Genomic DNA, 90,967 nt, shown 5'->3' on the forward strand with positions numbered 1-90,967 from the left:
ACAGGGGACGCTGGACGTGGGCTCCGTCGAGCTCGGTGAAGCGCGGCTGCGAGAAGGTCTCCTCGAACGCCGCGTAGCACACGCGGGCGATCGCGAGTCCCACTTCGCCGCGCAGCTCGGCGGCGCGCTCGTTGCCGGCTTCGGCGAGCTTATCGAGCAGCGGATCGACCTTGGCGTCGGTGCGCGAGATGAACAACGAGGCAACCGAGCGGATGGCCGACAGGTCCACGTGATTGCGCGCCGCAGCGTGCAACCCGTCGAGGTAGGCCCCCATGACGGCGCGGTAGCGGTCGGGGGAGAAGATCAGCGTGACGTTAACCGATATGCCCTCGGAGATCGCCTCGGCGATCGCGGGCAATCCTTCGACCGTCGCGGGAATCTTCACCAGGAGGTTCGGCCGATCGACGAGATGCCACAGCATGCGGGCCTGCTCGACCGTTGCCGCCGTATCGTGGGCGAGCCGCGGATCGACTTCGATGGAGACGCGGCCGTTGAGGCCGTTGGTTTCTTCGAAGACGGGCGCGAGCAGGTCGCAGGCCTGTTGCACGTCTTGGACCATGAGCGCGAGCGCAATGTCCTCCGTCGAGTGCTCCTCGCCGGAGTCCAGGAGTTCACGGATGCAGGGCGCGTAGACCGCGCCGTCTTTCAGCGCGGCCGCAAAGATCGACGGGTTCGTCGTCACGCCGACGACGTTGCGCTGCTCGATATCCGTCTTCAGGGCGTTCTTATCGCTCGGATCAAGCGCCGACTTGGACAGGTCATCGAGCCAGATCGCGACGCCGCGCGCGGAGAGTTCTTCGTAGGGATTCATACCTAGTCCTCCTGCTGGAGCGCGGCCAGGGATTCGCGGGCCGCGGTCACGACCGCGTCGGCGGTGATGCCGAACTCGCAGTAGAGGGTCTCGTAATCGGCAGAAGCGCCGAAGTGTTCGAGGGAGACCGAACGACCCAGGTCACCCACGTAGGGGCGCCATGGGGCGGCAAGGCCAGCCTCGACGGAGACGCGGGCGCGCACGCTTGGCGGCAGCACCTCTTCGCGGTAGGCGGCATCCTGCGCATCGAACCACTCCATCGAGGGCATCGAGACGACGCGCGTGGGTGTGCCATCGGCCTGCAGGGTCTCGCGGGCCTCGAGGGCCAGCTGAACCTCGGAGCCGGAGGCGAGCAGGATGACCTCGACGTCGCCATCGGCTTCGGCCAGGATGTATCCGCCACGATCCACGCCCTCGGCCGGTGCGTAGGTTTCGCGATCGAGGACGGGCACGTTCTGACGGGTCAGGATGAGGCCGGTCGGACGGGCATCGCGCTTGAGCAGCGAGAGCCAGGCCTGGGCGGTTTCGGTCGCATCGGCCGGTCGGACGATATCGAGGTTCGGGATCGCACGCAGCGCGGTCAGGTGCTCGACGGGCTGATGCGTCGGGCCGTCCTCACCCAGGCCGATCGAATCGTGCGTCCACACGTAGGTCACGGGCACACCCATGAGGGCGGCCAGACGCACGGCCGCGCGCATGTAGTCGGAGAACACGAGGAAGGTGCCGCCGTAGGGGCGGGTGAGGCCCTCGAGCGCGATACCGGACAGGATCGAGCCCATCGCATGCTCGCGGATACCGAAGTGCAGGGTACGACCAAAGACGTTGCCCGGGAACATCTCCGAGGAGCGATCCGCCGGCAGGAAGGACGGCTCGCCCTTCATCGTCGTGTTGTTGGAGCCGGCGAGGTCGGCCGAACCGCCCCACAGCTCCGGCAGCGGCTCCGCTAGAGCGTTGAGCACCTCGCCGGATGCGGCGCGGGTGGCCAGCGAATCCTTGCCCTCGAAGGTCGGAAGCTTGGAGGCGAGATCCTCGGGCAGGGTGCGGGCGACGAGCCGGTCCAGGAGCTTCTTGCCCTCGGGGTTCTTCTCGGCCCAGGAATCAAAGGTGGGCTGCCATTCTTCGCGTACCTTCTTGCCGCGCTCCGCGGCCCGCTCGCGCAGCGTCGAAATGAGCTCGGGATCGACGTCGAAGGTCTTGTTCGGATCGAAGCCGAGGATTTCCTTGGTCGCCTTGACCTCGTCCTCGCCGAGCGCGCTGCCGTGGATCGCGCCCGTGTCCTTCTTGTTCGGCGCGGGCCAGCCGATGATGGTGCGCAGGCGGATCAGGACGGGGGCATCCGTCGTCTCGCGGGCTTCGATCAGAGCGCGGTAGAGCTCTTCGATGTCCTCGTGGTATTCGTCGCCGGAACGCCAGTCGACCTCGAGAACCTTCCAGCCGTAGGCGCGGTAGCGCGCCGAGACGTCTTCGCCGAACGCGATGGACGTGTCATCCTCGATCGAGATCTGGTTGTCGTCCCAAATGACGACGAGGTTGCCAAGTTCCTGGGTGCCGGCGAGCGAGGAGGCTTCCGAGGTCACGCCCTCTTGCAGGTCGCCATCGGAGGCAATGACCCAAATGTCGTGATCGAACGGGCTCTCACCGAGCGGCGTATCGGCATCGAGCAGGCCGTGCTCGCGGCGGGTTCCCATCGCCATGCCGACGGCGGAGGCAAGACCTTGGCCCAGGGGACCGGTCGTGATCTCGACGCCGTCGGTGTGCTTGTACTCGGGGTGGCCGGGCGTCTTGGAACCCCAGGTACGCAGCGATTGAAGGTCCTCAAGTTCGAGGCCAGTACCCGTCAAATACAGCTGAATGTACTGCGTGAGCGAGGAGTGGCCCGCGGACAGAACGAAGCGGTCACGGCCGAGCCACAGGGGATCGGCAGGGTCCAGTCGCATGACCTTGTGGTAGAGCAAATATGCCAGGGGAGAAAGCGACATCGCGGTTCCCGGGTGACCATTGCCCACCTTCTGCACCGCATCGGCCGCGAGAACGCGTCCGGTATCGACGGCGAGCTGATCGAAGTCATCCCAAGTGAACTCTGGCGTGGTGGGCATGTGTTCCTCGTTTCCGTTGTCTCGAGTGATGTGAGCGGACTAACCGCACGCTTCTCCCATCGTATGCGCCTTGGCCGGGATGCGCGTCCATTGGCCAGGTACAGTAGGGGGACCACCGTCCAAGGAGTCATTATTTTCGTGCCCGATCGCTCCACAATGCCCGAGCGCACGTCCTCGCGAACCTATTCGCGAGGTGACGTGATCCGCGGGTATATTGCGTTGACGAAGCCGCGCATCATCGAGTTGCTGCTCGTCACGACGATCCCGACGATGATCTTGGCGGCGCGAGGCTGGCCGGGCACCTGGCTCATGCTGGCGACCCTCATCGGTGGCACGGCGGCCGCGGGAGCGGCCAATACCTTCAACATGGTCTATGACCGCGATATCGACGTGCTTATGGGCCGCACCCGGGCGCGTCCGATTCCAGCGGGCATCGTCAGTGCGCGCGGCGCCACGATCTTTGGTTTCGTTCTAGCTGCCGCCTCGATCGCGTGGTTCGCGGTCTTCGTGAATTGGGCCTCGGCGGCGCTGGCACTTGCCGCGATCGTGCTCTATGCCGTCGGCTACACCATGATCTTGAAGCGCCGCACCTCACAAAACATCGTGTGGGGCGGCGTCGCGGGCTGCATGCCGGTGCTCATCGGCTGGTCAGCGGTTACGGGATCCCTCGCGCTCGCGCCCTTCGTCCTCTTCCTCGTCGTCTTCTTCTGGACGCCGCCGCACTACTGGCCGCTATCCATGCAGTTCAAGAAGGACTACGCCAAGGCGGGTGTGCCGATGCTGCCGGTCGTCGCCTCCAACGTCACGGTGGGCCGCAACATCCTCATCCACACCGCCGCGATGATCGCCTGCACGCTGGCGCTGATCCCGCTCGGGGACATGAGCTGGTTCTACACCGTCGTCGCGGTTGCCGCCGGTGCTTGGTTCACGAACTCAGCAATCCAGCTCTACCGGCGAGCGCTGCACCCGGAGCGGGGCCGGCTCGCCGCGATGCGGGTCTTCCACCACTCGATTACCTACCTGTCGCTGATCTTTCTGGCGGTCGCGCTCGACCCGTTCATCGCGCGACTGTTCTAGCGGCTACGGGCGCTCATGGCAGGTCAACTAGCGCGAAGCGTCGAGGAATTCTTGGCCCATCTGCGCGTGGAGCGCACTCTGTCGGACAACACCGTCGGCGCCTATCGTCGCGATCTCACCCGCTACGTCGATTTCCTGCAGGCTCGGGGCCGCAGCGCTGCTGGACAGATCACGACCGAGGACGTCTCGAGTTTCGTTCATGCGCTGCGCACGGGAAGCGATGGTGGAAGTTCACTGGCCGCCCGATCCGTGTCTCGCGTCATCTCCGCGGTTCGGTCCTGGCACCGATTCCTGCACGCCGAAGGCCTGGCCCCCGACGATGTCGCGGCCGAGGTATCACCACCGGCTCCTAAGGCAGCCCTGCCCAAAGTCCTCACCATCGACCAGATCAGCGATCTCATCGCACATGCCGCTGTGGGCGAGGAGGCACTGGACCGGCGAGACGCCGCGTTTCTTGAATTCCTCTACGGCACCGGGGCACGCGTCAGCGAGGCATGTGAGCTTGCCGTGGACGACCTCGATTTTGAGGACCGTGCCGTGCGGTTGTTCGGCAAGGGCCGCAAGGAGCGGATCGTTCCGATGGGCCAGGCGCTCATCGATGCGCTGGGGGACTATCTCACGCGAGCCCGCCCGCAACTGTCGGCCGCCGGTCGAGGCGCGGCCGTGGTCTTTCTTAATGCCTGGGGCAAACCGCTTACCCGGCAGGCGGCCGGTGCCATCGTCCGCCGCCACGCCGAGGCGATCGGGCTTCCGGGTCCGGTCACTCCTCACATGCTGCGACACAGCTATGCTACACATCTGTTGTCCGGCGGGGCAGATGTTCGCATCGTCCAGGAACTGCTCGGACATGCAGATGTCGCCACGACGCAGATCTACACCCACGTGTCCATTGATCACCTGCGAGAGGTCTACGCCACGAGCCATCCGCGGGCGCATTTTAGGACGTAGCAGAGAATTCAACTTCCCACATATTGAGATGGTCTTGGGTAGAGTAAACCAGAACAAATAAGATTCCAGAAAATCACAGGCAAAAAAGGGAGGGGGATAATATGCTACGCATATCAACGATTGCTAGTGCTATCGCAATTGGGCTGGCTGGTACAATTATTAATGCTGCTAGTCCTCTGGTCGAAGACGACATAGTATCGAATTCCATGTCTCTTGAACTGACACCGCAGCAAGTTCGCTGTCAACCGTTGGATGGCTCTCCTCTAAAGTTCATCCATCAAGATCGTCAGCTGATAGAACGCGACATTCAATGTGGAACGGGAACCAAACTCTACTTCGCTGCCCTTGGTCGCGCATACACTGTCACGAAACACGCAGCTAAGCAAGCGAGTTTGAGGCGCGCTGATCTCTACAAGATTGCGAAGTCTGCTACTACGGTCAAACGCATGAATGGCTATATCTATATTTCCTACGGCCCCTGGAAAGTTGTGATACACCATCGAAACGGAACGATCGTGACGGTGAAGCCCCGATGAAACTTGTTCATGCGGACGATTTCGATCCAGTGGCCGATGTCTTGAGCCTTGAATTCGGGTGCCAAGCACAACATTCCGTATTCTTCGAATCGCCATTGTGCTGGCTTATTGTCGGCTATGCACAAAGCGAGTTGACGGATATTGAGATTCTCGATGCAGTAGATAGAGTATTTGGTAAGGCATTGCCATCGCAAGCGCGAATTGATACGGCATCGTGTGAACAAGACAGAAATCATTGGCGTATCACGTTTTATGACGAACCGGTTTCCAAGGAGATGGAAGCATATTCTGAAGATCGCACGTGGCACGCAACGAGCTCATGGAATGCTACGGGTACGTTGATATCGCTTACCATTACTCGTTTCAGCAGACTGCCACGATAGCGCTTGTTGTCAGGGAACGGGCGGCGATTGAAAGCGCTCGATACCATGGCCACATGAGCACCCCCGATCTGTTTTCCGCCGCCGGGCACACATCCCCGGGCGATCTGCCCGCGGCCAATGCTCCGCTAGCCGTGCGGATGCGGCCACGGGAACTGGGGGAGGTGGCCGGTCAGGAACACGTGTTGAAGGCAGGTTCGCCGCTCCGACGCCTGCTCGATCCGCAGGCACCGGGAAGCCCATCCTCGATCATCCTTTTCGGCCCGCCCGGTACCGGAAAGACCACCCTCGCCTACCTCATCGCACGAACCTCAGGGCGAAAGTTCGTGGAGCTTTCTGCGGTCAGTGCCGGCGTCAAAGATGTCCGAGCCGTCGTTGATCAGGCTCGGCGAGACCTCGCAACAAGCGGCACCGAGACCGTCCTGTTCGTCGACGAGGTCCACCGATTTTCTAAATCCCAGCAAGACGCACTGTTGCCGAGCGTCGAAAACCGGATCGTGACACTGGTGGCAGCGACGACGGAGAACCCGTCGTTTTCGGTGATTTCCCCGCTGCTGTCGCGCTCCTTGCTGCTCACCCTGCAGCCGCTATCCGATGATGCCGTCGCCTCGCTCATCGATCGCGCTCTTGCCGACGACCGCGGCTACGGCGGCGACCTGGCGATCGAGGACGCAGCGCGCGAGATGATTGTGCGACTGGCCGGATCTGATGGCCGCAAATCCCTCACAATCCTGGAAGCCGCCGCCGGTACTTCCCAGGCACGTGGGGCGAAGGAAATCAGCGTCGCGGACGTGGAGGAATCCATCGATGAGGCCGCCGTGCGTTACGACAAGACCGGCGACATGCACTACGACGTCATCTCGGCGTTCATCAAGTCGATGCGCGGCTCGGACGTGGATGCCGCACTGCACTACCTCGCGCGCATGGTGGTGGCGGGGGAGGACCCCCGTTTCATCGCGCGCCGCATCGTGATCTGCGCCTCCGAAGATGTCGGCATGGCAGACCCGACGGCACTGACAACCGCCGTTGCCGCCTACGAAGCGGTCGCCTTCCTCGGGATGCCCGAGGCACGGATTCCGTTGGCCCAGGCCGTCGTCCACATCGCCACGGCTCCGAAGTCCAATGCCGCCTATCTCGCGATCGATGCGGCGATCGCAGACATTAAGCGCGGCAAGGCCGGCAGCGTACCGTTCCACCTGCGAGACGCTCACTACTCCGGGGCAAAAGATCTCGGCCACGGGGTGGGCTACCAGTACTCCCACAACCACCCCCATGGCATCGCGGCACAAGAGTATTTGCCTGAGTCCCTGGCCGATGCTCGCTATTACGAGCCCACATCCCACGGTCACGAGAGGGATATCACAGCCAGAATGCAGGCAATCGAGCGGTATTTGCGGCCGGGGGGCTCGAAAACCGAGGCCTAATCCTGCTAGTCTGTCGTGGTTGCCCGATTCGCTCGGGCTCCTGGGGTCTTAGCCCGTGCGGCCGGCCCCACCGGACGGCGGAATGCCGCCCGGTGACCTTGTTCAAGAACCAAGACAGGAGAAGCTTTCTATGGCTATTTCTCGCACTCGTCGCCAGGTGCGCCTCTCGCGCTCTCTCGGCCTGCCGCTGACCCCCAAGGCTCAGCGCTACTTCGAAAAGCGCCCCTACGGCCCCGGTGAGCACGGCCGCGCCCGTCGCCGCTCCGAGTCCGACTACGCCGTTCGTCTGAAGGAAAAGCAGCGTCTGCGCGCCCAGTACGGCATCCGCGAGTCGCAGCTGCGCCGCGCCTTCGAGCAGGCCCGCAAGGAGCCGGGTCTGACCGGTGAAACCCTGGTCGAGACCCTGGAGTGCCGCCTCGACGCGCTCGTCCTGCGCTCGGGCATTGCCCGCACCATCGCCCAGGCCCGCCAGGCCGTCGTGCACCGCCACATCCTCGTGGACGGCAAGCTCGTGGATCGTCCGTCCTACCGCGTCAAGCCCGGCCAGGTCATCCAGGTCAAGCCGAAGTCGCAGACGATGGTCCCCTTCCAGATCGCCGCAACGGGCGAGCACCAGAAGGTGCTGCCGGATGTTCCCGGCTACCTGGACGTGCAGATCGAGAAGCTGCGCGCCGAGCTGACCCGCGCCCCGAAGCGTGACGAGGTCCCCGTGACCTGCGACGTTCAGCTCGTCGTCGAATTCTACTCGCGCTAATTCAGTCGACGATGCCCCGGGCCGGTCCAGCCGGTCCGGGGCATCACGCAATATAGCCGCCCTAAGGAGCGACATGGATCTGGCAGGAATCGCAGGCCTCATTGCCGCGGGTGCGTTCGCGGTCCTCGTGGCCTTCACCTGCGTGGTACTGCTGAAAGCCGCCACCGTGCTCACCCGCATCGCCGATAGCGTCGAAGAGATCTCGGCCTCGGCCGCAGGCGTGGTGAAGGAAACCGGCGAGACTCTCGGCGAAGTACGCCATCAGCTCGCCAAGGTCGACCTGGTGACGACGGCCGCCGCAGAAACGACGACCAATATCTCCGCCACGACCACCCTGATTTCTGCGACGATCGCCAGGCCCCTGATCAAACTCGCGGCCTTTTCCACCGCCGTGCGGCGCGTCATTTTGCGTCGGGATGCCTAATGCGCTCACCAAAGCAGATCCTGAACGAGTTCCGGCTCGTCATGGCCGCCGAAGAAATGCGGCTGCGGCACATCCTGCTGCAGGAAACCACCCAGCCATCTACTACTGTTGAGGACGAGGAAACGTCCGTAACGAGATTGTGAAAGACCGAGATGCGTACCACCGACATTCGCACCCGCTGGCTTGACTACTTCAGACGGCAGGATCACCACATCGCTGAGTCCGTCTCACTCGTCTCGCCGGACCCGTCCCTACTGTTCACCGTCGCGGGCATGGTTCCCTTCATTCCCTATATCGTCGGCACCGAAGAAGCGCCCTGGCCGCGCGTCGCCTCCGTCCAAAAGTGCATCCGCACCAACGACATCGACAATGTCGGATTGACGACCCGCCACGGCACGTTCTTCCAGATGAACGGCAACTTCTCCTTCGGCGATTACTTCAAGGAAGGCGCCTCAACGATGGCGTGGGAGCTGTTGACCACCTCGATCGCCGACGGCGGCTATGGTCTGGACGGCGACCGTATCTGGGTCACCCTGTGGGAAGAAGACGCCGAAGCCTATGACGTGTGGAGCCGCATCATCGGGCTCGACCCGCGCCACATCGTCAAGCTCACGCGCGAAGAGATTTTCTGGGACACGGGTCAGCCCGGCCCGGCCGGCCCCTGCGCCGAAATCCACTACGACCGCGGCCCTGACTTCGGGCCCGAGGCGGTCGGCGGCACCGTCGATCCGGGCGGCGACCGCTACCTCGAAGTCTGGAACCTCGTCTTCGATCAGTACCTGCGAGGCGAGGGCAGCGGCTCGGACTACCCCTTGATCAAGGAACTCGATCAAAAAGCGATCGATACCGGCGCCGGCCTGGAGCGCCTGGCCTTCTTGCTGCAAGACAAGGCCAACATGTACGAGATTGACGAGGTCTGGCCCGTCATCGCGAAGGCACAAGAGATCACCGGCAGGCGCTATGGCGCCATCGATGCTGACGACGTGCGGATGCGCGTCGTGGCCGACCACGTCCGCTCGGCCCTCATGCTCGTCGGCGACGGCGTGCGCCCCGGAAACGATGGCCGCGGCTACGTGCTGCGCCGCATCATCCGCCGCGCCGTGCGCGCGATGCGACTGCTCGGCGTCCAGGAAGCGACCATGCCCGAGCTGCTGACCGTTTCGCGCGATGCGATGAGCAGCTCGTATCCGAACGTCGCGAGCGATTTCGATCGGATCTCGCAGATCGTATACGCCGAGGAAGAGGCATTCGCTCGCACCCTCGGCGCTGGCACGACGATCCTCGATACGGCCGTCAAGCGCGCGAAGGACGACGCCTCACACACGGTCAGCGGCCAGGAGGCCTTCCAGCTGCACGACACGTACGGATTCCCGATCGACCTCACCTTGGAGATGGCCCGCGAACAGGGCGTCAAGGTCGATGAGGAAGCCTTCCGTGCCCTCATGACCGAGCAGAAGGAGCGCGCCCGGGCCGATGCTCGCGCGAAGAAGACCGGGCACGTCGATACCCAGCTCTACCGCGACATCCGCGCCGAGGTCGGCCACGATGTCACCTTCCTCGGCTACACCGAGACGACGACGAGCGCGAAGGTCGCGGGTCTGCTGCACGACGGCGTAAGCCAACCTGCGGCGACGGCCCCGGGCGAAGTCGAGGTCGTGCTCGACCAGACGCCGTTCTACGCCGAAATGGGCGGCCAGCTCGCCGACCACGGCTACATCCGCCTCAGCGGCGGCGGCATCGTCGAAGTCCACGACGTCCAGCAACCCGTGGCGGGGGTGCGGGTCCACCGTGGCACGCTCATCGAGGGCGACATTCACGTCGGCGAGAGCGCCGTCGCGGAGATCGACGTGCTGCGCCGACGCCAGATTAGCCAGGCCCACACCGCGACCCACATGGTGCACAAGGCGCTGCATGAGTTCGTGGGGGAGCAGGCCACCCAGGCCGGCAGCGAAAACTCGCCCTCGCGGATGCGTTTCGACTTCCATCACACCTCCGCGGTCCCGGCCTCCGTCATGGGCGAGATCGAAGAACGCGTCAACGCCCGACTGGCGGATAACCTCGGTGTCACCGACGAGATCATGAGCCTGGACGAGGCGCGCGATTCCGGCGCTGTTGCCCTGTTCGGCGAGAAGTATGGCGACCGTGTGCGCGTTGTCGACATCGGCGAGGGCTGGTCGCGCGAACTGTGCGGCGGCACCCACGTCCCGCTGACCGGACACATCGGCCGCATCGACGTGCTGGGGGAGGGCTCCATTGGTTCGGGCATTCGCCGCATCGAAGCGCTCGTCGGCGCCGGCGCGTACGCCCACCAGGCCAAGGAACGCCTCATCATCTCCCAGGTCACCTCCCTCGTGGGTGGCCGGTCCGAGGACGCGCCCGAGCGCATCTCGAGCCTGCTCGAGCGCGTGAAGAAGGCGGAAAAGGAACTCGCAGCCCTGCAGGCCTCCCAGCTGCTCTCGCGCGCAGGTGACATCGCCAATACGGCCTATGAGATCGCGGGCGTGACCGCGGTCGTCTCCTCGGTCGGCACGGTTTCTTCCGCCGACGATCTTCGCGCCCTCGCCCTGGACGTGCGCCAGCGCCTGGCCGCCAAGGGGCCCGTCGTTGTCGCCCTCATCGGGGAAGTAGCGAACAAGCCCATGGTCGTGGTTGCGACGAACGAAGGCGTGCGCGAGCGCCAGCTCATGGCTGGACCATTGGCAAAGCTCGCGGCCGCGCGACTCGGCGGCGGCGGCGGCGGCAAGCCGGACCTCGCCCAGGGTGGCGGCGTGGATCTGTCCAAGGTCTCCGAAGCCCTGGCCGCGCTGAAGAACGCGATCGCGGAGCACCACTAGTGCGTCGCGGCGTGAGTGTAGCGATCGACGCCGGCGGGCGGCGCATTGGCGTCGCCCGCTGCGATAGCGACCGCATTCTCGCGCTGCCCGTTGCGACGGTGACAACCGATCGCTACGGTGGCCACCTCGATGAACTCGTCGATATTATTGCCGAGCTTGATGCCGTCGATATCTTTGTGGGACTTCCGGCACACCTCTCGGGTGCCGAAGGAGCCTCCGCGCAGGCAGCTCGAAGGTTCGCCAAAGCGCTGAGAAACCGCATTGGTTTGCCGATTCGGATGGTCGACGAGCGCCTGACCACCGTGCAGGCCCACGCCCATCTCAGCGAGGCGGGACGCAGCACGAGGAACCGCAGGAGCGTGATTGATCAGGCATCGGCGGTAGTCTTGTTGGAACATGTATTGGAAGCTGAACGGCGAACGGGTGAGATCCCGGGCCAGCTGGTGAAGTGAAGGACGAGTTGCCGGTGCCACGAACTGACCACAACCGCGCACAGCAGGATCGCCGATCCCGCCGCGACAACATCCGAGCTCGTCGCCGCGCGCGCCGAAATCGGTCGATCGTTGCCGTGATCGTCTCGGTCGCCGTCCTTGCCGTCGCCGCGTGGTTTGTCACGCCGATCGTGCGCGATCTGCTTCGTAGCTCCACGACGACAACAATCACCGACTATGAACCCGGCGGAACCGGGGAAGACGTCACCGTCACGATTCCCGAGGGCGCTACCGGCGGCCAAATGGGTCAGATCCTCAAAGACGCCGACGTCATTCATACCCCCGCGACTTTTGCGACGGCCTTCGCCGAAAACGAACGCTCCTCGCGCATCCAGCCCGGCACGTACAAGCTACGAACCAAAATGAGCGCCGCCGAGGCCGTCAACGCCCTGCTGGACCCCGTCAATCGGGCGGACGCAGCCCTGACGATTCCCGAGGGCTTCCACGCCGACCAGGTCTACGAGCGCGTCGCCAAACAACTCGATATCCCGCTCGACGAGGTCAAGGCAGCTGGCGCCGATAGCGAAGCGATCGGGCTACCCGGCGAGGCCAAGGGGAACCCCGAAGGCTGGTTCGCCGCCCAAACCTATAGTTTTGCCCCCGGCACGAGCGCGACCGAGGCACTAAAGCAGATGGTCGCGCGGACCGTGACCATGCTCGAAGGACTGAAGATCCCCAAGGATCAGTGGCAGGAAACCCTGACCAAGGCCTCGATCGTCGAGCGTGAGGTGCCGCCCTCCTACTACGGCGAAGTCGCGCGCGTGATCGAAAACCGCCTGGCCGATACCGGGGGACCGACGGTGGGGCGCCTCCAAATGGACTCGACCGTGCTCTATGGCCTCGGCAAGCGCGGGGGAGTGCCGACACGCGACGAAGTTCGCAAGGACACCCCGTACAACACCTACATCCACGCGGGCCTGCCGCCCACCCCGATCGGTGCCCCATCCAAGGCCGCGATTGAAGCGGTCCTGAACCCGCCCGCGGGTGACTGGATCTACTTCGTCACCGTCGACCTGAACTCGGGCGAGACCCTGTTTACCGGCGACTACGAGGAACACAAGCGCAACATCCAAAAACTGCGTGACTGGCGCGACGCCAATCGTGACGAAACTTCGGGACCGACCGACGATGAATAATTCAGCGCCGCCGCCTCCACCGGAGACGAACGCTGGAGTCCTATCCGTCCCGATTTCCCTTTCGACTTCGCTGCCGCGGCAAATCCTCGGCATTTGCGTAGGCGCAGCCCTGGCGGGAGCCGCCGCCTACTTCGCGGCCCAAGGCCACCGGATGAGCCTCGGCGTCGCGATCACCGTGACCGCCATCTACGCCCTCCTCGGGGGCGCGGCAGGGTGGGCAGCGCTAATCGATATCACCGAGCATCGCCTGCCTAATCGACTGACGTACCCGCTCATTCCGGCGGTCGCGCTGTGCGCACTCGTCCTTGCGATTGTCTCGGGACAGGGGCATCGCTTGAGCGCCGCCCTCATCTCCGGGGTCATCGCGGGCAGCCTGTTTTTCGTCGCGGCGCTCGTCGCGCCCACCGGTATCGGTATGGGCGACGCGAAGTTCGCCGTCACCACGGGCGCGATGGCCGGCTGGTGGTCCTACGTGACCGCAATGTGGTCGATCTTTGGGGCGTTCTTCCTGGCCGCCCTCGTCGCTCTGGTGCTCATTGTCATTCGGCGCGCGACCGCCAAAACCCCGATCGCGTTTGGTCCCTTCTTGTTTCTCGGAGCCGTCCTAGCCATCTGGTGGAATGTGTCGGCTTCGCCGTTTAGTTGGTGAAAGACTGAGGCAATGTTCAGCTGGTCAACCGCGGGTGAATCACACGGGCAGGCACTGGTCGCCATGGCGCAGGGCGTGCCGGCCGGAGTGCAGATCACGAGCTCAGATATTGCTGCGGCGCTGCACCGCAGGCGCCTGGGTTACGGCCGCGGCGCGCGGATGAAGTTCGAGCAGGACGAGGTCAGCCTCCTCGGCGGCGTCGTGCACGGACAAACTCTCGGCTCCCCGGTTGCGCTCACCATCGGGAACACCGAATGGCCCAAGTGGACCGAAGTCATGAGCGCGGATCCCACTGAAGAGCCGCCCAGCGGCGCGCGCGCCAAAGCTCTGACTCGCCCCCGTCCCGGCCACGCTGATTTTGCCGGTATGGCGAAATACGGGCACCTCGACTGCCGCCCCATCCTGGAGCGCGCCTCGGCACGCGAAACCGCGGCACGGGTCGCGCTTGGCACTCTGGCCGAAGCAATCATCGAACAGATCGGTGACATCCGCGTCGTCAGCCACGTCATCGAATGCGGCTCGGTCCGCCTGCCCGATAATGGACTCCGCCCCGGCCCGAACGACACGACGGCGCTTGATACCACCCAGGTGCGCTGCCTAGATGAAGCGACCGACGCCGCGATGGTTAAGGAGATCGATAGCGCTAAAGCTGCGGGCGATACCCTCGGCGGCGTCGTCGAGGTCATTGCCTACGGCGTGCCGGTCGGACTCGGCAGCCACGTCGAAGCGGAACGCCGACTCGACGCACGCCTGGCCGCTGCCCTCATGAGCATTCAAGCCATCAAGGGTATCGAGATCGGCGACGGCTTCGCCCAGGCCCGTTTTCGCGGCTCCGCAGCCCACGACGAGATGACGCCAACCCAGCGCCTGACGAACCTCGCCGGAGGTATCGAAGGCGGCATGTCTAACGGTTCGCCGATCGTCGTACGCGCGGCGCTCAAACCCATTTCATCCGTACCCCGCGCGCTGCGCACCTTCGATGTGACCACCGGCGCGGAAGACGTCGCCATCAACCAGCGCTCCGACACCTGCGCGGTCGCCCCCGCTGCCGTCGTGGCCCAAGCAATGGTCGCACTCGTGCTCGCGCAATCATTGCTGGAAAAGACCGGCGGTGATTCCGTAGCCGAATGCCGACGAAATCTCGCCTCCTACCTCGAGAACCTGCCAGAGAGCATTAAGGCCGTGCTTTCTGGGGGAGAGCGCTAATGCCGATTATTGCTCTCATTGGTCCTCCCGCCGCCGGTAAAACGACGGTCGGCGAGGCCCTAGGCGGACGCCTCGATATTCCCTTTGTCGACGCCGATGAAGAAATTGAGCGCCGCAGCGGGTACACCCCGGAATCCCTCGCCGTCGACCTTCCGCCCCAAGAGGCGTTGTCGATCCTTTCCAAGACGCTCGGCGAGATTCTTGGTGACCTTCCGGCTGATGCTGTCATTGCCCTGCCCTCGCGAATCATCGAGGTCCAGGATGCGGGCGAGCTGCTTTCCGGGCTGCGGGTGGTCTTTCTGGACGTCGATTTAGCGACTAGCTTTCCACGCACCGGCCTTGGTGCGCCGCGGCCGGTCGGCTTCGTCACCCCGCGTTCACTGTGGCACCAGATGTTGATCGAGCGGCGACCGCAATATACGTCGATTGCAGACAACACAATTGATGTGAGCGGAGCCACAATCGAGACAATTGTTGAACAGATCGTGGCTCTAGCTTTGATTAAGCCGGTTTAGAGCGTCCAAACTGGAGTATGTCTCTGCCATTACGCAACAAAAAGCTGTAGTATTTGGTACGTGTTTACGGTTGCAATATGTACGCGGCGGCCAGCTACCGCCGAAGATCTCAACGCGGTAGTCTCAGCTATCCGCACACCTATCGCTTCGAAGGATGAAACAGAAGCGGGGGAGGTCATCCTCCAGGTCGTCGATCCCGAAGCGGTCCTCCAAGCCATTGTCGCCGCCGCTCGACATACCGGCGTCTGCATTGGCGTCGGCGCAGACTCCGGCGAAGGACGCTCGCGTCTGACCGCACTCGATTTTGCGCGGCGCGCCCTGAAGCGGGCACGCTCTCGTTCAGGGGACATGCCCATCGTCATCTATGGTCGCGCCTCCGAGGCCGCGTCCTGGGCGACGGCCCTCGCGCAGTTGCTGCACTTCAGCCTCATGCGCCGTTCCGAGCCCGGGTGGGAAGTCGCCCAGCTCGTCTCCCGCGGAATCTCACAAAAGGATGCCGCATTAGACCTGGGCATCACCGAGCAGGCTGTCTCTCAGCGACTGCGTGCCGCGGGATACCGGGAGAGCCGGAATATCGAGCCGCTGCTCCTGTGCCTGCTCGAGCAGTCCGCCCGGATTCCGACCCGATAGGATCCGAGCCCACCCGCTAAACTCTTAGGTGGACGACATCCACCGAGCATTGAGTCCGTTGCCCACATGGGCAATGGACTCGATGTGTGTATGGACTACAACAACGTGAAAGAAGGACGACGTGGCAACAACCAATGACCTGAAAAACGGTATGGTGCTCAACCTTGATGGTCAGCTGTGGACGGTGGTGGAATTCCTGCACGTGAAGCCGGGCAAGGGCCCCGCCTTCGTGCGCACCAAGCTCAAGAACGTCCTCAGCGGTAAGACTCTCGATAAGACGTTCAACGCCGGGGTGAAGGTCGATACCGCAACCGTCGACAAGCGCGATATGCAGTACCTGTACAAGGACGGCGAAGACTTCGTCTTCATGGACACCTCCACCTATGACCAGATCACCGTCACCAAGGACACCGTCGGCGATGCAGCAAACTTCATGCTCGAAGGTCAGGACGCCATCGTCGCGATGCACGACGGCCAGGTGCTCTACATCGAACTGCCGCCGAGCGTCGTCCTCGAAGTGACCTACACCGAGCCGGGCCTGCAGGGCGACCGCTCTTCGGCCGGCACGAAGCCCGCGACGGTGGAGACCGGTTACGAGATCCAGGTGCCGTTGTTCCTCGAGCAGGGCACCAAGGTCAAGGTTGATACCCGTTCGGGCGAGTACATCTCGCGCGTCAACGACTAGCCGATGTCTCGTCCCAAGGATTTCACTCGGCGCACAAGAGAACGTCGGCGCGCGGTCGATGTTCTCTACGAAGTCGATCAGCGCGGCCGCGTATCCTCTCGCTCGATCGCGGCGATGGCCGAACGCCGCACCTCGGAGCACGCGACCCAAACGGGCCTGCCGGACTATGCCCGGCAAATCGTCGAGGGCGTAGCCGATCACCTGGACCACATCGACTACGCGCTCTCGCAGTACGCCCACGGCTGGACCCTCGATCGGATGCCCGCCGTGGATCGCGCCATCTTGCGCGTCGGGGTGTGGGAAATTCTCTATGAATCGGATGTCTCCGACCCGGTCGCCATCGATGAGGCCGTCAAGATCGCCAAGCTGCTATCGACCGATAAGTCACCCGGCTTCATCAACGGGCTGCTCGACACGATCGCCTCGGTCAAGGCTGGACTCATCGCGCAGGAGGCGGAGTTGTCCGCACCGGTTGACGATTATGAGCCGGCCTTCGATGAGGCCGACTTTGCCGGCGACGTTGATTTTGCCGACGAGGTCTATTCCGATGCGGAATACGGCGCCGACGATCTCGATGAGTACGGCTATGAGGCCGCATTGGATGACGGTGAGCCGCTCGGCGAGGAGGTGGCCGACCGGGAAGAAGTTGCCCCCGAGTCCGGCGAGTTCGACGATGTCCTCGACGATAGCGATGAAACCGTCGACTCTCATGACGCCGGTGATGAGCCCGAGGCAGCGCCAGCGCCTGGAGCCGAGGACGAACCCGAGCAGGACGACGAGGCTGGAGACGAGGCAGACGTGCCGCTGGAAGGCGACTACGCCTCGGCGCAATCGCGTTTGACCTCGGCGGCTGACGGTGATCAACCCACGCTGTTTGATGATTTAGACGAGAAGTAAACACCCGCGTCTCGATCTCACCTGCGGGCGGTTCCCATGCGCTAAGCTGGGGCCGCCCGCAATCCTTTAACCCCCGTCCAGAGAGGCGGAGAAGGAGAACACCTGTGGTGTCAACACCAGCAGGACGGCAGGTACTCGGCGAAGCCGATATCGCCCGTTCGCTCACCCGAATTGCTCACGAAATCATCGAACGAAATGAGGGTGGCGATAACATCGTCCTCCTCGGTATTCCCACTCGCGGCAAACCCCTCGCATTGCGCCTGGCCCAGATCCTGCAGGATCTCGGCCACGATATTGGGGTCGGATCTCTCGATGTCGTTCCCTACCGCGACGATCTGCACCGCCGCCCCACGATGACCATTGGTCGCACCGAACTACCCGACGGCGGAATCGATGAAACCGTCGTCGTCCTCGTCGACGACGTGCTGTATTCCGGGCGCACCATCCGCGCCGCCCTGGAAGCGATCAACGACCTTGGTCGGCCCGCCAAAATTCAGCTCGCGGTCCTCGTTGACCGCGGCCACCGCGAACTGCCGATCCGGCCCGATTTCGTCGGCAAGAATCTGCCGACCTCCTCGGAAGAGTCGGTAAAGGTCCACCTGTCAGAGATTGACTCCGAAGACGCCATCTACATCGCGGGAGGGCAGTCGGCATGAAACACCTGCTCAACGCGAAAGACCTCACCAAGGTCGAAGTCCTGCGACTGCTCGACACCGCCGAGGCGATGGCCGCCACCCAGGACCGGCAAGTGAAGAAGCTGCCGGTGCTGCGCGGCAAAACCGTCGTGAACCTCTTCTTCGAAGACTCCACGCGTACCCGCATCTCCTTTGAGGCCGCCGCCAAGCGCCTGTCGGCCGACGTCATCAACTTCTCGGCAAAGGGCTCCTCGGTGTCCAAGGGGGAGTCCCTCAAGGACACCGCCCAGACGCTGGACGCCATGGGGATCGATGGCGTCGTCATCCGCCACTCCGCCTCCGGCGCCCCGCACCGCCTGGCCGCGACCGACTGGATCGATGTGCCTGTGCTCAACGCCGGTGACGGCACGCACCAGCACCCGACCCAGGCGCTGCTGGATGCCTTCACCATGCGTCGCCACCTCATGGGCGAACGCGATGGTTCACCCGCGGCCGACGGCACCGACCTATCGGGCAATCACATCGTCATCGTTGGCGACGTCCTGCATTCGCGGGTGGCGCGCTCCAACGTCGAGTTGCTCAAAACCCTCGGCGCTAAGGTCACGCTCGTGGCACCTCCCACGCTGCTACCCGTCGGAGTTGAGGCCTGGGGAGCGGAGGTATCCTACGACCTCGACGCAGCAATCGATGCGCAGCCCGATGCGGTCATGATGCTTCGCGTGCAACGCGAACGGATGAGCGCCGCCGGTGGCGGATTCTTCCCCTCACCGCTGGAATACCACCGTGTCTACGGGCTGGATAAGGTCCGCATGGATCGCCTGCCCGACCATGCGATCATCATGCACCCCGGCCCGATGAACCGCGGCCTGGAAATCTCGTCCGACGCGGCCGACTCGCCGCGCGCCACCATCCTGGAGCAGGTCGCCAACGGCGTCTCCATCCGGATGGCCGCTCTCTACCTTCTACTCGCCGGCGACAACACCGAGGAGCCCATCGCATGACCGCCTATCTCATCACGAACGTCTCCATCCTGGACGAGGACCCGACCGACCTGCTGCTGGCCGACGGCGTCATCGCCGCGATCGGCGCCGACGCAGCAACGGCAGCCGAGGACCTACAGGAAGTCGAGACGATTGACGGCACGGGCCTGATCGCGCTGCCCGGACTCGTCGACCTGCACACCCACCTGCGTGAGCCCGGGCGCGAGGACACCGAAACGGTGGAGACCGGCACCCGAGCTGCCGCGATGGGCGGCTACACCGCCGTTCACGCCATGGCCAACACGACGCCGGTGCAGGATACGGCCGGCGTCGTCGAGCAGGTCTACCACCTCGGCCAGGAGGCCGGCTGGGCGGACGTCTTCCCCGTCGGCGCGGTCTCCGTTGGGCTCAAGGGCGAAAAGCTTGCCGAGCTGGGCGCGATGGCCGCTTCCGAGGCGCGCGTGCGCGTCTTTTCCGATGACGGCATGTGCGTGCACGACCCGGTGCTCATGCGCCGCGCCCTGGAATACGTCAAGTCCTTCGACGGCTGCATCGCCCAGCACGCGCAGGACCCGCGTCTGACCGAGGGCAGCCAGATGAATGAGGGTGTCGTTTCCGCTGAGCTCGGCCTTGCCGGCTGGCCCTCGGTCGCTGAAGAGGCGATCGTGGCACGCGACATCCTGCTGACCGAACACGTCGGCTCGCGGCTTCACATCTGTCACCTGTCGACGGCCGGTAGCGTGCGCCTCGTGCGCGACGCGAAGGCCCGCGGGCTGGATGTCACCGCCGAGGCGACGCCGCACCACATCTTACTGACCGACGAAACGGCGCGCAGCTACGACCCCGTCTTCAAGGTCAACCCGCCGCTGCGCACCCAGGACGACGTCGATGCAGTGCGCGAGGGGCTGGCCGACGGTACGATCGACATCGTCGGCACCGACCACGCGCCGCACGCGAAGGAGGACAAGGACTGCGAGTGGGCCGCCGGCGCATTCGGCATGATCGGCCTGGAAACGGCGCTGTCCGTCGTCCAGCAGGCGATGGTCGATACCGGCAAGTTCACCTGGCAGGACGTGGCACGTACGATGAGCTACACGCCCGCCGCAATCGGCCGCCTGGACAACCAGGGCCTGCCGATCGAGGTCGGCAATCCCGCCAATGTGTGCCTCTACGATCCGAAGGCCACGCGCGTCATCGAACCCTCCGAGCAGGTCTCCCGCTCCGAGAACACGCCCTATGCGGGCCTGGAGCTGCCCGGTCGCGTCATCGCGACGTTCCTGCGCGGTAACGCCACCGTCCTTGACGGTGCGCTCGTTCAGCGGTAGTTCGCGATGTCCGAAGTGAACTCTTCGGCGGTGCTCGCCCGGCGCATGGCGGACCTCGGTCCGCTGTGCGTCGGGATCGACCCGCACCCCGCACTCCTAGATAGTTGGGGGCTGCCCGCCTCGGCCGCGGGACTCGAGCGGTTTGGGGAGATCTGCATCGCCGAGCTCGACGGCGTCGCGGCCGCGCTCAAACCCCAGGTGGCGTTCTTCGAAAGCTACGGCGCTGACGGTATCGCGGCGCTCGAGACCGTCATCGCTTCGGCCCGCGAGGCCGGCCTTTACGTCATCACCGACGCCAAACGCGGCGACATCGGCTCGACGATGGCGGGCTACGCGGATGCCTACCTGCGCCCAGGCGCTCCGCTCGAATCCGATGCCATCACCCTGAGCCCCTACCTGGGCTTCGGGGCGCTGCAGCCCGCGATCGACCTGGCGCTCGAGCACGGAAAAGCCCTCTATATCCTCGCGCTCACCTCAAACCCGGAAGGTGCGAGCGTGCAACACGCGCGTAGCACCGATGGCCAATCGGTTGCCGGCGCCATCGTGGCGAGCGCTGAGGCGGTGAACGCTGATGTCATGGCTCGCGATGGTAGCGACGTTGGACCGATCGGCCTCGTCGTTGGCGCGACCGTCGGCTCGGCGCCGCGGGACCTTGGGCTCGATCTTGCCGGTTTCAACGGCATTTTCTTGGCGCCCGGCGTTGGCGCGCAAGGGGCCGGGGGAGCGGAGTGTCACGACGTCTTCGGTGCGGCGCGGATGCTCGCCTCGGTATCTCGCGGCGTGCTCGGCGCGGGTCCCGGCAACCTGGCGGACGCCGCGCGGAGGTTTGTCGCAGAGATCGCTCCCGCGTAAAATTCGCTTCATGAGTGCCGCTCCCGTTCTTGTTCTCGTTGGTCCCTCCGGCGTAGGCAAAGGCACCGTTGTCGCCGCCCTGAAAGAGCGGTTTCCCGATGCCTGGCTCTCGGTTTCGGCGACGACTCGCAGCCCCCGCCCCGGGGAAGTGGATGGGGTGCACTATTTCTTCCTCACCGCCGAGCGCTTCACCGAGCTCGTCGAGCAGGGGGGAATGCTCGAATGGGCCTGGGTGCACGAAACCGACCGTTACGGCACCCCGCGCGGACCGGTCGAAGATCGCGAAGCGGCTGGTATCCCGGTAATCCTGGAGATCGATCTGCAAGGGGCTCGCCAGGTGCGCGAAACCAAGCCAGGCGCGCTTTTCGTCTTCTTAGCGCCGCCTTCCGAACAGGAGCTTTACCAGCGGCTGACCGGGCGCGGCACGGAAACGCGGGAACAGATCGAACGCCGACTCGCGACAGCGGAAATCGAGATGGCGGCGATCAACGAGTTCGATCACGTCGTGGTCAACGACACCATCGACTCGGCTGTCGATCAGCTCGCCGCGCTCATGGGTTTGGTACACTAGCCGGGCATTACCGCGAAACGAAAGGGCGTACCTGAAGTGTCAGGAACCGTGGCAAACCCGACGGGTATTACGAACCCGCCGATCGACGACCTGCTGGAAGCGGTCGATTCGAAGTACGCGCTGGTGGTCTACGCCGCGAAGCGGGCGCGCCAGATCAACTCGTACAACGCGCAGCTTGAAGACAACATGATGGTCTCCGTTGGACCTCTGGTCGATGCCGGCCAGGAGGACAAGTCGCTGTCCATCGCGATGCGCGAAATCAACGAAGGCCTGCTCAAGCTCGATCAGAAGCAGTAGCGTCACCATGACGCACACATCCCGCCCGTTGACTATCGTTTTAGGGGTCACTGGCGGGATTGCTGCGTATAAGGCCGCCCTTGTCCTTCGCCTGCTGACGGAAGCTGGCCACGAGGTGCGGGTCGTGCCGACCGAGGACGCGTTAAAAATGGTCGGAGCTGCGACCTGGGAGGCGCTTAGTCACCACCCGATTGCCACGGGAATCTTCGAAAACACCGAGGCCGTCGATCACGTCAAGATTGCACAGGAAGCCGACCTCGTCCTCATCGCTCCGGCCACCGCCCACACGATTGCGAAAATTACGGCGGGGATGGCCGATAACCTCCTGACTGCCGTGGTGCTGGCGACCCATGCGCCACTCGTCATCGCGCCGGCAATGCACACCGAAATGTGGCTCAATGCCGCTACCCAAGCAAATATCGCGACGCTGCGCGAGCGCGGCGTGCGCGTCATGGAGCCCGCGAGCGGCAGGCTCACCGGCTCCGACACTGGAATCGGGCGCCTGCCCGATCCGGCGGACATCGTGTCATTCGCTCTCGCGCAGGCCTCGCCAGGTGAGCCGGGCGACCTTGCCGGACGGCCATTTCTCATCAGCGCCGGCGGCACCCACGAAGCGCTTGATCCCGTGCGTTTTCTCGGCAACCGCTCCACCGGACGCCAAGGCGTCGCGCTGGCGGCCGAGGCCGCGCGCCGAGGCGCCGACGTCACGCTGCTGGCTGCCAACGTTGCTGCCGACGTCACGCGGGATCTGCCCGAAGGCGTTGAGGTCGTCCCGGTCGTCTCGGCAAGCGACCTGCACACCGCGGTTCTTGACCGGCTCGCCGATGTCGATGTCCTCATCATGGCGGCGGCCGTGGCCGACTATCGCCCGGAAAGCCAGGCCGAACACAAGCACAAGAAAACCGGCGACGATGGGCTCACGCTGCGGCTAGTGCAAAACCCCGACATCTTGAAAGCGGCCGTGGCCGCCAAGCGTCACGGGCAAGTCATCGTGGGCTTTGCCGCTGAGACGGGCGATGAGTCCACCGATGCACTAACCCACGGCAAGCAGAAGGCGGCACGCAAGGGAGCCGACCTGCTGGCTATCAACGAAGTCGGCGTGGACAGGGGATTTGGCGATACCCCGAACTACGTCACAGTGGTGCGTCCCGATGGGACCGTCGTCACCGAAGGCGGCGGCAGCAAGGCCGACGTCGCAGCCGTCCTGCTCGATTCCATCGCCTCCGAATTGAACTAGCTCACGAGCTGTCCGCCACAGAGGCCGGCGGCACGCGCTGTCGCCAGGCCGTCGTAGACTTGGGGGCGTGACTGACCCAAGCGCTGTTCGACTCTTCACTTCTGAATCCGTTACTGAGGGCCACCCGGACAAGGTGTGCGACCAAGTCTCCGACGCCATCTTGGACGCCGTGTTGCGTTCGGACCCGCAGGCCCGCGTGGCAATTGAGACCCTGGCAACGACCGGCTTTATCCAGGTGGTCGGGGAGCTGTCGACGACGGAGTACGTGGAAATCCCGGAGATCGTCCGCAGCCAGATCCGACGCATCGGCTACACGTCCTCAGAGGCGAGCTTTGATGCCGATTCGTGCGGTGTGCTCGTTTCCATCGATCAGCAGTCCGGCGAAATCGCGGGGGGCGTCGATAAGTCCTTCGAACTACGATCCGGCTCCGTGGATCCGCGCGACCAGCAGGGCGCGGGTGACCAGGGTCTCATGTTCGGTTACGCCTGCACGGACACGGCAACGCTCATGCCGCTGCCAATCCACCTCGCGCATCGCCTGACCGAAGCGCTCGCCGCCGTGCGAAAGGACGGCAGCGTGCCCGGCCTATACCCCGATGGCAAGTCGCAGGTCACCGTCGCCTACGACGGCGACACCCCGGTAGGAATCGATTCCGTCGTGCTATCCGCACAGCACCACCGCGACATCAGTCAAGACGACCTGCGGGACAAACTCATCGAGTCCGTCGTGGCGCCCGTGCTGCAGGCCGCAGGATTCGATGCCGGCGAGGAATCACTCAGCATTTACGTCAACCCTTCCGGCTCCTTTGAGGTCGGTGGACCGCGCGGTGATGCCGGGCTCACCGGACGCAAGATCATCGTCGACACCTATGGCGGTATGGCGCGCCACGGCGGCGGCGCCTTCTCGGGCAAGGACCCGTCCAAGGTTGACCGCTCCGGCGCGTACGCGATGCGCTGGGTGGCAAAGAACGTCGTCGCGGCGGGACTTGCGACGCGCTGCGAGGTTCAGGTCTCCTACGGCATCGGGATGGCTCGTCCACTCGGGCTGTACGTCGAGACCTTCGGGACCGGCGTCGTGCCCGATGCCGAGCTCGCCCGAATCATCGAACGTGTCTTCGATCTGCGTCCGGCTGCAATCATCGACGAGTTGGACCTGCTGCGTCCGATCTATCGACAAACCGCCGCTTATGGCCACTTTGGCCGAGAACTGCGCGATTTTACGTGGGAGAACACCGACCGGGTCGAGGACCTCAAGGCGGCCGTCAAGTAACGTCGGCGGGGTGTGATTCCATAGAGAGGTGAGCACCCAGCCGGAGATCCCAGGACTCGCGCTTCCCGAGCGCGAGCGTCACCGTGGTCCCGTCGCTGTCGTCCGGCTCGACCTGCCCGCAGCCCACCTCGATCAAGAATTCGATTACGCCCTGCCGGAAAAACTCCTTGCCGATGCGGCGCCCGGAGTGCGCATCACCGCGCGCTTTGGTCCAAGCGATCGCCCCGGTTTCATCACGCATATCACGGACGGCTCCGATCATGAGGGCGAGCTACGAAACCTGCGCTCGGTCGTCTCCGACCTTCCAGTGCTCACCCCGGAGGTCGCCGCAGCCGTCGGTGAGGTAGCGAAGCACTACGCCGGCACCTATTACGACGTCTTGCGTCTCGCGATTCCCGCGCGGCACGCACGGACCGAGAATCAGGTGCGGGAGAGAGCGACCCAGCGGGGGATTCCGAGTCCGCCTCGGCCGCCAAACCCGGCAGCGTTGCACGCTTATCCCGGCGGTGATCAGCTCATCTCGAAGCTCGCGTCAGGTGCCTCACCAACCGTTGCCTGGCAAGCACTTCCCGGAGTCGTGGGCAGCTCACCGCAGTGGCTCGTTGACGCACTCGAGCTCGTCCTTGCCACGCTGACCTCGGGGCGTCGAGTCGTCATCATCGTTCCAGCAGCCAGAGATATCACGCGAGTACTCGCTGTCCTCGCCGAGGCTGGCGTCACCGCAATCGGATACGGGTCATCGCAAAAGCCTGCCGCTCGGTACCGCGCGTTCCTCCTTGCTCTACTCGGCCAGGTTGATGTCGTCGTGGGTACGCGGTCCGCGGCCTGGGCTCCGCTGCCGGATCTGGGACTCACGATCGTCTTTGATGAGGCAGATCCGCTGTTGCGGGAACGGCATGCGCCCCGCCCGCAGGTATGGCGGATCGCACTCGCCAGGGCGGGCGCTACGGTTTTTGCCTCACTCGGCCGCAGCGTCCAAACGCAGCTGCTGGTCCAGCGCGGGCAAGCCGAGTCTCTTACCCCGAGCCGAGATGCCCTTCGCTCTCACGGGGCGCGCGTCGTCATGGGGGATGCTTCCGATGGGCCCGCCCGCCGGTTGTCTTCCGTGGCGTTTTCCGTCGCGCGCGAAGCTCTGCAGCGGGGACCGGTCCTTGTTCTCGTGCCGCGTGCCGGCTACGTCAACATGGTGCGCTGCGCCCGTTGCGGAGAAGAAGTTCGCTGTCCCGAATGCGCCTCCCCGGTCACCATGCAGCGCGGCAACAGGTTGCGCTGCACCTGGGCAGGCCACATCACCCAGCAGTTTTCCTGCCCAGAGTGCTCCTCGACCCACGTGCGCGCCGCTGCGATCGGTTCCGAACGCACCGCGGACGAACTCGGCCGAGCATTTCCCGGTGTCCTGATCCGCGTCTCGGGCGCCCGGACCGGAATCATTGAAAACGTCGATTCCCGCCCGGCAATCGTCGTGGCGACGCCCGGAGCCGAACCGATCGCCCCCGATGGTTACGAGGCCGGCATCGTCATCGATGCGTCGGTGCTCACCGCCCGCACTGAACTGTCTGGCACTGCCCACGCGACGACCCAGCTCGCGAATGCCTGGTCTCTCATCAAACCGGGGCCGCAGGGAGGTCGCTTTGTGCTTACCGGCGAACCAGACGAAGCCGTAGCACAAGCCCTCACCCGGTCGGATTTCCCGAACTTCGCCGACCGGCTCCTTGCCGAACGTGCAGAACTTCACCTCCCGCCTGTCGCTACGGTTGCTGACCTTACCGGTCCACGCGGAACGCTCGCTGACATTCCCGCCACGTTCTCCGATACCGCAGCGGGCGTGGAGATTCTTGGACCCACAGCTCTCAACGAAACAACGGATCGGGTCCTGATCCGGGTACCGCACGCCGGGGCCCGAGCCTTGCGAGCGCGGGTGGCTGCGCTGATACGGAAACGCAGCACCCGCAGTGAGCCGCCCGTGTCTGCGACAATGGATCCGTTGGACCTCTAGGAAAGTGAAGGATAATCGTGACACCATCTCTTTCGACACTGATTTTCGATCTGGGGAATGTCGTCGTGAGGTGGGAGCCCCACGCCGCCCTGCCCGCAGAGCTTTCCGAACGCGACGTCGACGACTTTTTTGCTCGCACCGATTTCTTTACCAAAAATGCGGATCACGATGCCGGCAAGCCATTTGGCGACTGGATTTCCGAGCTCGAGAGTAGCGACAATCCCGAGGATGCGAAGATCCTTAAGCACTATGTCGAGAACTTCCCGGCATCTCTGACCGGACTCGTCCCGGGGACCCATGAACTCCTGCACGACCTGAAGAATGCCGGGATTCGCCTATTCGGCCTGACGAACTGGTCCGCCGAGACCTTCCATCACGCGGAGGCGGCGGTTCCGTCCTTCGAGTTTTTCGACGACATCTTGGTCTCCGGCGCCGAGGGGATGGCCAAACCGGATCCACGGATCTTTGAGCTCGCGTTATCCCGGTGGGATCTCACACCGGAACTGACGGGATTCGTTGATGACAGCATCGCTAACGTCGAATCCGCGGAATCAGTGGGTCTCACCGCTCACCACTTCACCAGCGCAAAGGATGCCCGCAGCTGGGCGCGAGATATGACGAGGTCCGCAAACGTATGAGACTGCTGTTTGCAGGAACCCCCCAGCCCGCAGTAACTTCGCTGACCCGACTTGCCACTGATCACGAGGTCGTGGGAGTGCTCACGATGCCTGATGCTCGCGGCAAGCGCGGTAAAACCCTCCACCCATCACCGGTAGCACTTGCCGCACAGGACCTGGATATCCCGGTCTATAAGACTGCGAGCCTAAAAGAGCCGGAAACCCAGGCCTGGATCGCCAGTCATGAAGCCGATGCCGTCGCCGTCGTCGCCTACGGCGCTCTCGTACCTGCCTCGGCCTTCGACCTGACGCACTACGGGTGGATTAACCTCCATTTTTCGCTCCTTCCCGCATACCGCGGAGCGGCACCGGTGCAGCGCATGATCGAAGACGGTGCGGCCCCCTTTGGTGTGACGGTTTTTCAGATCGATGCTGGCCTCGATACGGGGCCAATCTTCCGTCGCGAGTCGATCGAGCTTTCCGACAGAGTCACCTCCGGACAGGCGCTCACAGAACTGGCCGAGCAAGGGGCGGTTATTCTCTCGCAAACCCTCACCGCCATCGAAGAAGACCACCTTAGCGCCGTTGCGCAGGATGAGGACGGCATCTCGCATGCCCCGCAACTGACGCCCGCGCAAGGCCAGGTCAACTGGCAGCTCCCAGCAGCGCAGATCGACCGTCATATCCGCGCCTTCACGCCCGATCCTGGTGCCTGGACTCGAACGAGTGACGGTACGCGAATCAAGATTCTCGCCGCGCGAGAGGATACGAGGCAGGCCGGAACGGAACCCGCCACCTTCGAAGAAATTGGCGGGGATGTCATTGTGGCGACGGGAGCCGGTTCGATCCTGCTAGAGGAGATTGCGCCGGCCGGCAAGAAAGCCATGCCTGCCAGCGCATGGCTACGCGGATGGCGCGGAGAGAAGAGTTTTGAGGTAACCGAGTGAACCTGACCGATTCCCGCAGGGTTGCCATAGATACCTTGCTCGCCATCGATCTCGACGGCGCATACGCAAACCTCAAACTCCCGGAGATACTGCGCGAAGCCCGACTATCGCCACGCGACGCGGCCTTCGCAACCGAACTGGTCTACGGCACGAGCCGCCTGACCGGACGATACGACGCGATCTTCCGGATGATCACGAACAGCCGCTCTATGGGTGACCTCGACGCCCCGATTCGGGCAATCCTGCGCATGGCCGCACACGACATGCTGGCACTCAAGACGTCTCCGCATGCCGCAGTTTCGCAAGCGGTCGACGCGGCACGCGAATACTGCGGCCCAAAACCGACGGGCTTCGTCAATGGCGTCTTGCGAACGCTGTCGCGGCGCGAGCTTTCCGAGTGGAAGACGGACGTGTTGGCCGAGCGAGATGGGTTAGCCCACTGGTATTCCCACCCGGCCTGGCTCGTGCGGGAACTGTCGGCAGCGCTCGCAGCCCACGGCGAAGACCCGGGAGAGATCGCTCGCCTTCTCGTCGCGAACAACAATCCGCCGCAGGTCGATCTCGCCGTCAAAATCGGTGACCGCGACGCTCTCATTCACCATCTTCCCGTGCCGCTGGAAAAGACGCCGTATTCACCCATCGGGCTTCGCATGGAGCGCGGAAACCCCGGCCGCATCAGAGAGGTGAGGGCCGGCAAGATCGCCGTCCAGGACGAGGGCAGCCAACTCATGGCACTGCTCGCAGCACGCACCCCGATCGACGGACCCGATGAGAAGTGGCTCGATATGTGTGCGGGACCCGGTGGCAAAGCCGGCGTCCTCGCCGCCGAAGCCGCCCATCGCGGCGCGGACCTCGTTGCTAACGAAGTATCGCCCCACCGCACGGAACTCGTGCGCGGGGCGCTCGCTCCCTTCCCCGACGTCACCATTCGCGCGGGGGACGGCCGCGAAATCGGTGCCGCTGAACCCGAAAGTTACGACCGTATCCTGCTTGATGCCCCGTGCACGGGGGTGGGCTCGCTGCGGCGTCGCCCCGAAGCACGCTGGCGCAAGCGCCCCTCCGACGTTCCCGACCTTACGGCCCTGCAGCGAGACCTGCTCGCATCGGCCGCTGCCGCACTGCGGCCGGGAGGGATCCTCACGTACGTCACGTGCTCGCCGCTCGTGGCCGAGACGCTGACCCAAGTGCGGCACGCGACCAAAGCACTCGGCCTAAAGCAACTGTCGGCGCCAGACTTGCTGCGCGAGGCCATCGGAACCGACATTGACCTTCCTGAAGGTGTGCAATCCGTGCAATTGTGGCCGCACCGTCACGGTGTCGACGCCATGTTTGGGGCAGTTTTTACCAAGTAGGCTAGGAATATGAGCGTCACGATTTCTCCTTCGATCCTTAACTGCGACATCCTCGACCTGCGGGGTGAGCTAGAGAAGATTTCGAATGCCGACTTCGCCCACGTCGACGTGATGGACAACCACTTTGTCCCGAACCTGACGTGGGGGCTACCCGTTGTGGAGCAGATTGTCGCCGCAAACATTCTGCCGGTCGATGCCCACCTCATGATTGCGGACGCGGATCGCTGGGCGCCTGCGTATGCGGAAGCCGGATGCGCATCGGTCACCTTCCACGTCGAGGCCGCCGGTGCCCCGATCCGATTGGCGAGGGAGATCCGCAATCAAGGGGCGCGGGTCGGAATGGCGCTCAAGCCAACGACGAGCATCGAACCCTTCGAAGAAATCCTGGACGAAGTCGACATGATCCTCATCATGACGGTCGAACCTGGCTTCGGGGGACAGCCCTTCCTTTCCTCGATGCTCCCCAAGATCCGGCGCACCCGCGAGGCCGCCAAACGCCGCGGGATCGACCTCGCCATCCAGGTCGACGGGGGAGTATCCCAGCAGACAATCGAACAGTGCGCGGATGCTGGTGCCGACGTTTTTGTCGCCGGTTCAGCCGTCTTCAAGGCCGAGGATGCCGCCGCCGAAGTTGAGACCCTACGGACACTTGCCGCCTCAGTCTGTGAGCACTGCTAGAGTAGGGGCGGAAAACGAGCTTCGGGGTCAGTGAAACTCTGAGCCGGCGGTGATAGTCCGCGACCCGCACACCTCGTGCGGTTGAACCGGTGAAAGTCCGGTACCGACGGTTAAAGTCCGGATGGGAGAAGCTGCGTGAACCGTGCGTGATACGCGAGCCTTACGCCTCGCAGCGCACGGATGCCGCGCGCACCCCCGAAGCCGGGGAAGGACGCATGGCTTATGTGCGGCGCCGCATCTTGCGGCCCATCACCTTCATCGCGCCCGCGCTGTTCTTCCTCCTCGTCGTGATCGCCTGGCAGATAGCATCCGGGTTTATCAACCCTTTCCTCCTGCCAGCTCCGCTCGATGTTGCTCGACGCGTCGTTAGCGATCTTGCCTCCGGCCAGCTCACGCCCTACATTGTGCAGACCTTATCGGCCGCGCTCAGTGGCGCTGCCCTCGGTGCTGCGGCCGGTATTCCACTCGGCTACCTCATCGCAGTCTCGCGGGTTGTTCGCCGCTCGATCTCTCCGTGGGTCGCGGCCTCGCAGGCCATCCCGGCCATCGCGCTTGCTCCGCTGCTCGTCATGTGGGTCGGTTATGGCATGACTCCGATCATCTTGCTGTGTGCCCTCATGGTGTTCTTCCCGATCGTGCTCACCACGCACTTGGGGGTGCGAGACATCGACCGCGACATTATTGATGCAGCCCGACTCGATGGCGCATCCGGCTGGCGAATGGTGCGTTACTTGAAAGCCCCGCTCGCAGCCCCAGCCATCCTCACCGGACTCAAAGGCGGGCTCACCCTGTCAATCACCGGCGCAGTCGTCGGAGAGTTCGTGATGGGCGGTAAAGGCCTCGGCCTGCTCCTGACCGTCTACCGGGACTCCGCCGACACTGAGGGACTGTTTGCCGTCCTCATCGTGCTGTGTACCCTCGCCGCCATTCTTTACGCCCTAATTGCCGCTATCGAACACAAGATCCGAGGTCTGTGGTGAAACGACGCTTCCTAGCCTTGATGGTCATCCTGCTGGCGCTGCTGGCCGGGTGTACCACCCCGACGAGTACTGAGCCGCGAGCAGGCGACTCGGCGATTCCCGCTTCGCCACGTTCGACTGAAACGGATAGCTCTGCCTCAAGCGATGGTCTGACTCCGCTGACAATCGGACTCACCTACATTCCCGATATTCAGTTCGCGCCGTTCTACCTCGCCGACAAGCGCGGGTACTTCACAGATGAAGGCTTGGCGGTCACCCTGCGGCATCATGGCGCTGGCGAGTCTCTGTTTGGAGCGCTTGCAGCCGGTGACGAGGACGTCGTGAATGCTGGCGCGGATGAGATGCTCCAAGCCCGCTCGCAGGGCATTCGAGTCACAACCTTCGCTCAGATGTACCAGACCTACCCAGCTGTCCTCATTACTCCGAAAGCCTCTGATATCTCCTCCCTGGCTGAATTGAAAGGTAAGCGCGTGGGAGTACCGGGCCCGTTCGGCGAAAGCTGGTTTGCTCTACTCGCGATGATCGAGGAAGCAGGACTGACGCAAGACGACCTCACCATTGAGTTCATCGGTTACACCATCCAAGCCGCGCTCATGACCGAAAAAGTCGATGCCGTGATCGGGTTCTCGAACTCCGATGTCATCAACTTCGAAGCGGCAGGGATGGAAGTTAAGACCTTTTCCATTGCAAATAACCCGCTGAAATCAATCGCCTTAGGCGCGATGGAAACGACGGTCGATAAGCAGCCTGACGTGCTGAATAAACTCAATTCTGCGCTGTCCAAAGCCATGCGCGACATCATGGAGGATCCAGCCTCGGCGGTCTCCGACTCGTTTGACTACCTGCCCAAGGTCACCGGAGCAAACAAGATCACGCTGGCTGAGCAGGTGCTGACGGCCACGGCAAAACTCTACGGCGATGACCCCCTAGCCCTCGATCCGGCAGCATGGCCCGAGATGGCTGAGTTCCTGCGCAGCAATGGTCTTTTGCAGGGTGAGGTAGACGCCACTGCCGCCGTACGAGATGTCAGCGATTCAGCGAAATAGAACGACTAGACTCGCAATCGTGAAAACCTTCGACACCCTCTTTAGTGAACTGACCGAAAAACTCGCGAGCGGCGACCCTGAGTCGCATACCGTACAGCGCGTGGGAGACGGAGTTCATTCGATCGGTAAGAAGATTGTCGAAGAAGCTGCGGAAGTCTGGATGGCTGCCGAACACGAGGGACGGCAAGCAGCCGCCGAGGAAATCTCCCAGCTGCTCTACCATCTCCAAACCCTCATGCTCGCACTCGATCTCGATCTGAAAGACGTCTACCGGTACCTGTAATGCTGCGCATCGCCCTACCCAATAAGGGATCTCTGTCCGAACCCGCCATCCGCCTCATGAGCGAGGCCGGATACCGTCAACGCCGCGATACGAAAGAACTCGTGTGCCGCGATCACGATAACGATGTCGAGTTCTTCTACCTGCGCCCCCGCGATATCGCGGTATACGTGGGGGAGGGGACTGTCGACGTCGGCATCACGGGACGCGACCTGCTGCTCGATTCGGCAGCGGCCGCGCGCGAACATCGTGCGCTTGGTTTTGCTCGGTCAAATTTCCGCTTTGCTGCCCCCGCAGGCTCTGTCTCACGCCTTGAAGATATTGACGGCAAGCGCGTGGCTACGAGCTATGACGTCCTCGTCGGTAACTACCTTTCCGAGCGGGGGATTGACGCGAGCGTCGTTCACCTCGATGGCGCCGTTGAAACCTCGGTCGACCTCGGTGTTGCCGATGTTGTCGCCGACGTCGTGGAAACCGGGTCGACGCTGCGGGCCGCGGGACTGGAAGTCTTCGGCGACCCAATCCTGACCTCCGAAGCGGTACTCATTACGCCTAAGGAACGCGACCACCACGCTGAGCTGGATGTCGTTGATCGCCGCGTCAAGGGTGTGCTGCTCGCGCGCCAGTACGTCCTCATGGACTACGACGTGCCCGCCGACAAGATTGACCAGGCCGCGCAAATTACGCCCGGCCTGGAATCGCCGACAATCTCGCCGCTGCACGACGGGACGTGGGTCGCGGTTCGTTCGATGGTGCCGCGCCGCGATACCAACCGCATCATGGATCAGCTTTATGCCGTCGGCGCGAAGGCGATTCTCGTGACCTCCATCGAAGCCTGTCGACTGTGAAACCACCACGCGATCCCTACCGGCCGTTTCGGCCCACGCGAGGCCCGATCGTCGCGCTGGCGGTGGGGTTCGCGTGTCTCATCGGCTTCATCGCCCTCCTCGTCACTGTCGGGTCCTCTCCCAACTGGCTTCTCATCGACAAGCTGCTATCGGGCGCCTTCCTGACAGTCGGGCTGTTCTTGCTCTGGCGCCAGGCAAGCGTGCGAGCCCAGCCGGATGACGAAGGACTCACCGTACGTAATTTCATTCGGACAACCCGACTGTCCTGGGCGCAAATCATCTCCGTGCGATTTGGGCAGGGCCGCCCTTGGGCCGTCCTCGACCTCGCGAACGGTACCGAGCTAGCCGTGATGGCGATTCAGCGGGCCGATGGCGACGCTGCGATGAGCGAAGCGCGGCGCCTTGCGACCCTCATCGAAGAACACGAAGTCACCGGCTCCGACTGACCTGGGCCGCCCACATGCCGGCCGCTCCGGCGCACATGAACGACAGCGGGTCCTGCGACAGGTCGCGCCCCATCGTCCGCAGCTGGACGGGACAGTCAGCGAGCGCGTCATATAGGCCGGCGGCTTCCACCGGAACGACCTCATGCCGCTCAGCCAACTGCTGCACATCCGCGTGCAGCGCGGCATAGGCCCGCCCATAGTCCGCACCGCGATCCTCGACGGACGGAATCGGCACCTCGACGCGAATCGGGGTGGCCCGCCCCAGCACCGTCAGGGTGTGGTGTGAGAGCCCAAAATGTCGCGGACGCTTGTCCGCAGAGGAGGCACGCACCGCGGCGATGGGCCGGCCGCCCACCAGGGCGGCCTGCTGCAGATGCCAGGCCGTATCAAGCCCCGAAAAGCCGTACGTCGACCCCGTCCCGACATTCCCGGGCCCCTGCGACACGATGACGATATCCGCGCCCAGCACGCGGCGGGCCGCTATGATCCCGTTGGCCACAGTCGTGGCCTCCACGTCCCCGCCGACGCTCTGCCCACACGTCACGCTGCCAACGAGCATCGACCGCTCCCGCATCAGTGCCAGCGAGATCGACAGCGCCGCCGGCAGGGCGGCGCCATCGGTCATGACGTAAGCAACTGAGAGATCCGGGTCAACAAGATGGGCCCCACAACTGATCGCTGGCACCGCCGAATGCAGGTCCGCGACGACGACGGGAACGCCTTGCAGGTCAGCCGGGTCCACAAATTCATCATGATGCGGCGAATCTTGCTCCTCGACGGCCTGCACCATGAGCTGCTGGGGCAGATACCGCCCCTTGACGATGTGGCCATCGATGGGCGCCGGATCGTCGGGCAGTTCGTCGGCTGGTGCGACGATGAAGGCGACCCCGCCCGTGCCAAGCCCCCGCTGCAGCGCCGAAACGTTCAGGAGCACACGCTGGCCGAGCTCGAGCTCACCGACAATATCGCGGTATGCGAGCGCCTGAACCTCCTTGCCGTCTACCTCAACGACAAACCTGTCGGTGCCGGCCCACTGCCGCGACACGCCCGAAATCGTCCCTAACCGCCAATGCATCACAGCTTCAATCTACTTGTTACGGTGGAGCTTGTGACATCCGGTCAATCCATCCCCGCCGTCGAGCGCCTCGTCAGCCTCACGGCAGCCTTGCTGCATCGCCGCATGACGAAGGAAGAGATCCTCACCCAGGTCGGCGGCTATACCGGCGACCGCAGCTACGCGACCGCCTCGCGCATGTTCGAACGCGACAAGGCGCTACTGCGCGAAACCGGCGTCCCCCTCGTCTCGCGAGCCGATGCCGCCGACGGCCAAACGATCCGCTACTGGGTCGACGAGACGCAGTGGTCCACCTCCACGATTCGCCCCACGCCGATCCAGATCGCGCTTTTATCCCTAGCCCTGGAGGCGCTGGCACCCAAGGGCCGCCACCTGCCCGGCCGGGCCCTGACGAAGCTGCGCGCGCTATCGCCCATGAGCATCGTTGAAGCCGACGTCGCCCTGACGACGAGCCTGGACCTGACCGACCCCGAGGACGCCTTCGATACACTGGCGGACGCCATTGCCGCGAAGCAAGAAGTGAGCTTCGATTATCTGTCCGCGCGAGGCGAGATTCACACCCGCAACGTCCAGCCCTGGCGGTTGGTTCGCGACGCCGGATCCTGGTACCTCGTGGGCCACGACACCGACCGCGGCGAGCGCCGAGCCTTCAAACTCGCGCGCTTGCAGACCGAGCCCGTCACCACCACAGCACCAGAGGCCTACGAGATCCCGGCACAGGTGGATACCCGCATCTCAATCGGCCACCGCGAGACGATCACCGCGCGCCTGCGGGTCGCACCCGGCGCCGCAATGTTGCTGCGTCGTCACGGCACGCTCGTCGGCCACAAGGGCGACGATGACCTCATAGAGGTCACCTCCGACCATCTCCTTCAGCTCGCCCAGGACGTCGCCTCCTATGGCGGCGACGTCCTTCCTGTCAGCCCGCCAGAACTCGTTTCGGGCGTGCGGGAGCTATGGGAAACGGCGGCGCGCTATGCGAGCTGAATTCACGCGTGATCACTTTCCGCGCCTGCTCGGCCTGCTGACCTACCTCGCCGAGACGGGCGGCGCCCACATCGACGAACTCGCCTTCCACTTCGGCGTCAGCCCCGATCGCATCCGCGAGGACCTCAACACCTTGTGGGTCGCAGGCCTGCCGGGGGAGAGCCCCGAGGACCTGATCGATTTCACCTTCGATGACGAGGACACCTACGTCGCGCTGCGCGAAGGGCTCGGACTCGACCGCCCGCTGCGCCTGACCCCGCGCGAGACCATTTCCGTGCTCCTCGCGTTGCGTGCCATCGAAGGCGAGGTGACTGGCACCTTACTGCGCAACGAACTCACCTCCCTCATCGCCAGCCTGGAAGCCCAACTGCCGGCGACGACGCCAAGCCGACAGCCCGACCCGAGCCTAGAGGCACTGCGCGCCGCCGCCCGCGGCCGCGACGTCGTGACCTTTACCTACGTCTCGGCAACGGATGAAACCTCCCAGCGCACCATTGACCCGCTTCGGATCGAAGAACGCAGCGCCGGCTGGTTCCTCATCGGCTATTGCCACGATTCGGGCGGCATCCGCACCTTCCGCATCGATCGCATCAGCAACGTGCAGCTCTCGGATGCGTCCTGGTGTGCGCCGCAAGACGCGCTAGCCGGACACGCCGATATCCCCGAGATGACGAGCGTCCAACTCGTGACCGAACCGGCGCTGAACTGGCTCGCGGAGAAGTTCTCGGCGCGCGATATGACCCGACGTTCCGATGGGCGAATCGAATTCACGATCGAGTTTTACTCCAAGGAACGCATGGTGCGGACCTTGCTATCGGTGGCCGATCGGATCGAATCGATTTCACCGCCCGAAGCGGCGGCGCTCGTCGCGGATCGTGCCCAGCAGGCCTTGGCACGGTTGGAGGCGTGATGCCTGGTTTTGGCTGGGTGCTTCTGGTCCTCGCTGCCCTCGTGGCGATCGCGGCGTGCCTCGTGATCCTCGCCCGTTCAGCGTTGAGGTCAGCGCGCCGCAGCGCTCTCGCACTGGCCCAGCTGCGGATCAAGTCACCCGAGCTCGATGGTCCTGTCGTGCATGCCACAGCGGTATTGCCCGATGGTCCTAGGAATGCGCAGAAAGCTAAACTCGCAGTTACCGATGCGCGCAACCAACGTCGCAGTCAGAGATTTGTCCGTACGCTAAAACGCTGGGAAGCGTTAGGCTTAGTCCATATCGATAGGCGCCATCGAGCGTAAGGAGACGCCCATGCCTGGAAATTTGAGGCCCACAGAAATTCTTATCATCCTGTTGGTCATCGTCGTGATCTTTGGCGCCGCGAAGCTGCCGAACATTGCGGCGAACCTCGGTAAGTCAATGAAGGTCTTTAAGAAGGAAGTAAAGGAACTTCGCGAAGACGATAACGACAAGCCAGCCGATCCCTACGAGGCCACCGGTGGCGTCCGTGTCGACCCGCAGCAGTACACGCCGCCCCAGCAACAGCAGTACCCGCAGCAGGGCCAGCAGTACCCGCAGCAGCCCCAGCAAGGCCCCGGGGTGACTCCGCCGGGAGGATATCCGCCCAACGGCGTTGATCCCCAGCCCGGCGCGACGCCTCCCAACCAGCAGCAGCGACGCGACGTCGATCCGAACGCGCCCCTAACCTAGTCCTCTAACTCGCCGCTGCGCCCAAGGAGGACGCAGAATCGATGCGCCAGAAATCGCCCGACGGCCGGATGCCGCTGTTTGACCACCTGAAGGAAGCGCGCCAGCGCATCCTGAAGGCGGTTCTCGGCATGGTCCTCGCGGCCATCGGGGGCTGGTTTCTGTACCGTCCGACAATCGAGGTGCTCTCGCGCCCATTGAAACAGGTCGCGGCTGCCGAAGGCCGGCTCGCAGAGTTGAACTTCGGCACCGTCATCTCTGGTTTCGATATGCAGATGCGGGTCGCGCTCTACCTTGGTTTCTTCCTGTCCTCGCCCTGGTGGATCTACCAGATTTGGGCGTTCATCGCCCCGGGGCTGACGAAGAAGGAAAAGCGCTACACGTTGGCGTTCGCCGCGGCCGCCGTACCGTTGATGAGCGCGGGTGCACTCCTGGCATGGTGGGTGCTGCCGCAAGCCGTGCAGATCATGCTGTCCTTTGTGCCGGAGAATTCGGCGAGCCTCATGGACGCGAAGCTTTATTTCACGTTCTGTTTGCGCTTGATCGCGGTCCTCTCGCTCTCCTTCCTGCTGCCCCTCATCATGGTCGGCGTGAACATGGTCGGTCTCGTCTCCGGCCGCACCTACCTGTCGTGGTGGAAGTGGGCGCTCGTCGGTATCCTCATCTTCGCCGCCCTTGCCTCGCCCCTTGGCGACCCGTGGTCGCTCATGCTGCTGGCCACCCCCATCTACCTGTTGTATTTGTTTGCGTGCGGGATCTCCGTCCTGGTCGATCGTCGGCGTAGGAAGAAACTCGTGGAACGCGATGCGAAGATCGATGCCGGGCTTGGAATCTGACGCACCTATCCTCCTCGTAGCAAATCCGGCCTCGGGATCCGGAAAAGCACCGGCGCTGCTCGTCGAGGTGGCGAGCGCGCTGCGCTCGGTTGCGCCCATCGAGACGATCTGTCACCGATCGCTGGACGAAACCCATCGTGATCTCGCGGTGCACTGCCCGCGCGCTCGCGCCGTTGTCGCCATCGGAGGCGACGGACTCATCCACTGCATCGCGCAACACCTCACCGGTAGCCAGATACCGCTTGGAATCGTGCCCGCCGGCTCGGGTAATGACATCGCCCGAGCACTGGGGATCGCCGCCAAACCCCGCCCCGCAATTCAGGAGTTGCGCCAGGCCATGACCTGGCCCGAGCGCAGCCGCACGATCGATGTGCTGGACGTGCGCGGCGCGGACTTTTCCGCCTACGTCCTTGCCGTGCTCTCGCTCGGGCTCGACGCCAAGGTCAACTATCGCGCCGTGCATTGCACGAGTGGCTGGGGGAGCCTGCGGTATGTGGCGGCCCTCGTAGCAGAGCTGAAGAACCTCGCACCGGACGACTACACCATCCGCATCGATGACGGCGTTCCGCGGGAGTTCTCCGGCCTCCTCGCGGCCATTGCGAACCTGGGTTACATTGGCTCAGGTATGCACATTGCACCGATGGCCGATGCGCACGATTCGATCGCCGAGCTCATAACCGTCTCGGGGGTGTCACGCACGACGCTCGCAAAAGTCTTCCCGCGGATCTATCGCGGCAGCCATATGGACCATCCCGCGGTCGCGCACGCGCGGGGCCGCCGCTTCGAGATTGACAGCCCCTCGGACATCGTGGTCCACGGGGACGGCGAAGCGCTCGGACACATGCCCGTGACTGTCAGCGTTCTGCCGCAGGCGCTGACGATTTTCGCGGCTAAGGAGAATCGTGACTGACCAGAGCTACGACGACGTTGAGCTCTCGCCCGCTGAGCGCTACGCTGCCGCACGCAAACGTGCCGAGTTCGATCGGAGCGCGGTCGCGGCCTATCAGCGCACGCTGAACTTCGAGCTCGATGATTTTCAGAAAGAAGCCTGCCAAGCGGTGGAGGACGGCAAGGGCGTCCTCGTGGCGGCGCCCACGGGAGCCGGCAAAACGGTCGTGGGAGAGTTCGCCGCCTACCAGGCGATCCACGAGCGCGTGCGCCTCATGTACACGACCCCCATCAAGGCGCTGTCGAACCAGAAGTACAACGATTTCGTGAAAGTGTGGGGCGCCGAAAACGTTGGCATCCTCACGGGGGATGTCTCCATTAACGGTGACGCCCCGATTGTCGTCATGACGACGGAAGTCCTGCGCAATATGCTCTACCAGGATTCGCGCGACCTGGCCGACGTACGCTTCGTAGTGATGGACGAGGTGCATTACCTCGCCGACCGCTTCCGCGGCCCGGTGTGGGAAGAATGCATGATCCTGCTGCCCGAACGAGTCCAGGTGATTTCGCTGTCGGCGACGGTGTCCAATGCCGAAGAGTTTGGCGCCTGGCTGAGCGAACTTCGCGGGCACACCGAGGTCATCGTCTCCGAACACAGGCCGGTTCCACTGACCCAGCACATCATGGTCGGCCGACGCATGTACGACCTCACCCATCCTCGCGACCCGCTCAAGGTCAATCCCGAGGTCTACCGGGCCATCGGTGGCGGTGCGGGCCGGGGACGCCAACCCCGTCGCCGGCCGCGCACCTCTCGGCTCGACGTCGTAGCAACGCTGGAAGAGGCGGGTCTGCTGCCGGCGATTGTCTTCGTCTTTTCGCGTGCGGGTTGTCAGCAGGCGGTCGAAGAGTTGCTGGCCGCCGGTGTCGTCCTGACGACGCGCCGCGAGGCCGACGTCATTGGGGAGATCGTCGAACGCACGTGCATGGACCTGTCCGCCGAGGATCGCGCCGCAGTCGGATACGAGACGTTCTACCACGCCGCGACTCGGGGCATTGCCGCGCACCACGCCGGGTTACTGCCGATCTTTAAAGAATGCGTCGAGCAGCTGTTCGTCGCGGGCCTCATTCGGGTCGTCTACGCGACCGAGACCCTCGCGCTTGGCATCAACATGCCGGCGCGTTCGGTCGTAATCGAAGGCCTCATCAAGTGGGACGGCTCAGACCACGTCATGCTCACCCCGGGCCAGTACACCCAACTCACGGGTCGCGCCGGGCGGCGCGGGATCGATGTTGAGGGCCACGCCATCGTCGTCTACGACCCACGCATCAACGTCGACGCGATTGTCGGCCTCGCATCCAAACGCACCTACCCACTGAACTCGGCGTTTCGACCCACCTATTCGATGGCCGTTAACCTGCTAAGCTGGCTGACCGTCGCCCAGGCTGAGGGGATTTTGGAATCGAGCTTCGCCCAGTTCCAGGTCGATAGGTCGGTTGGCGGATTGGCCCGGCGGATCCGTAAGGAACGCCAGGCGTTGCAAGGCTACGAGAAAGCGCTCGACTGCGACTGCGGCTTCGTCGACTACCTGACGCTGCGCGACAGAATCTCAGCGCTGGAGAAATCCACGCGCAAGAAGAACCGGGCACTGCACAAACAGCTTGCCCTGGATAACCTCGCCGTCGGCGACGCGATCGAGTACCGGTTCGCTCGCCGCACCCACCGCGCCGTCGTCGTCGATACTCGCCACTCCGGAGCCCAGGGCACCGTGTTGACGCTCGTCGACAGCACCGGCAAACTGCGCACGATGACGGGCCACGACTTCTTGCAGGTCCCGACGACGATCGGGTTTCTCGGTTCGGCCTCCGGGTCGTGGAAGAGCCCGAAGGTTCGCAAACAGCTCGCCGCCAAGCTTGGAAAGATCGCTACGCGCAAGGGCGAGGCGATCGTTGCCAAGCCCCGCGATGAAGAGGTTGAGGACGAGCTCGCCGCACTGCGGGCGGAGCTGACCTCGCATCGCGCCCACCACTGCCCGAGGCGCAGCGATCACGAGCGGTGGGCCGCCCGCTGGCGCGATGTGCGCAAATCGTTGCGGGCAAACGAAACCAAGCTCGCGGAAAAAACGGAGGGGCTTGGCATCGCCTTTCGGCGGATTTGCGCCTACCTCATCGAGTTGGGATATCTCGACGAAGACTTCAGCCTGACCGCCAAGGGCGACATGCTGCGGCAAGTGACCGCCGAAACCGATCTGCTCATCACCGAGATTCTCAGCCGCGAAGTACTCGATGGGCTCTCCGCCGTCGACCTTGCCGCCGCCGCGACGATGTTCGTCTTCGTCTCCCGCGGCGAGGACGTGCGCGATCCGCTGCACCTGAAAGGTGATCTTGGCCGGGCGATCGACCAGATCCGATACGTCTCCGAGGATCTGCGTCAGGGCGAGGAACGCCATCGGATTGCGCCCATGCGGGTCGTCGACGACGGGCTGGTCACGGCCATGCGTGACTGGGCACGCGGCCTGCATCTGAATCGGGCGCTGCAAACCTCCGGCATCACGGCGGGCGATTTCGTGCGGTGGACCAAGCAGACCGCGGACGTGCTCGACCACATCGTCGCAGCCGCTCGAGCAGCCGGCAATGAGGACCTCGCCGAGCGAGGCAAGGCAGCACGAGACCTTATCTACCGCGGCATTGTTGCATGGTCGACTATCTGATCGACGCTGGCGCTCGATCCATTAGCATGGGGGAGTGCCTGCCCGATGTGGATTCCTTGCCCGAGTGATCCTCGCGGCTCTTGCGGGCGGCGTTCTTAATCTCGCCTTCCCGCCGTTGCAGTGGTGGTGGGCCGCGATCCTCGCGGTCGCCGTGCTACACCTGTCGTTCGTGCAGCAGAAGGCGGGCCGAACCTTCCTGCTCGGCACCGTCTTCGGACTGGCGTTCTTCCTACCCTTGCTGTGGTGGTCGACGATCTCGGTCGGCAACTACATCCCCTGGCTCGCGCTCAGTATTGCTCAAGCACTAGTCCTTGGATTGTATGGTTTGCTGCGCAGTTGGGCTATCCGCGGCGGCTGGTTCACGCTCGGATATTCCGGCGTGATTGATGCGCTCGGGTCTGCGGTGCTGTTTGTCGCGCTCGAGGCCGTTCGTTCCAGAGCTCCCTTTGGTGGATTCGCTTGGGGTCTGCTCGGCTACTCGCAGATCGAAGGCCCGCTTTCGCGCCTTGCCGCCTATGGCGGGACGACGCTCGTCGGCTTCGTTGTCGTTGTCGCAGGAGTCTTGCTCGCACGGACAATCGACGTCGCGGGGGAGCGAGGCAACGTTTTCCTCTGGCGCGGGATTCAGATTGCCGCGGTGGCGCTGCTGCCGCTGCTGGCCTCGCTCGCGCCGTTATCGAGCCGGGCGGAGCAGGGGCACATGACGGTCGGACTCGTGCAGGGTAATGTGCCACGGCCGCCGCTTGCGACGTTTGTCGAGCAGGCTCGCAAGGTCACGGACAATCACCGGGACGAAACACTGCGGATGCTGGAGCAACACGACGATATCGATCTCATCGTCTGGCCCGAGTCGGCAGCGGACCTCGATCCACGGGTCGATGCGCACGCCGCGAGGAGCGTGACACAGGCCGTTCAGGCGGCCGGCGTACCCATCATGGTCGGAACGCAGGAGTTTTTTGAACACTCGCGCGTCAACCAGCACGTCGTATTTGTCCCCGAGGGTGAGTCGATCGCGGTTCATTCGAGTTACACCAAGCAGCATCCGGTTCCGTTCGGCGAGTACATTCCGTATCGAGATTTCTTTGCCAAGATCAGCTCAGATGTTGAAAAGGTTCAGGTCAATATGGTTGCCGGTGATAAGCCGGGAATCCTCGACGTGACCATCGGCGATCGGGTAGTGCGGCTCGGGGATGCGATCTGTTTTGAGATATCGGTAGAGGATATCGTGCGCGAATCGGTGGAGCTGGGCGCCAAGGTCCTCATCGTGCCGACGAACAACGCCTCCTTCGGGGATTCTCAGGAAGCGGCCCAGCAAACCGCGATCACCCGTTTTCGAGCCATCGAGCACGGTCGCAGCGCAGTGCAGGCCTCGACCGTCGGCATTAGCGCGATCATCGATCCGCGCGGTCGAGTCATTGACTCGACTGAGCTGTGGACTGCGAACCATCTTGTAGCCAAGATTCCGCTGCGGGAGTCCCTCACGGTCGCGGACCGGTTGGGGATTGCTCCGGTTCTAGCTTCCGGGGCTCTCGCACTAGGCTGGGTGCTATCCGGCATCATTTCAGGAGGCATGCGTGCGCGCCGTCGTCATTATTCCGACATATAACGAAAAGGAGAACCTGCCGGTCATCGTTCCGCAGGTTCTTGAACTAACGGACGCCGATATCCTCGTCGTCGATGATGGTTCGCCCGACGGCACGGGAGACATAGCAGACGCATTAGCAGCCGAGCACCCGCGAGTGCACGTCATGCATCGAACGGAGAAGGGCGGACTCGGCAGGGCGTATGTTGCCGGGTTTGGTTGGGCGCTGGCGCGCGAGTACAGCCATATTGTGGAGATGGATGCCGATCTGTCGCATCGGCCCGTTGACTTGCCGCGGCTGCTGCGGCGGGCCTCACGGCCGGATGCGCCGGATCTCGTCATTGGGTCGCGCTGGGTTGCCGGTGGCGGGATTGAGAACTGGCCCATGCATCGGCTGCTGCTATCACGCGGCTCCAACTTTTACGTCCGAGTCCTGACGGGACTGAAGGTCAAGGATGCTACAGCAGGTTTCCGCGTGTATCGGCGCGAGATCCTCCAAGCCATTGACCTCAGCACAGTGGAGTCGCAGGGATACTCCTTCCAAGTCGATATGACGCTGCGAGTCGATGATGCCGGCGGTCGGATCATTGAGGTTCCGATTCTGTTTGTGGAGCGCACCCTTGGTGCTTCGAAAATGGATGGTCCAATCATTAAAGAATCGGCCCTTCGCACGGCGTCGTGGGGGATTGAACGCCGCTCTCGCCAGATCGCCGCGCTGCGAAAGAAGTTCCAGCGATAAAAAAAGACGCCGGTACCTGATTGACAGGTACCGGCTGACTTCTCGGTGGCCAGTTATGCCGAACGGCGGCGCAGTTTTCCTGCCCGCAACAGCTCCAGGCGCTCATCGAGCAGTACCTGAAGGTCGTCCATCGTGCGGCGCTCCAGCAGCATGTCCCAGTGGGTGCGCTGGGGCTTGACCGGCTTTGTCGGTTCCGGGCGCTCGTGCTCCCGTAGAACAGCTTCCTTGCCACACTGGCATTCCCACACCAGGGGGACTTCAGCTTCTGCAAACATCGTCACCTCAGTGACGTGGCCACAGTCCTCACAGTCGTAGTGGACGGTAATTCGGTCGGCGAATTCAACGCCAACATCGCTTTCCATGCTTCGGGAACCGAGGCTCATTCCGCGTAGTGCGCGCTCTGCCATACTCTCTCCCTTCCAAGCCTTCGTTACCAGGACACAGTGTCCGGGCATACGTAACCTTGAACCAGTTCGAACGGGGATCTATTCCCACCTTGGCACAACTCGATTAAACGAGCTAACCGACGGAGATGAGATGACACACCATTCAGGCGCTAAAGTTCCGATCGTTGCAGCTCCGATGGCGGGTGGGCCAACAACGCCGGAGCTATGTGCGGCGGTCGCGGATGCGGGTGGCGCGGGTGTGATTGCCGGCGCTGATCGCAGCGGCGAAGAGATCGCCAAGGATCTGGCGGAGACCCGAAACCTCACGCGTGGACCGATCGGCGTGAATCTCTTCGTGCCCGAGCAAGTAGCGGACTTGCTAAGCGCGCAAAGAGAATTTTCTCAGTATCGATCATATTTAATGAAATCCTATTCGGAGCTGCCTGTCCCGTGGCCAACCTTCGAGGAATGTGCGCATTCGTGGTCTAACCGAGATCAGCTTGAGGCTCTCGTCGCGGCGCCACCGGACTTCGTCTCCTTCACCTTTGGCTACCCAGACGAGGAAGCTCAAAAGGTCGCTGAATCCATGGGTCTACCTGTGTGGGTGACGTGCGCCAATCGAGAAATGATCGATGAAGCGCTCCGACGAGGCCTGGGGGCGCTGATCGTCCAGGGCGCGGAAGCCGGCGGCCACCGTTCAGTTGCCTCAATGATGGATGACCCCTGCAACGAAACCACCGCAGAGCTCGTCGAATATGCCGCCGCAGCGGGCGCACGCCGCCTGACGGCCGCAGGCGGAATTCGTTCGGGTCGCGACATCGCGACCATGCTGAGACATGGAGCGGAGCAGGTCCAAGTCGGAACCATGTTCTTGGCGACGGATGAATCAGGCCTTTCTGACGAAGGTAAAGATTTGGTAACAAAGGGCGGGGGAGTAGCGCTGACGAGATCCTTCAGTGGGAGACCAGCCTCGGGACTCACGTCGCTCGTTTCGGACGAGGCCGTACCACCAAAGCTCTACCCGCACATCAATAAGCTGACGGCTCCGCTGCGCGCATGGGCGTCAGCCAACCGCGAGGTTGAGTGTCAGTCGATCTGGGCAGGTGACCCGTGCCGCAATGTTGCGCGCGGCTCAGCAGCCGAGATCGTTCAGCGCCTCACGAGAGAGCTGGAAGAGGCTGAATAATCGCGGGTAACGACCCTAAGCCGCCATTAGCCTAGTTCCGATAATGCATATTATGACACTTTGGTTTTGGGGTGTCCGGGAGGGTCTTGGTGCGCGATCCCCTGGTCCCGACTACTCTTGCGGGTGATCCCTTCACCTGAGAAAGAAGCTCTCCCGTGCTTAGGCGCACCATTACTACAGCGCTCGCAGTTGTCGGCCTTGCTGTTGGCGCTGGCTTCGCCTCCGGCCGCGAAGTCATCCAGTACTTCGTGTCCTTTGGAATTCCCGGCCTTGTCGGTGCTGTCTTGGCTGCCGTCCTCTTTTCGCTCATGTGCATGGTTGTCCTGCAGCTTGGTAGCTACTATCGCGCTAGCGAACACTCGGCTGTCTTCAATGCCGTGACGACGCCCTTTTTGTCTCGGGCGCTAGATCTGTTCATTATTTTCACGCTCTTTGCTACGGGCTTTGTCATGATCGCCGGGGCCGGCGCGAACCTCAATCAGCAGTTTTGTGTCCCCGTCTGGTTTGGATCGCTGGCACTTACGCTGCTCGTGATTGTCGCCGGAATGCTCGATGTGAGGCGCGTCACAGAGGTGATCGGTGTGATCACCCCAGTGATCGTCGTTTTCATCATTGCTGCGGGGATTTACTCCTTCACTCACCCTGCCGGCACGCTGAGCGAATTGGCTCCCGTAGCCTCCCAGATTCCCTCCACGCTCCCGAACTGGTTGATTTCCTCTCTGAACTACGTCGCGATGGGCTTTGCCCTCGCGGTTTCGATGGCGATCGTCATGGGAGGTGACATGCTCGATCCGAAGTCAGCGGGACGAGGTGGCCTTCTTGGAGGCGCAACATACGGCGCTCTCCTGCTGATCACGACATTCGCCCTCTACTTCAACGTCAACTATGTGGCATACGCCGAGATGCCGACACTGCAATTGGTCAACTTCATCCATCCGATCGCTGGGACGGTCATGTCAGCGGTCATCTTTGCGATGATCTTCAATACGGCGATTGGTATGTACTACGCACTCACCTCGCGCGTAGTAGCGAAGCGTCCGGAACGATTCCGCCCCACCATCGTCGTGCTCGCTCTGGCTGGTTTCGCCGTCAGCTTCGTCGGTTTTGGGAATCTCGTGTCCTACCTGTTCCCGGTGATCGGCTACGTGGGGATCGGCATTTGCCTTGTCATCGCCGCCGGCTGGTTGAAAGCGCGGCCCTCCATTGTGGAAGAGATCGAACGACGGACCCGTATTCGTCAGCTCTTTCGAAAGAAGCTCGATAAATCCCAGCCCTATTCCCCGGCTGAAGAACGTCACCTCCGCAAGGAAATCCACGCATCCAATCTGGACAATGACCAACTATGGCGTGATGTCAGCGACGAAGTCACCGCTGAACTGGCCAAGAATAGCGACCAGAACTAGCGCGCTGCGAGTGTGATCTTGGCTCCAAGATCACGAGATCACACAGCCACCTTGCAAGTCCTTGCATACGAGAAATGTCGGTTATCGATCTTGGAAGGACTCCCCTCGTGCTCAAACGCACCGTCATGACTGCGCTCGCATACGTTGGACTTATGGTTGGAGCGGGCTTCGCCTCCGGTCAAGAGGTCTTGCAGTACTTCGTTTCTTTCGGTATCTGGGGCATTGTTGGCGCGATCGTCGCCGCACTCGTACTCGCCCTCACCGGCATGATCGTGCTGCAGCTGGGAAGCTACTACCGAGCAAATGAGCACTCAGTCGTCTTTGGGGAGATCTCCCATCCGCTTCTTGCTAGGGGCCTTGACGCGTTCATCACCTTTACGCTGTTTTGCATTGGTCTCGTTATGATTGCCGGCGCGGGAGCCAACCTCGAGCAACAGTTCGGCCTGCCTGTTTGGGTCGGCTCCGCGATCATGGCGCTGCTGTGCATTGCTGCCGGACTGTTAGACGTGGAGCGCGTCGCCACCGTTATTGGTGCGATCACACCTTTCATTATCGTGCTGGTCGTAGCAGCGTCGAGCTACGCGATCGCCTCGGCAGACTCGTCTCGCAGTCAGCTTGATTCGCTTGCGGCAACCATTCCATCGACCCTGCCGCACTGGACGCTGTCCTCCCTCAACTATGTTGTCCTCGCGCTAGCGCTCGGAGTCTCCATGGCCATCGTCATGGGAGGTGACCAACTCGACCCGAAGTCAGCGGGGCGTGGTGGTTTGCTTGGCGGTCTCCTCTTCGGCGGCCTCCTCACCATCGCGGCGATTGCCCTGTACGCACAACTCGGAAGCGTCATCGACCAGCCCATGCCGATGCTCGAACTCGTAGATTCGATCCATCCCGCAGCGGGACTCATCATGGCGATCGTCATCTTCGGCATGATCTTCAATACGGGTGTCGGCATGTTCTATGCACTCGCCCGACGGGTTTCTGTCGCAAAGCCCGGCAGATTCTTTCCCGCCCTCGTGATCTTTGTACTCGTGGCCTTCGCCGGAAGCTTCGTTGGTTTCACCTCGCTGGTTGCCTACCTATACCCGATCATTGGCTACGTCGGACTCCTCCTCATCGCCATTCTCGTCCTCGCCTGGCTTAGGCAGCGCAGCGATATTGCCGAAGAAATCGAACTTCGTTTCCACATCCGCCGCCTAGCTCGCAAGAAACTCCAACAGGATCTGCCCTTCTCCCCCGCTGATCAGCATCACCTTGATAAAGCAATCAGTGAATCAGTCGTTGATGACCAAGAACTACGACGAGATGTCGCCCTGGAGGTCAAAGACGAGATCGATGCCGATCCAGAAGCTGAACTCGACGCCTCCAAACTGCCACCTCTGTCCTCGTAGAGGGCAGCAGGTCGCGTAAGGTGACACTGTGAAGTTCCCCGATATCGATCCGGCCATCCACATTGGGCCGCTCACCATTCACTGGTACGGCGTCATGTATCTCGTTGGCTTCGCCCTTGCGTGGTACCTCGGAGTGCGCCGCGCCAAGAAACCTGGCTCTGGCTGGAAGCCAGACGAGGTCGCAGACCTCATCATGTTCGCAGCCGTCGGTGTGGTCGTCGGAGGCCGACTAGGGTACGTGCTGTTTTACGGCCTGAGCGAGGCGATCGCAGATCCGCTCTGGATCTTCCGCCTCAACGAAGGCGGCATGTCATTCCACGGCGGATTGCTCGGAGTCTTGATTACTATCTGGCTGTTCGCCCGTCGAACGAAACGCAAGTTCTGGGACGTCACAGACTTCATTGCGCCCCTTGTCCCCCTCGGTCTTGGCTTCGGGCGGATCGGCAACTTCATCAATGGAGAGCTGTGGGGCAAAGAGACAGACCTGCCTTGGGGAATAATCTTCCCGAGTGGCGGCAACGTGCCGCGCCACCCATCGATGCTCTACGAAGCATTCTTGGAAGGCCTCGTCCTCTTCATCATTCTCTGGTGGTTTTCTTCCAAACCGCGCCCCCGCCGAGCGGTGTCCGGCTTGTTCCTTGTCGGCTACGGCGTCTTCCGGTTTGCTGTTGAATTCGTGCGCATTCCGGATGTCCAACTCGGCTACATCGCCTTCGATTGGATGACTATGGGCCAGATTCTGTCACTGCCCATGATCATCATCGGAATCTGGCTTCTCGTTAATTCTTACCGCAATCCCCGCTACCCCGAGCCTCGAGAAGAAGAACTCGAGGATACCGAGAGCAAGGAGGGCTAACTAGCGCCCCTGGTCGAGTGAGCCAGCTGAAAGTACCGCTTCGATCTGGTCCAGGGCGTCTTGCTCGGCCTGGCTCGTTCCTCGGGACGCTTGCGCGGCTGCGCGCGTAGCTTCCCGTACGGCCTCCCGATACGCTTGAGCTGTATCTCCGCCCTTGGTATCAACTACCACCAGGGCCTCACGTAAGGCGGTCAGTTCCGATCTGGGATGAATGCGGGGAAGGTCGAATTCGGAGAAGATCTCCTTCAACTCCGGCGGGAGCGACTTCAACGTTTTGCCTGCGGCGGCCGACTCCTGGAACATCGCGATGATGCCCGAATCTGCCTTCGATACAAGGGCGACGGCTGCCATCAGGCCAGCACGAATCGCATCGGATTCTTCTTCCGTGTATTGGCTCATGCCACCATCATGAAGCGGGCCTTGCTCCGGTGTCTGCAAAGTCGCTAGCCCAGCGCTAATCTCCTTGCAGGATCTGCAGTTCCTGGGGAAGCCGCCCCAGAAGTTCACTGGCAAGAAAACCAATGCGTCCTACCCTCGCCGAGAGGGAATCTCCCGCGGCCGCATGAACGTGAGTGGCCCACACGGCCGCTTGGTCGAGAGCTGCGCCGCGCGCCCGGAGGCCGGTGATCGCGCCCGCGAGAACATCCCCGCTACCGGAGGTTCCTAGACCAGTATCACCCGTCGTCAACTGCCATAGCTCGGATCCATTCCCGACAAATCCCTGGGCCGAGACGGTGGCACCGTATCGCTTGGCCGCTTTGGTGACGGCTTCGGGAACCTCGCCCTCTTCGATTGTTTCAGCATCAAGGATCCGTGCGAGCTCGCCTGCGTTCGGCGTTAAGACAAGTCGTCCGTTTAATGCGTCTCGTGCACGCTGCGCCACATCGGGCAACACTCCAAGCGCAAAAGCATCGAGGACCACGGGCACGTCAGTTTCTCGCGCCACGAGTTCAACGAGGCGTTTTGCACCGTCTGGAGTATCGAGGCCAGGACCAACGAGAATGACATCGGCGCGTTCAAGCTCAGAGGCGAGGACGGACTTCGCCTGCAGCCCCGTGACGCTGCCCTGCTCGTTTTCCGCTAACCCAAAGGCTCCGCACTCCGGCAGGTCGATCGCAAGGATCGGAGCAACAGATTCCGCGAGACCAATTGAAAGGCGTCCGGCGCCGACACGGAGCGCGGATAGGCCCGCGAGCTTGGTCGCGCCAGCAGTGGCTCTCGATCCCCCGATCACGAGCGCTTGTCCCCGCGATGCCTTGGACCCGGACGGCTCGGGAAGCGGCCAATCCCTCAGAAGATGCGGCGTGACGGCGATAGACTCAGGCATCGGCTCCCACCTCATCGGATGCGCCAGGCTGATCCGTGACTATGACGCCCGCGTCGGTGAGATGCGTATCGAGGTTATAGTCCACGACGCGCCAGCGCGAAAAACGTTCCTCGTCCCGCACTATTCGGGTTACTGCCGCGTTACGCACGCCGTCAGTGCGTCCCTTTTCCAAGATCGTCTCTTCGGTCATGTCCTCAGCGACATAGACGAAAAGCAGGATCACGACATCATGTGCGCTAATCAGGAGCCGCTGGTGATCCTGAACCTTTTCGACATCGTTAAGCAAAGAACGGATACGCAGCACCATGTCTGCCCAAGATTCGCCGCCAAGCGGCCGGTAGTAGAACTTGTCGAGCCACTCTCGCCGGGCCGCCTCATCCGGGTATTTTGCCGCAATACCCGCCGCCGTCAGGGCATCGGTGATTCCCATATCGCGATCCCTGAGGCGTTCGTCAATGCGAAGCGGGAGATCGAGTTTCGCGGTAGCCAGCGCTTCTTGAGCAGTACGCTTGGCGCGCACGTAGGGCGAGGACCACACAGCGTCTGGCTGCTGGTCTGTTGGCAGCGAAGCTAGCCAGGCTCCCAGAGCTTGAGCCTGCTCTACTCCGGTATCGGACAGGTCGACGTCAGGGTCCCGTGCGGGAACATCGATACGTTCGGCCTTGTCCCGATACGCGGCTTCAGCTGCCACGTTTCCCAGGGACTGGCCATGACGGACAAGTACAATTTCGGACACGCCCATACGTCGACCCTAAAGCGCCAAGACAAATGTAGCGACCGTTGCCAAGCAGAGCCCGGTAGCATGAAGGCCATGCGTTGCGCCTATTTCGAGACTGAACAGTGCCGCTCGTGTCCCGAAATCCAGACGCCCTACCGCACTCAACTTGCTGGCAAGGACGCCGCTACCAGGCACCTCCTGCGCGACCATGTTCCCGATGCGGCATGGCACCCTATCGTCGCCTCGCAGCCCGACCACTTTCGCACCAAGGTGAAGCTCGCCGTCGGTGGCACTGCCCTACATCCGCGTCTCGGCTTTATCGAGCGTGACGCGACGGTCACCGATATCCGGCTGTGCCCCATCCAAGACCGTGCCATCACCACGCTGCTGCCCGAGCTTTCTGCATTCATCGCCCGGGCTTCACTCACCCCCTATGACGTCGCCGCGCGAAGCGGGGAGCTCAAATATCTCCTCATCACGGTCGCCCCCACGGGCCAAGCAATGCTGCGATTCGTGTTGCGCTCGCGGGAAGCCGAAGCACGGATCCGCAAGCACCTGCCCGCACTGCTCGCAGCGCTGCCGCAGCTGGCGGTCGTGTCGATTAACCTTCTCCCCCAGCACAAAGCGGTGACGGAAGGCGATCAGGAAATTCCGCTCACCTCCGAGCAGTTGCTCCCGGTCCCGATGCCTGGCATGACTCTGTTTCTACCGCCGAAGAGCTTCATCCAAACCAATACGCAGGTCGCAAGCCAGCTCTATCAGACGGCAGCCACCTTAGTTGATCGGCTCTCGCTTCCGGAGCGTTCCCGCATCTATGACCTGTATTGCGGTATCGGCGGCTTTGCGCTGAGCCTAGCCGGAGCTGGGCGCGCCATCACGGGCGTGGAGATTTCCGCACCGGCGATCGAGGCGGCGACTCGGGCCGCCGCACTACTTGCGCCGCGCGCCGGTCAGTCGATCTCCTTCGTCGCGGGTGATGCGCTGTCCTGGGCACGCCAAGCCCAACCGGCAGACCTCGTGGTCGTCAATCCTCCACGACGGGGCATCGGAGCCGAGCTTGCACAGTGGCTGAATACCAACGCGCCGGCAGTCCTGTACTCCAGCTGCAACGCGGCTTCGCTAGCGTCTGATCTCGCCCATCTGCCGCGGCTGCGACCGGTCTACGCCCAGGTCTTCGACATGTTCCCCCACACGCGGCACACCGAAACTCTGGTCCTGCTGCAGCGCGAAGACTGACTAGTCCGCCTTCTCGTCCGGAACGTTATCCAGTTCGGCTTCGATCGTCGTATCCTCGCCGTGTCCGGTGTGCACGACCGTGTCCTTTGGAAGCGTGAAGAGCTTTTCACGGATCGACTTCACGATCGTCGGATAGTCCGAAAATGATCGGCCAGTCGCTCCCGGGCCGCCGTTGAACAGGGTGTCACCGGAAAAGACGCAGCCAAGGTCCTTCACGTAGAGGCAGACGGCTCCGGGCGCGTGCCCAGGAGTGTGCAGGACCTCGACGTCACTGCCCGCGATATGCAGGACATCGCCGTCGGCCAAATGTCCGTCGACCGACTCGCCGGGATGGCTGAGCTCCCACAGTTCCTGATCGTCGGGATGCAGCAAGATGGGTGCATCGGTCGCTTCCCGCAGCTCGAGGACCGCCCCAACGTGGTCGGAGTGCGCGTGCGTCAAGACGATGGCCTCGACGCGGCGATCGCCGACCTTGTCCAAAATCGCTTGGGCATCGTGCGGGGCATCGATGACGAAGCAGTGCTCGTCGTCGCCAAGAATCCAGACGTTGTTGTCCACCTCCCAGCTGCCGCCGTCGAGCTCGAAGGTGCCGGAGGTGATTGTGTGGTCGATTCGAATACTCATTTATAGCTCCACTACGCTGCGAAGGACGGTGCCGTCCCCCATCTTGTCAAAGGCCGCATCAACCTCGTCGATCCCGATGCGTTCGGTGACGAATTTCTCCAGCGGCAGGCGCCCCTGGGTGTAGAGGTCGACGTACATGGGAAAGTCACGCTCCGGTAGACAGTCGCCGTACCAGGAGGACTTCAGTGCCCCGCCACGCCCGAAGACCTCGAGCAGCGGGAGGGTGATGGTCATCTCGGGCGTGGGGACCCCGACGAGGACGACGGTTCCGGCGAGATCGCGGGCGTAGAAGGCCTGCTCGTAGGTCTCGGGCCGGCCGACGGCCTCGATGACGACGTCAGCGCCGAAGGAGTTGGTGAGCTCGCGAATCGCCTCGACTGGATCGACCGAGCTGGAATTGACTGTGTGCGTCGCGCCGAGATCCTTGGCGAGTTTCAGCTTCTTGTCATCAACGTCGACTGCGATGATCGTGGTGGCTCCTGCGAGGCGGGCGCCAGCAATGGCCGCGTCCCCAACGCCGCCGCAGCCGATGACGGCGACCGAATCACCGCGGGTTACTCCCCCGGTGTTGATGGCGGCGCCGAGGCCCGCCATGATGCCGCATCCGAGTAGGCCAACGACGGCCGGATCGGCCTCGGGGTCCACCTTCGTGCATTGCTTTTCGTGGACGAGGGTCTTATCGCAAAACGCGCCGATTCCAAGCGCCGGGCTCAGCTCCGTCCCATCCTCTAAGGTCATCTTCTTTTCGGCATTGAACGTGTCAAAGCAGTACCACGGCTCGCCGCGCTTACACGCCCGGCACGTGCCGCAAATGGCCCGCCAGTTCAGCACGACAAAGTCTCCCGGCGCCACATGGGTCACCTGCTCCCCCACCCGTTCCACGACGCCGGCGGCTTCGTGGCCGAGGAGGAAGGGATAGTCATCGGAGATCCCGCCCTCGCGGTAGTGCAGGTCGGTGTGGCAGACGCCGCACGCCTGGATTGCGACGACCACGTCATGATCACCGGGATCGGGAATGACGATTGTCGTGAGTTCGACCGGTGCGCCTTTTTCTGCCGAAATGACGCCGCGTACCTTTTCCATGGCACCTCCAATTGCTGTGGTGGTGCTCACTGTAGCGAGGAACGCGGGGACTTTCTCGTCGATCGCTCAGCGCGCACTGCGCCGAGCCGTTGCTTCGCTCAGGTTCAGCGGATCGGAGGCAAAGGCATTGATGAGGTGGGTGACGATGACGGCCGTCGGAGTCTCTCGCCCCTCAATCTCAGCGAGGTTGATCGCGTTGAAATAGAGCGCGATGACCGCGTCGGCCAGTGCGCTCGGATCGATGAGCAGGCTTCGGCCGTGAACGTGGACGGACTCGGTGATGATCGATGCGATCTGTTCGCGCATGACCGCGCGAATGTTGAGGTAGGTCTCCCGCAGCTCGGGATAGCGCAGCGCCGCCAGGCAGGTTTCGAGCTCGATGCGCGAGAGCAGTCGGACATCGGACTCGACCGAGGAAATGAGCGCCTCGACGTCGGAAAAGATATCGCCACACAAATCGACGCGGGAGACGCCCTCGCGCGCGGTGGAAAAGATGCGATCAAGCAGCTGTTGGACGGCCTGGTCGAAGACTTCTTCTTTGGAGGAAAAGTTCGAATAGAACGCTCCCCGGGTAAAGCCGGCGGCGGTCGTTAAGTCGTCGACGGTGGCACCCGCCAGGCCCTTTTCGGCAAAGACCTGCGTTGCTGCGGTGAGTAATCGCTCACGTGTGTTCTCCCGGCTGCGCACTGCCTTGCCGGTGTCGGTCGCGTCGGTCATACTGGATACATTACTGTATCGAATACATAAATGTCTCGAGATGAGGGTCCTATGTCCGCCTTCCTGTACCGGCTTGGCTCGTTCGCTGCGCGACGTGCCTGGGTGGTCATTGCCGCGTGGGTCGGCCTCCTTGCCGTTCTGGGCGGCTTGGTTGTCGGCGTCGGCGGTCAGCTGCAGGACTCCTTCGAGATCCCGGGCACCGAGGGCCAAGAGGGCCTCAACGTCCTACACTCGCGCTTCCCCGAGCTCGCCGGTGCGGGCGGCCAGGTGCTCTTCGAGGCGCCGGAGGGCGAAGACATTCACCGCTTCGAGGCCGACATCAACGCGATCGTCGATCAGGTGCGCAAGGTCGATGACGTCATGGTCGTGACCGCGCCGTTCGGCGATGAAAACACCCGGGCGGCGGTCTCTGATGACAAGCGCTACGCGCTGGGAAACATTCAGCTCGCAACACAGCTCGATGACCTCTCCCCCGCCGTGCTTGATGAGCTGAAGTCGTTTGCGCGCGATGATGCGAACGGCCTGAGCGTCTACGTCGGCGGCCAGATGCTCGGCCAGACCTCCGTCGGCATCACGGTGACCGAGGTTATCGGCGTCATTCTTGCGCTGTTCGTCCTCGCCATCACGTTCCGCTCCTTGCTCTCCGCGGCGGTCCCCATCACGACAGCGCTCGTCGGCGTGGCGATCGCCATGGCGATCATGTTGCTGCTCGCGCGCTTCATGCCGATCTCCTCGACGGCACCGACGCTCGCGCTGATGCTCGGCATCGCCGTCGGGATCGACTACGCGCTGTTCATCGTCTCGCGTCACCGCCAGCAGCTGGCCGACGGCATGGAGGTGCGCGAATCGGCCGCACGCGCCAACGCGACCTCGGGTGGCGCCGTCGTCTTCGCCGGCGGCACCGTCATCATTGCGCTGCTGGGCCTTTACGTCACGAACATTCCATTCCTCGCGGTCATGGGCGCAATGGCGGCGATCGCCGTTGCGATCGCCGTGGGCGTCGCCGTCTCGCTGATCCCGGCGGTCGTCTCGCTCCTCGGCGAGCGGATCCGGCCCAAGGCCGGCACGCGCGCGCACGAGGTCTCGCGCAGCGCGGACAAGCGCACCAAGGCCACGATGAGCGACTGGTGGGTTGGGGTCGTCACCTCCCATCCCGTCGTCGTCATCATCGCCTCTATCGTTGCCGTCGCGGCCCTGGCGATCCCCGCCCGCGACCTCGCGCTCGCGCTGCCCGGTAATGACACCGCCGAGGAAGGCAGTCAGGCGCGCGTGACCTATGAGCTCGTGGAGAAGAACTTCGGGCCGGGAGTGAACGACCCGCTGCTCATGACGATGGGAATCATCCAGTCCCAGGATCCGCTCACTTTGATGGATAACATCGCCGACAAGGTGCGCGAGATTCCCGGGATCTCGGACGTGGAGATGGCGACCCCCAACCGCAGCGCGGACATCGGCGTCATCGTCCTCATCCCCGAAACCAAGCAGTCCGACCCCCAAACGGCCGATCTCGTCCATCGCCTGCGCGACCATGCGCCGCAGTGGCAGGATGAGTTCGGCGTGACCGATATTCGCGTGACGGGGCAAACGGCTGTCGGCATCGATATCTCCGAGCGGCTATCCAACGCCATGGTGCCCTTTGGTGTCGTCGTCGTCGGACTTTCGCTCATCTTGCTGACCCTCGTGTTCCGCTCGCTGTGGGTGCCGCTCAAGGCGACGCTCGGCTATCTGCTGTCGGTGTTTGCGGCCTTCGGCGTCGTGGCGCTCGTCTTCGAGCACGGCTGGTTCAACGACGCGCTAGGCATCGGCGTCGTCGGACCCGTCATTTCGTTTATGCCCGTCATTTTGATGGGTGTGCTGTTCGGACTGGCGATGGACTACGAGGTCTTCCTCGTCACGCGTATGCGCGAAGACTTTGTCCATCACGGCGATGCGCGCCACGCGGTCAAGACGGGCTTTTCCGCCTCCGCTCGCGTCGTGACCGCGGCAGCGCTCATCATGATTTCCGTCTTCGCGTTCTTCGTGCCCGAAGGCAGCTTCTACGTCCAACCGATTGCGCTCGGGCTGGCCGTCGGTGTCGCCGTCGATGCATTCCTCGTGCGGATGACGCTCGTGCCGGCGATCATGACGCTGTTGGGCGAGCGGGCCTGGCACCTGCCCAACTGGCTCAAGGCGCGCCTGCCCTACCTGGACGTCGAGGGCGAATCGATCGAGAAGCGCCTCGCGCACGCGACGTGGGAAGAGGAGCACGGCCCGCACATTATTCGTGCTGAGCACGTCGGCCTTGCCGATCGCGAGGGCGATCTGCTGCGCGATATTTCGCTCACCGTGCCGGCCCGTTCCCGCACCGAGATCGTCGTCGCCGACCCCCTGCAGCGCCGCGCTCTTGCGGCGACCCTGGCGGGGCGGACGCTGCCCGATCGGGGCGAACTCATCGTTTGCGGGCACATCCTGCCGGCCGAAGCGAGCGCGGTGCGGGCTCAGGCGAGCCTCGCGATCGGCGTGGCGAATGCTGCGAGTGCCGAGGCCCGTGCCGGCGAACTCCTCGTCATCGATATGGGGCCGGGAGACAGCGAGGATCGTCTCACCAACCTCGACTTCCGGCCCGAGCTCACCGTCGTCGCCCTGTGTGACCGCCCCCGAGACCTCACCGGATTTACCACTCGCACGCTTTCGAGCGAGACCAAGGAGATGGCGCTATGAAACGCCGGACGCTCATTGCACTGATCGCGGCCATGATCTTGCCGCTGCTGACCTCTCTCATGGCGGTCGGGGCCGTCGCGGGACGCATCGATCGGATCGATCATGTGCCCGCGGCCGTTGTCTCCCTCGATGAGGGCACGACGATGGAGGTCGACGGTAAGGAACAGCAGGTGCCGCTCGGCCGGCTCGTCGCCGCCGACCTCGTCTCCCCCGTCGATGAGGCCGTGCGCGATACCTTCGAGTGGAAACTCGTCGACGCCGACGCCGCGCGCGAAGGCCTCGCGGACGGCACGTACTACGCCGTCGTGACGATTCCCGCGGAATTCTCCCGCAACCTCGCAACGATGGGATCGCCAAAGGCGACGCCCGCGGTCATCAACGTCGAATCAAACCAGGCCACGAGCGAGGTCCTTGGGCGGGTTTCGTCCTCCATCGCGCGGGCCGTTGCCAACCACGTCGGCGAAGGCATGACGGAAAAGCTCCTCGAGGGCATCTACCTCGGCTTCGGGCAGCTCGGCGACGGGCTCGATGAGGCCGCCGAAGGCGCGGATAAGCTCGCCGACGGCACCGGTCAGGCCGCCGATGGTGCACGCCAAAGTGCCGATGGCTCCCGCGAGCTGGCCGATAACATGCCCGCCCTTGCCGCGGGCGCCCGGCAGATCGCAGGCGGCGCGGGAGCCCTCGCGGCCGGTTCGGCCCAGGCGGCCTCCGGAGTGGGCCAACTCGCCTCCGGCGCCCACGAGCTAGCCGCGGGTCAGCGCACCTATGCGGCGGGCGTCGATCGGTACGCGGCCGGCCAAGATCAGCTGGCCGCGGGTGCGCGCCAGCTCGCCGATGGCACCGCGCAGATTCGCGCGGAACTCGACAAGCTGCCGCCCGAGGTGCGCGCGCTGCTCAGCGGCGAGACGGACCTAAGCGAGCTCGACAAGGTGCTCGCCACGCTCGAGCCGCTCCCCGGCCAGCTTGATGACCTCATCGACCCGGTGGCGGCAGAGGCCGCCATCCGCGAGGGGATCGCCCGCCTGGAAGCGGCACGCCCGACGCTCGAGCGGATCGCGAGCCAGGCCCGCCAAAGCGCGCAGCGGATGCGCGAAGCCGCGGCGATCATGGCCGACTTTTCCGCTGGCGGGCTCGCGGGCGACGTCGCGGCGCTACGCGATGGGCTCCTCGGCCAGATCGACGGCGCGCTCGGCGACAGCGTCGCCCAGTGCTCGGCCTCGGGTGCCTCCGAGGAGTTCTGCGCGCAGCTCGCCGCTCAGGTTTCTGCGCTGCGCGCCTCCACCGCCAGCCCCGAGGTGCAGGCGCTCATCGAGCGGTTGACCGCCTTCGCGCAGCAGCTGGATCCGGCCCACAGCAACCTGCTTGCGCTGCTAAACGGCGATGGCACGCCGAACAACCCAGGCCTCATCACGCTTCTCGACTCCCTGGCCACGACGCTGACAGGACCCGACGGCGCCTCGGGCGCCATCGGCGAACTCATCGACGCCACCACCGGGCTACAGCGCCTTATCAAGGAACTAGGTGGCGCCGACGGCGTCATCGCCACCCTCACCCAGCTGCGTGAGCTACTCGTCGGTAACGAGGCCCGTCCCGGCCTCATCACGATGCTGCGCACCGCGCTGCCGCAGCTGCCCGAGTTCTATCACGGCATGCTCGCCCTTGCCGACGGCACGAGCCAACTGGCCGATGGGACGGCGGCCTCGGCCGCGGGCGCCCGCCAACTCTCCTCTGGCGCCCACGGCCTGGCCGATGGCACGGGTCAGCTCGCCGGTGGCGCCTCAAGCGCCGCCGACGGCCTGCGTCAGCTCGCGACGGGTGCCGGCGCGCTCGATGCCGGAGCTGGGCAGCTTGCCGATGGCGCAGGCCAGGCCGCGGACGGCTCCGCGCAGCTTGCCGATGGCCTCTCCCAGCTCGCCGATGGTATGGGCGAGCTCTCCACGGGCACCATCTCGCTGGCCGATGGGCTGCACCAGGCGGCAGACGAGGTACCGCGCTACACCGATGAGGAGCAGGCACGCATGGTCGCTATGGGCACGGCGCCGGTCACGGTGACGGATTCACGCCTGCACGCCGATACCTCCCCGGCCGCAGCATGGTTCCCGCCGATCGCGCCTCTCATGCTCTTCCTCGGTGCGATCGCCACCTACCTCATCCTGCCCGCGGTCCCCCGCGGCGCCCGCAGCGGCGCCGTCTCCACCTACCGCGCCGCGCTGCGCGGCTGGTGGCCGGCAGCGGCAATCGGCGCTCTGCAGGGCGCACTGCTGGCCATCCTCATGCCGGTGCTCGGCGTGGGGGCCGCCCACCCGTTCCTCGCGGGCGGGGCGCTGATCATCATGGGCGTGGCGTTCGCGGCGGTCGTCCAGGCGCTGCATATTCTCGCCGGCGCCCGCCTCGGCACGGTGATCGCGCTCGCGGCGCTCGTCTTGCAGGCTGTTGCGCTGTCGGTCGTCTTGCCGTCGGCTACGGCCCCGGCCGCGATCCAGGCGCTGCACGGTGTGCTGCCCGTGGGAGCGGGCGCCGACGCGCTGTCGGCCGCGGTCTTGCCGGGACTTGGTTCGCTTGCCGTGCCGCTGGCGATCGTCATCGGCTGGGGTGCGGCCGCGCTCGTGGCGACGGTCGTCTCGATGGGGCGTCGCCAGACGTTCACGACGGACGAATTGCGGGCCGCCGTCGCCTAGGTTGACAGCACCTCGATGAGGGCCGCCCACGTGGCGGCCAGCAGCGGGGCCGGGACTTCGCTCGTATCGAAGCTGGCGGCCTCCAGCGGTTGCAGCGTGACGCTGCTGGGGGCTGCCACGCGTTCCAACAGGTCGGGGCGCGGATGCGATTGATCAATGTGCAGCGTGAGCGGAAAGACGCTTGCCAGATCCGTTAGTGCTGCCTGGGCGCCCGCTTCCGCGCCGACGAGCGACATCGCCGTGCCGGCGAGCAGTCGTCCGGACAGGACGTGGCGGACGCACATGGCGAGCGCTGCCACCGGGCGGGTGTCGCGAGCATCGCCGGCGATGATGGGAGCGCCCACCCCAGCCGGGTCATCGATGTCCTGAAAAGCGATGACGGCATCGACGAGTGAGCCCAGATCGGCAAGCGCTTCGGCAGTCGTCTCCTCGCGCTCATCGATGGTGAGAACCGAGGTGGAGAGCGCATCGAGGGCAGCTCGTAGCGCGAGGTCGTCGCGAGTGGTCAGTGGACGTCCGACGATGCCGACGCGCTGTGGCCCGCGGTTGCGACGATGCAGGCCACTCGTGTGCCAGCCCGCTGCCGAGAGCCACAGGTATTCGTGGTCGGTGCGGGAAAGGTCAGACAGCCGTGAAAACGATCGCACCTAGGATCCCGCGGCGCGACGTGCTGCGCGACGGCGTGAGAGTTCGTCCATACCGGGCTCGATCGCCTCATCGGCGCGATCGGTCGGAAGCTCGGCAAGCGAACCCTCGACCTCTCGCCACACGCGGCCAACGGCGATGCCAAAGACGCCCTGACCACCCTGGACGAGGTCGATCACCTCATCGGCGCTGGTGCATTCGTAGACCGAGGCACCATCGGACATGAGCGTGATCTGCGCGAGGTCATCGACACCGCGCTCGTGCAAGAACGTGATGGCGGTGCGGATCTGCTGCAGCGTCACACCGGTATCGAGGAGGCGCTTGACGACCTTGAGCACGAGGATGTCGCGGAAGGAGTACAGACGCTGGGAGCCGGAACCGGAGGCCCCGCGGATGGAGGGCTCAACGAGGCCGGTGCGGGCCCAGTAATCGAGCTGGCGGTAGGTGATGCCGGCGGCTTTGCAGGCAATCGGTCCTCGGTAGCCTGTCTGTGTATCCAAATCGGGCAGGGTATCGCCAAAAAGCATGCCCTGAGCGCGTTGCAGTGGTGCCTGAGGCACAGGCTTTTGAGCGCTAGTCACGTTCACTCCGATCTGTTCACACACGTTGTGCGGCTACCCCTACGGTACGGCCAATGAGGCCTCAAATCAACGAACCCCCACTCCGACACGCCGGTGTGTCGCAAAACTGTAACCTTCGAGCTGAAGGTGAGGGTTCGCTCCTACTGCTGCAGGCTGTCCCCCACCGCAACCAGGGTGAGATCCGAGGTCAGGCGGGAAAGCACGCTCGCCACATCAGCGGCTTTGGCATCGCTGCGTTCCTTCGCAGCAGCGTGCGTGCCGACGCGCAGCGGGGCCGCGACCTGGGTTACGAGATCACTGTTACGCGTCGAGGACTGTCGAAGGTGCGAGAGGTGACGCGCTTCGATCCCGAACTGGGAGAGCTGGATGAGAGCCGAGACGACCTCAATACAGCGCACGTGGAAGCGGCCCTTACGGTCAGGGCGGATGAGGGCCGAGGCGATAATCTCTTCGATTTCGGCGATCGATGCACCCGAGAGATCCGCGAGCTCACGCTTGCCAATCCGCTCGCTTCCAGTGCGGCGGACGAGCCGCCCGGCCACCGAGACGACGCGGGCGGTTGGCTCCTCATCAATTTCCCTGCCCTGATCCATCTCGTGGAGCTGGTCGCGAATAACGCCAAGGGGACGGAAGTGGTCACGCTGCTGGATGAGCACGTAACGGATGCGCTGCAGGTCGGCTGCGGAGTACTTCCGGTAGCCAGAGGACGTGCGCTCTGGCGAGACGAGACCTTCATCTTCGATGAAGCGAAGTTTGGAGGGTTTGACCGCCGGGAACTCTGGCTTGAGGGCCGCGACGGCTTCTCCGATCGACATCACGGGACGGTGCGAGACGTCAAATGGCCACGAATCTCCCTGGGGAGTCAGGTCTGCGGCCGGCTGGGATTCAGGGGCCGCATTCACTGGGTGGGCTCACCCGCCTGCGGGCGATGGGGTGATGCGTGGAAGGTCATGCGGTATTTACCGATTTGGACCTCGTCGCCATCGTGCAGCTCAGCGATCTCGATGCGTTGGCGATTGATGTAGGTCCCGTTCAGCGATCCAACGTCACGGATCTGGTAACCCTCTTCGGTCTGGTCGAACACGCAGTGCTTGCGAGAGACCGTGACATCGTCGAGGAAGATATCGGAGGCCGGATGACGACCCGCGGTGGTCGTATCGGAATCGAGGAGGAAGCGCGCACCGCGGTTGGGGCCTCGCTGCACGATCAGCAACGCTGATGCGGGCGGTAGCGCCGCAATAACGTCTCTATCATCGGCAGTGATACCACCTTCGACGACAGCTTCTTCGCTCGCGCCAACGGCACCGAATCGGGCTGTCGAGGTGGGATCGTCCTTACGCGGTGTGTCACTCATGATGTCCCTCCAAGCCTTTGGTAAGTACTCTACGGAACTTCGCCGGCATTTCCCAACTTGTGGGAAGAGTGCAGCGCGCTACTTTTTGTCTTGCGGCTCGGCGTACTTCAGCTCGGGCTCTTCACGCACCGAGGTGATCGAGATATCTTCCCGCTGCGTTACCGTCGAGCGGGCCCCAGCGGCGCGAATAGTGGCGAGTGCACCGCCCGGAATATCGAGTGCTCCCGACATGGTTTGCGCTCCCCCGATGGCATTAAAAACGTACGGCGAGGACAGCGGCGTGCCATCGGCGATGATCGTGTCGCCGTCACGTTGGAACCAGCTTGAGGTCGTCAGACGCTGCGAGTTCAGTTCGATTGCCTCGGCGCCAGCATTGCGGAGCTCTTCGAGGACCGTGACCATCATCTGAGCGGTGAGCGCGCCTTCATTGTCGATAATGGTGAGTGAGATTCCAGGGCCGTGGACGGGCACGGTACCGGCCAGGATCGCTCGGTTGCGGCTCTGTTCTTGCGCGGCCTCGCGGGCTGCCTGATCCGATCGGGCACCAGATTGGAGTTCTTCGAGGCGCTGCTGCAGAACCTGGGACTCGGTGGTGAGTTCTTCGTTGCGCCGCCCGAGTTCATCCAGGAGTCGAATGAGGTCGTCCTGGCGCATGCTTGCAAGGCTCTGCTGTGGCGCCTGACGAACCTGCGTAATGATACCGAGACCAAGGAGCGCGCACAGCACAATGACCGTCAGTGAGCGCGCCCCCACCAGGGTGCGCAGTGTCGACTTCGCCGAAGGCGTCTCCCCCATCGGCTACGCCTTAAAGACGTGGCGGCGGATCGCTGCGGCGTTAGCAAAGATCCGGATACCGAGCACGACAATGACCGCAGTTTGTAGCTGCGAGCCGACACCGATCTTGTCTCCAAGCCACACAATGAGGGCGGCGATGAAGACATTGAAGATAAAGGAGGTGACAAAAACTCGATCATCGAAGACATCATCGAGGCGGGCGCGCAGGCCACCGGCAAGTGCGTCGAGAGCTGCCACCACCGCAATAGGCAGGTAGGGCTGCAATCCGAGCGGCACGGTCGGTTGAAACCACAACCCGAGTCCGATGCCGACCAGCAAGCCGATAATGGCGAACATGCCCCTCCTTTAACTGCGTCAACTACCAGGGTGCCACACTCGAGCGCAGCGATGGCCGGAACACGGCGGTGTGGCCGAATTGCAATGTTTGCTCACGCTATTTGGCGACCTTTGTCCCGACCTGTGAGTCCGTGGAGACATAGCGTAGTCGCGCCTGTTGCGCTGCTGGGATTGAGAGCTCGTCTGCCGAAGCGATGTCGACCCGAACTCCGAACATGTCCCGCAGACCGGCCAGATGCGCGGAGCCACGTGTCTTGGCGAAGGCTGCCTGGATGTCGGTCGGATCAGCGATGACGGAGATCTCATAGGGCGGCGCGAGCGGAATGAGATTAACAAGCACCGCCTGGCCTGCGCTGCGAATCGCTGTGGTCGGACCAATGCGCTGGCCGTTAATCGAAATCGCTTCCGCGCCGGCGCTCCACAGGGAGTTCACGAGAACCTGGAAGTCGAAATCCTTAACTCGGCCCTCGGCCTTTTCCACGTCTCGATCATCCAGGGTCAGCACAATGCCGGGGCCACTCACCGCGACGACACCGCTCGCGGCGCCGGTGGTTGCGAGCTGCTGCGATACCAACGGTGCCTCGTCAATGACTTCCTTGCGTGCGTCTTCGATGGCCTCATTGAGTTCGAGGTTCTTCTGCACGTTGGAATCGACGTGGGCGATCATGGCATCGACCTGGTCGGCAAGGGATTGGCGCGCAGCTGCCGCGGCGTCCGAGGGCGCGCGCAGGGCGTGGGTCGCCCAAACCGCGCTGGCACCAATGACGATGCTAAGAAAAAAGATCGATGCCTTTTGCCAGGGCGGATATGGCCGCTGTTTGGCCGCCTTTGAATACCCGATATCGACGGGATCTTCCAGAATCTTGCGAAGGACCGCTCCGGATACAGAGGGCGATGACCGTCGGTGCCAACTGCTTGGCGACATCGTTCCTCCGCTCTCCTGCTATACCTAACTGGCACCATCGTAGCGTTGATCGGCCCCCTCGTTTATCCCGCCAAAGTGTGCATATTGGTTCGGTGGTGCACCATAGAACAAAGCAGATGGAAAGGGAGCTGCCATGGACCCCCGATCAATGCGGAGCCGCCAGCTTTTGCGCGATGCCCTAGCCAGCACGCTCGACAAACTTCCTTTTGAACACATCACGGTCGTTTTATTGACGAAGCGGGCGGGAGTCAATCGTTCCACTTTTTATCAGCATTACGCTACGCCGGATGATCTGCTCATCGATCTCGTCAACAGTCGGCTCGATGACACTGGTCTTTCGGAGGTGGATCCGCGAGAGCTCGATATGCGTTCCGACGATATCCCCAACTTTGTCTCAAAGTTGATGGGTTTTATTGAGCGAGCCCGACCAGCATATGTTTCGCAGCTTAGTTCGGCGGCGCGCAATACGGTCTCAATGCAATTTTGTGATCACCTCACGACAGTTTTCTATCACGTCACCAGGACAAAGACCCCGCAAGCCTCTGAACGCATGATGATGGTCAACGCCGCGGCACTTGCTGGCGCCCTGACAGGAGTCTTTTCCTCGTGGCTCAAATCCGAGGACCCCATGCCGCCGGCAGACCTTGAGGCCTGGGTCTGGCGGATGATCCGGCTATCCCTGCTTGCAGTGGAGCGCCGCGAAATGACGGGCGATTCTCGCCCGAGCCCGATAACAATCTAGGACGCTGCGGCCTGCGCTCGAAGGGCCCGTAGCACTCCGTCGCGCCCTTCAAGGACACGACGTTTCAGCGCCTTGGGAGCATCATCTGATTGTCCGAGCCAGCGATCCGTTGCCCGCACTACCGGATGAGCAGTCGGGTCCGGGGTGCCCGTCGCCCCGTCTGGGCAGTCTCCGATTTCCACCTGCGAGGGGTACATCCCGACTGCGATCCGCTCCGCCATCTGCTGGGAGCGCGAGGTCCATGCCTCCTGAATTTTCTCGAAGTAGCCCGCGACCACATCGATATCGGTGCGGCGGGTGGCGGACTTGAACCCGGCGATGTGGGCATCGAGCATTTCGTTCGAGAGCTCGGAGTTCCAGATCTCCTGCCACGTGCGCTCCGCTACCGCGGGATCGGGCAGGGACGCCATGGCTTGCGCCGCCATGACGGCGGCAAAGCCCGAGGCATCCTGCTTCTTGGCCGCGTCGATGTCCGCAACGTCAGCGCCGCCACTTGACGCTAGGGCAATGATGGCCGCCCACGTCAGGTCACGCGCGGCGTCGAGGCCATCGATGGCGCCATCGCGGATGAGGCCGAGTCGCTCGATCGTTTCGGTCGTGGCGGCCTCATCGCTGGCTGCCCGCGCGAAGGCGAGGGCCCACAGCCGGCGTCGTCCCGGATCCGAGTCCTGGTGGATTTCCTGCCAGGTTCGATCTCGTACCTCTGCAATGACCGCCTGCCGCTGCTCGCTCGGTACATAGGAACGCCACGCAAGGGTCGCTTGCTGCAGCAACGCCGAGAGCACTCCCTGCTTTTCCGCGCTTCCGTGGGTGAGCACAGCGGTGATAAAGGAGCTGGCCGGTAGGAGCGCATCCCGAGTATCGGTCCACAGCGCCGACCAGATGACTGCGCGCGTGACGGGATCGGAGATGCTCGCAAGGTGATCGAGCAGCACCGCTCGGCTGGCGTCATCGAGGCGCACAACGGCGTAGGTCAGGTCTGAATCGTTGATGACGGCGACGTCGGTAGACAGCGGCGGATCGAATTCGACAGCCTGGTCGGTCAGGTCAATGCTGCGCTGTTCCACCCGCTGCAGGCCGTCATTGTCGAGCCGGTAACTGCCGACCATGAGCCGGTGCGGCCGCGTGAGGGCGGCATGGCTGAGCGCATCTTGGGAGTCCTGCACAAGCGTCGTGCGACCGTCATTCAGGCTGAGGATCGAGGGGCCGGAGGTTTGCAGCCACGCCTTGGTCCATTCGCTCATATCGCGCCCGCTGGCCTCCCCCAGCGCGCTCAACAGATCCTCGGCAGTCGTCGCACCGAAGGCGTGATCGGCAAAATAGCGGCGTGCCGTCTCAACGAAAGTGTCTTCTCCGACGTAGGCCACGAGCTGCTTCAGGACCGCGGCGCCCTTGGCGTAGGTGATGCCATCGAAGTTCTGGGTCGCCGCGGCGACATCGGGAATGTCGGCGGCGATGGGGTGGGTGGTGGGCAGCAGGTCCTGGTTGTAGGCCCACGCCTTCCGGCCCGAGGCGAAGGTCGCCCAGGCATCGGTGTGCTCGGTCGCGGCGGCAAGTGCTGCGGTGCCTTCGTGGTCGGCGAAGGACTCCTTCAGCCATAGGTCATCCCACCACTTGGGGGTGACGAGGTCGCCGAACCACATGTGGCACATTTCGTGCAGGATCGTATTGCCGCGGGCGGCACGCTGCGCGATCGTGGGAGTGCCCTGCGGGATGTAGTGCTCGTTGAAGGTGACACAGCCCGGGTTCTCCATCGCGCCGAGGTTGTATTCGGGTACGAAGACCTGGTCGTACTTGCCCCAGGGATAGGCGTATTGGTAGCGCTCATGGAAGAACGTCAGCCCGGCCGACGTGATGGCAAAAACGTCGTCGGAATCGAATCGATCGGCAAGGGCAGCCCGGCAGTAGGCGGTCAGCGGGATTCCCAGCTGGACGTCGCGTCCGCCGACGTGTTCCGGGTAGGTCCCGCGCCACGTCGGGCCCTCCACCTTGTAGTAGGGGCCTGCGATGATCGCGGTCAGGTAGCTCGACAGCAGCGGGGTCGGCTGGAAGATGTGACGCTTCGCGTCGGGCATGAGGTCTTCGACGCTTGCCTCAGCCTGGTTGGACAGGACCGTGAAGTCCTCGGGGGCATCGACGATGAAGGTCCAGTGCGCCTTGAGGTCGGGCTGATCGAAACAGGCGTAGACGCGGTGGGCGTCCATCGGCTCGTACTGGGTGTAGAGGTAGACCTGCCCGTCCTCCGGATCACGGTAGCGGTGCAGGCCCTCCCCCGAGCTCGAGTACCGGCAGCGCGCCATGATGCGCACGTCCACCGGGCGGCCGGTGGGAACGTTTTCGATGATGATGCGTCCCGGACGTACTTCGGCGTCCGCGCCCTTGCCGTCGACCTCGATCGCCAAGACTTCGTCGGCAACGAGATCGAACATGACGCGAGGTTCAGTTGTGGTGAAGCGAGCTTGCGTCGTCGAACTGAACGTCGGCGAATCCCCCTTTGCATCCGTTACGGAGACGTGAACGGTGTAGGAAATGTCGGACAGCGCTGCACTGCGAGCGCGGGCTTCGGCGCGGGTCAAGCTCATCACAGCGACAAGGCTATCGTGTTCCCGCCTCACTTTCGCTCCCAGTAGCCTTCTCGATCACGAGCGCGCTGCCGCCAATATCCTCCGGATCATCGGGATCCAGATCCGAGGTGCGGGTGCGCGATTGCGTGATGGCAGCAAGCACGGGCATGAGGAGCACGGAGCAGGCCCCCGCCAGGATCAGCACCGATTGGGTGGTCGTTGACATCGCCTTCGCGCCGACGGCCACGTGCGTGACCGCCACGATGATCGGTAGCGCTGTCGTCGAATACAGCCCGATTCGGGCACGCTCGCCGAGCGTGAGGGGAAGGTGTCCCGGACGCTGACCTCGGGTGGAGAGGAAGACGGGAAGTCCGCGTATGACGAGGAGCGCCACGAGGAAGAACAGCAGAGAGGTCGGCTGCTGAGCGACCGCCGCGACGTCGATGCCCATGCCGGAGACGACGAAGAACAGCGGGATGAAGAAACCGTAGGCAAGCCCGTCGAGTTTTTGATCGAGTTCGTGGCGGCCGGAGGGCAGGAGCTGACGCACGATGATGCCGGCAGCAAATGCGCCAAGCACGAGGTCGAGGTCGAACTGGACGGCCAGGGTCGTGAGTGCCACGAGCAGGACAACCGTGACGCGTACCGTTGTTTGGGCGGTGCCTTCGGCCTTCATATGGATGACGTCGACGACCTTCAAGCCCCAGCTGCGGGCTTTCTTCGGAATGATGAACAGCAACGTCGCGCTGAGCGCGAAGATCGCCAGCACCCCGAGCGAGGAGACGATCGAAGTCGAGGACAGCAAAACCGCGATGGCGATGATCGGGAACAGCTCGCCGATCGTCCCGTGGGTCATGACGATGCGCCCCACCGCGGTATTCGCGATACCGCGTTCCTTCAAAATCGGCAGCAACGTTCCCAGCGCGGTTGAGGTCATGGCGATCGCTACGGCGATGACCTCCATTGATCCGAGCGGCTTATCGAGCCGGAGGCCGACAACCGCAAAGGCGAGACCGAAGGAGATCAGCCAGGCTGCCGAGGCGCGCATGCCGTGGCCGGAGCGCAGGTCATCGAGGTCGACTTCGTAGCCCGCTAACAGGAACAGGAAGGCAAGTCCCAGCTCGGAAAGCATGTGAACTTCGGGGCCGAGCTGTGCCCAGCCAAAGCCATGCGGCCCGATAAGGACGCCGAACAGGATCAGCAGCACGGCCTCGGGCACGACCCGATTGGGGATGATGTGAGCGATGAGAGGAGCAACCAGCGAAATGAGGGTGATTGCCAGCAAGGAGGTAAAAACCTCCATAGCGACCTCCAGGTAACGGGGGCAAGGTCCGAAGAAGCCTAGCAAAGCTCGTTCGCGCTCGCGCCCCGCGCGCACGGGATATGGATCACGCTTGCATTCGCGCCATACTTAGACCATGCTCGCCCACCTCAACGCTCCGGCACTCGCCGAGGCCCTCACCGCGAATCTGTCGACGTCACTGCCCTACCACGATCCCCACTTCCATCGAGAGCCTGGCGGTCACGACCCGCACCTCGCGCATCCGGCTTTTGGAAACAGCTACGACTGGCATTCATCGGTGAACTCGACGTGGGCAGCCCTGCGGCTGCGGCAGCTCTTACCTGACAGCGTTAGCCTCGATGCCGTTCTCGCCACCAACCTTACGGCCGAGAACATTGTGACCGAACGCGAGTATTTTCAGGCCAATCCCACATACGAGCGTCCCTACGGATGGGCCTGGTTCCTGCTGGTCTACGCCGAAGCCAATCGTGAACTGCGCGAGATCCTTCGTCCACTCGCCGAGCTTCTTATCACGCGCTCGAGCGAGTTTTTCTCGCAGCTATTGGCCCCCATTATGCACGGGGTGCACTCCAATACGGCCTTTGCGGCCACGCTCATGGCCGACGCTGCCGCGAGAATCAATGACGATCCGCTCACGGATGCTGCTCGCCAACTCGGGGGTGTCATCAAGCAGCGCGTACGGGACTGGTTTGTGGGGCTTTCTGACTGGCCGGCCGACTTCGAGCGATCGGGCCACGACTTCCTCTCCCCCGGCCTCACGATCAGCGAAGCGGTCGCCGCGTGCCTACCGTCCGACGAGGCGCTGGACTTCATCGGAGCCTTCCTGCCAGGCCTAGATAATCGCCACGTCCTTGCTAAGCCCGTTGATACCCGCGGCTCGCGCGACGCCCAACAGGTTCACTGGCACGGATTGAACCTGTCACGGGCAGGCCAACTGTGGCGCATCGCGGGCCTCATGAGAGCCGCCGGTGACAGCGGGCATGCCGCCCGGCTGCGCGAAGCCGCCGATCACCTCTTTGCGGCGAGCCTTGCAGAGGTGACCGGTGACAACTATGCCTCAACGCACTGGCTGCCGAGTTTCGCGCTGCGTGCGATTGAGTTTCGCTAGCCTAGGCCTCCTCGCGGCCCTCGAGTGAATCCTCGGCCGGATCCAACACGACGGGCTGCGGGTCGCCAAAGCGTCCAGCGCTGAGTTTGTCGACGATCGCGGCGATCGCACCATCACCGGTGACGTTCGTGGCGGTACCGAAGCTGTCGATCGCGATATAGGTCGCGATCATAAGCCCGACCTCGGGCTCGCTGAAGCCGAGCATCGAGGTCAGCAGACCGGATGCCGCAACGATCGCGCCGCCCGGAACGCCGGGCGCCGCGACCATCGTGATGCCCAGCATGAAGATGAAGCCGACCATCAGCCCGATATTGATCGGATTTCCGGAGATGTACATGATGGCGAGCGCGAAGCTCGTGATCTTCAGCGTCGAACCGGCCAGGTGCACGGTGGCGCACAGCGGAATCACGAAGGATGCGACGGGCTCGCTGACGCCCATCTTCATGGCCTGGCGTAACGTCACCGGGATTGTCGCCGCCGAAGATGACGTACCAAGCGCGGTGGCATAGGCCGGCAGCATCGTCTTGAGCATCGTGAACGGGTTGGTCTTGTTCATCGCGCCTGCGATCGAGAACTGAACGAGCAACACCACGAGGGTCAGTAGGAAGACGACGACGATGATCGAGAGGAACGTACCGATAACGCGGAAGACCTCACCCGCCACCGTCATGTTCAAAATGATGCCGAAGATGTAGATCGGCAGCAGCGGGATGATGATCGTCGAGATGACCTTATTGATAATCTCGCGGAACTCAACCGCCGCCTGGAACAGGGTACGTCCGCGCGTGATCGTCAGTCCCACGCCCAGCACGAAGGCGAGAATGAGGGCCGTCATGACGCCGAAGATCGGCGGCATCTCGATGGTGAAGAAGGGCGCCAGCAGCGCATCTTCGGGGTTGCCCTGATCCTCGACCGTGCCGCGCGAGAGGAGATAGGGGTAGATGACGAGACCCACGAGAAGCGCGAGGAAACCGGCGAACAGGGTCGAAAGGTAGGCAAGGCCCGCCGTGATTCCGAGCCATTTGCCCGCGCCACGGCCGAGGGAAGCGATCGCGGGGGTAATGAGACCAACGATGATGAGCGGGATGGCAAAGCTCAGGAACTGACCAAAGACGACGTTGAAGGTCACGAAGATTCGCGTCAACCAGTCCGGCGCGATCAGACCGATGAGGATGCCCGCCACGATCGCGATACCGATACGTGGCAGCAGGCCAATCCTAAAACCTTTGCTCATGCGTTCACTCCTTCAATAGTGGTGATCGGGGATACCAGCGGCATCCCAATTTGATAGGCGAGGTGTTCGTAGTGGGGGGCGTCAAGGACGTTGAGGTGAGCCTTGGCGCCGAGGGCGATGAGGCCAATATTGCTGCGTCGCAAGGCTGCGGCGCCACCGCGTGTCGCCGCGAGGAGCGCCTCGGCCACCGTCATCCCCATCTCGCGGACCGCGAGCTGGATCATGAGCGGCATGGAGGAGGAATAGCACGTGCCCGGATTGCAATCGGAGGCGAGAGCAACGCTGACGCCGGCATCCAGTAGCCGGCGCGCATCCGGATAGGGCTGCCGGGTAGAAAACTCGACGCCCGGCAGCAGCGTCGCGACCGTCGTGTCCCGGGAATCGACAAGGGCCGACAGATCCGCATCGGAGATGAAGGTGCAGTGGTCGACGCTCGCGGCCTGCATCTCGCAGGCGAGCTGGATGCCGGGGCCGTAACCGAGCTGGTTGCCATGCAGCCGCGGGGTCAGACCGGCGGCGATCCCAGCTCGCAGCACCTCCTCGGATTCCTCGCCCGTGAAGGCGTGCGGCGAGTGCGGCTCACAAAAGACGTCGACGAACCTCGCGTGCCGTGCGCACGCGGCGAGCATCTCGCCGGTGACGAGATCGAGATAGTCGCGCCGGTCGGTGCCGCTGGGTACGACGTGCGCGCCGAGGTAGGTCGTCTCCTCGGTGACCTCGCGCGCGAGACGTAGCAGGCGCGCCTCCGTTTCCGTTTCGAGGCCATAGCCGGATTTGATCTCGATCGTGTGGCTCCCAAGTGCGCGAGCGGCGGCACGTCGCTGGTGCAGCAGGGCGCGCAGCTCGTCATCGCTTGCAGCGCGAGTTGCCGCGACCGTCGTCGCGATGCCGCCGCCGTCGTAGGGGGTGCCGGCCATCCGAGCCGCGAACTCTGCGGCACGATCGCCGGCAAAGATGAGGTGGCTGTGGGAGTCGACGAAACCGGGTAGGACGCAGCGGCCTTCGACATCGATCGCGCGGTCGGCCTCGGGGGCGCGGGCGGCGGGTCCGATCCAGGTGATCACGCCGTCCTCCGCAATCACGGCGGCATCGCGCAGGAGGCCGAGCGGATCGTCCGGCTCGCCATCGCAGGTGACGAGTTGGGAGATTTGGGTGACTAGGGTGCTTGCCATAGCTCCTCCAGGGCGCAGCTCAGGAGCTCGCCGACGTCACCGAGCTCGTGGCGGGCTTCGGATACGACGTGGCGCGCTCGGATAACGACGTCGGTCACGTCTGCGGCGCTCGCGGCCATAACGATCCCGGCCCCGGTGGCGCCGGCCGTGCGCGCAGAGGCGTCGTCGATTGCGATGAGATCGGCGGGCGCGCCGCGGCGCAGGCCCGACGCTCGCTCGCCGATGCACGGGCCGAAGGTCGCGATGTCTAGCAGGCGGGCGGGGCTGAAGTGACCGCGCTCGTGGCTGGCGAGGCGTTCGTGGCCCTCCAGCGCCTGCAGTTCGGAAAACGGATCGATCACGGCGTGCTGGTCGGATCCGATGGCGAGCGGCACTCCAGCCGCGGCGAGCGCGGCCGCGGGACCGATGCCATCGGCGAGGTCGCGTTCCGTCGTCGGACAGAAGATCACGCTCGCGCCGGTGTTCGCCAGCAGCTCGATATCGCCCTCAGATAAGTGCGTGCCGTGGACGATGCTCGTGCGTGAGGTGAGCAGGCCTGACTCGGTCAGGAGCTCGATTGGACTCATCCCGGTGAGTTCGCGACAGGCGGCTACCTCGGCGAGCTGTTCGCTCGCGTGGACGTGGACGAGGCTATCGAGCTCGGACGCGACAGCGGCGAGCTCGCGCAGCTCGCCCGGGGTAAGGGCACGTACCGAGTGGGCGGCGAGCGCGAACGTGGCCTGGCCTTCGGACTCCTCGCGTAGTCGCGCGGTGCGGGCGGCGAAGGTGGCAACGCTGCCATCGCTGAAGCGGCGCTGCAACGGATCGAGCTCGAGGTGGGAGCCGGCGTCGATGCCGCCGCGCAGGTAGCACACGTCGATCAGGGTGAGCGCGATTCGGGCATCGGAGGCTGCGGCAATGAGGGCCTTGGCCATAGCGTTCGGGTCATCGTAGCGCTCGCCGTCGGGCGCAAGGTGGACGTAGTGGAACTCGGCGACGGCGCTGTAGCCGGCGGCGACCATCTCGGCGTAGGTGGCGCGAGCCAGGCGGTAGTAACGTTCCGGGTCCAATCGCGCCGCGGCCTCGTACATGACCTCGCGCCAGGTCCAAAATGTGCCGCCGCCCTCGTGGGTGCGCCCGCGCAGGGCGCGGTGGAAGGCATGCGAATGGGCGTTGATTGCGGCGGGCAGGATGATGCCGGGTAGGCGAATATCCTTGCCGCGCGCCGGCGCGTTCGTCTCGATCTCCTCCCAGCGCCCGCCGACCGCCGTGAGTCGCACGTCGCTCGCAAGCTCGCCATCGACGAGGGCGCGGGAGGCCGCATACGTCGTCATGGCAGCTGCTCGGCGGTGGCGAGAAACTCGAGGCAGTCCGCCAGGGCCAGCACGCCTGCTTCGCAGTCGGTGAGCTCCGCGTGCTCGTGCGGCGAATGCGACACTCCCGTCGGATTGCGCACGAACAGCATCGTCGCCGGCACTCCCGCATCGGCGAGGATTCCCGCATCGTGTCCGGCGCCCGTGGCGAGTAGGGGTGCCTGGAGGCGTTCGGCGATCGCGTGCGACAGGCCGGGATGGAAACTCGTCTCGGGCGTGAGCGAGATGCGGTGCACGTCGCCGCCCTCGCTGCTCGCAGCCTGGGTGATGCGCTCGATGACGTCATCGAGCTTGGCCATGGTCTCGGCGCGCGCGTCGATGAAGAGCTCGACGCCCGAGGGGATCGCGTTGATGGCGCCGGGCGAGACGTCGAGGGCTCCGACGGTTGCGAGCGTACCGGTTTCTTCGGCGGCCTCGCGCACCGCGAGGATGATGCGCGCAGCCTTGATGAGTGCATCGTCGCGATCGGTTAGCCGGGTGGTGCCCGCGTGGTCGGCGACGCCGCTCAGCTGCAGGCGCCAGCGGCCGTGCGGCCAGATCGCCGAGGCGACGGCGATGGCCTGATCCCCCATCGTCGCGAGGTTGCGGCCCTGCTCGACGTGCAGCTCGACGTAGGCGCCGATCCGCGAGATGAGCTCCGGATCCTCGGCAAGGTCCGCGCCGTCGAGCGCGTCGGCTAGGCGCGTTCCGGCAGGGTCTTTCAGCTCGCCGACGGTCTCCGCGTCGACGGCGCCCGTCAGCACTCGCGAGCCGCGGCAGGCCAGCGGGAAGCGCCCGCCTTCCTCCTCGGTGAAGTTCACGACCGCGATGGGACGCGCAGGCGTGATGCCGCGGCTGCGCAGTTCGTCGATCGCCAGAAGCGCGGAAAGCACGCCGAGGGGGCCATCGAAGGCGCCGCCGTCGGGCACCGAGTCGAGGTGGGAGCCGGTCACGACGGCGGGCCCGTCGCCCTCCTGCCACCAGCCCCACTGGTTGCCGGCGGTATCGACCTCATAACGCAGTCCGCGGCTGGTGACCTCGGCCGCGAAGAACTCGCGCAGTTCCTCGTCTTCGGGTGTGAGAGCGAATCGCCGGTAGCCGCCCTGCTCGGTGCGGCCGATCGCTTCGATGCGAGCGAAGAGTTCGGCGAGCGAATCAGCGATGCTCATCGGCGCCGTCCATCGGGATTCTCAGGCCCTGCTCGCGAGCGACGGTGCGGGCGCCCTCATACCCCGCATCGGCGTGCCGCAGCACGCCCAGGGCGGGATCGTTGGTGAGGACCCGCGCGAGCTTTTGCGCCGCGAGTTCGGTGCCGTCAGCGAGGGACACCTGCCCAGCGTGGATCGCGCGTCCCATCCCGACGCCCCCGCCGTGATGGATCGAGACCCACGTAGCGCCTGAGGATGCGGCGGTCAGCGCGTTCAGCAGCGGCCAGTCGGCGACCGCATCCGAGCCATCTTTCATCGCCTCGGTCTCGCGGTAGGGCGAAGCAACCGAGCCGGTATCGAGATGGTCGCGACCAATGACGATCGGCGCCTTGAGGCTGCCGTCGGCGACGAGCTGGTTGAAGACCTCGCCGGCCTTATCGCGCTCGCCCTGGCCGAGCCAACAAATGCGGGCCGGCAGCCCCTGGAACGCGATCTCCTTTTGGGCGCCGCGAATCCAGGTGTGCAGGCGCTCGTTGTCGGGAAACAGCTTGAGCACGGCCTCATCGGTCACGGCGATATCCTGCGGATCGCCCGACAGCGCCGCCCACCTGAAGGGCCCCTTGCCTTCGCAAAACAGCGGCCGGATATAGGCGGGCACGAAGCCCGGGAAGTCAAAGGCGCGATCGAATCCGCCCTGGCGCGCCTCATCGCGAATGGAGTTGCCGTAGTCGAACACCTCGGCGCCGGCGTCCATGAAGCCCACCATCGCCTCAACATGGCGCGCCATCGACTCGCGTGCCCGCACCGTAAAGCCTTCCGGATCCCGCGCAGCCGCATCGGCCCAGTCGGCTAGGCCAATGCCTATCGGAAGGTAGCTCAGCGGGTCGTGCGCGCTCGTCTGGTCGGTCACGATGTCGACCTCGACGTCGCGTCGCAGGATCTCCGGGAGCAGCTCGGCGGCGTTGCCAACGAGCCCGACGCTCAACGCGCGCCGCTCCTCCTTCGCAACCCGCACGCGCTGCAGCGCATCGTCGAGGTTATCGGCGACCTCATCGAGGTAGCGGTGCTCCACGCGCCGGTGCAGGCGGTGCGGGTCGACGTCGATGATGAGACAGACGCCGCCGTTGAGCGTGACGGCCAGCGGCTGCGCGCCGCCCATGCCGCCGCAACCCGCCGTCAGCGTCAGGGTCCCGGCAAGGGTTCCCCCAAAGCGTTTATCGGCGATCGCCGCGAAGGTCTCGAAGGTGCCCTGCACGATGCCCTGCGTGCCGATGTAGATCCACGAGCCGGCCGTCATCTGGCCGAACATCGTCAGTCCCATCGCCTCCAGCCGCCGAAACTCGGGCCACGTTGCCCAGTCCCCGACGAGGTTCGAGTTCGCGATGAGCACGCGCGGCGCCCATTCGTGCGTCTGCAATACGCCGACGGGCTTTCCCGACTGGACGAGCATCGTCTCGTCTTCGCGCAGATCGCGCAGCGTCGCCACCATCGCGTCAAAGGCCTGCCAGCTGCGTGCAGCCCGGCCGGTGCCGCCATAGACGACGAGGTCATCGGGCCGCTCGGCGACCTCGGGATCGAGGTTGTTCATGAGCATGCGCAGCGGCGCTTCGGTGCTCCAGGAGCGGGCGGTCAAATCGGTGCCGCGCGGGGCGGCGACGGGGCGGGGCGAGCTCATATATTCTCCTTGCGTCCGGCCGCGAGTGCGGCTCCGCTCGCCACGAGGGTGACGGCGATATCAATGTCGTGAGAAAGGAATCGGTCGGGCCCAGGTCCCGCCACACCGGCGGCCGCAAGGGCGTCAATGACGCGGCTGGCCGAGGGTGAGGGGGCAAGCGGCGCCCGCAGCTGCAGGCCGCGGGCAGCGCACAGGATCTCGATCCCAATGACGCGCGTGAGGCCATCGATCACCCGACGCAGCTTGCGTCCGGCGGCCCAGCCCATCGAGACGTGGTCTTCTTGCATCGCCGAGGAGGGAATCGAATCGACAGAGGCGGGCGCGGCCAGGCGCTTGAGTTCGGAGACGATACCCGCCGAGGTGTACTGGGCGATCATCATCCCGGAATCGACCCCGACCTCGTGCGCGAGGAAGGGGGGCAGGCCGTGACTGCGCTTGGTATCGAGCAGGCGGTCGGTTCGCCGCTCGCAGATCGAGGCCAGATCGGCGCACGCGATAGCAAGGAAGTCGAGGATGTATCCGACAGGCGCGCCGTGGAAGTTGCCGTTGGAGGCGATCTGCCCGTCGTAAATCACCGGGTTATCGATCGCGGCCGACAGCTCCCGCGTCGCGATCGTGGTAGCGAAGTCGAGCGTGTCACGCGCGGCGCCCGTCACCTGGGGAGCGCATCGCAGCGAATAGGCGTCTTGAACAATCCCGTCGTCGACGTCCTTGTGCGAGGCACGAATCTCGCTATCGGCCATGAACTCGGTGATCTGCGCCGCGGACTTTTGCTGCCCCACCTGGGGGCGCAGCGCTATGAGCTCGGGGGCGAATGCCGCATCGGTGCCGAGCAGGGCGTCAACACTCATCGCGGTCGCGAGGTCCGCGGTGTCGAGCAAGACGTGGAGGTCAGCGATCGCAAGGCACGCCATGGCGAGCATGCCATCGGTGCCATTGATGAGCGCGAGGCCCTCCTTCTCGGTCAGCTCCACGGCAGCGATGCCGCACTCGGCGAGTGCGTCGGCAGCGCTCAGCTCCGCGCCATTGACCCGGACCCGGCCCTCCCCCATGAGCGCAAGCGCGCAGTGCGCGAGCGGCGATAGATCACCGGAGCAGCCGAGCGATCCATACTCGTGCACGACGGGGACGATGCCGGCGTTTAAGACATCGAGATAGGTCTGCAGCGTCTCGGGCCGGATGCCCGTGTGGCCGGTCGCAAGCGAGTGGATGCGGATCGCCATCATGGCGCGCGTAACCTCGTCTTCGACCTCTTGGCCGCTGCCGGCGGCATGCGAGCGGACGAGCGAACGCTGCAACTGCGCGCGGCGATCTGGCGGAATATGGGTGGTCGCAAGGGCGCCGAATCCCGTGGAGACGCCATAGTGCGGCGTATCGGATCCGGCAAGGGTGTCAACGACGGTGCGGGCCTCGCGCACTCGCTGCCACGCGGCAGCAGATAGGTCCAAAAGTGCGCCATGCCGAGCAATGACGACGACGTCATCGATCGTTAGCGGCTCATCGCCGATGATGATTCGTGGCATGTGCCTAGTTAAACAGACAATGTGTCCGGCAGCACAATTACCTCGGCTTGTGAGGGGGCTCTACCCGCGACTCTCCTCGGGGCGAAAAGCACCTCTCGCGCGTCAAAGCGGGTGCCTACGCCGGGCCACAATAAAACCTTGCACACGGAATCGCCAGCATCTAACGTGGCCGACATGTTGTACTCCGGCATCGCCTCAATGCGCTTGAAGATCCGCTAACGGCGGCGAGCACTCTTCTCTATTCTCATTTGCTCCCCGCCTCGGTACCCAAGCCGGGCGGTGTCTTTGCGTGCCCGGCTCCCACCTAAGCTTCGGAGCCCAACATGCCACATTATTCTCCTGGCCGCCATGAACACGGCCAGAACTATCTCACGGATCACGCCGTCATCCGCCGGATCACCCACCTCGTCCACGCTACTGACGGTCCGATCGTTGAAATTGGTCCCGGACGCGGCGCGATCACGCTGCCCCTGGCGAGGCTCGACCGGCCGCTAACAGCCGTCGACATCGATGCGGCCAACGTCCGGGAGTTGCGACGCATCGTGTCCGGTGACGTTACGGTCATCCACCACGACTTCCTTGCCTTTCACCTGCCGCAACGTCCCCACGTCATTGTTGGGAACCTGCCATTCCACCTCACTACCGCGATCTTGCGTAAACTGTTGCACTCCCCCGGATGGACCGAGGCGATTCTGCTCGTGCAATGGGAGGTCGCTCGTCGGCGGGCGCGCATCGGTGGCGCGAGCATGATGACTGCCCAATGGGAGCCCTGGTTCGACTTCACACTGGACACCAAGGTGCCAGCCGAGGCCTTTGTGCCGCGGCCCAGTGTCGATGGTGGCTTGCTCCTTATTAGGCGGCGCGATCATCCCTTACTGCCACTGAGCGAACGCAAACCGTACCAAGGCCTCGTGCATCGGGTCTTTACCTCCAAGGGACGCGGGCTTGGCGAGATCCTCGTGCGCTGCAAGGCGATACCGAACAACCATACGGCGAACACATTCCTCGCGAGGCACAACCTGCGGCGAACCTCCCTGCCCAAGGACATGCCCGCCCGCGCCTGGGTAGAACTGTACGGAAATCGTCATTGAACGAGCGCACGTTTTGTCTCCATGACGCAGCGGGTCTCTGGCACGCACTGTTATACAGCCGCATCGGTCGTGATCGCCCATCGAACCGTTGAGAATTCGAAGTGAATATCGCCCCGCGCTGGTTGTGACACAGCTCGCCCACTTCACCACTTGTCGGCAGCGGGCAGCCGACGCAGACTAGATACCGGCGGTATTGAATACCGCCGGTATCGCATGAAAGGTGGCGTGATGTCTGAACAAGCACCCGTGGTTGGCAGTAGGCCTAAGAAGGCGGATGTGCGACACGCGATCCTCACCGCGGCTGAGTCCTCCTTCCTTGAATTGGGGTATGACGCCACCTCGTTGAACCACATTGCACGGTCCGCGGGATACACAAAAGGCGCCATTTACTCGAATTTTGGATCGAAGCTTGAGTTGTTCCATACCGTCTATCAGCGCCGAATCGCTAACGGTCAGGATCTGGTGATGCGCGTCGTCGAGCGCGCATTTGCTGAAACTGAAACGAAGGATGAACTGCTGGATGTCCTGTCGCATCGAGTTTCTGAGGCGTTGCCAGAACTTGCGCCCTGGCAGCTGGCGCTCAGTGAACTGCGTTCTCACGTGGGCCGAGACGAGGCCGCCGCGACCACCTATGGGCAGCTGTACGCCGATCGCGTCACCGCCTTCACCCAAGCGTGCAAGACTCACCCCGCTATTGCCGCCGCGGGTGAGCACCGTATCCATGTGTTGGCAGTTTCCATGCTCTCGCTGATCAACGTCATTACCCTGGAGCTTTCCACTGGCACCGCAATCTTGACCGAGGATGTTTTGTCCGATGTCTTCCGGCAGAACCTCCAGGGAGTCCTGTCATGACCGAATCGCAGTCGCTAATTCAAGCCCGCGCACTGAGCGCCACTGCTCAGCAGGGCACCATCTTTGGCCCCCTCGATCTTACCGTTGAGGCAGGCGACCTGGTGATCGTTCACGGTGCGCGGGGATCTGGCAAATCTGCACTCCTGCTTGCGCTCGCCGGACGGTTTCGACCGCTTTCTGGCTCGCTTTACATCAACGGCATCGACGCAATTGCTGACCCATACGCGGCAATCGTCCATTCCTCGGTGGCGCGCCTCGGCAACTATGTCGCGCCCGAGGACCGCTTGACGATAAGCGAGTCAATTGCAGAGCGCGCCTACTTAGATGGCATTTCCATCGCCGCGGCCGAGGACCGCGCAAACGACATTGAGCAGTTGCTGGGCTATCGCGTTGACCGCAACGTGGAAATCGAACAGTTGGACCCGCTCACGCGCGTTGTTGTCTCTGCTGGGCTCGCCATGCTCCGCCCGACGAGCGTTGTTGTCATCGACGACGTCGATATGGTCGTGCCGCACTCACGCCAATTTGAGATGTTTGAGTGCCTTGCCCGTCTCACGGAGCTGGACGGTTGCGCGATCATTACCTCCGCCATCGACGCAGACACCGCGCCAGCTGGCAGCATCCGAATTCGGCTCGGCCATAAGGCCCTGCCCTACGTCGCCGCGATACATGACACTCCCGTTGATATCGAGACGGTTGACGCCGACCCAGACAGTCCTGATGATCCCGACGCGGATCAACCAGTGGACGAAACCATCATCACTCGCACGACCTCACAGCACGGCTCATGACACATCTTTCTCGTTACCTCACCTACGAATTTCGCCGATTTAAGGGCCTGTCGCGCCTCGCCCTCATCTTTATTCTGTTGATTCCGCTGCTGTATGGCGGCATCTATCTGCACGCGAACTGGGATCTCTACGCTCATATCGACAACATCAAAGTTGCGGTCGTTAACAAGGACAAGCCCGCAACTTTCGATGACAAGACCATCTCCGCGGGAGAAGAGTTTGAAGCTGCCCTGCGTTCAAACCCCGTTTTTGACTGGCAGTTTCTCGGAACCGACCAAACGCGAGCCGAAGAGGGTCTCACAGCGGGCGAGTACTTCATGGTTGTCACCGTGCCTGAGAATTTCTCTTCAAATCTCGTGAGTGCCGGCGCCTTCGACCCCAAGCGCGCCACCATCACTCTTCATCGTGATGACGCAAACGGCTTCATTATCGGAACGTTGACCGGAAAGGCCGACGATACTCTTTCTAAGACGCTGGATTCCACCGTCTCTGCAGCCTACTTCAACGCGCTCTTCACCAACCTGGACACCATTAAGTCAGGTATGCAAGCCGCTGCAGATGGTTCTGCGGAACTCGATTCTGGCCTCAGTCAAGTCAAGAACGGCGTTCATCAACTGAACGAAGCCGTTACGGACATCGATACCGGATCAATGCAGGGCGAAATTGACCGACTCAATTCGGGGTTAAGCGCTCTCGACTCGGCGGCAACTGGAGTAAGTGATGCGGGGCGAAGTTTCCGTGCGGCAGGTCGCGAGCTAGCTGGTGTGGGGCCTACGGTAAATCTCGGGGCATCGAACATCAAGAATTCACTGGCTCCAATCAAGAACTATTTCGACACCACGCTGCCAGATTTGCAGGACAAAGCCGTCAGTCTCGCGAATATCGATATTGATCTCCTCACGGGAGCTGATGGCGGCCTCATCGCTAATTCCCACAAGCACCTCTCGGCCTCCAGGGATCTCGTCGTCAAGTTGCGTCAGAATCCAGCCCTAGCGGAGGACCCCGATTTCCTCGCGAGCATCGAAAAAGAAATCGCAGCGTCACTCGAAAGTCAAAGCGCCGTCACTACCAAGCTGGCGGGCCACGCAAAACTCAGTGCCGACCTTTCTGTGGGGCTGGATCCAACGCTTCTGGCATCGTCTGCTAACGCTGTGAATGCGGCCTCATCGACGCTGACAGACTCCGCTGCGGCGTTAGATCGTGCAGGAAAGAACCTCAATGAGGGCCTGGATGCTATCGATGGCACTTCAGCGGAAGTTAATAGTGCTCTGAGTGACGTTCGTTCCGCATCTTCCGCTTTCTTGTCCAAGGCCCCGCAGCTCGTCAGCGGAGTCCTCCAGCTTTCAGATGCACTCGGACGGCTCGACACTGCCGTTCCTCAGCTATCAGATGGCGCTCACGAACTAGCGACAAAGTTGGCCGATGGCGTGCAGCAGCTGCCAGATCTCAGCGAGGACGAGCGGACAAACCTGGCTACCATTATGTCCTCCCCCGTAGATGTGGAGCAGGTCGTTACTCACGATGCCCAGACGTACGGACGCGGATTGGCTCCCATGTTCTTTTCCATCGCGTTGTGGATCGCCGCAGTTTCGACCTTCCTCGTGGTCCGTACAATTTCCGGTCGTGCTCTTTCCTCTCGAGCGCGTCCGGCTCGACTCGCCTTTTTCGGCTTCGGGCCCGTCGGCGCAATCGCGCTTATTGGGGGCCTGATTATGGGACTTGGAGTATGGGCACTGCTTGGTTTGGATCCGGTGCATCCGATCCTGTATTTGCTACTGATCGCTGTAACGTCGCTATCCTTTATGGCGCTCGGATACTGGATTAGGCTCTTACTTGGATCTCCCCAAACTGCGCTTTTCTTGGTGTTGCTGATCTTACAGTTGCCGGCATCAGGCGGGACATTCCCACCTCAAATGCTTGGCCCCTTCTACCAATTCATTGCGAAGATCTCCCCTATGAAATACAGCGTGGACGCATTCCGCGTTGCGATCTCGGGCGGTGCAATGTCGACGTATTGGCTCTCGTTGGGGATACTAGCTGCGATTCTCGCAGGCTCACTCGTCATTACCTGGTACCTCGTGAAGAAACGCCAAATCTTCAGGATGCGCGACCTGCACCCGCCGATGGTGACTTCGACCTCCACCGCAGATTACGCATTTTCCGTCAGGCCGCGTTAAGGAAACTCGACAAGCGTTCCAATATTGCGCTCTTCGGCGCGCTGCAAGCAGAGGCTCGCAATCGCGACATCTTCCAAGGCCAGCCCAAGGTTCATGACGCAAATGCGGCCATCTGAGGGCAAGTCAAGGGACCCGGTGATGAGCTGGAAACACTCCCCATCCGGTTTGCGTAGCTGTCCGAAGTGCGTTCCACGTTCAGCCACATTGCTGAATTGGTCCAGATCATCGACGAGAAAAAGAGAGGAATCATTGATGGTCTCCGAGGCCACCGCATCGTCGTAATCAACGGGTAGCACGACGGCACGAGGATCAGAGTTTGAGCAATCGAGCCTAGGCTCAAGGGGTCGCGAAAGCGTGGTGATAATAAGATCGGCCTCCGCGACGGCTTCTTGTGGGGTAGCTGCAACATGCGTAGTGCGATCCCCCGTGTCTTTCAACACGGTCGCTGCCTTGTGAGGAGTACGGTCGAAGATCGTCACCTTTTCGATCTCAGGACTGGTATGCAGTGCCATGGCGAGGTGCCCACGTGCTTGAACGCCGGCTCCAATAATCGCGAGTCGCTGTGGTGAATACCCGAGGCTGCGAAGAACCGCTGCTGATACGGCCGGGGTCCGAACATCTGTAAGCCAGCCGCCATCCAGTAGTGCCAGGGGACGTCCGGTAGCGGCGTCATTCAAAATCATCGAGCCGTAGATATAAGGTAAACCGTGCGATTTGTTGGAATCGACTCCAGACACCCACTTCAATCCCACCTGATCGCTGCCGCCCAGATATGCCGGCATCGCATTGAAAAATGAATCAGGACGGCTTGCCACCTTCGGCTTAGGAGGATTCTGTACTTGGCCTTTTGATTTCTGGACAAAGGCATCAATGACCGCTTCGGTAAGCTCGACCCAGCCAAGTTCTAGGCTTTCGAGGGCTTTGCGGTTCAAAATCCGCAAGTAAGACGTCTCCATACCCCCACGGTAAGTGAGCACCTCCTTGCTCGCGCGTCGGAGGCCCTTCTTAGTGCGTGACTCGGAAGATTTAGGGTGACGCGTATAGGCTCCGCTAGGTACTCTCGCCCCCAACCAGAACTACCAGCAGCAAAAGCGAACGATGACGCGAGACATACCCCGCCAAAAATAAGCAATGTCCCACGCCATCGAGTGAACGATGACGTGAGACATCACAAGTGTCGGGCTGGCGGGATTTGAACCCACGACCCCTTGACCCCCAGTCAAGTGCGCTACCAAGCTGCGCCACAGCCCGTAGTTCGATGACCTCGAACTAACCTAGTTGAGTATAGGGCACCGCGGCGCCCGAATGCGAATCGCGTGCGGCGTGATTCGCGCGAGATCTAGGCGGTCTCGCGTTCCTTGTCAGGAACGTCACCATCGGAGTTGTGGCGTCGTTTCGCGGGCCAACAGATCCACTCCCCTACATCGTGGGTAAATCCACCGACAAGGAGCGTGCGGACGATAAAGGTATCGATGAGGACACCCAGCGCGACGATGACCGCAAGCTGCAGCATGAAGAGCAAGGGAATCACCGAGAGCACCGCGAATGTCGCTGCGAGGACGAGCCCGGCAGATGTGATGACGCCGCCCGTTGTCGCAAGGGCTTTTCGTAGGGCTTCCTTCGTCGGGTGGTGCATCGATTCTTCGCGCACCCGCGTCATCAGGAAGATCGTGTAGTCGATTCCAAGCGCGACGAGGAATACGAATCCATAAAGCGGGACCGAGGGATCGGCGCCTGGCAGATCGAGCAGGTGGTTGAATGCCAGCGCTGCGAGCCCCATGGTGGCAAGGAATGATAGACAGTTCGCCACGATCAACATCAGCGGCGCTGCCAGCGAGCGCAACAAGATGATGAGCATGATAAAAATGCCCAGCAAGGTGATGGGTACGACCCGCCAGATATCAGCACGTGCCGTGTCTCGCGTATCGAGCTTCTCCGCCGCGGCTCCTCCCACGAGGGCGTCAGAGTCGGCTTCATGAGCAACTGACCGAACGTTGGTGACGACGTCCCACGAGCGAGGATCATCCGGGAGGTGTTCGGTCGCCACCTCGAGCATGACTTTGCCGTCGACAACCTTGGGTTCTGGTGGCGCCTGTTCCCCGCTGGGAGCTCCTTCGCCATCTGCGGGGGCACCCTGTGTATCGGGCGGCGGGCCCTGCTCGCCTTGGCCGCCGGCGCCCGGCGGCATTCCCTCGGGCATATCCGCATAGGGTTTGACGTCTTCAACCCCATCCAAATCAGCGATCGCATCGGCGACGCTGGAGGCTTCATCTTCGGTGACAATGACCTGAACCGGCTGGACGGCACCAGCGGGGAAATGATCTTCCAGAACTTGGTTTCCGGAGACAGCATCACTGCCACCGATGAGGATGTCCGAGTCAGAGGTGCCATTGGCCTTAAACGTGGGAGCTAGCGCGGACGCCGCGATGAGGAGCAGTGCTGTCGCGATCCAGACCAGGCGGTCGCGGCGTGCCACAAATCTGGCAACCGCTGACCACAGCCGATGCTTCTCCCGATGCTCCGAGTCCGTGCGCGGAATCGAGGGCCAGAAGAACCCGCGGGAACGCTTGCCGAGAATCAGCAGCAGTGCGGGCAACAGCGTCAGGGCCGCGAGGAGGGCTGCCACGATTCCGATTGTGGCGATTGGACCGAGAGAGCGGGTGGCAGACAACCCCGAAAGCAGCAGCGCAAGCAGACCGACAATAACCGTCGCGCCGGAGGCCACAATAGCGGGCGTGGCCCCCTTTAAGGCGGCCACCATCGCGTCACGCGGCAGCTCGTGTTCGCTGAGCGCCTCGCGGTAGCGGGCCACCAACAGCAGCGAGTAGTCGGTCGTTGCGCCGATGACGAGGATCGACATAATTCCCTGGCTCTGCCCATCCAGGGTCAAGATCTCGTTGGCCGCGAGTTGGTAGACAAGCAGCGCCGCGCCACACAGGGCGAACAGGTCAGTCGCGAGGACCGCAATCGGGAGAATCGGAGAGCGGTAAACGATGAGGAGGATGACCGCCACGACACCTAGCGCGACGAGGAGCAGAAGAAGATCGACTCCGCCGAATGCGCCGACGAGATCAGCAATGTAGCCGCCGGGACCCGCGACGTGCAGCTCCATTCCAGCAGGAACGTCCGCATCTTGAATGGCGCTGCGAAGGGCATCGACAACCGTTCCGATGCCGCTCGTTCCCTCACCGCGTGCGTCAGCTACCTTTTCCGGGACGTCGAGCGGAATGAGGATCGCTTTGAGGTCCTCAGAAGGGATTGCCGCGGCCTTCTCAGCTTCGGAGAGTTCGCCGATGGTGACCTTATCCCCGGTAGTGGGGTCAGTGATCTCCGTATCGAAGAGTGTTTGGGCAAATTCTTGGAACTGGCCTATTTCTTCCTTGGTCAGCTCTTGGTCGCTGGCGCCGGTGACCAACACCGGAATTGCGTCCACTTCCAGGAATTCCTGCGCGGCGGCCGCAGCTCTCGTCGATTCCGCATCAGCTGAAAGGAAGCTCGCCGAGTCGTTTTCTTGGACGCTCGAGAGTTTTCCTTGGGCCATCCCACCAAACGCGAGGATGACGAGCCAGATAGCGAGGAATACCAGCCGAATCGGCAATCGTGTGAGCAGTTTCGGCATGGTGCCCTCCCTTGGCAGTGTCAGGCTCCTATTTTCGTTGGCGTCGCTCCCGCACGCGAACGGAGATCTCGATAGGCGTTCCTTCGAACTCGAAATTCTCGCGCAGTTTGCGTTCAATAAACCGACGATACTGATGTTCGATGAAACCTGTCGCAAAGAGGACGAAGCGCGGCGGGCGCGCCGAGATTTGGGTACCGAAGAGGATTCTCGGCTGCTTGCCACCGCGAACTGGGTGCGGATTCGCGGCGGATATCTCGCCCAGGAATGCGTTGAGGCGCCCTGTCGGGATTCGGGTGTCCCACGAGTCGAGTGCGACATCGAGAGCGCGCGTCAGGCGGTTCGTGTGCCATCCCGTCTTGGCCGACAGCCGGATCATCGGCGCCCATTCGATGCGACGAAGCTCCTGTTCGATCTCGCGAGCGAGGAAGAGGCGGCGATCCTCGTCGACTTCATCCCATTTGTTGAAGACGATGACGAGGGCACGACCGGCGTCGATCGCGAGCTGAATGACACGGACGTCCTGCTCGGTCATGGGTTCGGAGGCGTCAACGAGAACGACCGCGACCTCGGCCTTTTCCAGAGCTTGTTGGGTGCGGAGCACGGCGTAGAAGTCTGCGCCCTCGGCCTTGTGTACCCGTCGGCGGATGCCGGCGGTATCGACGAACCACCAGTCGCGGCCATCGATCTCGATCAATTCGTCGACTGGGTCACGGGTCGTACCTGCGATCTCGTTGACGACGACGCGCCCCTCCCCCGCCAGTTGGTTCAACAGTGAGGATTTACCGACGTTGGGACGCCCGACAAGGGCCACGCGGCGTGGGCCGTCAGCCGGCAGCGGGTTAGCCACGGCGGAGACCTCCGGCAGGACTTCGAGCAGGGCGTCGAGCAGGTCGCCAGAGCCGCGGCCGTGCAGGCCGGATACGGGGTAGGGCTCCCCGAGTCCAAGCGACCACAGCATAGCGGCGTCGCTTTCTTGGGTGCGTGAATCTACCTTGTTGGCGGCGAGGATGACGGGCTTTCCGCTGCGTCGCAGCATCTGCACGACGCGCTCGTCAGTATCAGTCGCACCGACCGTAGCATCGACCACAAGGATGACGACGTCTGCGCGTTCGACAGCGATTTCGGCCTGCGCGGCAACCGAGGCATCCAAGCCGGCAACATCAACTTCCCACCCGCCGGTGTCGACAAGCGTGAAACGCCTGCCGTTCCACTCAGCCGGGTAGGCGACGCGATCTCGGGTGACTCCGGGCGTGTCCTGGACGACGGCCCCGCGATAGCCGATGATGCGGTTGACGATCGTCGACTTGCCGACGTTGGGACGTCCGACAATCGCGACGACGGGTAGCCCCGCCTCGCCACCGTCTGCGGTCGTTTCGACCTCATCACCTTGCAGGAGTGCTAGGTCATCGGCGTCGAGTTCGTAGTCGTCGAGTGAGGCTCGCAGGGCGCGGGCGCGCGACTCATCGGACTCGGTCGTCTCAGGGGCAGTGTTCTCGTCGGTCACCCCTTCATCTTCTCACGATGCTAGGAAAGCAGGCGCCGTCGGTATCCTTCGGCCACTGCGGCGGCCCGGTCGTTGACTCCGAGTTTGTGAAAGATGTGCTGCAGGTGGGTCTTGACGCTGGCTTGCCCGATGAAGAGTGCCGCCGCGGCTTCCTTGTTCGAAGCGCCATCGGCAACGAGTTGCAGGACCTCTAACTCCCGATTCGTGAGGACGCCCGATTCCGGTCGCGACACATGACCGATGAGATGCGCCGTCGCCGCCGGGGCGAGCACCGATTCCCCGCGGGCTGCTGATCGCACGGCCGCCACGAGTTCGGCCGGGAGCGCGTCCTTCAGCAAGTAGCCAATCGCCCCTGCTTCAATTGCCGGAAGCACGTCATTTCGCTATCGAAGGTCGTCAAAATGATGACGCGAGCACTTGGCAGTGTGACACGCAGCTGTGCCGTCGCCTGGACACCATCAAGAATCGGCATGCGCAGGTCCATCAAGACGACATCTGCAGCAAGCTGGCCTGCTAGCTTGACGGCTTCTTCCCCATTGCTCGCCTCGCCGGCGACCACGATGTCCTCGAGGTTAGAAAAATTGCCTCGCAAGCCACTACGCACAATGGGATGCTCATCGACAATCAGCAAACGAATCATGATGCGACCTCCGCTGTCGCAGTAAGTACCGGCACGGACGCGCTTATCGCTGTGCCCTCCCCTAGCTCGGACTCGATGGCCAGGTCGCCACCGATTCCGCGGATCCGCTGCCGCATGCTCGTCAGCCCGAAACCGTTTGTCGGCCCATGCATTCCGCGTCCGTCATCGCGAATATCTAACAAGACATCCTGATCACCGTAGGAAAGTGTGAGTGCGACGCGTGACGCCTGGGCATGCTTTGCGACATTCGTCAGCGCTTCCTGGCTGACTCGAAAGAGCGAGACATCGAGCGCTGGGCTCAGCGCAACCGGCTCACGTGTGATTTCAACGTGGACCGGCACCCCGTTGGTCTCCTGCCAGGTGGCGGCCAAGGTGCGCAGTGCCTCGGGAAGTTGTGCGTGGCCAAGTTCTCGGGGCTGCAGCGCTTTGACAGAGCGACGTGCCTCGTCCAGCGATGATTTGGCAAGGAGCAAGGCGCTCTCGACTCGCGCGGCGCTGTCTTGCTGGTCCCGTGCGCCTTGGGCCGCGTGAAGCTGGGTGATCACGCCGGCGAGGCCTTGCGCGATGGTGTCGTGGATTTCGCGTGCCAGCCGCCCCCGCTCGTCATGGACTCCAGCTTCTCGAGCTTGCACCACAAGCTGCGCGTGCACGCCGGCATTCTCATCGAGGGCGGCCTGAAGCCGCGCGAGGAGTTCGTCTCGCTTCTCCTCGGCCTTCACTGCCTGCAGCGTAATGACCAGGCCTGCTCCGATCGCCGCCGTCTGCACAATGATGATCATCCCAGCGAAGGCGACGTCCTGGGTCGATATGGTCGGCCGTCCGAGAAGAGTAATGCCGTTGATAACGAAGGAGGTGAGGAAGATACCGAAGAGACCGGCCCGCCATGACGCCAAGATATGGGCATGGAAAAACCCTGTGATCAAGAAGACCACAAAGGAGTCATCAAGGAGGACGAGAGCGCTGCCAAGGACGAGCAGCGTGAAGAAGTACCCCACCGCGCTTGGCCGTGGCTGCTCGCCGCGCATGGTGGGGCGGGTGTGCCCCCAGTAGATGAGCGCGGCTGAGGCACCAACAAGTGTTAGTGCCGTCAGCGCGCGCCAGGGTTCAAAGGTGGTCGCCCCGGTATGTCCTGTATCGGGACATAGTTGACAGATGTGTCAAAGCATTGTTGACAGCGAGAAGGCTCTCGGAAGAAATTCCGGGGGTCTTCTTTGTTTTGGTGGTGGGGGTTCTTAGGTGGGGTCTTTGATT

The 90,967-nt window shown here is 63.2% G+C and carries 86 protein-coding genes, 1 tRNA gene and 1 riboswitch (1 of these 88 running past the window's edge); of the genes, 55 read left to right on the forward strand and 32 right to left on the reverse strand.

What is annotated here, in order from left to right; all coding sequences use genetic code 11:
* Both tal and tkt read right to left on the reverse strand, forming a co-directional pair.
* A protein-coding gene (tal, locus tag MUN85_RS06255; protein ID WP_250505893.1) for a transaldolase crosses the window boundary here: on the reverse strand, nt 1-811 show its 5' portion. It extends 314 nt beyond the left edge of the window; 811 of the gene's 1,125 nt are visible here — the first part of the coding sequence; the start codon lies at nt 809-811; its stop codon lies off the left edge, out of view.
* A gap of 2 nt (nt 812-813) precedes the next feature.
* Complete coding sequence (gene tkt, locus MUN85_RS06260) at nt 814-2,907, reverse strand: transketolase (RefSeq protein ID WP_250505894.1); 2,094 nt, start codon at nt 2,905-2,907, stop codon at nt 814-816.
* Between the two features lie 138 nt (nt 2,908-3,045).
* On the opposite strand from tkt, the gene MUN85_RS06265 reads away from it, so the two are divergent.
* The 34 genes from MUN85_RS06265 to MUN85_RS12905 all read left to right on the forward strand — a co-directional run bounded on the left by MUN85_RS06265 (nt 3,046) and on the right by MUN85_RS12905 (nt 33,850).
* Nucleotides 3,046-3,984, forward strand: a complete 939-nt coding sequence (locus tag MUN85_RS06265; protein WP_250505895.1) for a heme o synthase — start codon at nt 3,046-3,048, stop codon at nt 3,982-3,984.
* Between the two features lie 15 nt (nt 3,985-3,999).
* Entirely contained in the window at nt 4,000-4,932 is a 933-nt protein-coding gene (locus MUN85_RS06270) for a site-specific tyrosine recombinase XerD (RefSeq protein ID WP_250505896.1), read from the forward strand.
* Nucleotides 4,933-5,464: 532 nt separating this feature from the next.
* A complete protein-coding gene (locus MUN85_RS06275; protein WP_143180374.1) occupies nt 5,465-5,851 on the forward strand; it encodes a hypothetical protein in 387 nt (128 codons plus the stop codon).
* 53 nt (nt 5,852-5,904) lie between these two features.
* Nucleotides 5,905-7,272: a replication-associated recombination protein A gene (locus MUN85_RS06280; RefSeq protein ID WP_250505897.1), complete on the forward strand. Its 1,368-nt coding sequence runs from the start codon at nt 5,905-5,907 to the stop codon at nt 7,270-7,272.
* A gap of 130 nt (nt 7,273-7,402) precedes the next feature.
* Complete coding sequence (gene rpsD / locus MUN85_RS06285; protein WP_092564484.1) at nt 7,403-8,026, forward strand: 30S ribosomal protein S4; 624 nt, start codon at nt 7,403-7,405, stop codon at nt 8,024-8,026.
* A gap of 73 nt (nt 8,027-8,099) precedes the next feature.
* Complete coding sequence (locus tag MUN85_RS06290) at nt 8,100-8,450, forward strand: DUF948 domain-containing protein (RefSeq protein WP_092564481.1); 351 nt, start codon at nt 8,100-8,102, stop codon at nt 8,448-8,450.
* The gene (locus MUN85_RS06295) at nt 8,450-8,593 is read left to right on the forward strand and encodes a hypothetical protein (RefSeq protein WP_250505898.1); all 144 of its coding nucleotides are present in this window, start codon (nt 8,450-8,452) and stop codon (nt 8,591-8,593) included. The genes MUN85_RS06290 and MUN85_RS06295 overlap by 1 nt, the downstream gene beginning before the upstream one ends.
* Nucleotides 8,594-8,602: 9 nt before the next feature.
* Nucleotides 8,603-11,284 carry an alanine--tRNA ligase gene (gene alaS, locus MUN85_RS06300; protein ID WP_250505899.1) on the forward strand — a complete coding sequence of 894 codons (2,682 nt, stop codon included), beginning with the start codon at nt 8,603-8,605 and terminating at the stop codon, nt 11,282-11,284.
* Nucleotides 11,285-11,295: 11 nt separating this feature from the next.
* Nucleotides 11,296-11,736: a Holliday junction resolvase RuvX gene (gene ruvX / locus MUN85_RS06305; protein ID WP_250505900.1), complete on the forward strand. Its 441-nt coding sequence runs from the start codon at nt 11,296-11,298 to the stop codon at nt 11,734-11,736.
* 14 nt (nt 11,737-11,750) lie between these two features.
* Nucleotides 11,751-12,911: an endolytic transglycosylase MltG gene (gene mltG, locus MUN85_RS06310; RefSeq protein WP_250505901.1), complete on the forward strand. Its 1,161-nt coding sequence runs from the start codon at nt 11,751-11,753 to the stop codon at nt 12,909-12,911.
* Nucleotides 12,904-13,560 carry a prepilin peptidase gene (locus tag MUN85_RS06315; protein ID WP_250505902.1) on the forward strand — a complete coding sequence of 219 codons (657 nt, stop codon included), beginning with the start codon at nt 12,904-12,906 and terminating at the stop codon, nt 13,558-13,560. The genes mltG and MUN85_RS06315 overlap by 8 nt, the downstream gene beginning before the upstream one ends.
* Nucleotides 13,561-13,572: 12 nt before the next feature.
* Complete coding sequence (gene aroC / locus MUN85_RS06320) at nt 13,573-14,766, forward strand: chorismate synthase (RefSeq protein ID WP_250505903.1); 1,194 nt, start codon at nt 13,573-13,575, stop codon at nt 14,764-14,766.
* Nucleotides 14,766-15,281, forward strand: coding sequence for a shikimate kinase (locus tag MUN85_RS06325; RefSeq protein WP_250505904.1), 516 nt, complete (start codon nt 14,766-14,768; stop codon nt 15,279-15,281). The genes aroC and MUN85_RS06325 overlap by 1 nt, the downstream gene beginning before the upstream one ends.
* 60 nt (nt 15,282-15,341) lie before the next feature.
* Nucleotides 15,342-15,911, forward strand: a complete 570-nt coding sequence (locus tag MUN85_RS06330) for a hypothetical protein (RefSeq protein ID WP_250505905.1) — start codon at nt 15,342-15,344, stop codon at nt 15,909-15,911.
* Between the two features lie 121 nt (nt 15,912-16,032).
* Nucleotides 16,033-16,596 (forward strand): elongation factor P, encoded by a 564-nt coding sequence (gene efp / locus MUN85_RS06335; RefSeq protein ID WP_092564457.1) that lies wholly within the window; start codon nt 16,033-16,035, stop codon nt 16,594-16,596.
* A 3-nt stretch (nt 16,597-16,599) separates the two neighbouring features.
* Entirely contained in the window at nt 16,600-17,493 is an 894-nt protein-coding gene (nusB, locus tag MUN85_RS06340; RefSeq protein WP_250505906.1) for a transcription antitermination factor NusB, read from the forward strand.
* A gap of 104 nt (nt 17,494-17,597) precedes the next feature.
* Entirely contained in the window at nt 17,598-18,149 is a 552-nt protein-coding gene (gene pyrR / locus MUN85_RS06345; RefSeq protein WP_092564451.1) for a bifunctional pyr operon transcriptional regulator/uracil phosphoribosyltransferase PyrR, read from the forward strand.
* Nucleotides 18,146-19,129 carry an aspartate carbamoyltransferase catalytic subunit gene (locus tag MUN85_RS06350; protein WP_250505907.1) on the forward strand — a complete coding sequence of 328 codons (984 nt, stop codon included), beginning with the start codon at nt 18,146-18,148 and terminating at the stop codon, nt 19,127-19,129. The genes pyrR and MUN85_RS06350 overlap by 4 nt, the downstream gene beginning before the upstream one ends.
* Nucleotides 19,126-20,433: a dihydroorotase gene (locus MUN85_RS06355; RefSeq protein ID WP_250505908.1), complete on the forward strand. Its 1,308-nt coding sequence runs from the start codon at nt 19,126-19,128 to the stop codon at nt 20,431-20,433. Before MUN85_RS06350 ends, MUN85_RS06355 begins: the two co-directional genes overlap by 4 nt.
* A 6-nt stretch (nt 20,434-20,439) precedes the next feature.
* On the forward strand, nt 20,440-21,285 hold the full coding sequence (pyrF, locus tag MUN85_RS06360) for an orotidine-5'-phosphate decarboxylase (protein WP_250505909.1): 846 nt from the start codon (nt 20,440-20,442) through the stop codon (nt 21,283-21,285).
* A gap of 10 nt (nt 21,286-21,295) precedes the next feature.
* The gene (gene gmk / locus MUN85_RS06365) at nt 21,296-21,856 is read left to right on the forward strand and encodes a guanylate kinase (RefSeq protein ID WP_250505910.1); all 561 of its coding nucleotides are present in this window, start codon (nt 21,296-21,298) and stop codon (nt 21,854-21,856) included.
* A gap of 36 nt (nt 21,857-21,892) precedes the next feature.
* Nucleotides 21,893-22,153 carry a DNA-directed RNA polymerase subunit omega gene (rpoZ, locus tag MUN85_RS06370; RefSeq protein ID WP_250505911.1) on the forward strand — a complete coding sequence of 87 codons (261 nt, stop codon included), beginning with the start codon at nt 21,893-21,895 and terminating at the stop codon, nt 22,151-22,153.
* A 7-nt stretch (nt 22,154-22,160) separates the two neighbouring features.
* Complete coding sequence (gene coaBC / locus MUN85_RS06375; protein WP_489571648.1) at nt 22,161-23,390, forward strand: bifunctional phosphopantothenoylcysteine decarboxylase/phosphopantothenate--cysteine ligase CoaBC; 1,230 nt, start codon at nt 22,161-22,163, stop codon at nt 23,388-23,390.
* 67 nt (nt 23,391-23,457) lie between these two features.
* Nucleotides 23,458-24,660 (forward strand): methionine adenosyltransferase, encoded by a 1,203-nt coding sequence (metK, locus tag MUN85_RS06380; RefSeq protein ID WP_250505913.1) that lies wholly within the window; start codon nt 23,458-23,460, stop codon nt 24,658-24,660.
* A 28-nt stretch (nt 24,661-24,688) separates the two neighbouring features.
* Nucleotides 24,689-26,656, forward strand: coding sequence for a primosomal protein N' family DNA-binding protein (locus MUN85_RS06385; protein ID WP_250505914.1), 1,968 nt, complete (start codon nt 24,689-24,691; stop codon nt 26,654-26,656).
* Nucleotides 26,657-26,673: 17 nt separating this feature from the next.
* Nucleotides 26,674-27,294 (forward strand): HAD family hydrolase, encoded by a 621-nt coding sequence (locus MUN85_RS06390; RefSeq protein WP_250505915.1) that lies wholly within the window; start codon nt 26,674-26,676, stop codon nt 27,292-27,294.
* Nucleotides 27,291-28,220: a methionyl-tRNA formyltransferase gene (fmt, locus tag MUN85_RS06395; protein ID WP_250505916.1), complete on the forward strand. Its 930-nt coding sequence runs from the start codon at nt 27,291-27,293 to the stop codon at nt 28,218-28,220. The genes MUN85_RS06390 and fmt overlap by 4 nt, the downstream gene beginning before the upstream one ends.
* The gene (locus tag MUN85_RS06400; protein WP_250505917.1) at nt 28,217-29,572 is read left to right on the forward strand and encodes an RsmB/NOP family class I SAM-dependent RNA methyltransferase; all 1,356 of its coding nucleotides are present in this window, start codon (nt 28,217-28,219) and stop codon (nt 29,570-29,572) included. The genes fmt and MUN85_RS06400 overlap by 4 nt, the downstream gene beginning before the upstream one ends.
* Nucleotides 29,573-29,581: 9 nt before the next feature.
* On the forward strand, nt 29,582-30,250 hold the full coding sequence (gene rpe / locus MUN85_RS06405; protein ID WP_250505918.1) for a ribulose-phosphate 3-epimerase: 669 nt from the start codon (nt 29,582-29,584) through the stop codon (nt 30,248-30,250).
* Between the two features lie 13 nt (nt 30,251-30,263).
* Nucleotides 30,264-30,387: riboswitch (FMN riboswitch) on the forward strand.
* A 78-nt stretch (nt 30,388-30,465) separates the two neighbouring features.
* A complete protein-coding gene (locus MUN85_RS06410) occupies nt 30,466-31,230 on the forward strand; it encodes an ABC transporter permease (RefSeq protein ID WP_092564603.1) in 765 nt (254 codons plus the stop codon).
* Nucleotides 31,227-32,276 (forward strand): ABC transporter substrate-binding protein, encoded by a 1,050-nt coding sequence (locus MUN85_RS06415; protein WP_250505919.1) that lies wholly within the window; start codon nt 31,227-31,229, stop codon nt 32,274-32,276. The genes MUN85_RS06410 and MUN85_RS06415 overlap by 4 nt, the downstream gene beginning before the upstream one ends.
* 19 nt (nt 32,277-32,295) lie before the next feature.
* Nucleotides 32,296-32,559 (forward strand): phosphoribosyl-ATP diphosphatase, encoded by a 264-nt coding sequence (locus tag MUN85_RS06420; RefSeq protein WP_250505920.1) that lies wholly within the window; start codon nt 32,296-32,298, stop codon nt 32,557-32,559.
* Complete coding sequence (hisG, locus tag MUN85_RS06425) at nt 32,559-33,404, forward strand: ATP phosphoribosyltransferase (RefSeq protein ID WP_250505921.1); 846 nt, start codon at nt 32,559-32,561, stop codon at nt 33,402-33,404. Before MUN85_RS06420 ends, hisG begins: the two co-directional genes overlap by 1 nt.
* Nucleotides 33,401-33,850: a PH domain-containing protein gene (locus tag MUN85_RS12905; protein WP_250505922.1), complete on the forward strand. Its 450-nt coding sequence runs from the start codon at nt 33,401-33,403 to the stop codon at nt 33,848-33,850. The genes hisG and MUN85_RS12905 overlap by 4 nt, the downstream gene beginning before the upstream one ends.
* On the opposite strand, the gene MUN85_RS06435 is transcribed toward MUN85_RS12905, so the two are convergent.
* Nucleotides 33,834-34,895: a DUF3866 family protein gene (locus tag MUN85_RS06435; protein ID WP_250505923.1), complete on the reverse strand. Its 1,062-nt coding sequence runs from the start codon at nt 34,893-34,895 to the stop codon at nt 33,834-33,836. The genes MUN85_RS12905 and MUN85_RS06435 overlap by 17 nt on opposite strands.
* Before the next feature lie 63 nt (nt 34,896-34,958).
* Here MUN85_RS06435 and MUN85_RS12910 point away from each other — a divergent pair, with 63 nt between their 5' ends.
* The 8 genes from MUN85_RS12910 to MUN85_RS06475 all read left to right on the forward strand — a co-directional run bounded on the left by MUN85_RS12910 (nt 34,959) and on the right by MUN85_RS06475 (nt 44,304).
* Nucleotides 34,959-35,912: a helix-turn-helix transcriptional regulator gene (locus MUN85_RS12910; protein WP_250505924.1), complete on the forward strand. Its 954-nt coding sequence runs from the start codon at nt 34,959-34,961 to the stop codon at nt 35,910-35,912.
* Entirely contained in the window at nt 35,902-36,822 is a 921-nt protein-coding gene (locus tag MUN85_RS06445) for a helix-turn-helix transcriptional regulator (RefSeq protein WP_250505925.1), read from the forward strand. The genes MUN85_RS12910 and MUN85_RS06445 overlap by 11 nt, the downstream gene beginning before the upstream one ends.
* 333 nt (nt 36,823-37,155) lie before the next feature.
* Entirely contained in the window at nt 37,156-37,554 is a 399-nt protein-coding gene (gene tatA / locus MUN85_RS06450; protein ID WP_250505926.1) for a Sec-independent protein translocase subunit TatA, read from the forward strand.
* Nucleotides 37,555-37,595: 41 nt separating this feature from the next.
* Nucleotides 37,596-38,387 carry a twin-arginine translocase subunit TatC gene (tatC, locus tag MUN85_RS06455; RefSeq protein ID WP_250505927.1) on the forward strand — a complete coding sequence of 264 codons (792 nt, stop codon included), beginning with the start codon at nt 37,596-37,598 and terminating at the stop codon, nt 38,385-38,387.
* Nucleotides 38,377-39,297: a diacylglycerol/lipid kinase family protein gene (locus tag MUN85_RS06460; RefSeq protein WP_250505928.1), complete on the forward strand. Its 921-nt coding sequence runs from the start codon at nt 38,377-38,379 to the stop codon at nt 39,295-39,297. Before tatC ends, MUN85_RS06460 begins: the two co-directional genes overlap by 11 nt.
* Nucleotides 39,290-41,983 carry a DEAD/DEAH box helicase gene (locus MUN85_RS06465; protein WP_250505929.1) on the forward strand — a complete coding sequence of 898 codons (2,694 nt, stop codon included), beginning with the start codon at nt 39,290-39,292 and terminating at the stop codon, nt 41,981-41,983. Before MUN85_RS06460 ends, MUN85_RS06465 begins: the two co-directional genes overlap by 8 nt.
* Before the next feature lie 34 nt (nt 41,984-42,017).
* Nucleotides 42,018-43,589, forward strand: coding sequence for an apolipoprotein N-acyltransferase (lnt, locus tag MUN85_RS06470; RefSeq protein WP_250505930.1), 1,572 nt, complete (start codon nt 42,018-42,020; stop codon nt 43,587-43,589).
* The gene (locus MUN85_RS06475) at nt 43,558-44,304 is read left to right on the forward strand and encodes a polyprenol monophosphomannose synthase (protein WP_250505931.1); all 747 of its coding nucleotides are present in this window, start codon (nt 43,558-43,560) and stop codon (nt 44,302-44,304) included. Before lnt ends, MUN85_RS06475 begins: the two co-directional genes overlap by 32 nt.
* A 53-nt stretch (nt 44,305-44,357) precedes the next feature.
* Here the strand turns inward: MUN85_RS06475 and MUN85_RS06480 are convergent, their stop codons facing one another.
* On the reverse strand, nt 44,358-44,711 hold the full coding sequence (locus tag MUN85_RS06480) for an RNA polymerase-binding protein RbpA (protein ID WP_250505932.1): 354 nt from the start codon (nt 44,709-44,711) through the stop codon (nt 44,358-44,360).
* A 130-nt stretch (nt 44,712-44,841) separates the two neighbouring features.
* Here MUN85_RS06480 and MUN85_RS06485 point away from each other — a divergent pair, with 130 nt between their 5' ends.
* The 4 genes from MUN85_RS06485 (at nt 44,842) to lgt (ending at nt 49,523) form a co-directional block, all read left to right on the forward strand.
* Nucleotides 44,842-45,876, forward strand: coding sequence for an NAD(P)H-dependent flavin oxidoreductase (locus MUN85_RS06485; protein WP_250505933.1), 1,035 nt, complete (start codon nt 44,842-44,844; stop codon nt 45,874-45,876).
* 155 nt (nt 45,877-46,031) lie between these two features.
* The gene (locus MUN85_RS06490; RefSeq protein WP_250505934.1) at nt 46,032-47,279 is read left to right on the forward strand and encodes a YkvI family membrane protein; all 1,248 of its coding nucleotides are present in this window, start codon (nt 46,032-46,034) and stop codon (nt 47,277-47,279) included.
* A gap of 107 nt (nt 47,280-47,386) precedes the next feature.
* Nucleotides 47,387-48,667: a YkvI family membrane protein gene (locus MUN85_RS06495; protein ID WP_250505935.1), complete on the forward strand. Its 1,281-nt coding sequence runs from the start codon at nt 47,387-47,389 to the stop codon at nt 48,665-48,667.
* 28 nt (nt 48,668-48,695) lie between these two features.
* Nucleotides 48,696-49,523, forward strand: coding sequence for a prolipoprotein diacylglyceryl transferase (gene lgt, locus MUN85_RS06500; protein ID WP_250505936.1), 828 nt, complete (start codon nt 48,696-48,698; stop codon nt 49,521-49,523).
* Here the strand turns inward: lgt and MUN85_RS06505 are convergent, their stop codons facing one another.
* From MUN85_RS06505 to MUN85_RS06515, 3 genes are read right to left on the reverse strand one after another with little or no spacing between them, the layout of a single operon-like run.
* A complete protein-coding gene (locus tag MUN85_RS06505; RefSeq protein WP_250505937.1) occupies nt 49,524-49,922 on the reverse strand; it encodes a hypothetical protein in 399 nt (132 codons plus the stop codon).
* 55 nt (nt 49,923-49,977) lie between these two features.
* Nucleotides 49,978-50,850: an NAD(P)H-hydrate dehydratase gene (locus tag MUN85_RS06510; protein WP_250505938.1), complete on the reverse strand. Its 873-nt coding sequence runs from the start codon at nt 50,848-50,850 to the stop codon at nt 49,978-49,980.
* Nucleotides 50,843-51,592: a histidine phosphatase family protein gene (locus MUN85_RS06515; protein WP_284500974.1), complete on the reverse strand. Its 750-nt coding sequence runs from the start codon at nt 51,590-51,592 to the stop codon at nt 50,843-50,845. Before MUN85_RS06515 ends, MUN85_RS06510 begins: the two co-directional genes overlap by 8 nt.
* Before the next feature lie 69 nt (nt 51,593-51,661).
* Between MUN85_RS06515 and MUN85_RS06520 the strand changes: the two genes are divergently transcribed.
* Complete coding sequence (locus MUN85_RS06520; protein ID WP_250505940.1) at nt 51,662-52,804, forward strand: methyltransferase; 1,143 nt, start codon at nt 51,662-51,664, stop codon at nt 52,802-52,804.
* Here the strand turns inward: MUN85_RS06520 and MUN85_RS06525 are convergent, their stop codons facing one another.
* The 3 genes from MUN85_RS06525 to MUN85_RS06535 form a co-directional block, all read right to left on the reverse strand.
* Nucleotides 52,805-53,428, reverse strand: coding sequence for an MBL fold metallo-hydrolase (locus tag MUN85_RS06525; protein WP_092564265.1), 624 nt, complete (start codon nt 53,426-53,428; stop codon nt 52,805-52,807).
* Complete coding sequence (locus MUN85_RS06530; protein WP_250505941.1) at nt 53,429-54,511, reverse strand: S-(hydroxymethyl)mycothiol dehydrogenase; 1,083 nt, start codon at nt 54,509-54,511, stop codon at nt 53,429-53,431.
* A 66-nt stretch (nt 54,512-54,577) separates the two neighbouring features.
* A complete protein-coding gene (locus tag MUN85_RS06535) occupies nt 54,578-55,228 on the reverse strand; it encodes a TetR/AcrR family transcriptional regulator (RefSeq protein ID WP_250505942.1) in 651 nt (216 codons plus the stop codon).
* A 51-nt stretch (nt 55,229-55,279) separates the two neighbouring features.
* Here MUN85_RS06535 and MUN85_RS06540 point away from each other — a divergent pair, with 51 nt between their 5' ends.
* Both MUN85_RS06540 and MUN85_RS06545 read left to right on the forward strand, forming a co-directional pair.
* Nucleotides 55,280-57,928 carry an MMPL family transporter gene (locus MUN85_RS06540; RefSeq protein WP_250505943.1) on the forward strand — a complete coding sequence of 883 codons (2,649 nt, stop codon included), beginning with the start codon at nt 55,280-55,282 and terminating at the stop codon, nt 57,926-57,928.
* Entirely contained in the window at nt 57,925-60,606 is a 2,682-nt protein-coding gene (locus tag MUN85_RS06545) for a YhgE/Pip domain-containing protein (RefSeq protein WP_250505944.1), read from the forward strand. Before MUN85_RS06540 ends, MUN85_RS06545 begins: the two co-directional genes overlap by 4 nt.
* Here the strand turns inward: MUN85_RS06545 and MUN85_RS06550 are convergent.
* The 7 genes from MUN85_RS06550 to MUN85_RS06580 form a co-directional block, all read right to left on the reverse strand.
* Nucleotides 60,603-61,253 (reverse strand): hypothetical protein, encoded by a 651-nt coding sequence (locus MUN85_RS06550; protein ID WP_250505945.1) that lies wholly within the window; start codon nt 61,251-61,253, stop codon nt 60,603-60,605. The two genes, MUN85_RS06545 and MUN85_RS06550, sit on opposite strands and share 4 nt — an antisense overlap.
* Nucleotides 61,254-61,778: a MerR family transcriptional regulator gene (locus MUN85_RS06555; protein WP_092564247.1), complete on the reverse strand. Its 525-nt coding sequence runs from the start codon at nt 61,776-61,778 to the stop codon at nt 61,254-61,256.
* 194 nt (nt 61,779-61,972) lie between these two features.
* A complete protein-coding gene (ftsR, locus tag MUN85_RS06560) occupies nt 61,973-62,647 on the reverse strand; it encodes a transcriptional regulator FtsR (protein WP_250505946.1) in 675 nt (224 codons plus the stop codon).
* A gap of 83 nt (nt 62,648-62,730) precedes the next feature.
* Complete coding sequence (locus MUN85_RS06565) at nt 62,731-63,186, reverse strand: FHA domain-containing protein (protein WP_250505947.1); 456 nt, start codon at nt 63,184-63,186, stop codon at nt 62,731-62,733.
* Nucleotides 63,187-63,264: 78 nt separating this feature from the next.
* Complete coding sequence (locus MUN85_RS06570) at nt 63,265-63,981, reverse strand: DUF881 domain-containing protein (protein WP_250505948.1); 717 nt, start codon at nt 63,979-63,981, stop codon at nt 63,265-63,267.
* A 3-nt stretch (nt 63,982-63,984) separates the two neighbouring features.
* On the reverse strand, nt 63,985-64,317 hold the full coding sequence (locus MUN85_RS06575) for a small basic family protein (protein WP_092564235.1): 333 nt from the start codon (nt 64,315-64,317) through the stop codon (nt 63,985-63,987).
* A gap of 97 nt (nt 64,318-64,414) precedes the next feature.
* A complete protein-coding gene (locus MUN85_RS06580) occupies nt 64,415-65,242 on the reverse strand; it encodes a DUF881 domain-containing protein (protein WP_250505949.1) in 828 nt (275 codons plus the stop codon).
* A gap of 133 nt (nt 65,243-65,375) precedes the next feature.
* On the opposite strand from MUN85_RS06580, the gene MUN85_RS06585 reads away from it, so the two are divergent.
* A complete protein-coding gene (locus MUN85_RS06585) occupies nt 65,376-65,984 on the forward strand; it encodes a TetR/AcrR family transcriptional regulator (protein ID WP_250505950.1) in 609 nt (202 codons plus the stop codon).
* On the opposite strand, the gene pepN is transcribed toward MUN85_RS06585, so the two are convergent.
* Both pepN and MUN85_RS06595 read right to left on the reverse strand, forming a co-directional pair.
* Entirely contained in the window at nt 65,981-68,566 is a 2,586-nt protein-coding gene (pepN, locus tag MUN85_RS06590) for an aminopeptidase N (RefSeq protein ID WP_250505970.1), read from the reverse strand. The two genes, MUN85_RS06585 and pepN, sit on opposite strands and share 4 nt — an antisense overlap.
* 13 nt (nt 68,567-68,579) lie before the next feature.
* Complete coding sequence (locus tag MUN85_RS06595) at nt 68,580-69,851, reverse strand: cation:proton antiporter (RefSeq protein WP_250505951.1); 1,272 nt, start codon at nt 69,849-69,851, stop codon at nt 68,580-68,582.
* 115 nt (nt 69,852-69,966) lie between these two features.
* On the opposite strand from MUN85_RS06595, the gene MUN85_RS06600 reads away from it, so the two are divergent.
* Nucleotides 69,967-70,959: a DUF2891 family protein gene (locus tag MUN85_RS06600; RefSeq protein ID WP_250505952.1), complete on the forward strand. Its 993-nt coding sequence runs from the start codon at nt 69,967-69,969 to the stop codon at nt 70,957-70,959.
* Between the two features lies 1 nt (nt 70,960).
* Here the strand turns inward: MUN85_RS06600 and MUN85_RS06605 are convergent, their stop codons facing one another.
* The 6 genes from MUN85_RS06605 to hutH are packed head-to-tail and all read right to left on the reverse strand — an operon-like array spanning nt 70,961 to nt 79,042.
* Nucleotides 70,961-72,193, reverse strand: a complete 1,233-nt coding sequence (locus MUN85_RS06605) for a dicarboxylate/amino acid:cation symporter (protein WP_250505953.1) — start codon at nt 72,191-72,193, stop codon at nt 70,961-70,963.
* The gene (gene hutI, locus MUN85_RS06610; protein WP_250505954.1) at nt 72,190-73,365 is read right to left on the reverse strand and encodes an imidazolonepropionase; all 1,176 of its coding nucleotides are present in this window, start codon (nt 73,363-73,365) and stop codon (nt 72,190-72,192) included. Before hutI ends, MUN85_RS06605 begins: the two co-directional genes overlap by 4 nt.
* Entirely contained in the window at nt 73,350-74,678 is a 1,329-nt protein-coding gene (locus MUN85_RS06615) for a formimidoylglutamate deiminase (protein ID WP_250505955.1), read from the reverse strand. Before MUN85_RS06615 ends, hutI begins: the two co-directional genes overlap by 16 nt.
* A complete protein-coding gene (locus MUN85_RS06620; RefSeq protein ID WP_250505956.1) occupies nt 74,675-75,865 on the reverse strand; it encodes an allantoate amidohydrolase in 1,191 nt (396 codons plus the stop codon). The genes MUN85_RS06615 and MUN85_RS06620 overlap by 4 nt, the downstream gene beginning before the upstream one ends.
* On the reverse strand, nt 75,852-77,519 hold the full coding sequence (hutU, locus tag MUN85_RS06625; protein ID WP_250505957.1) for a urocanate hydratase: 1,668 nt from the start codon (nt 77,517-77,519) through the stop codon (nt 75,852-75,854). Before hutU ends, MUN85_RS06620 begins: the two co-directional genes overlap by 14 nt.
* A complete protein-coding gene (gene hutH / locus MUN85_RS06630; RefSeq protein WP_250505958.1) occupies nt 77,516-79,042 on the reverse strand; it encodes a histidine ammonia-lyase in 1,527 nt (508 codons plus the stop codon). Before hutH ends, hutU begins: the two co-directional genes overlap by 4 nt.
* A 323-nt stretch (nt 79,043-79,365) precedes the next feature.
* Between hutH and erm the strand changes: the two genes are divergently transcribed.
* The 4 genes from erm to MUN85_RS06650 all read left to right on the forward strand — a co-directional run bounded on the left by erm (nt 79,366) and on the right by MUN85_RS06650 (nt 83,953).
* Entirely contained in the window at nt 79,366-80,133 is a 768-nt protein-coding gene (gene erm / locus MUN85_RS06635; protein ID WP_250505959.1) for a 23S ribosomal RNA methyltransferase Erm, read from the forward strand.
* Nucleotides 80,134-80,361: 228 nt separating this feature from the next.
* Nucleotides 80,362-80,985 (forward strand): TetR/AcrR family transcriptional regulator, encoded by a 624-nt coding sequence (locus MUN85_RS06640; RefSeq protein ID WP_250505960.1) that lies wholly within the window; start codon nt 80,362-80,364, stop codon nt 80,983-80,985.
* Nucleotides 80,982-81,776: an ATP-binding cassette domain-containing protein gene (locus MUN85_RS06645; RefSeq protein WP_250505961.1), complete on the forward strand. Its 795-nt coding sequence runs from the start codon at nt 80,982-80,984 to the stop codon at nt 81,774-81,776. The genes MUN85_RS06640 and MUN85_RS06645 overlap by 4 nt, the downstream gene beginning before the upstream one ends.
* On the forward strand, nt 81,773-83,953 hold the full coding sequence (locus tag MUN85_RS06650) for a YhgE/Pip family protein (protein ID WP_250505962.1): 2,181 nt from the start codon (nt 81,773-81,775) through the stop codon (nt 83,951-83,953). The genes MUN85_RS06645 and MUN85_RS06650 overlap by 4 nt, the downstream gene beginning before the upstream one ends.
* Here the strand turns inward: MUN85_RS06650 and MUN85_RS06655 are convergent.
* The 7 genes from MUN85_RS06655 to MUN85_RS06685 form a co-directional block, all read right to left on the reverse strand.
* The gene (locus MUN85_RS06655) at nt 83,950-84,909 is read right to left on the reverse strand and encodes an ornithine cyclodeaminase family protein (RefSeq protein WP_250505963.1); all 960 of its coding nucleotides are present in this window, start codon (nt 84,907-84,909) and stop codon (nt 83,950-83,952) included. The genes MUN85_RS06650 and MUN85_RS06655 overlap by 4 nt on opposite strands.
* Nucleotides 84,910-85,130: 221 nt before the next feature.
* Nucleotides 85,131-85,204: transfer RNA gene (locus MUN85_RS06660), tRNA-Pro, on the reverse strand.
* Nucleotides 85,205-85,292: 88 nt separating this feature from the next.
* On the reverse strand, nt 85,293-87,572 hold the full coding sequence (locus tag MUN85_RS06665) for an MMPL family transporter (RefSeq protein ID WP_250505964.1): 2,280 nt from the start codon (nt 87,570-87,572) through the stop codon (nt 85,293-85,295).
* A 28-nt stretch (nt 87,573-87,600) separates the two neighbouring features.
* Nucleotides 87,601-89,076, reverse strand: a complete 1,476-nt coding sequence (gene der / locus MUN85_RS06670) for a ribosome biogenesis GTPase Der (RefSeq protein ID WP_250505965.1) — start codon at nt 89,074-89,076, stop codon at nt 87,601-87,603.
* Between the two features lie 20 nt (nt 89,077-89,096).
* Nucleotides 89,097-89,450: a response regulator transcription factor gene (locus MUN85_RS06675; RefSeq protein WP_250505966.1), complete on the reverse strand. Its 354-nt coding sequence runs from the start codon at nt 89,448-89,450 to the stop codon at nt 89,097-89,099.
* Nucleotides 89,408-89,716, reverse strand: coding sequence for a response regulator (locus tag MUN85_RS06680; RefSeq protein WP_250505967.1), 309 nt, complete (start codon nt 89,714-89,716; stop codon nt 89,408-89,410). The genes MUN85_RS06675 and MUN85_RS06680 overlap by 43 nt, the downstream gene beginning before the upstream one ends.
* Entirely contained in the window at nt 89,713-90,741 is a 1,029-nt protein-coding gene (locus MUN85_RS06685; protein WP_250505968.1) for a sensor histidine kinase, read from the reverse strand. The genes MUN85_RS06680 and MUN85_RS06685 overlap by 4 nt, the downstream gene beginning before the upstream one ends.
* Nucleotides 90,742-90,967: the final 226 nt, after the last annotated feature.

Origin of the sequence: Bowdeniella massiliensis (assembly GCF_023634005.1) — a bacterium.
GTDB classification, from domain to species: Bacteria; Actinomycetota; Actinomycetes; order Actinomycetales; family Actinomycetaceae; genus Bowdeniella; species Bowdeniella massiliensis.

What these genes read in the sequence shown, in the direction of transcription:
- tkt (WP_250505894.1), bottom strand. Translation starts at nt 2,907, where the DNA reads ATGCCCACCACGCCAGAGTTCACTTGGGATGACTTCGATCAGCTCGCC.
- MUN85_RS06270 (WP_250505896.1), top strand. Translation starts at nt 4,000, where the DNA reads ATGGCAGGTCAACTAGCGCGAAGCGTCGAGGAATTCTTGGCCCATCTG.
- MUN85_RS06275 (WP_143180374.1), top strand. Translation starts at nt 5,465, where the DNA reads ATGAAACTTGTTCATGCGGACGATTTCGATCCAGTGGCCGATGTCTTG.
- MUN85_RS06280 (WP_250505897.1), top strand. Translation starts at nt 5,905, where the DNA reads ATGAGCACCCCCGATCTGTTTTCCGCCGCCGGGCACACATCCCCGGGC.
- rpsD (WP_092564484.1), top strand. Translation starts at nt 7,403, where the DNA reads ATGGCTATTTCTCGCACTCGTCGCCAGGTGCGCCTCTCGCGCTCTCTC.
- MUN85_RS06290 (WP_092564481.1), top strand. Translation starts at nt 8,100, where the DNA reads ATGGATCTGGCAGGAATCGCAGGCCTCATTGCCGCGGGTGCGTTCGCG.
- MUN85_RS06295 (WP_250505898.1), top strand. Translation starts at nt 8,450, where the DNA reads ATGCGCTCACCAAAGCAGATCCTGAACGAGTTCCGGCTCGTCATGGCC.
- alaS (WP_250505899.1), top strand. Translation starts at nt 8,603, where the DNA reads ATGCGTACCACCGACATTCGCACCCGCTGGCTTGACTACTTCAGACGG.
- MUN85_RS06315 (WP_250505902.1), top strand. Translation starts at nt 12,904, where the DNA reads ATGAATAATTCAGCGCCGCCGCCTCCACCGGAGACGAACGCTGGAGTC.
- aroC (WP_250505903.1), top strand. Translation starts at nt 13,573, where the DNA reads ATGTTCAGCTGGTCAACCGCGGGTGAATCACACGGGCAGGCACTGGTC.
- MUN85_RS06325 (WP_250505904.1), top strand. Translation starts at nt 14,766, where the DNA reads ATGCCGATTATTGCTCTCATTGGTCCTCCCGCCGCCGGTAAAACGACG.
- nusB (WP_250505906.1), top strand. Translation starts at nt 16,600, where the DNA reads ATGTCTCGTCCCAAGGATTTCACTCGGCGCACAAGAGAACGTCGGCGC.
- MUN85_RS06350 (WP_250505907.1), top strand. Translation starts at nt 18,146, where the DNA reads ATGAAACACCTGCTCAACGCGAAAGACCTCACCAAGGTCGAAGTCCTG.
- MUN85_RS06355 (WP_250505908.1), top strand. Translation starts at nt 19,126, where the DNA reads ATGACCGCCTATCTCATCACGAACGTCTCCATCCTGGACGAGGACCCG.
- pyrF (WP_250505909.1), top strand. Translation starts at nt 20,440, where the DNA reads ATGTCCGAAGTGAACTCTTCGGCGGTGCTCGCCCGGCGCATGGCGGAC.
- gmk (WP_250505910.1), top strand. Translation starts at nt 21,296, where the DNA reads ATGAGTGCCGCTCCCGTTCTTGTTCTCGTTGGTCCCTCCGGCGTAGGC.
- coaBC (WP_489571648.1), top strand. Translation starts at nt 22,161, where the DNA reads ATGACGCACACATCCCGCCCGTTGACTATCGTTTTAGGGGTCACTGGC.
- fmt (WP_250505916.1), top strand. Translation starts at nt 27,291, where the DNA reads ATGAGACTGCTGTTTGCAGGAACCCCCCAGCCCGCAGTAACTTCGCTG.
- rpe (WP_250505918.1), top strand. Translation starts at nt 29,582, where the DNA reads ATGAGCGTCACGATTTCTCCTTCGATCCTTAACTGCGACATCCTCGAC.
- MUN85_RS06410 (WP_092564603.1), top strand. Translation starts at nt 30,466, where the DNA reads ATGGCTTATGTGCGGCGCCGCATCTTGCGGCCCATCACCTTCATCGCG.
- hisG (WP_250505921.1), top strand. Translation starts at nt 32,559, where the DNA reads ATGCTGCGCATCGCCCTACCCAATAAGGGATCTCTGTCCGAACCCGCC.
- MUN85_RS06445 (WP_250505925.1), top strand. Translation starts at nt 35,902, where the DNA reads ATGCGAGCTGAATTCACGCGTGATCACTTTCCGCGCCTGCTCGGCCTG.
- tatA (WP_250505926.1), top strand. Translation starts at nt 37,156, where the DNA reads ATGCCTGGAAATTTGAGGCCCACAGAAATTCTTATCATCCTGTTGGTC.
- tatC (WP_250505927.1), top strand. Translation starts at nt 37,596, where the DNA reads ATGCGCCAGAAATCGCCCGACGGCCGGATGCCGCTGTTTGACCACCTG.
- MUN85_RS06480 (WP_250505932.1), bottom strand. Translation starts at nt 44,711, where the DNA reads ATGGCAGAGCGCGCACTACGCGGAATGAGCCTCGGTTCCCGAAGCATG.
- MUN85_RS06485 (WP_250505933.1), top strand. Translation starts at nt 44,842, where the DNA reads ATGACACACCATTCAGGCGCTAAAGTTCCGATCGTTGCAGCTCCGATG.
- MUN85_RS06505 (WP_250505937.1), bottom strand. Translation starts at nt 49,922, where the DNA reads ATGAGCCAATACACGGAAGAAGAATCCGATGCGATTCGTGCTGGCCTG.
- MUN85_RS06510 (WP_250505938.1), bottom strand. Translation starts at nt 50,850, where the DNA reads ATGCCTGAGTCTATCGCCGTCACGCCGCATCTTCTGAGGGATTGGCCG.
- MUN85_RS06515 (WP_284500974.1), bottom strand. Translation starts at nt 51,592, where the DNA reads ATGGGCGTGTCCGAAATTGTACTTGTCCGTCATGGCCAGTCCCTGGGA.
- MUN85_RS06520 (WP_250505940.1), top strand. Translation starts at nt 51,662, where the DNA reads ATGCGTTGCGCCTATTTCGAGACTGAACAGTGCCGCTCGTGTCCCGAA.
- MUN85_RS06525 (WP_092564265.1), bottom strand. Translation starts at nt 53,428, where the DNA reads ATGAGTATTCGAATCGACCACACAATCACCTCCGGCACCTTCGAGCTC.
- MUN85_RS06530 (WP_250505941.1), bottom strand. Translation starts at nt 54,511, where the DNA reads ATGGAAAAGGTACGCGGCGTCATTTCGGCAGAAAAAGGCGCACCGGTC.
- MUN85_RS06535 (WP_250505942.1), bottom strand. Translation starts at nt 55,228, where the DNA reads ATGACCGACGCGACCGACACCGGCAAGGCAGTGCGCAGCCGGGAGAAC.
- MUN85_RS06540 (WP_250505943.1), top strand. Translation starts at nt 55,280, where the DNA reads ATGTCCGCCTTCCTGTACCGGCTTGGCTCGTTCGCTGCGCGACGTGCC.
- MUN85_RS06545 (WP_250505944.1), top strand. Translation starts at nt 57,925, where the DNA reads ATGAAACGCCGGACGCTCATTGCACTGATCGCGGCCATGATCTTGCCG.
- MUN85_RS06555 (WP_092564247.1), bottom strand. Translation starts at nt 61,778, where the DNA reads ATGCTTTTTGGCGATACCCTGCCCGATTTGGATACACAGACAGGCTAC.
- ftsR (WP_250505946.1), bottom strand. Translation starts at nt 62,647, where the DNA reads ATGTCGATCGGAGAAGCCGTCGCGGCCCTCAAGCCAGAGTTCCCGGCG.
- MUN85_RS06565 (WP_250505947.1), bottom strand. Translation starts at nt 63,186, where the DNA reads ATGAGTGACACACCGCGTAAGGACGATCCCACCTCGACAGCCCGATTC.
- MUN85_RS06570 (WP_250505948.1), bottom strand. Translation starts at nt 63,981, where the DNA reads ATGGGGGAGACGCCTTCGGCGAAGTCGACACTGCGCACCCTGGTGGGG.
- MUN85_RS06575 (WP_092564235.1), bottom strand. Translation starts at nt 64,317, where the DNA reads ATGTTCGCCATTATCGGCTTGCTGGTCGGCATCGGACTCGGGTTGTGG.
- MUN85_RS06580 (WP_250505949.1), bottom strand. Translation starts at nt 65,242, where the DNA reads ATGTCGCCAAGCAGTTGGCACCGACGGTCATCGCCCTCTGTATCCGGA.
- MUN85_RS06585 (WP_250505950.1), top strand. Translation starts at nt 65,376, where the DNA reads ATGGACCCCCGATCAATGCGGAGCCGCCAGCTTTTGCGCGATGCCCTA.
- pepN (WP_250505970.1), bottom strand. Translation starts at nt 68,566, where the DNA reads ATGAGCTTGACCCGCGCCGAAGCCCGCGCTCGCAGTGCAGCGCTGTCC.
- MUN85_RS06595 (WP_250505951.1), bottom strand. Translation starts at nt 69,851, where the DNA reads ATGGAGGTTTTTACCTCCTTGCTGGCAATCACCCTCATTTCGCTGGTT.
- MUN85_RS06600 (WP_250505952.1), top strand. Translation starts at nt 69,967, where the DNA reads ATGCTCGCCCACCTCAACGCTCCGGCACTCGCCGAGGCCCTCACCGCG.
- MUN85_RS06605 (WP_250505953.1), bottom strand. Translation starts at nt 72,193, where the DNA reads ATGAGCAAAGGTTTTAGGATTGGCCTGCTGCCACGTATCGGTATCGCG.
- hutI (WP_250505954.1), bottom strand. Translation starts at nt 73,365, where the DNA reads ATGGCAAGCACCCTAGTCACCCAAATCTCCCAACTCGTCACCTGCGAT.
- MUN85_RS06615 (WP_250505955.1), bottom strand. Translation starts at nt 74,678, where the DNA reads ATGACGACGTATGCGGCCTCCCGCGCCCTCGTCGATGGCGAGCTTGCG.
- MUN85_RS06620 (WP_250505956.1), bottom strand. Translation starts at nt 75,865, where the DNA reads ATGAGCATCGCTGATTCGCTCGCCGAACTCTTCGCTCGCATCGAAGCG.
- hutU (WP_250505957.1), bottom strand. Translation starts at nt 77,519, where the DNA reads ATGAGCTCGCCCCGCCCCGTCGCCGCCCCGCGCGGCACCGATTTGACC.
- hutH (WP_250505958.1), bottom strand. Translation starts at nt 79,042, where the DNA reads ATGCCACGAATCATCATCGGCGATGAGCCGCTAACGATCGATGACGTC.
- erm (WP_250505959.1), top strand. Translation starts at nt 79,366, where the DNA reads ATGCCACATTATTCTCCTGGCCGCCATGAACACGGCCAGAACTATCTC.
- MUN85_RS06640 (WP_250505960.1), top strand. Translation starts at nt 80,362, where the DNA reads ATGTCTGAACAAGCACCCGTGGTTGGCAGTAGGCCTAAGAAGGCGGAT.
- MUN85_RS06645 (WP_250505961.1), top strand. Translation starts at nt 80,982, where the DNA reads ATGACCGAATCGCAGTCGCTAATTCAAGCCCGCGCACTGAGCGCCACT.
- MUN85_RS06650 (WP_250505962.1), top strand. Translation starts at nt 81,773, where the DNA reads ATGACACATCTTTCTCGTTACCTCACCTACGAATTTCGCCGATTTAAG.
- MUN85_RS06655 (WP_250505963.1), bottom strand. Translation starts at nt 84,909, where the DNA reads ATGGAGACGTCTTACTTGCGGATTTTGAACCGCAAAGCCCTCGAAAGC.
- MUN85_RS06665 (WP_250505964.1), bottom strand. Translation starts at nt 87,572, where the DNA reads ATGCCGAAACTGCTCACACGATTGCCGATTCGGCTGGTATTCCTCGCT.
- MUN85_RS06680 (WP_250505967.1), bottom strand. Translation starts at nt 89,716, where the DNA reads ATGATTCGTTTGCTGATTGTCGATGAGCATCCCATTGTGCGTAGTGGC.
- MUN85_RS06685 (WP_250505968.1), bottom strand. Translation starts at nt 90,741, where the DNA reads ATGCGCGGCGAGCAGCCACGGCCAAGCGCGGTGGGGTACTTCTTCACG.